This window comes from Streptomyces sp. NPDC091280 (assembly GCF_044768565.1).
Lineage (GTDB): Bacteria > Actinomycetota > Actinomycetes > Streptomycetales > Streptomycetaceae > Streptomyces.
Genome location: NZ_JBIVUZ010000004.1, coordinates 230,122 through 343,859 on the forward strand (window position 1 = coordinate 230,122; position 113,738 = coordinate 343,859).

At 71.3% G+C, this 113,738-nt stretch carries 98 protein-coding genes, 2 pseudogenes and 1 riboswitch (2 of these 101 only partly in view); of the genes and pseudogenes, 49 read left to right on the forward strand and 51 right to left on the reverse strand.

Annotation, left to right across the window (positions count from 1 at the left end):
- Positions 1-221: the 3' portion of an NUDIX hydrolase gene (locus tag ACIQPR_RS14340; RefSeq protein WP_403647910.1), read on the forward strand. 202 nt of this gene lie to the left of the window's left edge; the window shows 221 of its 423 coding nt (coding positions 203-423); its start codon lies beyond the left edge, outside the window; it ends in the stop codon at positions 219-221.
- Here ACIQPR_RS14340 and ACIQPR_RS14345 read toward each other — a convergent pair.
- From ACIQPR_RS14345 to ACIQPR_RS14355, 3 genes are all read right to left on the reverse strand, one after another.
- Positions 208-933, reverse strand: a complete 726-nt coding sequence (locus tag ACIQPR_RS14345) for a hypothetical protein (RefSeq protein WP_403646962.1) — start codon at positions 931-933, stop codon at positions 208-210. The two genes, ACIQPR_RS14340 and ACIQPR_RS14345, sit on opposite strands and share 14 nt — an antisense overlap.
- Positions 934-937: 4 nt before the next feature.
- Positions 938-2,404: a hypothetical protein gene (locus ACIQPR_RS14350; RefSeq protein WP_403646965.1), complete on the reverse strand. Its 1,467-nt coding sequence runs from the start codon at positions 2,402-2,404 to the stop codon at positions 938-940.
- 102 nt (positions 2,405-2,506) lie between these two features.
- Positions 2,507-3,088, reverse strand: coding sequence for a TetR-like C-terminal domain-containing protein (locus ACIQPR_RS14355; RefSeq protein WP_403646968.1), 582 nt, complete (start codon positions 3,086-3,088; stop codon positions 2,507-2,509).
- A 128-nt stretch (positions 3,089-3,216) separates the two neighbouring features.
- Here ACIQPR_RS14355 and ACIQPR_RS14360 point away from each other — a divergent pair, with 128 nt between their 5' ends.
- Positions 3,217-4,497, forward strand: coding sequence for a YhgE/Pip domain-containing protein (locus ACIQPR_RS14360; protein ID WP_403646971.1), 1,281 nt, complete (start codon positions 3,217-3,219; stop codon positions 4,495-4,497).
- A 73-nt stretch (positions 4,498-4,570) separates the two neighbouring features.
- On the opposite strand, the gene ACIQPR_RS14365 is transcribed toward ACIQPR_RS14360, so the two are convergent.
- The 11 genes from ACIQPR_RS14365 to ACIQPR_RS14415 form a co-directional block, all read right to left on the reverse strand.
- Positions 4,571-5,377 carry an ABC transporter permease gene (locus ACIQPR_RS14365; RefSeq protein ID WP_403646975.1) on the reverse strand — a complete coding sequence of 269 codons (807 nt, stop codon included), beginning with the start codon at positions 5,375-5,377 and terminating at the stop codon, positions 4,571-4,573.
- Positions 5,377-6,180 (reverse strand): ABC transporter permease, encoded by an 804-nt coding sequence (locus ACIQPR_RS14370; RefSeq protein ID WP_403646978.1) that lies wholly within the window; start codon positions 6,178-6,180, stop codon positions 5,377-5,379. The genes ACIQPR_RS14365 and ACIQPR_RS14370 overlap by 1 nt, the downstream gene beginning before the upstream one ends.
- A 1-nt stretch (position 6,181) precedes the next feature.
- Entirely contained in the window at positions 6,182-7,204 is a 1,023-nt protein-coding gene (locus tag ACIQPR_RS14375) for an ATP-binding cassette domain-containing protein (protein ID WP_403646981.1), read from the reverse strand.
- A 34-nt stretch (positions 7,205-7,238) separates the two neighbouring features.
- On the reverse strand, positions 7,239-8,411 hold the full coding sequence (locus ACIQPR_RS14380; RefSeq protein WP_403646983.1) for an MFS transporter: 1,173 nt from the start codon (positions 8,409-8,411) through the stop codon (positions 7,239-7,241).
- The gene (locus ACIQPR_RS14385; RefSeq protein WP_403646986.1) at positions 8,408-11,302 is read right to left on the reverse strand and encodes a glycoside hydrolase family 2 TIM barrel-domain containing protein; all 2,895 of its coding nucleotides are present in this window, start codon (positions 11,300-11,302) and stop codon (positions 8,408-8,410) included. Before ACIQPR_RS14385 ends, ACIQPR_RS14380 begins: the two co-directional genes overlap by 4 nt.
- A gap of 26 nt (positions 11,303-11,328) precedes the next feature.
- Positions 11,329-12,195 (reverse strand): carbohydrate ABC transporter permease, encoded by an 867-nt coding sequence (locus ACIQPR_RS14390; RefSeq protein ID WP_403646989.1) that lies wholly within the window; start codon positions 12,193-12,195, stop codon positions 11,329-11,331.
- Positions 12,192-13,160 (reverse strand): carbohydrate ABC transporter permease, encoded by a 969-nt coding sequence (locus ACIQPR_RS14395; protein WP_403646992.1) that lies wholly within the window; start codon positions 13,158-13,160, stop codon positions 12,192-12,194. Before ACIQPR_RS14395 ends, ACIQPR_RS14390 begins: the two co-directional genes overlap by 4 nt.
- 20 nt (positions 13,161-13,180) lie before the next feature.
- Positions 13,181-14,446: an ABC transporter substrate-binding protein gene (locus tag ACIQPR_RS14400; protein ID WP_403646995.1), complete on the reverse strand. Its 1,266-nt coding sequence runs from the start codon at positions 14,444-14,446 to the stop codon at positions 13,181-13,183.
- A gap of 214 nt (positions 14,447-14,660) precedes the next feature.
- Positions 14,661-16,517 (reverse strand): glycoside hydrolase, encoded by a 1,857-nt coding sequence (locus tag ACIQPR_RS14405; protein ID WP_403646998.1) that lies wholly within the window; start codon positions 16,515-16,517, stop codon positions 14,661-14,663.
- An 11-nt stretch (positions 16,518-16,528) separates the two neighbouring features.
- A complete protein-coding gene (locus tag ACIQPR_RS14410) occupies positions 16,529-17,776 on the reverse strand; it encodes an ROK family transcriptional regulator (protein WP_403647000.1) in 1,248 nt (415 codons plus the stop codon).
- A gap of 176 nt (positions 17,777-17,952) precedes the next feature.
- Positions 17,953-19,197, reverse strand: coding sequence for an FAD-binding protein (locus ACIQPR_RS14415; protein WP_403647003.1), 1,245 nt, complete (start codon positions 19,195-19,197; stop codon positions 17,953-17,955).
- A 148-nt stretch (positions 19,198-19,345) separates the two neighbouring features.
- Between ACIQPR_RS14415 and ACIQPR_RS14420 the strand changes: the two genes are divergently transcribed.
- The 9 genes from ACIQPR_RS14420 to ACIQPR_RS14460 all read left to right on the forward strand — a co-directional run bounded on the left by ACIQPR_RS14420 (position 19,346) and on the right by ACIQPR_RS14460 (position 28,938).
- On the forward strand, positions 19,346-20,005 hold the full coding sequence (locus ACIQPR_RS14420) for a pyridoxamine 5'-phosphate oxidase family protein (protein ID WP_403647006.1): 660 nt from the start codon (positions 19,346-19,348) through the stop codon (positions 20,003-20,005).
- 58 nt (positions 20,006-20,063) lie between these two features.
- A complete protein-coding gene (locus tag ACIQPR_RS14425) occupies positions 20,064-20,222 on the forward strand; it encodes a hypothetical protein (RefSeq protein ID WP_403647008.1) in 159 nt (52 codons plus the stop codon).
- A 46-nt stretch (positions 20,223-20,268) separates the two neighbouring features.
- The gene (locus ACIQPR_RS14430) at positions 20,269-21,588 is read left to right on the forward strand and encodes a radical SAM protein (protein WP_403647010.1); all 1,320 of its coding nucleotides are present in this window, start codon (positions 20,269-20,271) and stop codon (positions 21,586-21,588) included.
- 214 nt (positions 21,589-21,802) lie between these two features.
- Positions 21,803-23,296: a cellulose binding domain-containing protein gene (locus ACIQPR_RS14435; protein ID WP_403647012.1), complete on the forward strand. Its 1,494-nt coding sequence runs from the start codon at positions 21,803-21,805 to the stop codon at positions 23,294-23,296.
- 299 nt (positions 23,297-23,595) lie between these two features.
- Complete coding sequence (locus ACIQPR_RS14440; RefSeq protein ID WP_403647014.1) at positions 23,596-24,231, forward strand: YbhB/YbcL family Raf kinase inhibitor-like protein; 636 nt, start codon at positions 23,596-23,598, stop codon at positions 24,229-24,231.
- A 146-nt stretch (positions 24,232-24,377) separates the two neighbouring features.
- Positions 24,378-25,367 (forward strand): Ig-like domain-containing protein, encoded by a 990-nt coding sequence (locus ACIQPR_RS14445; protein ID WP_403647016.1) that lies wholly within the window; start codon positions 24,378-24,380, stop codon positions 25,365-25,367.
- Positions 25,368-25,648: 281 nt separating this feature from the next.
- The gene (rsgA, locus tag ACIQPR_RS14450) at positions 25,649-26,770 is read left to right on the forward strand and encodes a ribosome small subunit-dependent GTPase A (protein WP_403647019.1); all 1,122 of its coding nucleotides are present in this window, start codon (positions 25,649-25,651) and stop codon (positions 26,768-26,770) included.
- Between the two features lie 111 nt (positions 26,771-26,881).
- Complete coding sequence (locus ACIQPR_RS14455; protein WP_403647912.1) at positions 26,882-28,336, forward strand: DNA-3-methyladenine glycosylase 2 family protein; 1,455 nt, start codon at positions 26,882-26,884, stop codon at positions 28,334-28,336.
- Positions 28,337-28,440: 104 nt separating this feature from the next.
- Positions 28,441-28,938, forward strand: a complete 498-nt coding sequence (locus ACIQPR_RS14460) for a methylated-DNA--[protein]-cysteine S-methyltransferase (protein WP_403647915.1) — start codon at positions 28,441-28,443, stop codon at positions 28,936-28,938.
- On the opposite strand, the gene ACIQPR_RS14465 is transcribed toward ACIQPR_RS14460, so the two are convergent.
- Positions 28,935-29,312, reverse strand: coding sequence for a PPOX class F420-dependent oxidoreductase (locus tag ACIQPR_RS14465; RefSeq protein ID WP_403647022.1), 378 nt, complete (start codon positions 29,310-29,312; stop codon positions 28,935-28,937). The two genes, ACIQPR_RS14460 and ACIQPR_RS14465, sit on opposite strands and share 4 nt — an antisense overlap.
- Before the next feature lie 172 nt (positions 29,313-29,484).
- On the opposite strand from ACIQPR_RS14465, the gene ACIQPR_RS14470 reads away from it, so the two are divergent.
- Positions 29,485-30,693: an SGNH/GDSL hydrolase family protein gene (locus ACIQPR_RS14470; protein ID WP_403647024.1), complete on the forward strand. Its 1,209-nt coding sequence runs from the start codon at positions 29,485-29,487 to the stop codon at positions 30,691-30,693.
- Positions 30,694-30,712: 19 nt separating this feature from the next.
- Here the strand turns inward: ACIQPR_RS14470 and ACIQPR_RS14475 are convergent, their stop codons facing one another.
- Positions 30,713-31,195, reverse strand: coding sequence for a DUF456 domain-containing protein (locus ACIQPR_RS14475; RefSeq protein ID WP_403647027.1), 483 nt, complete (start codon positions 31,193-31,195; stop codon positions 30,713-30,715).
- Positions 31,196-31,552: 357 nt separating this feature from the next.
- Here ACIQPR_RS14475 and ACIQPR_RS14480 point away from each other — a divergent pair, with 357 nt between their 5' ends.
- Positions 31,553-33,163: a protein phosphatase 2C domain-containing protein gene (locus ACIQPR_RS14480; RefSeq protein ID WP_403647031.1), complete on the forward strand. Its 1,611-nt coding sequence runs from the start codon at positions 31,553-31,555 to the stop codon at positions 33,161-33,163.
- Between the two features lie 72 nt (positions 33,164-33,235).
- Positions 33,236-34,978, forward strand: coding sequence for a pyruvate dehydrogenase (locus ACIQPR_RS14485; RefSeq protein ID WP_403647034.1), 1,743 nt, complete (start codon positions 33,236-33,238; stop codon positions 34,976-34,978).
- Here the strand turns inward: ACIQPR_RS14485 and ACIQPR_RS14490 are convergent.
- Positions 34,975-36,144, reverse strand: coding sequence for a helix-turn-helix domain-containing protein (locus ACIQPR_RS14490; protein ID WP_403647038.1), 1,170 nt, complete (start codon positions 36,142-36,144; stop codon positions 34,975-34,977). The two genes, ACIQPR_RS14485 and ACIQPR_RS14490, sit on opposite strands and share 4 nt — an antisense overlap.
- 132 nt (positions 36,145-36,276) lie before the next feature.
- Between ACIQPR_RS14490 and ACIQPR_RS14495 the strand changes: the two genes are divergently transcribed.
- Complete coding sequence (locus tag ACIQPR_RS14495) at positions 36,277-36,747, forward strand: hypothetical protein (protein ID WP_403647041.1); 471 nt, start codon at positions 36,277-36,279, stop codon at positions 36,745-36,747.
- Positions 36,748-37,213: 466 nt separating this feature from the next.
- On the forward strand, positions 37,214-37,666 hold the full coding sequence (locus ACIQPR_RS14500; RefSeq protein WP_403647045.1) for an ATP-binding protein: 453 nt from the start codon (positions 37,214-37,216) through the stop codon (positions 37,664-37,666).
- 81 nt (positions 37,667-37,747) lie between these two features.
- On the opposite strand, the gene ACIQPR_RS14505 is transcribed toward ACIQPR_RS14500, so the two are convergent.
- Both ACIQPR_RS14505 and ACIQPR_RS14510 read right to left on the reverse strand, forming a co-directional pair.
- Positions 37,748-38,785, reverse strand: a complete 1,038-nt coding sequence (locus ACIQPR_RS14505; RefSeq protein ID WP_403647048.1) for a DUF2637 domain-containing protein — start codon at positions 38,783-38,785, stop codon at positions 37,748-37,750.
- Positions 38,786-39,088: 303 nt separating this feature from the next.
- Positions 39,089-39,937, reverse strand: a complete 849-nt coding sequence (locus ACIQPR_RS14510) for a (2Fe-2S)-binding protein (RefSeq protein WP_403647051.1) — start codon at positions 39,935-39,937, stop codon at positions 39,089-39,091.
- A 157-nt stretch (positions 39,938-40,094) separates the two neighbouring features.
- Between ACIQPR_RS14510 and ACIQPR_RS14515 the strand changes: the two genes are divergently transcribed.
- Both ACIQPR_RS14515 and ACIQPR_RS14520 read left to right on the forward strand, forming a co-directional pair.
- Positions 40,095-40,904, forward strand: coding sequence for a GntR family transcriptional regulator (locus ACIQPR_RS14515; protein ID WP_403647055.1), 810 nt, complete (start codon positions 40,095-40,097; stop codon positions 40,902-40,904).
- A gap of 183 nt (positions 40,905-41,087) precedes the next feature.
- The gene (locus tag ACIQPR_RS14520; RefSeq protein ID WP_403647058.1) at positions 41,088-41,345 is read left to right on the forward strand and encodes a hypothetical protein; all 258 of its coding nucleotides are present in this window, start codon (positions 41,088-41,090) and stop codon (positions 41,343-41,345) included.
- 10 nt (positions 41,346-41,355) lie between these two features.
- On the opposite strand, the gene ACIQPR_RS14525 is transcribed toward ACIQPR_RS14520, so the two are convergent.
- Both ACIQPR_RS14525 and ACIQPR_RS14530 read right to left on the reverse strand, forming a co-directional pair.
- Entirely contained in the window at positions 41,356-42,138 is a 783-nt protein-coding gene (locus tag ACIQPR_RS14525; RefSeq protein ID WP_403647061.1) for a hypothetical protein, read from the reverse strand.
- Between the two features lie 138 nt (positions 42,139-42,276).
- Positions 42,277-43,956, reverse strand: coding sequence for a PucR family transcriptional regulator (locus tag ACIQPR_RS14530; protein ID WP_403647064.1), 1,680 nt, complete (start codon positions 43,954-43,956; stop codon positions 42,277-42,279).
- A gap of 323 nt (positions 43,957-44,279) precedes the next feature.
- Here ACIQPR_RS14530 and ACIQPR_RS14535 point away from each other — a divergent pair, with 323 nt between their 5' ends.
- From ACIQPR_RS14535 to ACIQPR_RS14560, 6 genes are all read left to right on the forward strand, one after another.
- Positions 44,280-45,179, forward strand: a complete 900-nt coding sequence (locus ACIQPR_RS14535) for an FAD binding domain-containing protein (RefSeq protein ID WP_403647067.1) — start codon at positions 44,280-44,282, stop codon at positions 45,177-45,179.
- Positions 45,179-45,766, forward strand: coding sequence for a (2Fe-2S)-binding protein (locus ACIQPR_RS14540; RefSeq protein WP_403647070.1), 588 nt, complete (start codon positions 45,179-45,181; stop codon positions 45,764-45,766). The genes ACIQPR_RS14535 and ACIQPR_RS14540 overlap by 1 nt, the downstream gene beginning before the upstream one ends.
- 1 nt (position 45,767) lies before the next feature.
- Positions 45,768-48,164 carry a xanthine dehydrogenase family protein molybdopterin-binding subunit gene (locus ACIQPR_RS14545; RefSeq protein ID WP_403647073.1) on the forward strand — a complete coding sequence of 799 codons (2,397 nt, stop codon included), beginning with the start codon at positions 45,768-45,770 and terminating at the stop codon, positions 48,162-48,164.
- Positions 48,165-48,280: 116 nt separating this feature from the next.
- Positions 48,281-49,741 (forward strand): NCS2 family permease, encoded by a 1,461-nt coding sequence (locus ACIQPR_RS14550; protein ID WP_403647075.1) that lies wholly within the window; start codon positions 48,281-48,283, stop codon positions 49,739-49,741.
- Between the two features lie 49 nt (positions 49,742-49,790).
- Positions 49,791-50,942 carry an XdhC family protein gene (locus ACIQPR_RS14555; RefSeq protein WP_403647077.1) on the forward strand — a complete coding sequence of 384 codons (1,152 nt, stop codon included), beginning with the start codon at positions 49,791-49,793 and terminating at the stop codon, positions 50,940-50,942.
- A 117-nt stretch (positions 50,943-51,059) separates the two neighbouring features.
- The gene (locus ACIQPR_RS14560; protein WP_403647079.1) at positions 51,060-51,701 is read left to right on the forward strand and encodes a LysE family translocator; all 642 of its coding nucleotides are present in this window, start codon (positions 51,060-51,062) and stop codon (positions 51,699-51,701) included.
- Between the two features lie 63 nt (positions 51,702-51,764).
- On the opposite strand, the gene ACIQPR_RS14565 is transcribed toward ACIQPR_RS14560, so the two are convergent.
- Entirely contained in the window at positions 51,765-52,205 is a 441-nt protein-coding gene (locus ACIQPR_RS14565; protein ID WP_403647082.1) for an SRPBCC family protein, read from the reverse strand.
- Positions 52,206-52,319: 114 nt separating this feature from the next.
- Between ACIQPR_RS14565 and ACIQPR_RS14570 the strand changes: the two genes are divergently transcribed.
- Together ACIQPR_RS14570 and ACIQPR_RS14575 are read left to right on the forward strand one after the other, a co-directional pair.
- On the forward strand, positions 52,320-53,333 hold the full coding sequence (locus ACIQPR_RS14570; RefSeq protein WP_403647085.1) for a DUF2278 family protein: 1,014 nt from the start codon (positions 52,320-52,322) through the stop codon (positions 53,331-53,333).
- A gap of 87 nt (positions 53,334-53,420) precedes the next feature.
- Entirely contained in the window at positions 53,421-54,635 is a 1,215-nt protein-coding gene (locus ACIQPR_RS14575) for a cytochrome P450 (RefSeq protein ID WP_403647087.1), read from the forward strand.
- Positions 54,636-54,686: 51 nt separating this feature from the next.
- On the opposite strand, the gene ACIQPR_RS14580 is transcribed toward ACIQPR_RS14575, so the two are convergent.
- The 5 genes from ACIQPR_RS14580 to ACIQPR_RS14600 all read right to left on the reverse strand — a co-directional run bounded on the left by ACIQPR_RS14580 (position 54,687) and on the right by ACIQPR_RS14600 (position 63,105).
- Positions 54,687-55,265, reverse strand: a complete 579-nt coding sequence (locus ACIQPR_RS14580) for a histidine phosphatase family protein (RefSeq protein WP_403647090.1) — start codon at positions 55,263-55,265, stop codon at positions 54,687-54,689.
- A gap of 119 nt (positions 55,266-55,384) precedes the next feature.
- Entirely contained in the window at positions 55,385-57,703 is a 2,319-nt protein-coding gene (gene metE / locus ACIQPR_RS14585) for a 5-methyltetrahydropteroyltriglutamate--homocysteine S-methyltransferase (RefSeq protein WP_403647093.1), read from the reverse strand.
- Positions 57,704-57,857: 154 nt separating this feature from the next.
- Positions 57,858-58,085: riboswitch (cobalamin riboswitch) on the reverse strand.
- A 48-nt stretch (positions 58,086-58,133) separates the two neighbouring features.
- On the reverse strand, positions 58,134-59,117 hold the full coding sequence (meaB, locus tag ACIQPR_RS14590; RefSeq protein ID WP_403647095.1) for a methylmalonyl Co-A mutase-associated GTPase MeaB: 984 nt from the start codon (positions 59,115-59,117) through the stop codon (positions 58,134-58,136).
- Positions 59,114-61,300: a methylmalonyl-CoA mutase gene (scpA, locus tag ACIQPR_RS14595; RefSeq protein ID WP_403647098.1), complete on the reverse strand. Its 2,187-nt coding sequence runs from the start codon at positions 61,298-61,300 to the stop codon at positions 59,114-59,116. Before scpA ends, meaB begins: the two co-directional genes overlap by 4 nt.
- Positions 61,300-63,105: a methylmalonyl-CoA mutase family protein gene (locus tag ACIQPR_RS14600; protein WP_403647101.1), complete on the reverse strand. Its 1,806-nt coding sequence runs from the start codon at positions 63,103-63,105 to the stop codon at positions 61,300-61,302. The genes scpA and ACIQPR_RS14600 overlap by 1 nt, the downstream gene beginning before the upstream one ends.
- Positions 63,106-63,469: 364 nt before the next feature.
- Here ACIQPR_RS14600 and ACIQPR_RS14605 point away from each other — a divergent pair, with 364 nt between their 5' ends.
- Positions 63,470-65,077: a purple acid phosphatase family protein gene (locus tag ACIQPR_RS14605; RefSeq protein ID WP_403647104.1), complete on the forward strand. Its 1,608-nt coding sequence runs from the start codon at positions 63,470-63,472 to the stop codon at positions 65,075-65,077.
- 60 nt (positions 65,078-65,137) lie between these two features.
- Here ACIQPR_RS14605 and ACIQPR_RS14610 read toward each other — a convergent pair whose 3' ends face one another.
- A complete protein-coding gene (locus tag ACIQPR_RS14610) occupies positions 65,138-66,712 on the reverse strand; it encodes a PucR family transcriptional regulator (protein ID WP_403647107.1) in 1,575 nt (524 codons plus the stop codon).
- Positions 66,713-66,868: 156 nt separating this feature from the next.
- On the opposite strand from ACIQPR_RS14610, the gene ACIQPR_RS14615 reads away from it, so the two are divergent.
- Positions 66,869-68,320, forward strand: coding sequence for a sodium:solute symporter (locus tag ACIQPR_RS14615; protein WP_403647110.1), 1,452 nt, complete (start codon positions 66,869-66,871; stop codon positions 68,318-68,320).
- A gap of 90 nt (positions 68,321-68,410) precedes the next feature.
- A complete protein-coding gene (locus ACIQPR_RS14620; protein WP_403647917.1) occupies positions 68,411-69,184 on the forward strand; it encodes a class II aldolase/adducin family protein in 774 nt (257 codons plus the stop codon).
- 60 nt (positions 69,185-69,244) lie between these two features.
- Here the strand turns inward: ACIQPR_RS14620 and ACIQPR_RS14625 are convergent, their stop codons facing one another.
- The 3 genes and pseudogenes from ACIQPR_RS14625 to ACIQPR_RS14635 form a co-directional block, all read right to left on the reverse strand.
- Positions 69,245-70,453: a glutaminase gene (locus ACIQPR_RS14625; protein WP_403647920.1), complete on the reverse strand. Its 1,209-nt coding sequence runs from the start codon at positions 70,451-70,453 to the stop codon at positions 69,245-69,247.
- Between the two features lie 129 nt (positions 70,454-70,582).
- Positions 70,583-70,843, reverse strand: a pseudogene (locus ACIQPR_RS14630) (hypothetical protein); the annotation flags it as partial.
- A 193-nt stretch (positions 70,844-71,036) separates the two neighbouring features.
- Entirely contained in the window at positions 71,037-71,690 is a 654-nt protein-coding gene (locus ACIQPR_RS14635) for a ScbR family autoregulator-binding transcription factor (protein ID WP_403647113.1), read from the reverse strand.
- A gap of 110 nt (positions 71,691-71,800) precedes the next feature.
- On the opposite strand from ACIQPR_RS14635, the gene ACIQPR_RS14640 reads away from it, so the two are divergent.
- Complete coding sequence (locus ACIQPR_RS14640; RefSeq protein ID WP_403647116.1) at positions 71,801-72,742, forward strand: ScbA/BarX family gamma-butyrolactone biosynthesis protein; 942 nt, start codon at positions 71,801-71,803, stop codon at positions 72,740-72,742.
- A gap of 18 nt (positions 72,743-72,760) precedes the next feature.
- Here the strand turns inward: ACIQPR_RS14640 and ACIQPR_RS14645 are convergent, their stop codons facing one another.
- The 6 genes from ACIQPR_RS14645 to ACIQPR_RS14670 all read right to left on the reverse strand — a co-directional run bounded on the left by ACIQPR_RS14645 (position 72,761) and on the right by ACIQPR_RS14670 (position 81,917).
- Positions 72,761-73,924, reverse strand: a complete 1,164-nt coding sequence (locus ACIQPR_RS14645; protein ID WP_403647119.1) for a hypothetical protein — start codon at positions 73,922-73,924, stop codon at positions 72,761-72,763.
- A 133-nt stretch (positions 73,925-74,057) separates the two neighbouring features.
- The gene (locus tag ACIQPR_RS14650) at positions 74,058-75,017 is read right to left on the reverse strand and encodes a hypothetical protein (RefSeq protein WP_403647122.1); all 960 of its coding nucleotides are present in this window, start codon (positions 75,015-75,017) and stop codon (positions 74,058-74,060) included.
- 122 nt (positions 75,018-75,139) lie between these two features.
- Entirely contained in the window at positions 75,140-75,967 is an 828-nt protein-coding gene (locus ACIQPR_RS14655; RefSeq protein ID WP_403647125.1) for a hypothetical protein, read from the reverse strand.
- Positions 75,968-75,993: 26 nt separating this feature from the next.
- Positions 75,994-79,908, reverse strand: coding sequence for an FxSxx-COOH system tetratricopeptide repeat protein (gene fxsT, locus ACIQPR_RS14660; protein WP_403647128.1), 3,915 nt, complete (start codon positions 79,906-79,908; stop codon positions 75,994-75,996).
- A gap of 24 nt (positions 79,909-79,932) precedes the next feature.
- The gene (locus ACIQPR_RS14665) at positions 79,933-80,712 is read right to left on the reverse strand and encodes a hypothetical protein (RefSeq protein WP_403647131.1); all 780 of its coding nucleotides are present in this window, start codon (positions 80,710-80,712) and stop codon (positions 79,933-79,935) included.
- A complete protein-coding gene (locus ACIQPR_RS14670; RefSeq protein WP_403647134.1) occupies positions 80,709-81,917 on the reverse strand; it encodes an FxsB family cyclophane-forming radical SAM/SPASM peptide maturase in 1,209 nt (402 codons plus the stop codon). The genes ACIQPR_RS14665 and ACIQPR_RS14670 overlap by 4 nt, the downstream gene beginning before the upstream one ends.
- A gap of 531 nt (positions 81,918-82,448) precedes the next feature.
- Between ACIQPR_RS14670 and ACIQPR_RS14675 the strand changes: the two genes are divergently transcribed.
- From ACIQPR_RS14675 to ACIQPR_RS14685, 3 genes are read left to right on the forward strand one after another with little or no spacing between them, the layout of a single operon-like run.
- On the forward strand, positions 82,449-83,570 hold the full coding sequence (locus ACIQPR_RS14675) for a TIR domain-containing protein (RefSeq protein ID WP_403647137.1): 1,122 nt from the start codon (positions 82,449-82,451) through the stop codon (positions 83,568-83,570).
- Positions 83,567-85,255: a TIR domain-containing protein gene (locus tag ACIQPR_RS14680; RefSeq protein ID WP_403647140.1), complete on the forward strand. Its 1,689-nt coding sequence runs from the start codon at positions 83,567-83,569 to the stop codon at positions 85,253-85,255. Before ACIQPR_RS14675 ends, ACIQPR_RS14680 begins: the two co-directional genes overlap by 4 nt.
- 34 nt (positions 85,256-85,289) lie before the next feature.
- A complete protein-coding gene (locus ACIQPR_RS14685; protein WP_403647143.1) occupies positions 85,290-85,736 on the forward strand; it encodes an HIT family protein in 447 nt (148 codons plus the stop codon).
- An 18-nt stretch (positions 85,737-85,754) separates the two neighbouring features.
- Here the strand turns inward: ACIQPR_RS14685 and ACIQPR_RS14690 are convergent, their stop codons facing one another.
- Together ACIQPR_RS14690 and ACIQPR_RS14695 are read right to left on the reverse strand one after the other, a co-directional pair.
- The gene (locus ACIQPR_RS14690) at positions 85,755-86,177 is read right to left on the reverse strand and encodes a hypothetical protein (RefSeq protein ID WP_403647146.1); all 423 of its coding nucleotides are present in this window, start codon (positions 86,175-86,177) and stop codon (positions 85,755-85,757) included.
- A gap of 36 nt (positions 86,178-86,213) precedes the next feature.
- Complete coding sequence (locus tag ACIQPR_RS14695) at positions 86,214-87,152, reverse strand: DMT family transporter (RefSeq protein WP_403647923.1); 939 nt, start codon at positions 87,150-87,152, stop codon at positions 86,214-86,216.
- 43 nt (positions 87,153-87,195) lie between these two features.
- On the opposite strand from ACIQPR_RS14695, the gene ACIQPR_RS14700 reads away from it, so the two are divergent.
- Positions 87,196-87,807: a MarR family winged helix-turn-helix transcriptional regulator gene (locus ACIQPR_RS14700; RefSeq protein ID WP_403647149.1), complete on the forward strand. Its 612-nt coding sequence runs from the start codon at positions 87,196-87,198 to the stop codon at positions 87,805-87,807.
- 200 nt (positions 87,808-88,007) lie between these two features.
- Positions 88,008-88,577 (forward strand): hypothetical protein, encoded by a 570-nt coding sequence (locus ACIQPR_RS14705; protein WP_403647152.1) that lies wholly within the window; start codon positions 88,008-88,010, stop codon positions 88,575-88,577.
- Here the strand turns inward: ACIQPR_RS14705 and ACIQPR_RS14710 are convergent.
- Positions 88,574-88,774, reverse strand: coding sequence for a hypothetical protein (locus tag ACIQPR_RS14710; RefSeq protein WP_403647155.1), 201 nt, complete (start codon positions 88,772-88,774; stop codon positions 88,574-88,576). The genes ACIQPR_RS14705 and ACIQPR_RS14710 overlap by 4 nt on opposite strands.
- Positions 88,775-88,877: 103 nt before the next feature.
- Between ACIQPR_RS14710 and ACIQPR_RS14715 the strand changes: the two genes are divergently transcribed.
- The 5 genes from ACIQPR_RS14715 to ACIQPR_RS14735 all read left to right on the forward strand — a co-directional run bounded on the left by ACIQPR_RS14715 (position 88,878) and on the right by ACIQPR_RS14735 (position 92,982).
- Complete coding sequence (locus ACIQPR_RS14715) at positions 88,878-89,630, forward strand: Crp/Fnr family transcriptional regulator (protein ID WP_403647158.1); 753 nt, start codon at positions 88,878-88,880, stop codon at positions 89,628-89,630.
- A gap of 110 nt (positions 89,631-89,740) precedes the next feature.
- On the forward strand, positions 89,741-90,532 hold the full coding sequence (locus tag ACIQPR_RS14720; RefSeq protein WP_403647161.1) for a hypothetical protein: 792 nt from the start codon (positions 89,741-89,743) through the stop codon (positions 90,530-90,532).
- Positions 90,533-90,809: 277 nt separating this feature from the next.
- Complete coding sequence (locus tag ACIQPR_RS14725; protein ID WP_403647164.1) at positions 90,810-91,550, forward strand: hypothetical protein; 741 nt, start codon at positions 90,810-90,812, stop codon at positions 91,548-91,550.
- The gene (locus ACIQPR_RS14730; protein ID WP_403647167.1) at positions 91,547-91,855 is read left to right on the forward strand and encodes a helix-turn-helix transcriptional regulator; all 309 of its coding nucleotides are present in this window, start codon (positions 91,547-91,549) and stop codon (positions 91,853-91,855) included. The genes ACIQPR_RS14725 and ACIQPR_RS14730 overlap by 4 nt, the downstream gene beginning before the upstream one ends.
- The gene (locus ACIQPR_RS14735; RefSeq protein ID WP_403647170.1) at positions 91,852-92,982 is read left to right on the forward strand and encodes a hypothetical protein; all 1,131 of its coding nucleotides are present in this window, start codon (positions 91,852-91,854) and stop codon (positions 92,980-92,982) included. Before ACIQPR_RS14730 ends, ACIQPR_RS14735 begins: the two co-directional genes overlap by 4 nt.
- Positions 92,983-93,223: 241 nt before the next feature.
- Here ACIQPR_RS14735 and ACIQPR_RS14740 read toward each other — a convergent pair whose 3' ends face one another.
- Positions 93,224-94,117, reverse strand: coding sequence for a LysR family transcriptional regulator (locus ACIQPR_RS14740; RefSeq protein WP_403647173.1), 894 nt, complete (start codon positions 94,115-94,117; stop codon positions 93,224-93,226).
- 258 nt (positions 94,118-94,375) lie between these two features.
- Here ACIQPR_RS14740 and ACIQPR_RS14745 point away from each other — a divergent pair, with 258 nt between their 5' ends.
- From ACIQPR_RS14745 to ACIQPR_RS14760, 4 genes and pseudogenes are all read left to right on the forward strand, one after another.
- A complete protein-coding gene (locus ACIQPR_RS14745) occupies positions 94,376-94,891 on the forward strand; it encodes an SRPBCC domain-containing protein (protein WP_403647176.1) in 516 nt (171 codons plus the stop codon).
- 92 nt (positions 94,892-94,983) lie between these two features.
- Complete coding sequence (locus ACIQPR_RS14750; RefSeq protein ID WP_403647179.1) at positions 94,984-95,280, forward strand: hypothetical protein; 297 nt, start codon at positions 94,984-94,986, stop codon at positions 95,278-95,280.
- Positions 95,281-95,556: 276 nt separating this feature from the next.
- A pseudogene (locus ACIQPR_RS14755) lies at positions 95,557-95,961 on the forward strand (BlaI/MecI/CopY family transcriptional regulator); the annotation flags it as partial.
- Positions 95,962-96,026: 65 nt separating this feature from the next.
- Entirely contained in the window at positions 96,027-97,055 is a 1,029-nt protein-coding gene (locus ACIQPR_RS14760) for a M56 family metallopeptidase (RefSeq protein WP_403647182.1), read from the forward strand.
- A gap of 64 nt (positions 97,056-97,119) precedes the next feature.
- Here ACIQPR_RS14760 and ACIQPR_RS14765 read toward each other — a convergent pair whose 3' ends face one another.
- The 5 genes from ACIQPR_RS14765 to ACIQPR_RS14785 are packed head-to-tail and all read right to left on the reverse strand — an operon-like array spanning position 97,120 to position 102,995.
- Positions 97,120-98,526: an MATE family efflux transporter gene (locus tag ACIQPR_RS14765; RefSeq protein ID WP_403647185.1), complete on the reverse strand. Its 1,407-nt coding sequence runs from the start codon at positions 98,524-98,526 to the stop codon at positions 97,120-97,122.
- Between the two features lie 5 nt (positions 98,527-98,531).
- Positions 98,532-99,560, reverse strand: coding sequence for a cysteine synthase family protein (locus tag ACIQPR_RS14770; protein WP_403647188.1), 1,029 nt, complete (start codon positions 99,558-99,560; stop codon positions 98,532-98,534).
- Between the two features lie 48 nt (positions 99,561-99,608).
- Entirely contained in the window at positions 99,609-100,994 is a 1,386-nt protein-coding gene (locus tag ACIQPR_RS14775) for a Y4yA family PLP-dependent enzyme (RefSeq protein ID WP_403647191.1), read from the reverse strand.
- A complete protein-coding gene (locus tag ACIQPR_RS14780) occupies positions 100,985-101,980 on the reverse strand; it encodes an ornithine cyclodeaminase family protein (protein WP_403647194.1) in 996 nt (331 codons plus the stop codon). The genes ACIQPR_RS14775 and ACIQPR_RS14780 overlap by 10 nt, the downstream gene beginning before the upstream one ends.
- 25 nt (positions 101,981-102,005) lie before the next feature.
- Positions 102,006-102,995 carry a TauD/TfdA family dioxygenase gene (locus ACIQPR_RS14785; protein ID WP_403647197.1) on the reverse strand — a complete coding sequence of 330 codons (990 nt, stop codon included), beginning with the start codon at positions 102,993-102,995 and terminating at the stop codon, positions 102,006-102,008.
- 374 nt (positions 102,996-103,369) lie between these two features.
- On the opposite strand from ACIQPR_RS14785, the gene ACIQPR_RS14790 reads away from it, so the two are divergent.
- The 4 genes from ACIQPR_RS14790 (at position 103,370) to ACIQPR_RS14805 (ending at position 108,277) form a co-directional block, all read left to right on the forward strand.
- Positions 103,370-104,929 (forward strand): ABC transporter substrate-binding protein, encoded by a 1,560-nt coding sequence (locus ACIQPR_RS14790; protein ID WP_403647200.1) that lies wholly within the window; start codon positions 103,370-103,372, stop codon positions 104,927-104,929.
- Positions 104,930-105,063: 134 nt separating this feature from the next.
- Positions 105,064-105,954, forward strand: a complete 891-nt coding sequence (locus ACIQPR_RS14795; protein WP_403647926.1) for an ABC transporter permease — start codon at positions 105,064-105,066, stop codon at positions 105,952-105,954.
- Positions 105,951-106,793: an ABC transporter permease gene (locus ACIQPR_RS14800; protein ID WP_403647203.1), complete on the forward strand. Its 843-nt coding sequence runs from the start codon at positions 105,951-105,953 to the stop codon at positions 106,791-106,793. Before ACIQPR_RS14795 ends, ACIQPR_RS14800 begins: the two co-directional genes overlap by 4 nt.
- A complete protein-coding gene (locus ACIQPR_RS14805; RefSeq protein WP_403647206.1) occupies positions 106,790-108,277 on the forward strand; it encodes an ABC transporter ATP-binding protein in 1,488 nt (495 codons plus the stop codon). Before ACIQPR_RS14800 ends, ACIQPR_RS14805 begins: the two co-directional genes overlap by 4 nt.
- A 48-nt stretch (positions 108,278-108,325) precedes the next feature.
- On the opposite strand, the gene ACIQPR_RS14810 is transcribed toward ACIQPR_RS14805, so the two are convergent.
- A complete protein-coding gene (locus tag ACIQPR_RS14810; protein WP_403647208.1) occupies positions 108,326-108,931 on the reverse strand; it encodes a hypothetical protein in 606 nt (201 codons plus the stop codon).
- A 153-nt stretch (positions 108,932-109,084) separates the two neighbouring features.
- Positions 109,085-110,293 (reverse strand): magnesium and cobalt transport protein CorA, encoded by a 1,209-nt coding sequence (locus ACIQPR_RS14815; protein WP_403647211.1) that lies wholly within the window; start codon positions 110,291-110,293, stop codon positions 109,085-109,087.
- Positions 110,294-110,443: 150 nt separating this feature from the next.
- On the opposite strand from ACIQPR_RS14815, the gene ACIQPR_RS14820 reads away from it, so the two are divergent.
- On the forward strand, positions 110,444-111,559 hold the full coding sequence (locus tag ACIQPR_RS14820; RefSeq protein ID WP_403647214.1) for a winged helix DNA-binding domain-containing protein: 1,116 nt from the start codon (positions 110,444-110,446) through the stop codon (positions 111,557-111,559).
- A gap of 15 nt (positions 111,560-111,574) precedes the next feature.
- Here the strand turns inward: ACIQPR_RS14820 and ACIQPR_RS14825 are convergent, their stop codons facing one another.
- From ACIQPR_RS14825 to ACIQPR_RS14835, 3 genes are all read right to left on the reverse strand, one after another.
- Positions 111,575-112,222, reverse strand: a complete 648-nt coding sequence (locus ACIQPR_RS14825) for a LysE family translocator (RefSeq protein WP_403647217.1) — start codon at positions 112,220-112,222, stop codon at positions 111,575-111,577.
- Between the two features lie 197 nt (positions 112,223-112,419).
- Positions 112,420-113,211 (reverse strand): S1 family peptidase, encoded by a 792-nt coding sequence (locus tag ACIQPR_RS14830; RefSeq protein WP_403647220.1) that lies wholly within the window; start codon positions 113,209-113,211, stop codon positions 112,420-112,422.
- 203 nt (positions 113,212-113,414) lie between these two features.
- Positions 113,415-113,738 carry the end of an AAA family ATPase gene (locus tag ACIQPR_RS14835; RefSeq protein ID WP_403647223.1) on the reverse strand. The gene runs 2,496 nt beyond the window's last position, so only the last 324 of its 2,820 coding nucleotides appear in the window; the start codon falls outside the window, past its right edge; the stop codon is at positions 113,415-113,417.

The following is a 113,738-nucleotide window of genomic DNA, read 5'->3' on the forward strand; positions in this document are numbered from 1 at the left end:
TCCGCAAGATCGGCGAATCGTCCTTCGTCAGCGACTACCAGGGCCGCGAGACCAAGAACTGGCAGGACAACTTCCTCGTCAGGCCGCTGTCCCTGGAGATCACCCTCCCCGAGCCCGACCAGGCCTACCGCTGGCTGCGGCCCGCCGAACTGGCCGCCTGCGGCCTCGACATCGACGCCTACAACCTGGACGTCGTACGCCAGGCCCTCACGAACTTCTGAGCGACTCCGCCAGCGCGTTCAGCGCGCCCAGATAGTCCTTCACGTCCAGCGGCACTTTCGGCACCGCGCCCGGATGCGGGCCCGCCGCCGTGAACACGTCGGTGTGGCGCCGCCGTTCGGCCCCCGTCTCCAGGAACAGCGTCACGGTCGGCGCCTCCGTGTCGCACCACGCGCGGTGCAGGGTGTTCGCCGGGAGGGCGTAGGAACTGCCCGCCGCGTACTGCCCCACGTGCGTCAGCCGCAGCCGCGCCGGTCCCGTGCGCCGCAGCGTCCAGTCGGCGCTGCGCTCGGCGAGCGACTCCTCGTAGCGGTCCGCCGCGATCCCGCCGTCGCCGCGCGCCTCGTACAGCTCCATCGCGAGCCGCCCCCTGACCACGTAAGAAGCGAGCGGGGAACGGTGGTTGTGGATGTCCTCGGCACCGATCGAGGAGGCGTCGTGATGCCAGAGATGAGCGCGCAGCATGTGCCGGGGCCCGCCGTCGATCAGCAACAGCTTGTCGAAACCCAGCACATGACGGTACGACAGCCCGGCGCAGTGCTCCGGATCCCCCTCGCCGGAGGCGAGTTCCGCCACCAGCTCCAACAGCCGCTCGGGAGAGCCCAGTTCGGCGACGACGGCACGGGCCGCGCTCACCGTCCCCCGGTCCGACAGATCACCGTCCAGCGCCTCGGACAGCAGCCGTCGCGCCGCCAGGACCTGCCGGCCACCCATGCGCTCACTCCCCAACCAGCCCTCGGACCGGCCTCGTTCGAGTATCCGGCTGATACATCCATACGGCATGTGCGCGCAGCGCCGAAAGCCCCTGATAGGTCATCCAGATCGGCTGGCGCAGTTCCTCCGTCGTCGTGAACGTCGACCCGTCCCGGCTCCAGGACCAGATCCCGTCGCTCTGTGCCGCCCACACCGCGCCCGCCGCGCCGTTCAGCCGCTCCTGCCAGGCCTCCTCCAGGCCGTCCTGCCGGGCGATCTCCAGGGCGCCCGGAGTCAGCAGGGCGCGCAGGATCCAGGACGCGGTGAAGTGCCGTACGTTCAGCACCTCGTGGTGCGAGGAGTCGTCCGGGTGCCGGCGGCGCACCTCCTCGCGCAGGTTGGCCAGATCGGCGCAGGCGTCGTGCGCGGTCGCCGGGCAGGCCAGCAGCCAGCGCACCCCGTCCTCGCGCGCCGCCCGCTCCACCGGCCCCTCGCCCAGCACCCGGGCCGCCCGGTCCAGGGCGACCACGGCCTGCGCGGTGTGCGCGGCGGAGGGCTGGGCGGGCTGCCGGGCCGGGTGCCCGGCCCACGGCAGTGCCGAAAGCCGGTGGCTCCAGCAGCGGCGGTGCTGGCGCAGCGGGTCGGACAGCGCGCCGTCGACCAGGGCCTCGCGCAGCGCGGGAAGCGTCGGCGCGTCCGGAGCCGCGCGCAGCAGCCCTCGCATCACGGTCGTGACGACATGCGTCAACGCCCGCCCGGCACTGTCGAGTTCGGGGGTGAACCCGGCCTCGCAGCGCGCCACCTCGTCCGCCAGCCGCTCCCGCGAGGCCCCCGCCCGCGCCAGCGCGCCCAGCACCATCGCGGTGACCTCCGGGCGGGCCACCGCCCCCTGCGAACGGGCCGACCAGCCGCCGCCCTGGAGCCGCAGCCGCCACAGCGTGTCGATGAGATCGCCGGTGTGCAGCCGCCCGTCCGGCACGCCCAGGTCCAGCACGATGTGCAGGCCGTACGCGGTGGCCAGCGAGGTCGGCCGGGCCGGGCCGTCCAGCTCCTGGAGGGAGTGCGGCCACCCGATGAGACGGCCGCGCACCGGGTCGTCGACCACCGCGACCTGGGCGACCAGGGTGTCGTAGGCGGAACCGAACACCTGCGGCAGCGGGCCCGGGACGGCGGGTGCCGGGGGAGCGGGGGCGGGGAGCGGTGCGGGTCCGGTCGTGCGGGCGCGCAGCAGGGCCGCCGCCAGCCAGGTGATCCCGGCCGTGCCGAGGCCGCTCAGCCCGGCGATCAGGTACTTGGCCGCTGCCCCGTCGACCGAGTCGGGCAGCACCTCGAAGAGGAACTGGAACACCGCGTATCCGGCCGCCACACAGCCGAACCGCCCCAGCCAGCCCACGATCCGGCCCTGCGGACTCCCGCCCGGCGGCACCGGACCGGGCGCTCCCGGTGTCCCCGGTGTTCTCAAGGGACCACGTCCCAGCTGCTGTTGAGACAAGTCGCGCTCCCTCCCCCCCGGGGTGGCACGTGGCATTCGCGAAGCTTCCAGTCTAAGTGGTCCGCGATGCGCCTGGGGCGCGGACCACGACGGGCGTCCCGCTCAGCCGTCCACGGCCTCCCGGGGCCAGTGCGTCAGGGCCGCGTGCAGCGCGTCCACCACCCGCTCCCACGACCGCTGGACATCACGCGGCGCGCCGAAGCCGCCGGTGGACTCCAGCGCGCAGTAGCCGTGGAACGTACTGCGCAACAGCCGTACGGCGTCGGTGAGATCGGGCTCCTCCAGGCCGTAGGGGCGCAGCAGACCGTAGGTGATCTCGGCGGTCCGCCGCAGGGCGGGGGAGGCGGCGACCAGGGCCTGGTCGACGCGGATCTGGGTGGCCGCGTACCGGCCCGGATGCGCCAGCGCGTAGGCCCGGTAGGCGCCGGCGAACGCGGCGAGCGCGTCCCGGCCGGAGCGGCCCGCGACCGCCTCGGCGATCCGGTCGACCAGCTCACCGCCCGCGAGGAACGCGACCCGGGTGCGCAGATCCTGGAGGTTCCTGACGTGCGAGTACAGGCTCGCGTCCTTCACGCCGAAACCCCGGGCCAGCGCGGACAGGCTGAGGTTCTCGAAGCCCACCTCGTCGGCGAGGTCGGCCGCCGCCGCCACGACCCGGTCGGCGGTGAGACCCGCACGCGGCACGGCGCTCCACCACCTCTCCCTGACCCGCCCGACAACAGCGGAGCCCACATTAATCGTCGGCAACAAGTCCGACGTCCGCCGTGTTCCTGCGCCGCCACCGCCGGATTCCGGCACCAGACTTGACCACCATGGACGACGACTCCGCAACCCCCGCCCCCACCGGCCTGCGCGCCACCGCACTCCTCGGCCGCCCCAAGCTGTGGCTCATCCCCACCGTGCTCACCGGCCTGCTCGCGCTGCTGCTGTCCCTCCTCTACATGGGCGGCATCGTCAACCCCAACCGCGAGCTGCGCGACCTGCCCATCGCCCTCGTCAACAGCGACACGGGCGACCCGCTCCCCGGGCAGCGGCAGAACCTCGGCACCCAGATCGCCCACACCATCCTCACCGACACCAGCAGCCGCGCGCCCGGCTGGCGGCAACTCACCAGAGCCCAGGCCCAGCGGGAACTCGACTCCGGCAAGGTCTACGGCGCCCTGGTCGTCCCCGCCGGCTTCACGGACTCCGTCGCCGCGCTCACCACCACGAACGCCACCGCCCGGCCCACGATCACCGTGCTCACCAACCCCGGCAAGGGCAGCCTCGGCTCCTCCCTCGCTAGCAGGATCTCCACCACCGCGGCCCAGCAGGCCTCCCTCGCCATCGGCAAGCAGCTCACGGCCGCGGCCACGAAGGCCGACTCCACGCAGAAGCTGCTGCTCGCCGACCCGGTCGCCGTCGTCACCCAGGTCGGCCACCCCATCGGCGCCAACAGCGGCATCGGCCTGACCGCCTTCTACTACACCCTGCTGCTGGTCCTGGCCGGCTTCATGGGCGGCAACGTCATCAGCAACGGCGTCGACACCGCCCTCGGCTACGCCGACAACGAGATCGGCCCCTGGCACACCCGCCGCCCGACCGTCCCGATCGACCGCACCCAGACCCTCCTGCTGAAGATGGTGATGACGGCGGGCATCACCCTCCTCAGCGTCTCCCTGATCATGCTGGCCTGCGTCAGCGTCCTCGGCATGGACGCCACCCACATCCCGCTGCTGTGGATCTACTCCTACTGCGCCGCCCTCGCCGTGGGCCTGGGCGTCCAGGCCATCAACGCGGCCTTCGGCGGCATCGGCCAGCTGGTCTCCATGTTCGTGTTCATCGTCCTGGGCCTGCCGTCCTCCGGCGCGACCGTCCCCCTCCAGGCCGTCCCCGGCTTCTACCGCTTCCTCTCCCACTTCGAGCCCATGCGCCAACTCAGCGACGGCGTCAGGGCGATCCTCTACTTCGACGCACGCGGCGACGCGGGCCTGACCCGCGCGTGGACGATGATCGGCGTCGGCGCGGGCGTAGGCCTGCTCTTCGGCTTCGCGATGGTCCGCTACTACGACCGCAAGGGCCACAAGCGGCTCACCCCGCAGCCCACGGCCTGAGGGGCGCCGTCCCGGCCGGACCCACCGTGACATGTGAGCGGGGCCGCCGACCCGGAGGCCGACGGCCCCCGGGTCACCCGTTCACCCCCGTGTAGTGCCCCAGACTCCACCGCCACAGCAGCCGAGCCGCGAGATACGTCAGCAGGCCTACGAGGGGTGAGCTCGCCGCCAGCCAGTAGGGCACGCCGATGTCGTGGCCGTGCCCGGTCAGCACGGCGGCGGGCAGGAACGCCACGAACGCCAGCGGAAGGCCGTAGGTGAGGAAGCCGCCCACCGCGCGGGGCAGCACGTTGAGCGGGTAGTTGCCGAAGGTGCCGAGGAGGTCCTCGACCCAGCGGCTCCAGTAGTCCGCCGAGGGGAAACGCAGGGAGGCGGCAGCCACCGTCGTGAACAGGGACGCCTCCAGCAGCATGCCGCCGACGAGCGCGGCGATCAGATACGCGACACGGCCCGCCGTCCAGTCGAGCTGGCTGCGGCTGAGCGCGCCGACCATGAGCCCGCCCGCCACCGTGAGATCGCCGATCGCGTTGGTCGGGAAGTACTCCAGCTGCGCCTGCCGGTGGACCGGCATCGGCCGCACCAGGTAGATGTCGATACGGCCTTCCTGGATGAACCGGCCGAGGCCGTGCATCCGGCCCAGGAACAGCACCATCAGCCCGTGCGCCATCATCCGGGTCGCCGGGATCAGCAGCACGTCCGAGCTGTCCCAGCCGCCCATCCCGGCGAACCGGGTGAGCAGCACGGTGGCGAACACGATCACCGACACCTGCCAGATCGCGCCGATCGCGATCATCAGCAGGAACTCGGTGCGATATTCCAGCTGGGCACGGAAGTTGAGGCGCGTGACGCGCCATACGATCCGGACGGCTTTCACACGCATCAACCTCCTTGGGCCACGACGCGGCGGGCGGCGCGCCGCCACAGGAACCGGGTGAACAGGGACAGGAGGACCACCCAGACCGCCTGCACGGCGAGTTGGGCGCCCGTGTCGGACAGCGGGACGCGGCCCACGTAGATCGAGAGCGGCACGCTGAGGGTCGCCTGGAACGGCAGGAAACGGCTCATCGTGATGAACCAGTCCGGGAAGAACCACAGCGGCGCGTACACACCGGACAGCAGGTTCTGCGCGAAGATCAGGATGAGCATCGCGGCCCCGTTGCGCAGCGTCCAGAAGCACAACTGGTCGATGAGGAGCATGACGTAGTAGAGGACGAGCTGTCCCAGCAGCATGCTCAGCGCGAACACCCCCGCCACGGCGAGTGACTTGGGTGGCTCCACGACCCCGGCCGCCAGGCACACGGCGTATCCCGTCAGCGCCCAGGCCAGCCCGTACATCTGCTCGCCGAACGCCCGCAGCGCGTAGTAGCGCTGGGGCGGCAGCGGGCGCAGATACCAGTAGACGATCGTGCCGAAGTGCATGTGCTGAAGCACCGTGTCCCGGCCCGCGTACTGGTCCAACTCCCGCAGTCGGGAGGCGAGTACGGCCAGTACGGCATACGTCACCGCCTGCTCGCGGGTGAGTCCGGCGGTGGTGCCGGTCTGGGAGTACAGGCCGCGCCACAGGGACGCCACCAGCACGATCTGCACCGTCAGCCGGAGCAGGGCGGCGGTGATCCGGGGCGGGGCGAGGAGTTCGCCGAGCGGGGTGACACGGGCGGCGCGCCAGGCGTGCAGGGCCGCCATGTCAGGCCTCCTCGGCGGGCGGGCCGGCCTGGACGTACGCGGTCCGCATCACGTCCTCCAACTCCGCCTCGTCCATGGCGATCTCGGTCACCTCGTACCGCTCGATGACCTGCTTCAGCGCCTGGTGCACGGTCGGCCCGTCGGTGCCCTCGGGGCCGAAGACGAGCTGCGGTCCGTCCCGCCGCACCAGCGCGATGCCCGGCAGGGACGTCACCTCGGCGTGCGCGTCGGCCAGGGTCGCGCGGATCTGCCAGGTCGAGCCGAACTTGCGGCGGATCTCGTCCAGTGTGCCGTCCAGCACCAGCCGGCCGTGGTTGATGAGGACGACCCGCTCGGCGAGCCGGGCCACCTCGGTCATGTCGTGCGTGGTCAACAGGACCGTACGGCCGCGCTCCTCCACCTGATGCCGCAGGAACTCCCGCACCTGCTCCTTCACGACCACGTCCATGCCGATGGTCGGCTCGTCCAGGAAGACGACCGGCGGATCGTGCAGCAGCGCGGCGGCCAGGTCGCAGCGCACGCGCTGGCCCAGCGAGAGATGGCGCACCCGGGTGTCCCAGAACGCCGACAGTTCGAGGATGTCGTCGAACTCCCGCAAGCGGGCCGCGTGCTGGGCCTTGGGCACCTCGTAGATGTCCCGCAGGATCGAGAACGACTCGCGCACCGGCAGGTCCCACCACAACTGGGTGCGCTGCCCGAACACCGCCCCGATGTTACGGGCGTTGCGCTCCCGCTCCTCGTACGGCACCACGCCCGCGACCCTGGCCTCCCCGGAGGTGGGCCGCAGGATGCCGGTGAGGATCTTGATGGTGGTGGACTTGCCCGCGCCGTTCGGGCCCAGCAGGGCCAGGAGTTCACCCGGGGCGACGTCGAACGTGACGTCGGAGACGGCGTGTTTGGGCACCCGCTCCGGATTGACGAGGGAACGCAGACCGCCCACGAGACCCGGGCGGCGGACACTGGTGTGGAAGGTGCGGGACAGGCCCCGGACCTCGATCTGGCTCGTCGTGCCGTGCGCGTTCACTCGGTCAGCCTTCGCGTGAGCAGGAACAGGGTCTTCATGATGCGGACCTCCTCGTCAGTCGGATCAGCCGGAGCGTCGCCAGCAGCGACGCCCCCGACAGTGCGGTCAACAGCCAGGGCACCGCGTGGATCCCGGAGGCCTCGATCCCGACGCCGAGCAGCGGCGGAGCCGCCACCCCGCCGACATTCGAGGCCGCGATCACCCACGCCCCGGCTCGCTCGGCCTGGGGGAGCGCCCTGTTGAGCCAGGAAAGTCCCGTCGGGAAGACCGGTGCGATGAACAAGCCAACACCGGCGTACGCCACCGGTGCCACTCCTTTAACCAGCGCCAACAGCAGACACACCGTCATCCCGGCCGCGCACACCGCGAGGATGCGCTCGGGGGAGTACCGCATCGTGATCGGTACGACGACGAAGCGGCCCGCCGTCATCATCAGCCAGTAGACGGAGGTCGCCGACGCGGCCACGGTCGCCGAATAGCCGACCGTCTCCAGATGCGTGGGCTCCCAGCCGCCGACGCTCGCCTCGACCGCCACGTTGAGGATGTAGAGCGCCAGGAAGCCGGCAAGGACCCGCGACAGACCCGGGCCACCGCGTCCCGTCCCCGCTGGTGGACCGTCAGATACACGTGTACGTACGCCACTTGAGCCCGCGAACACCAGCACCGCCGCCAGCACCGCGCACGCCCCGAAGGCGTACGGGTAGGCGTCGGGACCGAGCCGGGCGACGACCGCCGGGCCCAGGACCGCGCCGATGCCGAAGTGCGCGTTGAGGACGTTCAGCATCGCGGTGGAACGGCCGCCGAAGCCGACGGAGAAGAGCTGGTTGAGGCCGTAGTCGATACCGCCGAAGCCGAGCCCGCACAGGAACGCGGCGGCCAGGGCCGACGGCCAGTCCGGCGCGAGCGCGAAACCCGCGCCGCCCACCGCCATCAGGCCGTAACCCCACGCCAGCAGTGCCCTGTTGCTGATCCGGGAGTGGATCGCGTTGAAGGCGAGCACACCGGCCACCCCGCCCGTGAAGTGCAGGCTCAGCCCGAGACCGGCGGCGGCCGGGGAGAGCCCGAACTCGTGGCGCAGGCCCGGGATCGAGGGGCCGTAGAGGGACTGGAGCATGCCGATGAGGACGAAGCCGACGCAGGACGCGACCGCGGCCGGCCGGCTGAAGAGCCGGTCGGCCGCAGGCGTGGGCGTGGCTGTGCCGGTCAACTGGTCCCCGGGCTTTCCGAGAACACGAAGGAGAACGCGGCGGGTTCGGCGTTCAGGAAGTACCGCGGGAGCGGGCCCGGGCCGCAGGACTGCGAGCCGATGCCGTGCTGGCCGTGGTCGAGGTTGACCCAGACCCTCGCGGCGGAACCGCTGCCGGATGCCGTGCCCGGGATCAGGTCGGTGCGGTGGGTGGCCGCGTCCAGCTGCTCCGTCGTCCAGCGGCGGGCCGTGAACCAGAACTCCGGGTCGCCGTCGATCCGCAGCCCGCCCAGCTCCGCCCAACGCACGTCGGGGCGGGCGCCGTTCTCCTGCGGGCGGACGTAGGGGGTCTGGAGGTCGTCGACAGTGGACTCCCAACGACCCAGCAGCGAGCCCGACTTGGTGTCGGGGTAGCCCTCGCCGGGGCCGCCGCCGAACCACGTCGCACGGTCGGTGCGCGCGTCGAGGCCGAAGCGTATGCCGAGCCTGGGCAGCGGCAGCGTCCAGTCGCCCTCGGGGGTCACGGACACCGCCAGCCGCAGCCGCTCGCCGTCCGAGGTCCAGCGGTACACCGTGGCGAGCCCGAACTCCCAGCCGGCGGGCGCCACCCGGGTCCGTACGGTCAGCGCGTCCTCGCCCAGCTCCACGCCGTCCAGCCGGTGGCGCATCCGGTGCAGGCCCGCCTTGCGCCAGAGCAGCCCGTGGCGGACATCGGTCTGCCAGGACGCGCCGTCGTCGTTGTCGGTGGTCGCCCGCCACACGTCCAGCCGGAGACCGGTGACGGCCACCGCGCCCAGCGACTTCAACTCGCCGGTACGGGCGTCGAAGGAGGCCGGGCCGAGCGCGATCCGCCGCCCGCCGGGGACGGGCGCGGCGGTGGCGGAGAGGTACGGCAACGCGCGGGCCGCGACCGGGACCTGCCCCCAGCCGACCACATGGCCCGCGGGCGCCCACGCGGTGTCGGCCGCGAGCAACGCCCGTACGGTCCACTGGGATTCGGCGCCGTCGGGCGCCACGGGCGGGGCGGGCAGCTTCACGTCGGCCGACTCGCCGGGGGCCAGCGGCGGCACCGTCAGCGGGCCCGACTCGACCGTCTCGCCGTCCACTTGGAAGGACCACTGGAACGCGAACGCGGACAGGTCCGCGAAGTCGTGCTTGTTGGTGACCCGTACGGAGCCGTCGCGGCCCTCGCCGCCGTCGATGGAGACCGGCTCGACGACCTTCTTGAACTCGATCAGGCCGGGGGAGGGGACGCGGTCGGGGAAGAGCAGACCGTCGCAGACGAAGTTCCCGTCGTGCAGCTCCTCGCCGAAGTCCCCGCCGTACGCGAAGCCGTGCCGCTCGTCCTTGATGCCGTGGTCGATCCACTCCCAGACGAAACCGCCCTGGAGCCGGTCGTACGACTCGAACAGGCGCTGGTAGTCGGCCAGTCCACCGGGGCCGTTGCCCATGGCGTGCCCGTACTCGCAGAGGATGAAGGGGAGCTGACGGCGCTTGTGGGTGCCGCCGTCCAGGCCCCGGCCGATCCGCTCGACCTCGGCGTGGGAGGCGTACATCCGTGAATAGACGTCCGTGTCACGGCAGTCGACGTCACCCTCGTAGTGCACGAGCCGTGAGCGGTCACGGCCGTGGATCCACTCGGCCATGGCGGTGAGGCCGCGACCGGTGCCGGCCTCGTTGCCCAGCGACCAGATGACGATCGAGGGATGGTTCTTGTCCCGTTCGACCATGCGGGCGGCGCGGTCCAGCAGCGCCGGTGTCCAGCGGTCCTCGTCGACGGGGTTGTCCCGCCAGGCCTGTTCGGTGAAGCCGTGGGTCTCGAGGTCGCACTCGTCGATGACCCACAGGCCGTACTCGTCGCACAGGTCGAGGAAGTCCGGGTGCGGCGGATAGTGCGAGGTGCGGACCGCGTTGATGTTGTGCCGCTTCATCAGCAGCACGTCCTCGCGCATGGTCTCCAGGTCGAGGGCGCGGCCCAGCTCGGGGTGCCACTCGTGGCGGTTGACGCCCTTGAAGAGGATCGCCTTCCCGTTGACCTTGATCAGCCCGTCGGAGAGTTCGACGGTCCGGAAACCGATGCGCAGCGGGACCCGTTCGCCCTCCGTCGTCAGCAACCCCTCGTAGAGATGCGGCTGTTCGGCCGTCCACGGCCGCACCGGCACGGTGACCGACTCGCCGGTCGCGACATCGATGTCCAACGCGGGCACGGTGATCCGGCCGTCGACGTCGGAGTCGACACGCAGGGTGCCCGCGCCGCCGCGGTGGTCGTAGGAGGCGTGCACGAAGAAGTCGCCGGCGCTGCCCGGCGGGCGGTGCAGCAGGGTGACGTCACGGAAGATGCCGGGCAGCCACCACTGGTCCTGGTCCTCCAGGTACGAGCCCGCCGACCACTGGTGGACGCGGACGGCCAGCACGTTGCCGGAGGGCTTGAGCAGCTGTCCGACCGCGAACTCGTGCGGCAGCCGGGAGCCCTTGAAATCGCCGAGGTCCGTGCCGTTCAGCCAGATCCGGGCGCAGGACTCCACACCGTCGAAGCGGAGCACTGCCCCGCCGTCCGAGGGCCACTCGGACGGCAGGTCGAAGACACGCAGATGGTCGCCGGTCGGATTCTCGGTCGGGACGCGCGGCGGGTCCACCGGGAAGGGGTAGAGATGGTTGGTGTAGATCGGAGAGCCGTGTCCTTGCAGGACCCAGTGGCCGGGGACCGTGACCTCGGCCCAGTCCCCGGCGTCGTAGCCCTCGGCGGCGAATGAGTCGTCCTCGGCGTCGGCCGCCGCCGACACACGGAGACGCCACCTGCCGTTCAGTGACAGTGACTTCGCGTCCGAGGACGCGTACCGGGCGCGGGGCGGGAGGGCTCCGCTGCCCGGTGAGACGTCCTCGACATGGTCGACGGCGGTACTGAAGGACATGGATCTCCAGGTGTCGAGTGGCGGCGTCAGCCCTTGATTCCGGTCTGTGCGATCCCCTGCACCAGCCAACGTTGGAGGAAGAGGAAGACGAACACCAGGGGGAGGATGGAGATGGCGGTGGCCATGAAGATCAGGTGGAAGTTGACCGTCTGGTTGGTCATGAACGAGGAGAGCGCGATCTGGACGGTCCAGGAACTGGGGTCCTGGCCGATCACCAGCGGCCACAGGAAGGAGTTCCAGGCGCTGATGAAGGTGATCGTGGCGATCGCCGCGAAGAAGTTCAGCGAGTTGGGTACGACGATCCGCCAGTACGCGCCCCAGTAGCCGAGCCCGTCCACGCGTGCCGCCTCCTCCAACTCCTTCGGGAATCCAAGGAAGTACTGCCGGAACAGGAAGCAGGTGAAACCACTGAACAGGCCCGGGATGATGAGACCCCGGTACGTGTCGACCCAGCCGAGGGACGAGACCAGCACGAAGCTGGGCACGAAGGTGACGGCCGTGGGGACCATCAGGGTCGCCAGGACGGCGTAGAAGACCTTGTTCGCGTGCTTGAAGGGGATGCGGGCCAGCCCGTATCCGCCCAGGGAGCACACCAGAAGCGTGCCGAACGTGGTCAGGACGGCGACGACCAACGAGTTGACCATCGAGCGGCCGAAGTCGACCGTGGGGTCGTCGAACAGTTCGGAGATGTTGCCCCACTGGAAGGAGGGCAGCACCTTCCAGTTCTCGCCCGTGATCTCCAGGTCCGTGGAGAGGGAGTTGCGGAAGATCAGGTAGAAGGGGATCAGGAAGAGCAGGGCGGCGACGCCTACGGAGACGTACAGCCCCGTGTTGCCGAAGACGCCCCGGCCCTTCTTGCGCCGCTTGCCGATCCCAGGTGCGGTGGTGGTCACTTGGAGTCCTCCCCCCTTCCGAAGCCCATGAACTTGCCCTGGATCAGGGTGACCAGGCAGATGAGCAGCGACAGGATGACCGCGCCCGCGCTGCCGGCGCCGTAGTCCTGACTGGTGCCGAGGGCCGACTTGTAGAGCACCATGAGCGGTGTCTGGGCCCAGGTCGCCTTCTGCCCGATGATGTTGAAGAACTCGTCGAACGCCTGGTAGGCGGCGATCAGCAGCAGCAGGATCACCGCTGTCGAGGTGGCGCGCAACTGCGGCAGCGTGATGTACCGGAAGGTCTGCCAGCCGCGCTTGGCGCCGTCGATGGCGGCGGCCTCGTACAGCTCGGCCGGGATGTTCTGGAGCGCCGCCAGGAACAGGATCATGTAGAAACCCGACTGGATCCACAGGCGCAGGGTCACGATGACCAGCCAGTACCAGGGCGGGGTGGGGTTGGAGATCCATGCGACCGTGTCGGCGCCGAACCAGCCGATGACCGTGTTCGCGAGGCCGAAGCGGACACCGCTGAAGATGGACATCTTCCAGATCAGGGCGGCGGCGACATAGGAGACGGCGGTCGGCAGGAAGAACACCGAGCGGAAGAACGCCCGCATGAAGCGCAGCCGGTCGACCAGCAGCGCCAGCCCCAGCGACAGTGCCCAGGTGGTCGGCACGATGAACGCGGCGAACGCGCTGAACGTGACCAGTGAGCCGGGGAGTTCGCTGTTGGTCAGGATCTGCTTGTAGTTGTCGAGGCCGATGAAATGGCTCGGCGTGACGGTGTACCGGGCGTCGAAGAAACTGAGCCAGACGCTCCAGGCGATCGGCACGAAGACGAAGATCACCAGGCCGATGAGGAAGGGCCCGGTGAAGAGCCAGAAGTTCAGGGTGGCGTTGCCCCGCAGGCCCCGCCGCGGCCGGGCCGGGGAGGCCTTGGCCGGGGCGGGCTGGGCGACCCCGCGTGTGGTGGTGGTCGACATGTCGTGGACTTCCCGGCGGCCTATCCGAACAGCTTCTTGAGTTCGACGTTGACCTTCTTGTCGCAGGTGTCGAGCGCCGCCTCGGGGTCGCCGTTCTTGCGCACGGAGGACGCGATCACGTCGGCGAACGCCGTCTGCATGGTCTGGTCATAGGCGATGTTGTCGAAGTGGCCGTAGTCCGTGAAGAGCTTGACACCCTCGGCCGGCAGACCCGACTTGAGCTTGGTGGCCTTGTTGGCGATCGAGGTGCGCGGCGGGATGTGGAAGCCGTACGAGGTGGCCCAGTCCTCCTGGTACTGCGTCTGGTCGATCCACAGCCACTTGATGTATTCCTTGGCCGCGTCGACGTTCTTGCCCTTGGCGTTGACGAAGATCGACCAGCCGCCGTTGTAGACGGACTGCTTGCCTGCGCTGCCGATCTTCGGGAAGGGGAAGATGCCGAGGTCGTCACCGAGGGCCTTCTGCATGGCCGGCATGGACCACATGCCGCCCCACTGGATGGCACACAGGCCTTGGTTGAGCGAGGACGGGTCCCAGAAGTCGGTCGGCGCGTCCAGGAGCACGTTGCCGCTGGTGAACAGCTTGCGAAGCTGCTTGAGGCCACCGACGACGCCGTCCGTGTGGTAAGCGATCTCGTTCTTGTCGTTGATGGTGTCGGCGCCGGCGGACCAGATGATGGGGTTCTGGATCGCGCTGAAGTCGTTGCCGAGGAAGACGCCCTTGACCTTGCTGGTGGTGAGCTTGGCGGCGGCCTCGATCAGCTCGTCGAGCGTGGTCGGGACATCGACCTTGGCCTTCTCCAGCATCGACTTGCGGTAGTAGAAGAACTGCGGGTCGTCGATCATCCGGATCCCGTAGATCTTCCCGTCGACCGTGTGGGACTTGATGTCGTTCGGGTTGAAGTCGTCCTTGACCGGGTCGATGATGTCGCTCAGGTCCGCGACCTGGCCGCTCTTGACCAGCTGAAGCTGCGGGTGGAACTCGAAGACATCGGGCGCCTTGGCCGTGAGCAGGGCCGCGAAGAGCGCGGACTCGAAGTTGTTGCCCGTGATCCAGTTGGTGCTCACGTTGGCCTTCTTGTAGGCCGCCGCGTACCGCTTGAGGGCCTGCTCCGTGCCGGCCTCGCCGTAGGCGTGGAAGTACTGGGTGAGCTGCGTGCCCGAACCCGACCCCCCGCCACGCCCGTTGTTGCCGCCGCACGCGGCCAGTGTGCCTGCTGCGGCCATTCCCGCCGCCGCCCGGAATATCGATCGGCGGGACCAGTTGCTGTTGCTCATTGCCGACATGGTGACGTCCTTGTCTCTTGCGCGGCTGCGGCTCCACGGCTCAGCTGTCCGTGGCTGAAATCGAGGTGCGGAGCGGGACGTTAACCTTCGCCTAAGGCTTCGGCAAGGGGTTGGACGAAGTCTGTTCGAAGCGTTGTGCAAGGTTCGGGATACCGGACGTGGCGAAGGTGCGGGCCGCCGGAACGCCGGCCCGCACCCGTGTGTCAGACAGTCATCAGACCTTGGACCAGACCTCGTTGGCCCCGCCGTTGCAGCTGTAGAGGATCACCCTGCTGCCGTCCGCGGTCGCCTGACCGCTCACGTCGAGACACTTGCCCGACGCCTCGCTGAGGATCTGCCCGTTGGCGTTCAGCAGCCACCGCTGCCCGGGATCACCCGTGAAGTCGGCACTGGTCGTCAGCCCCGAACTCCCCACCGTCAGATACCCGTTGGCCCCCTTCAGGCCACCCTGGGCGTCGTACGACCACGTCTGCCCGGCCCCGCCCGCGCAGGTGCCGATCGCGGCCCCCGAGGCGTCCGCCGTCAAGCACTTCCCGGACTGGGCGCCCTTGAGCGCGCCGGTCACGGCCGTCGAACTCCCCTGGCCCTTACGGGGCTTCTGGTCGAGGACGTACGTCGTGATCGAGCGGGCCGCGAGGGTCGTGGAGAGCGTCGAGCCGCTCACGTCCGGCTTCGCGACCTTCGCCCAGCTCTCCGTGGCCGACGTCCGGACCGCCTGGTCCGCCCGCACCGGCACGTTGCTGTTGAAATGCAGACTCAGCGAAGTGTCCGTGGTGTTCTGGTTGTTGACCACGACCACCCACTTGCCGTCCCGGTCGTAGGAGGTCACCTCGACACCGCTCGGCGCCCCCGTCACGTTGTGCGCGACCGAGCCGGGCCTGACGAACTTGCTGTACTGGCCCAGCGCGTAGTACCGCTTGGTGAAGTACAGGGTCTGGTTGCCGTTCGTCGCGTAGTCGGGGTCGTAGTAGATCAGTCCGTCGTTCCAGCCGACGTCGTTGCGTGTGGCCGGGTCCGTGCCGTAGCCGCTCGCGAGGGCCACCCACCACTGGAACGCCGAGTCGTGTGCGCTCGCGAAGTCCTTGTAGACGATCCGGGACATCAGCAGGGCGTTGTCGATCGTCGGGTCGTACTCCTGGTTCCAGCCCGTGCTGCCCTTGCCGAAGCAGCAGATCTCGGTCGCCCAGGACTTCTTGCCGACCGTCCTCGCCGTCTCGTAGACGTTGCCGAGCTGGCCGTCGTTCGGGTTGTTGTAGGTGTGGTGGGCCAGCGCGGACACGTACTGCGCCGTGTCCGGCTGTGAGATCCACCGCGGGAGCTCGGAGACGAGCTGCGTCGTCTGGCTCGACTCGTCGGCGATGACCGACGTCTTCTGCTTCCGGGCCCGCTGCTCGGCGCCCAACGCCCGCACGATGTCGTCGCGTTGGTCGACGGTGACCTGCATGCCCTCCTGGCCGCAGTCGCCGAAGGTGTTGTCCGGCTCGTTGAAGGGGCTGATCTGGTCGAACTTCGCGCCCTGCTTCGCGAAGTGCGCGGTGACGTCGGCGATGTACTTCGCGAAGTCGCCCTCGTTCTCCGCCTTCAACTGCCCGCCGCAGCTCTGCCCGTTGGTCGTCCACCGTGCGGGCGCGCTGTTGACGAAGCCGATCAGGTCCTGGACGCCGTACTTCGCGGCGTACTTGAGGAAGGTCCGCCCGCCCTTGTCCTTGCTCCAGTCGTAGGTGCCGTCGGCGTTCAGGAAGTCCTGGGCGGCGCGGGCCGGGGTGGTCACCGCCGTGCCACCGCCGCCGATGTTGTAGCGGTAGGAGGACAGGTCCAACCCCTTGGAGGAGAACAGGAGTTGGGCGACCCGGGCCTGGACCTCGGGCTTGAAGTACTGGAGGTCGTTGACCCACCAGGCGCCGGACGCGCCGATGTTGTCGATGGTCTGGGCCGCGTGGGGGGAGACTTCCGCCGCCGCGACGCCGTCGGCGTTCGCGGGCGGCGCGGATATCAGGGCCCCGGTGACGGCGAGCGAGGCCGCCGCTGTCGCGAGGATCGATCTCCTGGGGTGGGGGTGAGTCACGTGCATCCCTTCCGTCGTCATGAAGGTGGTGCGGTACGGCTCCTTGCCGGGGTGGTGCGGTTCTTTCCGGTCCTCTGCCCGACCGACTGGAGTGCCCCTTCGAGCGCGAACGTCGCCGCGCCCAGACAGGCCGGATCGGTGGGGATGGGGGAGAGGACGATCTCGGTGGCGGCGAACGGCCGCCTGAGCGCGTGCCGTTGAACGGCCTCGCGCACGTCGTGGAGCAGGGGTTCGGCGAGCGTGCGGGCCACCCAGCTGCTGAGCACGACCACTTCGGGGTTGAGGACGTTGACCAGGTTGGCGATGCCCGCGCCGACGTAACGGGCCGTCTCCCGCACGACCTTGAGGGCCACGGGATCGTTCGCCGTCACGGCGCGGGCCAGCGCGTCGATGGTGGCCGTCTGGTCCTCGGAGTGCAGCAACGGGCTCCGCGGGCTCAACTCCCGCAGATTCAGCATGATTCCGGGCGCGCCGACATAGGCCTCCACACAGCCGTGGTTGCCGCAGCGGCACAGTCGCCCGTCCAGGACGAGCGTGGTGTGACCCCACTCGCCGGCGCTGTTGCTCACCCCCCGGTACAGTCCGCCGCCCAGCGCGAGCCCGGCGCCCACCCCGGTGCCGAGGGTGACCACCACCGCGTCCCCGCGCCCGCGCGCCGCCCCGAACCACATCTCGGCGACCGCGCAGGCCCGCAGCGGATTGTCCAGGTAGAGCGGGTAGGCGATGACCTCGGAGAGCAGGTCCAGCAACGGCACGTCGTGCCAGTCCCAGTTGGGCGCGTACTCGGAGACGCCGGTCTCGCGGTCCACCTGGCCGGGCACGCTCACGCCGACACCGAGCACCCGGGCCGCCTCGACCCCGGCCTGCGCGACCACCGAGCCGACGGCGGCGGCGACATGGCCGACCACCTGCTCCGGACGGCTCTCACCCGGCCGCATGTCCTCGTCGGCACGGGCGAGGACGTTCAACGCCAGGTCGAACAGCTCGACATGGATGTACGTCTCCGCGATGTCGACGCCGATCAGCGCGCCGCCCGACGCGTTGACCGCGACCAGACCCCGGGGGCGGCCCCCCGCCGAGTCCTCGAACCCGACCTCGGTGATCATCCGCAGGTCCAGCAGCTCACCGACGAGCGTCGCCACGGTGGCCAGGCTCAGCCCGGTCGCGGTGGCCAACTCCTGCCGGGAGGTGGGCGACTGGGCGATGATCTGACGCAGCACCTCGTAGCGGTTCGCGGTGCGGATGTCACGTGATGTGCGCTTCACCGGAGGTGCCCCACCCTTTTCTGCCGTCATGCCGGGGCACGACGGCTCCGGCGCGCGGCAAGGCTATGGGCTGCGGGCGACGTTCGACAAGGGGTTAGGAAAGGGGCTATACAAAGTCGTCCACCCGGTCGTCGGCCCGGTCCCGTACCGAGCCGCCCGCCGAGCCGTGGACGGCGTCATCCACCGATGACGTCCCGGACGAATGCGTTCGCGAACGTGCCCTCCGGATCGAGGTCCCGCGCCAGCGCCGCGAAGTCGCCGAGCCGCGGATAGCGCCCGCGCAGCACCTCCGCCGGAGTGGTGAACACCTTCCCCCAGTGCGGTCGCGCGTCGAAGCCGTCCAAGGCCTCCTCCAGCCGCCGCACCACCGGCAGCACCGCCGCCGTGTCCTCGATCCAGGTGAAGTGCAGCGCCACCGTGTCCCGCCCGTACGAGGGGCTCAGCCACTGCGCGTCGGCGGCGACCGTCCGCACCTCGCAGATCTGCAATACACCGGCGACCGTCTCCCGGATACCGTCGACCGCATACAGCGCGTCGTACGCGGTCGACCGCGGCAGCAGGTACTCCGACTGAAGCTCGGCCCCGCTGCTCGGGGTGAACTCCGCCCGGAAGTGCGGCAGCCGCTCGTGCCACGGCCCCGGCACGCCGAGCTGCTCGGTGGTGTTGACCGCGGGCATCCCCGGCACCGGGTGCAGCGGCCGTGTCGCGGGCGCGGCCCACGGGAAGTCGACCGGCGCCTGGTCGGTGCGTCGCTTCAGCCACACCTGCCGGAAGCCCGGCTCCCGCCAGTCGGTGAACAGACTCACGCTGTACGCCGACGCCGCCACCGTCTCGAAGTCCAGCCCGGTGAGCGGGAGTTCGGTGAAGACATGCTGCTCGACCTCGAAGGACGGCTCCAGGTCGAGGGTGAGCGAGGTGACGACACCGAGCGCGCCGAGCGAGGTCACGGCGCCGTCGAAGCGGTCCTCGCCGCGGGCGATCGTCACCGTCGAACCGTCCGCCGTGACGATCTCGACCGCGCGGACGGCCGCCGCCAGCGAGCCGTTGCCGACGCCCGAACCATGGGTGCCGGTCGCCACCGAACCGGCCACCGAGATGTGCGGCAGGGACGCCATGTTGGGCAGCGCGAGCCCGTGTCCGGCCACCCGGCGGGCCAGTTCCGCGTACCGGACGCCACCCGACACCCGTACCGTCCGGGCCGTCGTGTCCACGTCGAACTCGGCGGGCAGCGCGGCGATCGACAGCAGGGTGCCGTCCGGGCCCGGCTCGGCGATCTCGTTGAAGGAGTGGCCGCTGCCCAGCACCCGCACCCGCGCGCTGTCGGCCACGAGGCTCCTGAGCGCGTCGAGCGTGCGCGGGCGGTGGAGTTCCTTCGCCGCGTAGGTGATGTTGCCGGCCCAGTTGGTGACCGTCTCCGTCATGCCTGCCGTCCCTCCGGGAGCGTGCGTGTCCCCCCGACCCTCTCACCTGACGGTGACGAGTGCGGATTTCGTTGTCTTAGCCCGATAAAAGCAAGCTCATGGGTAAATCTATCGCTCTTCGCCTACGAGATCGGTAGTCTCCGGCGGTATGAGCGAACGCCTGCCCGAGACGGACCTCACCCGCCACCGCCGACTGGGCGAGCAGGGCAGCCTCGACCGCGCCGACCTGGACGCGATCCTGGACGCCGGTTTCGTCTGCCACCTCGGGGTCGTGGTCGAGGGGCGGCCGGTCGTCGTCCCCACGGTGTACGGGCGGGACGGGCGGCTGCTGTATCTGCACGGTTCCGTCGCGAGCCGCAGCCTCGTGGGCGGCGGTCCCGTGTGTGTCACGGTCACGCATGTCGACGGGCTCGTGCTGGCCCGGTCCGTCTTCGAGCACGGGGTGAACTACCGCAGCGCGATGATCCACGGGGTGCCCCGCAAGGTCACCGACCCGGACGAGAAACGGGCCGGCCTGCGCCGCCTCACCGAACACGCGACGCCCGGGCAGTGGTCGTACGCCCGCCTCCCCAATCGCAAGGAACTCGCCGCCACCACGCTGCTCGTCCTCTCCCTGGAAGAGGCCTCCGTCAAGATCCGCACCGGCGGCCCCGACGACGGCGACGGCCCCGACGCGGAACTGGGCCTGTGGGCCGGGACACTCCCCCTCACCTCGACGTGGGGCACGCCCGTCCCGGATCCGGCGCTGCCGACGGGCATCCCGGTGCCGCGGCACATCGCGCGGCGCGAGGGAGCGAGGCAGGGCTGACGCGGCAAGGCCCTCTCCAGGCCGATGGCGCCGGGGCGGCGGCGACCCCAGGAGCCGTATGGTCCGCCGACCGCCGACCGCCGACCGCCGACCGCCGACCGCCGACCGCCGACCGCCGACCGCCGACCGCCGACCGCCGACCGCCGACCGCCGACCGCCGACCGGCCCGGACCGCGCCCCCCGCTCCTCGCGCGGAACCGCCGGGGGCATACCGTGAGGAGTCGTACGTCTGAGCAGGGCGCACGTGTCGGGAGGAGATACGGATGGGCAGCCGCACCGCACTGGTCGAGGATCTGATGGAGCGCTTTCCGCATGTGCCGCGGGAAGCCGTCTTCAAGGAGGACCTGCTGCGCGGGGGTGTCGCCTTCGACCCGTCCGCGCTGAGCGACAACGAAGGCGGCGAGGTGAAGCCGAAGTCGTACTTCATCTTCTCCTTCGACCACGGGACCCTCCCGGAGCTGGGCGAGGCCGCGCTGCGCCGGCCGCCGGAGGAGATCATCCTCACGGGCGGCCCCTACGACCTGAGGCGCACCGTCGTCTCCGTGCGGGTGAATCCCACCTCGCCGTACCGCGTGGCCTCCGACGACGACGGTGTCCTCGGGCTCTACCTCGACGGCAAGCGGATCGCGGACGTCGGTGTGCCGCCGATGCCGGAGTACTACCGGCACAAGCTCGCCAACGGGAAGTCCGTCATGGAGGTGGCCCCGACCATCCAGTGGGGCTACCTGATCTATCTGACCGTCTTCCGGGTCTGCCAGTACTTCGGCGCCAAGGAGGAGTGCCAGTACTGCGACATCAACCACAACTGGCGCCAGCACAAGGCCGCCGGTCGACCGTATACAGGAGTCAAGGACGTCGAGGAGGTCCTCGAAGCCCTGGAGATCATCGACCGTTACGACACGGCGAAGGTGTCGACCGCGTACACCCTCACCGGCGGCGCGATCACCAAGACCGTCGCCGGGCGGGACGAGGCCGACTTCTACGGCCACTACGCCAAGGCCATCGAGGAGCGGTTCCCGGGGCGGTGGATCGGCAAGGTCGTCGCCCAGGCGCTGCCCAAGGACGACGTGCAGCGCTTCAAGGACTACGGCGTGCAGATCTACCACCCCAACTACGAGGTGTGGGACGAGTACCTGTTCAAGCTGCACTGCCCGGGCAAGGAGCGGTACGTCGGCCGCGACGAGTGGCACCGCCGCATCCTCGACTCCGCCGAGATCTTCGGCGCGCGCAACGTGATCCCCAACTTCGTGGCGGGCGTGGAGATGGCGGAGCCGTTCGGCTTCAAGACCGTCGACGAGGCCATCGCCTCGACCACCGAGGGCCTGCGCTTCTTCATGTCGCAGGGCATCACGCCCCGCTTCACCACCTGGTGCCCCGAGCCCACCACCCCGCTCGGCAAGGCCAACCCGCAGGGCGCGCCGCTGGAGTACCACATCAGGCTGCTGGAGGCCTATCGCGCCACCATGGAGGACTTCGGCCTCAAGTCCCCGCCCGGATACGGCGAACCCGGCCCCGGCCGCGCGGTGTTCTCCGTCAGCTCCTTCATGGACAGTCTGCCCGCCGAGGAGCCCGCCCCTTTGTAAGGTAACGGTGTGGACAACTCCTGCGACGGGTGAGACGGGAGGGGCTCGGACACGTACAACTGCATAGAGGCGACTGACGGTTACCGTAATTGAATACCCGGCTTGTCAGTTGTGTGGGACGCGTGAAAGGCTCTGGCCCTGTCACGAGGCAGCCCCCCTCCAACTCGCTTAATGTCAGAGCTAGTTGGCCGTCATTCGTGGATGCAGGAGACCCATGCCCGACCTGCCGACTCCTCAGGACGCCGCTGAGGCCGCGCTGTTCACCGAGTGCTGGGACGCCGTGCTGTCCTACGCCGACCTGTGCACGTCCGGCGCCGCCTCGGCCACCGAACTGGCGAGCGAGGCCTTCGCGCTCGGCATCCAGGAGGCCCGCTCCGCCGGGTCCGGCCCGCTGCGCGGACCGACCCGTCGGGTCCTGCCGGTCATCCCGCTGCTGCTGACCGCCGTACGGACCACGGCGGCCGAGTGGGAGTTCGCCGGGCGGGGCCACCGGCTCGACCCGGACCTGCGGCTGTGGCTCAACTCGGAGAAGGCGGCCCGTTTCCACGGCATGCCGTTGCAGCGCCCGATCGCGCTGCGCGGGCTGCGGGATCTCCAGGAGCCGGACGCGGCACTGCTGTGGCTGGCCGAGGTCGAGGCACTGCCGCTGACCGTCGTGGCCCGCCGCCTCGGCCTGGACCCGGCGATCGTCTCCGGTGAACTCGCCCAGGTGCGCGGCCTGTTCAGGGACCGCTGCCACCGCAACCACCTCGACTCGCCGATGGCCGCGGAGTGCCGCAGCTACGCCCGGCTGCTGGACGCGGTCACCCGCTCGCCGTCCGCCGACACACCCGAGGACCTCTCCCGCCACCTCGCCACCTGCGTGCAGTGCGCGGAGGCCGCCGCCTGTCTGCGCCTTCAGGGCGGCGGACTGCCCTCGGCCCTCGCGAGCGGAGTGATCGGCTGGGGCGGGCTCGCCTATCTGGAGCGCCGCCGCCGGGCCGCCGAGGTACGGCTCGGGGCCGGGCGCCCGGTGGCCGAACTGGAGGCCGGGGAACCGAAGGAGGGCGGGAGCAGGGCGCGTCTCGTACGCAACGGACTGCTCGCCGCCGCCGTGGTCCTCTCGCTGGTGGCGCTCGGTGTGTCGATGATGCCGATGGGCGGTTCCGGGCGCGAGAACACGGCCAGCGACGACACCGACAGCAAGCCGGTGCTCGACCCCGGTTCCACCATCTCCTCCGCCGGCACGCACCGGCCGACGAGCACGCCGTCCGCGTCCGACCGGCCCACGGGTGGCAGCACGGCCAAGGCCACGCCGAGCGACAAGAACCCCGACACGGAACCCCAGGGCACCGCCTCGGCCACCGCGAGCGACGTGCCGCCGACCAGCGGCGCACCGGCGCAGCCGCCCGGCACGGCGGACTGCGACGCCACGTACGACCTGGTCGGCCAGTGGAACGGCGGTTTCCAGGCCACCGTCACCGTCACCACCACCAAGGCCCTCGACAACTGGCGCGTCGCCTGGTCCTACCACGACGGCCAGCAGGTCACCCAGATGTGGGACGCGAGCGTCGCCCAGAGCGGCTCCCGGGTCACGGCCACCGCCGCCGACTACAACAAGAACGTCGGCGCGAACAGCAGCCTCACCTTCGGCTTCCTCGGCACCTGGAACAACAGCAAGAACTCCGCACCGTCCGGCTTCACCCTCAACGGGGCGGCCTGCGACTAGTTCTGACGGTGAGTCAGAGATGTGTGAGTCGGAGATGTGTGCGTCAGGGATGTGTGCGTCAGAGGTGTGTGCGTCAGAGGTGTGTGCGTCAGAGATGTGTGCGTGACAGCGGAGGATCCCGAAAACGGGGTCCTCCGTTCGGCGTGAGCCGGGCCGCCGCAGCCATACCTCTTGGCCCAGGAACACCCGCCACGCCACCACCCCAGGAGGGACACCCCCGTGCCACTGACAAGGATCGCCCGCACAGCCGACCGGGCGGCCACCGCAGAAGCCGTAGCCATGCCGGAGGTGACGACCCGATGACCCTGCTCGGCCGACTCCTCAGGAACCGCAGAGCGGGCGAGGCCCACAGCGCGTGGCACCAACCGCACCTGCGGGGGCCCGAGTTGCTGACCCTCACCAGTCAGGACTTCGAGGACGGCGCCGCCATGGCGCTGCGGAACTGCGCGAAACACATCGGCGGTACCGATCTCTCCCCCCACCTGGCGTGGACCCCGCCCCCGCCCGGCACCGCCCAACTCCTCCTCGTCGTGGAGGACATCGACATTCCGCTGGCCAAGCCCGCGGTGCACTGCCTCGCCCTGATCGACCCGGCGGCCGGACAGCTGGAGCCCGGCGCGCTCTCCGCGCGACACCCCGGACCCGGGGTGCGGGTACTGCGTTCCACCGTGGGACGCGGCTACCACGGCCCCGGACCGATCAAGGGCCACGGCCCGCACCACTACGTCTTCCAACTCTTCGCCCTCCAGACCCCCTTGGACGGGACCCCGTTGGACGGGACCCCCTTCGACGGGAACTCCTCGGAGGGAACTCCCTCGGACGGCGCGGCACCCGCAGCCCCGCCCATGGACCGGGCCCGCCCGCGCACCCTGCTGGCCACCGTCCCCCCGCCCATCCTCGGCCGAGCCCGGCTGACCGGCGTCTTCGAACGCTGAGGACGGTCACGCTCAGCGCATCCCGGGACGCACAGCGAATCTTGGGACACGTTTTACGTGGTATCCGAAACTGACGCCCCCGGGGTATCCGTCTGACAAAGAGTCGGGCCCTTCAGGGCCGCAGCAACGAGAGAGTGGGGCACGTCGTGGGACGGCGCAAGGGCAGCATAGGGATCGCACTCGTCACAGGTGTGGTGCTGGTGGGCGCGAGTGCCTGCGGCGGGGGCGGCAGCGCGAAGGCGAGCGGGGACGACGCGAAGGCGTCCTCCGGCAAGCCCAGCGCGAGCGCCTCGCCGTCGCCGACCAAGCCCGCGGGCCCGCCGATGCTGCTGGACACGATCACCCCGCAGACCGGAACCACGGTCGGTGTGGCCATGCCGATCTCGGTGATCTTCACCAACCCGGTCGCGGCCAAGGCACACGCCACGGTCGAGAAGCACATGAAGGTCAGCGCCTCGCAGCCGGTGGTCGGTGCCTGGCACTGGATGGGCGACCAGCGCGCCGACTGGCGCCCGAAGACGTACTGGCCCTCCGGCACGACGGTGAAGATCGACGCCGACATGACGGGCGTCAGCAACGGCAACGGCCGCTACGGCGTGCACGACTACACCCACACCTTCAAGATCGGCGACGACGTCCGCGCCGACGTCTCGGTCACCAACCACACCATGAAGGTGACCAAGAACGGCGTGACCGTACGCACCCTGTCGATCAACGCGGGCAGCGCCGAGTTCCCGACGTGGGACGGCACGATGGCCGTCATCGACAAGCAGAAGAAGGTCCACATGACCTCCTGCAGCGTCGGCATCAGCTGCGACAAGGGCAGCCCCAACTACTACGACCTGACGCTGCCCTGGGACATCCACCTCACCCAGTCCGGCACCTACGTGCACTACTCGACCGGCGACCCGAACCCGGGCAGCGGCAGCGCCCGCGGCTCGCACGGCTGCGTCCACCTCTCCCTCTCGGACGCCGAATGGTTCTACGGCCAGGTCAAGCAGGGCGACCCCGTCACCATCACCGGCTCGCCCCGGGGCAAGGCCCCCGCCGACAACGGCTACGCCGACTTCAACCTGGACTGGAGCCAGTGGCTCGCGGGCAGCGGCTCGGGCGAGGGGACCACGGCGACCCTGTGACGGGCGCTTGAGCGTGAGCGGGAGCGGCGGCGCGTCGTTTAATTCGGTGGCGCCGCCGCTCCCGTGTCTTCTACCCTTCGTCGTGTTGGAGCGGCAACCTCGGGTTGCCGCCGGTGACTTGGCTCGTGCCGTGGGAGGTGTGACCGATGGCTGTCTTTGAGATGGGCGCTGCCCGCATCCGGAAGTTCATCAAGTCCACTCCCGTGGCCTCCGGCTGACCTCACTCCTTCTCCCGCGTCCGTGTGCGCGGTGCCGGGGCCACCCTTGTGAAGGGTCTCCCCTTGTCTTACTCTTCTCTCCCGGGTTCGTCCTCGTCGTTGTCCTCCGTGCATCCGCTTCAGCCCTACGGCTGGGACGCGGACCGGGAGGCCGAGTTCGTGCCCTTCGCCGAGCAGGGGCTCCTGCCCGGCCGTGTCGTACGGGTCGACCGCGGTCTGTGCGATGTCGTCACGGCGGGCGGTACGGTCCGTGCCGACACCGAGTTCGTCGTTCCCCGTGACCCGATGAAGGTCGTATGCACGGGCGACTGGGTCGCCGTGGACCCCGCGGGCGGTGACCCGCGCTATGTGCGGACGCTGCTGTCCCGGCGGACCGCCTTCGTGCGGTCCACCTCCTCCAAGCGGTCCGAGGGGCAGATCCTCGCGGCCAATGTCGACCACGCGATCGTGGCCGTGCCGTTGAACGGGGATCTCGACCTCGGCCGGATCGAGCGGTTCCTCGCGCTCGCCTGGGAGTCCGGAGCCCAGCCCGTCGTCGTGCTCACCAAGGCCGACCTCGTGCCGGACGCGGTGACCTTGTCGTATCTCGTGCAGGACGTGGAGACGACCGCGCCCGGCGTGCCCGTGCTGAGTGTCAGCGCCGCGACCGGGGCGGGCACCGACGTGCTCGCCGCGGTCGCCGCCGGTGGCACCTCCGTACTGCTCGGGCAGTCCGGCGCCGGCAAGTCGACGCTGGCCAACGCGCTGCTCGGCGAGGACGTGATGGACGTCCAGTCGACCCGTGACGTGGACGGCAAGGGCCGGCACACGACCACCACCCGCAACCTGCTCGTACTGCCCGGCGGCGGTGTCCTGATCGACACGCCGGGGCTGCGCGGGGTCGGGCTGTGGGACGCGCAGACCGGGGTCGGGCAGGTGTTCGCGGAGATCGAGGAACTGGCGGGACAGTGCCGTTTCCACGACTGCGCCCACATCGCCGAACCGGGGTGCGCGGTGCTCGCCGCCGTCGAGAGCGGTGAACTGCCCGAGCGGCGGCTCGACAGCTACCGCAAGCTCATGCGCGAGAACCAGTGGATCGTCGCCAAGACCGACGCCCGGCTCCGGGCCGAGATCCGCCGCGACTGGAAGCGGAAGGGGGCCGAGGGGAAGGCCGCCATGGAGGCCAAGCGGGGGCGCTGGGCGTAGCCCCTGCGAGGGGCCTCCGGTGGGTTCCCGCCGGGGGTCCTCCCGCCGCTCACCGCCGCGTCCGATTTCCGCCAGCCCCGTCCCCGGGGATGGCGGAGACTGGACGGCGTGATGGACGAGGACACCAGGTACGAGGCGGTACGCAGCCGGGACGCCCGGTTCGACGGCGAGTTCTTCTTCGGCGTCGCCACCACCGGGATCTACTGCCGGCCCAGCTGTCCGGCGGTGACGCCGAAGCGGCGCAATGTGCGGTTCTTCACGACGGCCGCCGCCGCGCAGGGCTCGGGGTTCCGGGCCTGTCGGCGGTGCCGCCCGGACGCCGTCCCGGGCTCGGCCGAGTGGAACGTGCGCGCCGATGTCGTGGGCCGCGCCATGCGGCTGATCGGCGATGGAGTGGTGGACCGCGAGGGTGTCGCCGGGCTCGCCGTGCGGCTGGGATACAGCGCACGGCAGGTCCAGCGGCAGCTCACCGCCGAACTCGGCGCCGGTCCCGTCGCTCTCGCCCGGGCCCAACGGGCCCACACCGCACGGGTCCTCGTCCAGACCACCGACCTGCCGATCACGGAGATCGCGTTCGCGTCGGGGTTCGCCAGCGTCCGCCAGTTCAACGACACCATCCGTGCCGTGTACGCGTCGACCCCCAGCGAACTGCGCACCAACGCGCCCAAGGCGCTGACCAGGGCACCAGCCGAAGTATCGGTCGGGGAACCGGCCGGCGGGCCCCTCCCCACGGGCGGGCCCTCCGCCGGAATCCCGTTGCGGCTCGCGCATCGGGGTCCGTACCAGTCCGCCGCCGTCTTCGACCTGCTGGAGCGCGAGGCCGTCCCCGGCATCGAGGAGATCACCGGTCCCCGCGGCGGCCGTACGTACCGCCGCACCCTCCGCCTCCCCTACGGCACCGGGATCGTCGCCGTCGACGAGCGCCCCGGCATCCTCAAGGGCGGGTCGCCCTCCCACGCCGGCGGCTGGCTCGACGCCCGGCTGCACCTCACCGACCACCGTGACCTGACCACCGCCGTCCAGCGGTTGCGGCGGCTCTTCGATCTCGACGCCGACCCGTACGCCGTCGACGAGCGGCTCGGCGCCGACCCCCGGCTCGGCCCGCTCGTCGCCGCCCGGCCGGGCCTGCGCGCACCGGGCGCCGCCGATCCGGCCGAACTGGCCGTGCGGGCGCTGGTGGGCGCGGCCGAGGCCGAGCGGCTGGTGCGGCACCACGGCAGGCCGCTGGACACCCCGTCCGGCAGCCTCACCCACCTCTTCCCCGAACCGTCCGTACTGGCCGAGGCCTCGCCCGGCGAGCCACTGACCGGCCCCGTCACCGCTCTCGTCGCCGCTCTCGCCGACGGCACGCTACGACTCGACGTCGGCGCCGACCGGGACGACGCCCAGGCGGCCCTGCTCGCCCTGCCCGGCATGGACCCCGCCACCGTCGCCGTCATCCGCGCCCGCGCCCTCGGCGACCCCGACGTGGCACCGCCCGGCACCGGAATCCCCGACGCCTGGCGCCCCTGGCGCTCCTACGCCGTACAACACCTGCGCACGGCAGGGGAGTTGGAGTACCGATGACCATCCGGCCGACCACCCCGCCGACCGTCCCGACCCTTGAACCGAGGACCGACCCCATGACTGCCCCTGTGCCCGACTCCGTGCCCGACTCCGTGACCGACCGCATGACCCACTCCACCACCGTCCGCTGGACGAGTCTCGACAGCCCCCTGGGGCAGCTGCTCCTCACCGCCGACGACAGTGGTGCCCTCACCTCGCTCTCCGTCCCCGGGCAGAAGGGCGGTCGTACCGTCCGGCCCGAGTGGCGGCGGGACGCCGGCCCCTTCCGCGCGGCCGGCGAGCAGCTCGCCGCCTACTTCGCCGGTGAACTCAAGGAATTCCAGCTGGAGTTCCACACCTCCGGCACGGACTTCCGGGAGCGGGTGTGGAGCGCGCTCGACTCCGTTCCGTACGGTGCGACGACGACGTACGGCGAGATCGCCGCGCGGATCGGCGCCTCCCGGGCCGCCGTTCGGGCCGTGGGCGGGGCGATCGGGGCCAACCCGTTGCTGGTCGTGCGCCCCTGCCACCGGGTGATCGGCGCCGACGGCTCGCTGACCGGCTACGCGGGCGGCCTCGAACGCAAGGTGTCGCTCCTGACCCTGGAACACGCCCTGGACTAGGCCCTGTTGTCGTCCAGGCCCCAGCTGTGGATCCGCCGCGGATGGACGCGGATCACCTCCTCGCTCATGTGCGGCCCCAACTCGTGCGGGCCGACCAGGAGTTCGGCCTCGCCGCGGATGTCGATGCCGCGCACCCGCCACGGGCTGACGCTGACGATGTCGTCCACGACCAGCGCGACCTTCGGATTCGCCCGCAGATTGCGCCACTTCTTCGTCGTGCCCATCGCGTACCCGCCCACCAGGATCGTGCCGTCGGCCTGCGGGAAGAAGCCCACGGGATTGGCCTGCGGTTGCCCCTGGGGATCGACGGTGGCCAGCCGCCCCAGCCGCTGCGACTTCAGGTACGCGCGTTCGGCCTCGGTGAATTCGGTCATGTCCGCAGCCAAACACGCCCGCCCGTCCGGCGCATCGGCTTCGGGGACCAGGACTTCGGTCCTACTCCGGACAGGCGGATACGGCGGCGGCCACCGGTGATGCTCCGCCGTCCGCCCCGCTCCGCGTGCCACGGTCGCCTCCTCATGATCGGCGGGGAGAGGCGGAGCACTCATGGCCGGGGTCGGACGGATCGGTGTGGCACTGCTGGTACTGGTGCTCGGGGCGGGCGCCGGCCAGGGCACGGCGACGGCCGAGGCCCCGGCGCCCGCCCCCTTCGAGACCTGGACCGGCAGCTGGGAGGCGGCCCCCTCGGGAACCGCCGCCGCCCATCCCGGCGCCTCTTTCCGCAACGTCGTGCGGCTCAGCGTCGGCGGCGACGCCGTCCGTGTCCGGCTCACCAACCGGCTCGGCACCGCCCCCCTCCGCCTCGACACGGTGACCGTCGCCCTGCGCGGAACCGGCCCGGACGCCGTGCCCGGCTCGATGCGCACCGCCACCTTCGGCGGCTCCGGTACGGCCACCGTCCCGGCGGGCGAGGACCTGGTCACCGACGCCGTCCCGCTCGCCGTACCCGACGCGGCGGACCTGCTCGTCACCGTCCACACCCCCGGCGACTCCGGCCCGGCGACCTACCACCGTGCCGCCGGACAGACCAACTACCGTGCCCCGAGCGGCAATTGGGCCGCCGACAGCGACGGCGCCGCGTACACGACGACCACCACCTCCTGGTACTACGTCACCGGCGTCGACGTCCTCGACGCCCCGGCGGCGGGCAGTGTCGTCGCGTTCGGCGACTCCCTCACCGACGGCAACGGCTCCACCCGCGACGCCAACCGCCGCTGGCCCGACCGGCTCGCCGAGCGCCTCGCCGCCCTGCCCCCGTACCGCCGCCTCGGCGTCCTCAACGCGGGGATCTCCGGCAACCGCCTGCTGCGCGACGACACCGGGCCCAGCGCCCTGGCGCGGCTCGACGCGGACGCCCTGTCGCGGTCGGGCGTGCGGGTGCTGATCGTCATGGAGGGCATCAACGACATCAAGGGCACCCCGAACGCCACCGACCCCGAGGCCTTCGAGACCGCCTACCGCGCACTGGTGACCCGCGCCCACGCCCACGGCATCCGCGTCATCGGCGCGACCCTCACACCGTACGGCGGCAACAGCGCGTACACGGCGGCCCGGGAAGCCGTACGGCAGCGGGTCAACGCCCTCATCCGGGCCGGCGGGCCCTTCGACGCGGTCGTCGACTTCGACGCCGCCGTCCGCGACCCGGAGCAGCCGCAGCGGATCCGGCCCGCCTACGACTCCGGCGACCACCTCCACTTCAACGACGCCGGGCTGCGGGCGCTCGCCGACACCGTCGACCTCACCAAGCTGACCTGACGGACCTGGGGCGGGCGGGTCAGCCCCAGATCGTGGCGCCCAGCCACGCGCCCGCGATCAGCAGGCAGGTGAACAGTTCGGTCAGCACGCTGGAGCCGCCCGAGCGCATCGCCGTACGCAGGGCGGCCCTGGCCTCGGCGGGGCGGCCGAGCCGCAGGCGTTCGTGGAGGTAGATCCCGGCCATGAAGCCGGGGATCGCGCCGACCACGGGCAGCAGCAGGAAGCCCAGCAGCGCGCCGGTCCCCGCGTACACCGCCATCCGGGGGGTCGCGCCGCTCGCCCGCAGCCTGCGGGGCGGCAGCGCCCAGCGCACCACCTGGGACAGGAGCAGGGCGGCCGTGGCGCCCACGAGGACGCCCCAGGACACCGGCTGCGGATCCTTCAGCGCCCACCACAGGACCGCGGCCCACACCAGCCACGACCCCGGCACGCCGGGCACCAGGACTCCGCACAGGCCGAGCAGGATGACGACGCCGACCAGCAGGAGTTCAGCCGCTCCCATCTGCCCAGCCTGCGGGATCCCGGAGGAAACCGCAGGTCAGCCATGCGCCACCCGGCCCCGTTCGCGGGCGGTGACTCACAGGTGGGACGGGCGTGAATCACAGGGAATTTTCAGGGAACGAGGTCACACTCGGGGGGCCTGACGGGCCGATCGCGCGACGGGATTCGGTCACTCGGTCGCCGCCGGGCGGTTCTCCCGTGGGGGGTGGAATCGCCCGGCGGCTCTGTACTGTCCTGAACCGCCTTGTGGCGGACGGGTGTTCGTCACGTCATCCGACACGCCGTTCGAGAAGGGGCGCGCACCGGATTTTCCCGACGCCCCGTTTTCATCCGGCCCGCGCGGTGGACAATTAGGGGCATGAGCCAGCAGGGGGGAAAGCCGCCCGGTCACGAGGACGACTGGTGGGGCCAGCTGTACGACGACTCCACCGACGACACGGGACCCACGGCCACGGCCGACTCCCTGGAGGACCGCTTCGCCTCGGCGGCGGGGACGGTGGGCGAGGGCGCACGCCCGGACCCGGGGACCGGAGGCACGCGCCCCGCACCCGGCCCCGTGGACGAAGGCCAGCGTGCCGTCCTCGGCCCGGGGGTCCCGGCCCCGCGTCCCGGTGCCGCCGGTGCCCTCCTGGGCGATACGGCGGACGCCGACGCGGCCGGTCACCGTCCGGCCGACGCGCCCGGCCATCGTCCGGCCGATACGCCCGGTCACCGCCCGGCCGACACGTCCGGTCACCCGTCGGCCGCCGTCCCGGGCGACGACAGCTCGCCCTCGCCGACCGGGCAGGGCGTCGGCACGGCCCCGCCCCTGGGCTCGCCCCCCTTCCCGGCGCCGCTGCCACCGCCGCCGCCACCCCCACTCGCACCGGTCAGCCCGGCCGCGCCCGTCCCGGCCGCCCCGCCCGGTTCCCGCGCGGAAGCCCCGTTCGCCGCGCCCGTCCGCGCTCCGCGCCCGAACCTCCCCGCCCTCGTAACGCCACCGCCCCCACCCCCGGCCGCGTCCCCCGCCCTCGACTACGTGGGCTCCGGTCCGCCCACCTACGACGCCGAGCCCACCGCCCTGCCGGCCGCCGACCCGGACGATCTGGACGACCTGGTCGCGGACACCGTGCTCGACGGGGCGCGGTACGGGAGCAGCACGCTGCGGGCCGCCTCCGTGCGGGGGGACTCCGCGCGGTTCCGGGGTGAGCCGCGCCGGGACTCGTTGCTGACCGCGCGGTTCGGGGTCGGGGAACAGGCGCTGGTGCTGGTCGCGATGGCGACCGGGGCGCGGGCCACGCCGGGGGCGCACCGGGCCGCCGCCGAGGCCTGTCAGTGGATCGGGCGGGCCGTCGGAAGGAGTCACGCCCGGCTCGCCGAGGACATCCGGGCCGCCCGGCGCGGTGATCTCAAGTCCGGTCTGCACCGGCTCACCGACCGCAGCCTCGGCAAACTCCGTGCCAGCGCCGCCGAACAGGGCATCGACCCGGACGAGTACGCGGCCACCCTGCGCTGTCTGCTCCTGCCCGCCCACCCGGAGTGCCGTACCCGCGTCTTCTTCGGCGTCGGCCCCGGCGGTCTGTTCCGGCTGCGCGACGGTGAGTGGCAGGACATCGAGCCCACCGCCGGTGAGGCGGCCGGCGAGGCCGTCGTCGGCTTCGGTTCGCAGCCCGCCGAGACGCCCGAGGGCGACCGGCTGACCATGGACCTGGGCATCCCGACCCCGCCGAGCCCCTACGAACCCGCCCCCGAACCGCCCCGCGAACCCTTCCGCTTCCGGGCTTCCGTCGCCCGCCCCGGCGACACGCTCCTCATGTGCACGGGCGGCCTCGCCGAACCGCTGCGCGGCGAACCCGAGCTGTCCGCCCATCTCGCGGGCCGGTGGTCGGCCCCCGCTCCGCCCGGGCTGGCGGCCTTCCTCGCCGACACCCAAGTGCGGGTCAAGGGTTATGCCGACGACCGCACGGCCGCCGCCGTTTGGGAGGCGTGAGCGCCCGCGCTGTGAATTCATGGACCCAGAGGGATCCGAAGGACACAGGAAACCGAAGGGCACGCGAGAACCATGGCCAAGCAGAACGTCGCCGAACAGTTCGTCGACATCCTCGTCCGCGCCGGAGTCAAGCGCCTCTACGGCGTCGTCGGCGACAGCCTCAACCCGGTCGTCGACGCGATCCGCCGCAACTCCGCCATCGACTGGATCCATGTGCGCCACGAGGAGACCGCGGCCTTCGCCGCCGGTGCGGAGGCGCAGATAACGGGGAAGCTCGCGGCCTGCGCCGGCTCCTGCGGCCCCGGCAACCTGCACCTCATCAACGGCCTCTACGACGCCCACCGCTCCATGGCCCCGGTCCTCGCCCTCGCCTCGCAGATCCCGTCCAGCGAGATCGGCCTCGGCTACTTCCAGGAGACGCACCCGGACCGGCTCTTCCAGGAGTGCAGCCACTACAGCGAACTCATCTCCAGCCCCAAGCAGATGCCCCGCCTCCTCCAGACCGCCATCCAGCACGCGGTCGGCCGGTCCGGCGTCAGCGTCGTCTCGCTGCCCGGCGACATCGCCGCCGAGCCCGCCCCGGACAGGACCGCCGAGACCGCCCTCGTCACCTCCCGCCCCGCCGTGCGCCCCGGCGACGCCGAGATCGACAGGCTCGTCGAGCTGATCGACGCGGCCGACAAGGTCACCCTCTTCTGCGGCAGCGGCACGGCGGGCGCGCACGCCGAGGTGATGGAGCTCGCCGGGAAGATCAAGTCCCCGATCGGACACGCCCTCCGGGGCAAGGAATGGATCCAGTACGACAACCCGTACGACGTCGGCATGAGCGGACTGCTCGGCTACGGCGCCGCCTACGAGGCCACGCACGAGTGCGACCTGTTGATCCTCATCGGCACCGACTTCCCGTACAACGCGTTCCTGCCCGACGACGTGAAGATCGCCCAGATCGACGTGCGGCCCGAACACCTCGGCCGGCGCTCGAAGTTGGACCTCGCGATGTGGGGCGACGCGAAGGAGACCCTGCGCTGTCTCATTCCCCGGGTGCGGGCGAAGGAGGACCGGAAGTTCCTCGACCGGATGCTCAAGAAGCACGCCGACGCGCTGGAGGGCGTCGTCAAGGCGTACACCCGCAAGGTGGAGAAGCAGGTCCCGATCCATCCCGAGTACGTGGCCTCCGTACTCGACGAACTCGCCGACGAAGACGCCGTGTTCACCGTCGACACCGGCATGTGCAATGTGTGGGCCGCCCGCTACATCACGCCCAACGGCCGCCGTCGCGTGATCGGTTCGTTCTCGCACGGCTCGATGGCGAACGCGCTGCCGATGGCGATCGGCGCCCAGTTCACCGACCCCGGGCGCCAGGTCGTCTCGATGTCCGGCGACGGCGGATTCTCCATGCTGATGGGCGACTTCCTCACCCTCGTCCAGTACGACCTGCCGGTGAAGGTCGTCCTGTTCAACAACTCCTCCCTGGGAATGGTCGAGTTGGAGATGCTGGTCGCCGGCCTCCCGTCGTACGGCACCACCAACAAGAACCCCGACTTCGCGGCCGTGGCCCGCGCCTGCGGTGCCTACGGTGTGCGGGTCGAGAAGCCCAAGGACCTGGCGGGCGCGCTGAAGAGCGCCCTCAAGCACAAGGGCCCGGCCCTCGTCGACGTCGTCACCGATCCCAACGCGCTGTCCATCCCGCCGAAGATCAGCGCCGAGATGGTCACGGGCTTCGCGCTCTCGGCCTCGAAGATCGTGCTGGACGGGGGAGTCGGCCGCATGCTCCAGATGGCCCGCTCCAACATCCGCAACATGCCCCGGCCCTAACTGTCGTACGGCGCCCAGCCCTTGGCCGAGTACCAGTAGTGCGGCAGGCCCTCGATGCTCGTCGTGCGGAACGGCCTGCCGTGGTCGTCGACGCGGAGGATGCCGGTGCGGCCCTGGGAGGACCAGCCGAGTTCGAGGTACCAGCGGCAGTCGCAGGTCCGGGTCCGGGCCTTGACGAGCAGCACCTCCGGGTCCTGCGCGGAGACCCGGTACGGCAGGTGCGCCGCGGGGGCCCGAGTGCCCAGGTCGCTGCCGGCGTCGGCGCGGGCCAGCGGGTGGCGGGCGTCGAGGTCCACCCCGAAGTAGCGGGGGCTGACCTCGCCGCCGCAGCCCTGGTCCATGGCGTAGGCGGTGCCGTGGACGGGGGCGGCCCGGCCCACGACCCGGACGCGCAGCGACTCCAGGACGACCGCCGCGGTCGTCCGCCCCTGCACCGAGATCTCGACGTCGGTCTCCCGCCCGTGCACCGCGTGCTGGTGCGCCGCCCAGGTACCGGCGTCCTGCGGGTCTGGGGGCGGCGGGACCCGCGCGGGTGACTTCTCGACGACGTAGTCGTGACTGCAATTGATGTCCCACACCTGGGAGTCGGCCGTCCAGGTGAGGGGCGCGGCGGGCGTCGCGGACGGTGCGGGCCCGGGCTCGGCGGTGTCGTGGGCGGAGAGCGCCGACAGGGTGCCCCACACCGCGAGCACCGCGCCCACCACGGCGGCGGTGAGCGCGAGCCGCCGTCGCCGATACCAGGGGCCACGGCCGGGCACCGGCGCGGGGACTTCGGCCGGTGCCGGTGCCGGCATCGCTGGTGCTGGTGCTGGTGCTGGTTCAGGGGCGGCCGGGTGTTCGGCGGGCCGGGGCCGTTGCCGGGCCGCCACCGCCAGGATCCAGTAGCGGTGCAGCCGCAGCCGTTCCTCCGGTGTCGCCCCGCACAGGACCGCGAACCGCTCCACGGAGGCGAAGCCGAGCGGGACCGCCTCGCCCACGCAGTAGCGGTGCAGGGTCGAGGCGTTCATGTTCAGGCGGCGGGCCAACTGGCCGTAGCTGCGGTCCGCGCGGTCCTTCAGCCGCCGCAGCAGCGCCGCGAACTCCTCGACATCCTTGTCGTCGCCCTCGCCCGACACCGTTCCCCCGTGCGCGCCGCGTCCCGGGACGGTGTCCCAGGCACTCCACATATGAGGAGGTCAGCGGGGGTGGGACGGTTCCACCGTCGCGGGGTCGGTGTCGGTCGTTGCGGTCGCGGACGCCGGGCGCCGAAGCTCTGGGGGACCACACCGCACGGCATCGAACCGAAACGGGGAACCCACGTGAACAGCAAGAAGGCCACGCGCCGCACCGCCCTCGCCGCCGGCCTCGCCCTCGCCCTCGGGCTGGGCGTCGCGGCCCAGGCCTCGGCCGGCGGCCCACGCACCGTCAGCGGCTCGCCCGCCGACGACATCACCCGCGTCGCCGACTTCTACGGCGCCTACATCGACGCCGAGAGCGACCTCGACGGCGGTGGCGGCAGGCTCGCCCAGCAGCTGCGCTCGTACTACCTCACGCCCGGCTGCCTGAAGGAGCTGAAGGCCTGGGAGGACAAGAACCACGCCGACGGTGTCCTCCGGGCGCAGGACACACCGCGGAGCTGGAAGGTCACCGGCAACGGCACCGCCGGCCACACCGAGGCCACCGTCACCCTGACCTGGGGCGGCGGCGACACCACCAGGCTGGTCGTCGACATGACCCGTACGACCCACAAGATCTCCCACATCGGCACGACGGGCGGCGGTGGCAAGTAGGGCTCGTACAGGGGCCGTTCACCGGTTCCCGAGCGGCTGATTCCGGCCAGATTCGCGAGGCGCGCACCGTCCGGGGCCCAACCGCCCCACGCCTTCGCGGACTACGGCCGGATCGGCAGCCCGGCATCGGCGGTCGGGGCGATCGACGGTGGTCAGGACGGCGCGAGGCGTCTGGTCCCGGCGCCGGACGCCATGACATCGCGGTCGTGAACGTCCCGGCCGGCCCGCCGGTGCCGCATGCTCCGTACGGTGGCCGTTCGACCGTACGGACGCCGTCGCCCCCGATTCCTCCGCCCCGCCGGATTCGGCCCGAGCGTGGCCGAAGACCCGGCCGTCGGCGATTCGGCATGACTGGCCCGTTCCGCGCGAGGGCATGGATCCCCGTGAACCTGTTCGAGCAGGAGGGGACCGGAAAACCGGCGTGCAGGCGGGGGTCATGAAGAGGCAAGCACGAGGGGGCGGTCCCATGGCGGTCGGGGCCTCCTCGGCCAAGACGGTGGAGGAAACGGCCGACAGCGCCATGGAACCGGCGCAGCCGCCTCAACTGAGGCGCAGACTCGGACGCGCGGACCTGCGGGCGGTGCCCGAAGCCCGCCGGGCGTTGCGCGAACTGCTACGGCACTGGGGGAGGCCGGGACGATCGGAGATAGCCGAGCTGCTCACGAGTGAACTCGTCACCAACGCGCTGATCCACACCGACCACGACGCCGTACTGACGGCGACGGTCGGACCGCGTGGACTGCGCGTGGAGGTACGGGACTTCGTGGCGCGACGGCCCAGACTGCGCGCACCGACCGCCGACGACGGTACGCACGGACGGGGCCTGGTCCTGGTGCAGTCCCTCGCGGACGCCTGGGGGGTGTCGTCCCACGGGGTGGGCAAGTCCGTCTGGTTCGAACTCGACGCGGACGCGGCATGAGCAACGGGACGGGGACGGTGTCCAGTTGGACTCCGTCCCCGTCCCGTTGTCGCCCGGTCCCGGACCTCGTGGTCCCGGATCTCAGCCGAACTGCTGCTCCAGGTCCTTGAGTTTGCGCTCAAGGGAGTCGAGCCGCGGCAGTGCCATGGTGTCGTCCTCCGCGGTGAGGTCGACGGTTATCGGGTCAGATGCCCCGCGGACTGGCTGGAGTGAGGGACGCGTGCGAACCGGCAGCGGTTCTCCGGTCGATAGAGCAGGCTCCGCGGAAGGCTGTGAGGAGCCGCCACGCTCCAGGGCCTGCGGCTCCGGCGTCCGGCCCCGCCCGATGAAGCCGCGCTGGCCCCGGCTTATGGCCTTGAGCTGGGCCCGCTCGATCCGCTGCTGGTCGCGGCGGCGCAGTCGGGCGTCTTCCTTCTTGGCCTTGTCCTCGCGCACCTCGTCGACCGCCTCGTCCAGGCTGCGGACGTTCTCCAGGAGCATCAGCGACCAGGCGCTGTAGGTCTCCCGGGGGGCGCGCAGCCAGCGGACGATACGGATCTGGGGCAGCGGACGCGGCACCAGACCCTGCTCGCGCAGCGCGGCACGACGGGTCTGCTTCAGCGCGCGGTCGAAGAGGACCGCGGCCGACAGGGACATGCCGGAGAAGAACTGCGGAGCGCCCGCGTGATCGACACCCCTGGGCGCGTGCACCCAGTTGAACCAGGCGGCAGCCGCCGCGAACGTCCACACGAGTATGCGGGAGCCGAGGGCCGCGTCGCCGTGGCTGGCCTCGCGCACCGCGAGGACGGAACAGAACATGGCCGCGCCGTCGAGGCCGAACGGGACCAGGTACTCCCAGCCGTCGGTGAGGCCGAGGTTCTCCTGGCCGAAGCCGACCAGTCCGTGGAAGGAGAGTGCAGCGGCGACCGCCGCGCAGCAGAACAGAAGGACGTAGGAGGCGATGCCGTATATGGCTTCCTTGCGCCTTCGGCGCTCCTCCGTGCGCTCCCACGAATCGTCTTTCGCGTGCTCCCCGCCGGACCGCTTGCTCCGCGCGAGCACCGCAACCGCCGCCAGCATGCCCAGGAGCAGTACGGCGCCGGGAAGCAGCCAGTTAAGCGATATGTCGGTCAGTCTCATCTGGGGTCCCTTGCATTGGGATAGGGCGTAACGCCCGCCATAGTGGCCCAATCCCAACGGCCCTCAGGCGTTTTCGGGGCAAGAGGCCGCCAAGGAGGTGCAAGGGGATGCCCAGGACGGCTTTCTGCTCGAACTGCCGCTTGAGGGGCGGGAGTTGAGTTCGAATAAGACTACCCGTACGGGTGGTTCCACGGAAAGTTCCTGCGACAAGTGAGGAAGTTGTGAAGCACCTGTAACCGAGCGGGCGTCCCGTTCGCGGCCGATCCTAGCGGGCCCCTGATCGGGCCCCGCACTGAGGGTCCCTCAACTCGCCGCGGCGGCCAGCAGCTTGCCGACCCGCTCCGCCTCGCAGGTGCGCGGACAGGTCGGGCAGGCGTCCAGCGCGTCCAGCGTGTAGTACATGCAGCAGCTCACCCGGTCCCGGGTCGGCAGCGACTCCCCGTCGGGGCCGGTCAGCGCCCGGAACCCGGCCGTTCCGACGTACGGCTTGGTGGTGCCCGGCAGCAGCGCCTCCAACTCGCGCTCGGCGCGCGGCTGTTCGCCGAACAGGTCGGCGACGTACCAGAGGCTCTCGACGACCTCGTCGGTCGCCATGCCCCACAGCGCGCGGCCCCGCCGCCGCATCCGGGGCCCGAAACCGGCGAGCAGGGGCTCCATGTGCTCGGCGACCGCCGCCCGCAGCTCCGCGCGCAGCGCCTCCTCGCCGGCCACCGTCCGGGCGCCGGGCAGCGCCGCCGCCGGATCGCCCGGCAGGCAGGCGAACGACTCGGTGCGGACCACCAGGTGGCCCATGTCCAGACCCGCGGCGGTGCGGTCGTAGGAGACATGGGTCACAGGGAGGCGGGGGACACGGCGGTGCAGGAACCACGGGACCGTGAACAGGAGGCAGACCGGCCAGGCGTAGCGGTGCAGGCCGAAGGTGGCTATCACGTCGGGGCGGCCCGCGCGGCCGTGGTCGCGCCGCACCTGGGCGTCGTCCCACGCCAGGAACGCCTCCAGGCCCGCGCCGCCCTCCGCGAGCGCGGCGGCCTGGGCCCAGCCGCCGCCGGTCGGCAGCGGTCGGCCCAGGGGGAGTTCGGTGATCGCGAGCCCGGGGATGACCTCGGTGAGGCGGGCGTACGCGTCCGCCGTGGCCGAAGAGGGCAGGGGCATGCCGGGACCACCGATTCGCCGTTGGTTTAGAGGTAAGGCTTACCTTACCCAACGGGTACGGGATTTGAACTAGTCCGATCTGCGCCTAAGGTGCTTGACGGGCGAGTAACAAGCAGCCGTAATGACCCCAAGTACCGACACGTCCGGAGGAGGACCCGTGAAGCAGGGCGCGCAGGGCTCCGCCGCGACCGGCATACCTGAGCCGCGCACCCGGGGGAACCGCGTGCCGCCCCAGCCGGGCGCCGCCGACGTGGGCCGCGGCCGGGGCCCCGCGGACGGCGCGGACGCGGTGCGCGGCGAGCACACGCACAGCGAGCCGCCGTTCCCCCGCCCCCGGCAGACCCTCCAACGGCCCTCCGTGCGCGGGCAGATACTCGACGCCCTGCGCACCGCGCTCCTCGGCGGCGAACTGACCCCCGGCGAGGTCTACTCCGCGCCCGTGCTCGGCGACCGGTTCGGCGTCTCCGCCACCCCCGTGCGCGAGGCCATGCAGCAGCTCGCCACCGAGGGCGCCGTCGAGGTCGTGCCGAACCGGGGTTTCCGCGTCGTCGAGCGGGGCGCCCGGGAACTCGCCGAGCTGGCGGAGATCCGCGCCCTGATCGAGGTGCCCGTGATGCTGCGGCTGGCCCGTACGGTGCCCCGTGCCCGCTGGGCCGAACTGCGCCCGCTCGCCGAGGGGGCCGTGCGCGCCGCGTCCTCCGGGTGCCGGGCGACCTACGCCGAGTCCGACCGGGCCTTCCACCGCGCGGTCCTCGCTCTCTCCGGCAACGAACAGCTCGTGCACCTCGCCGAGGACCTGCACCGCCGCACCCAGTGGCCGCCGGCCGCCGGCCCGGCCGCGCGCGGCGCCCGCGCCGACCTGATGGCCGACGCGGCCGAACACCTCGCGCTCCTTGAGGCCTTGGGCGCGGGGGAGTGGGACGTGGCGCAGTCACTGGTGCGGAAGCACTTCGCGGGCGCCGAGTGAGACAGAAGGCGCGAGTGACACCGAAGATCCCCCAGTGACACCGAAGACTCGAGTGAAACCGAATATGTGACTCCGGTCACGAGCGGGTCCGGGTCCGGCGACCGTGGGCCCCGACGGGAACCCGCCGGCCGCCGGTGACGTGCCCCACGGAAAGGCAGGACCGTTCCGTGGGGGAGAGCGCCGATGTTTCCGAATCCCGGCCAGCAGGCCGCACAGCGAGGTGCCGAGCAGTCCGCACGCCGTGCCGCGGAGGACGGCATGCGGGCCGCGCAGGCGGGCGCCCGGCGCGGCCACTCCCGTTCCGGCGGCGGCCTGTTGAGCTTCCTCCTGCTCGTCGCCGTCGCGGTACTGGTCGCCCGCGACCCCGAACTCCGGTCGTCCGTCCTGCACTTCGTCCACCACGTCGTGAACGTCGTACAGCAGCGGACGAGCGACTCCTGACCGGGACCTGCTAGGCGGTGGCCGCCCCCGGCGCCGGTACCGCCAACTGCCGTGCCAGCCACGTCGGTACACCGCCGAGCAGCCGGAACAGCCGTCGCGCCTCCTCGCGCAGCCGGGACGCCTCCGGCTCCACCTCCGCGTCCGCGAGCGACGCGAGGGCCGGGGCCGTACCGACGAGGTAGCCCAACTCCTCGCGGATGCGCAGGGATTCGGCGAAGCCGTGCCGGGCCTCTGCCAACTCCCCGTCCCGCAGGGCGAGTCCGGCCAGGTGGCGCCAGGTGAACGACAGCAGCAACGGGTCGGCGTGGTCGGCGGCCCCCGCGTGGGCGCGCCGGTACGCGGCCCCCGCGGCCTGCGGCGAACGCGCCAGGTTCTCCGCGAGCAGCCCCCGCCGGAAGTCCAGCAGTGCCCGCCCCGAGCCGCCCGGCGGGATCAGCGCCGCCGCCCGCCCGAGCGCGGCCCGCGCCTCGTCGGCGCGGTCGCGGACCCCGTGCAGGGTGGCCGCGTAGGCGAGGTGACCGCGTTCACAAGCCGCCGCGCCCCGCTCGTCGTCACTGTGGGCCAGCGCCTCCGCCGTGCGCAGCGCGTCCTCGGCCTCCTCCCAGCCCTGCTCGGTGTAGAGACACCGCTCCACGAGCAGCGCGGTCCGCTGGAGGGCCGGTGCCGCGGTGTCGGGCCGCAGCAGCGCCGCCGCGTCGGCCCAGCAGGCCCGCGAGCGCAGCCGCCACACCGCGGTCTGGAGGGGATCGTCACTTTCGGTCGTTCCATATCCAGACATGGCGGAATGCGCCACGTTGCCCTCCCCGGCACACCATTGAGCTGTTGAGTGGTGGCCGCATCTCAGCACGAATCCCGGGGCCCGGCCAAGAGGGTGGGTGAAAGAATTCACAAAGTCGTGTGATCGTCGAGGGGCCCTCGCGGGACCGCTCGGTCAGCTCATCCGCAGCGCCAGGAAGAAATCCAGCTTGTCCTCAAGGCGCGAGAGGTCCCGGCTCGTCAACTGCTCGATCCTGCCCACCCGGTAGCGCAACGTGTTGACGTGCAGATGCAGCCGGGTCGCACAGCGCGTCCACGAGCCGTCGCAGTCCAGGAACGCCTCCAGCGTCGGAATCAGCTCCGCGCGGTGCTTGCGGTCGTAGTCGCGCAGCGGGTCGAGGAGGCGCGCGGTGAACGCCCGCCGCACGTCGTCCGGCACGAAGGGGAGCAGCAGGACGTGCGAGGCCAGTTCCTGGTGGCCCGCCGCGCACACCCGTCCCGGCCGCGCCGCCGCCACCCGCCGCGCGTGCCGCGCCTCCTCCAGCGCCCCGCGCAGCCCCTCCGCCGAGTGCACGGCCGCGCTCACCCCGAGCGTCACCCGCCCGTCGCCGTCGAGCCCGGCCGACAGTGGATCCCGTACGGCTGCCAGCAGCGCGTCCGCGTGCAGCCCGGACTCGGAGCCGTCGTGCTCCGCCGACACCGCGGGCAGTGGCACGAGCGCGATGGCCTCCTCGCCCAAGTGGGCCACGGCGATCCGGTCGGCGGGCTCGGGTCCCGTCGTCAGCGGGTCGACCAGGATCTCCTCAAGCAGCGCCTGGGCGACCGGCCCGGCCTCGATCCCGCCGCCCTCCCACTCGACCCGGGCCACGACCACCTGCCAGTGCGGGGCCGCGCCGAGCCCCGGCAGCAGGACGGGGGCGGCGACCCGCAGCCGCGCGGCGATCTCGGCGGGCGCGGCACCCGTCTGGACCAGCTCCAGGACCTCCTGCGCGAGCCGTCTGCGGACCGTGCGCGCCGCGTCCCGCCGCTCCCGCTCGACCGCGATCAGCTGGGTGACGCCCTGCAACAGGTCCAGCCGCTCGTCCGGCCAGTCCCCGGCGTCCGCCTCGACCGCCAGCACCCAGTCCGACAGCACGGTCTCGCGCACGTCCCGGGAGCCCTGCGCGGACCGCCCGCCGCCGCGGATCGGGAAGAGGGAGTACGTCGACGCCCCGAGCGTCGGCCGGTGCGGTCCCCGGCGGCCCGTGCGGACGGCGGCCAGGTGCTCGGCGGCCAGCCCGGCGCACACGTCGGGGGGCAGCGGGGCCCCCGCCGCCGACATCTTCGCGCCCGCGATCAGCCGCCCGGTCGGCGACAGCACCCACGCCCGCAGATCGAGGTCGGAGCCCAGCAGGTCCAGCACCACGTCCGGGCCGCCGCCCGCCGGGCCCGAGGTCATCATCCGGCGGTGCCGGTCCACCACGGCCGCCAGATCACCGGCCCGCTCGCCGGACACCTGCCGTACGACGTGTTCGGTGATCGTCGCGAACGCCACCGACTCGTTGACCGCGAACAGGGGCAGCCGGTGCTTGGCGCAGGCGGCTATCAGGTCGTCCGGGATGTCCCGCAGCTCGGCCTCGCCGGCGGCCAGCGCGGCCACCCCGGCGGCCACCAGGAGCCGTACGAACGGCTCGGAGTCGGTCGCGTCCCGGCGCCAGGCGAGACCGGTCAGGACCAGTTCGCCGCCCGACAGATAGCGGCTGGGGTCCCGCAGGTCGGTGGTCATCACACCGCGCACCGCGCGGTCCAGCTCGTCCGCGCCGCCGAGCAGCCGCAGCCCCAGCGCATCGGTGTCCAGAAGTGCGCGCAGCCGCATCGCCGTCGCCGCCGTTCCTTGTCTAGAAAACTACGATGAACCATGAGGTGCCGTGGGTGCGGGGCCGTGCGGGGCTGGTTCCCACGTTTCCACAGGGAATCGGAGGGGTTACTGATGACCTCCGTTCATACGAATCTACAAGATGCCCGCGCTGGCCAGCCAACTCCTTCATGGTTTCGGTGACTGACCCCGTGGGAGTACAGCCCTGTGTACTGACCTCACGCTGCATGAACAGCGCATGAACGAGCCGGGCCCGCCGCACACGAACTGGCTTGATCCGTACGACCCCCGTACGACCCACGAGACGAAGAAGAGAGCCGGTCATGGACTTCCTTCGCCCCGCAAGCTGGGAGGAGGCGCTCGCCGCGAAGGCCGAGCACCCCACCGCAGTACCGATCGCGGGCGGCACCGATGTGATGGTCGAGATCAACTTCGACCACCGCCGGCCCGAGTACCTGCTCGACCTGAACCGCATCGGTGATCTCTACGAATGGGAGGTCGGCGCGGACAGCGTCCGGCTCGGGGCCTCGGTCCCCTACACCCGGATCATGGAGCACCTGCGCGCCGAACTGCCGGGCCTCTCCCTCGCCTCGCACACCGTCGCCTCCCCGCAGATCCGCAACCGCGGCGGCGTCGGCGGCAACCTCGGCACCGCCTCCCCGGCCGGCGACGCCCACCCCGCGCTCCTCGCGGCCGGCGCCGAGGTCGAGGCCGAGTCGGTGCGCGGCACCCGGCTCATCCCGATCGACGCGTTCTACACCGGCGTCAAGCGCAACGCGCTCGCCCCCGACGAGCTGATCCGCGCCGTGCACATCAAGAAGGCGGACGGCCCGCAGCAGTACTCCAAGGTCGGCACCCGCAACGCCATGGTGATCGCGGTCTGTGCCTTCGGCCTGGCCCTGCACCCGGCCACCCGTACGGTCCGCACCGGCATCGGATCGGCCGCGCCGACCCCCGTTCGGGCGAAGGCGGCCGAGGAATTCCTGAACGCGGCGCTCGACGAGGGCGGCTTCTGGGAGAGCGGGAAGATCATCACCCCTTCGGTCGCCAAGCAGTTCGCGGACCTGTGCTCGGCCGCCTGCAACCCCATCGACGACGTCCGGGGCACCGCGAGCTACCGCCGCCACGCGGTCGGCATCATGGCCCGCCGCACCCTGACCTGGACCTGGGAGTCCTACCGCGGCTCCGACGGCCGGACCTACAAGAAGGGGAGCGCCGCGTAATGCGCGTCAATTTCACGGTCAACGGCCGCCCGCAGGAAGCGGACGACGTGTGGGAGGGCGAGTCCCTGCTGTACGTGCTGCGCGAGCGGATGGGCCTGCCGGGCTCGAAGAACGCGTGCGAGCAGGGCGAGTGCGGTTCCTGCACCGTCCGCCTGGACGGCGTCCCGGTGTGTTCGTGTCTGGTCGCCGCCGGGCAGGTCGAGGGCCGCGAGGTCGTCACCGTCGAGGGCCTCGCGGACTACGCCAAGCAACGCGCGGAGCACGGCGGTTGCGCAACGGCCGCCCACGGTACGTCCGTTGACGAGGCCAAGGGCTGGCAGGCCAAGCCGCCGCTCGATTCCCAGACCGGCGAGGGCACCGAACTCGCCCCCATCCAGCAGGCGTTCATCGACGCCGGCGCCGTCCAGTGCGGCTTCTGCACCCCCGGACTCCTCGTCGCCGCCGACGAGATGCTGGAGCGCAACCCGACCCCGACCGACGCGGACATCCGCGAGGCGCTCTCGGGCAACCTGTGCCGCTGCACCGGCTACGAGAAGATCATGGACGCGGTCCGGCTGGCGGCGGCCCGACAGGGAGAGGCGGTCTGACATGTCCGTCAAGGACACCCCCATCGGTACTCCCACCAAGGTCACCCAGCGTTCGAAGACCAGGGGCGGCATCGGCGAGTCCACGCTCCGCCCGGACGGCACCCTCAAGGTCACCGGCGAGTTCGCGTACTCCTCCGACATGTGGCACGAGGACATGCTCTGGGGCCAGATCCTGCGCTCCACGGTCGCGCACGCCGAGATCGTCTCCATCGACACCGTCGAGGCGCTGAAGACCCCGGGCGTCTACGCCGTCATGACCTACGACGACCTGCCGACCGACGTGAAGAACTACGGCCTGGAGATCCAGGACACCCCCGTCCTCGCCCACGGCAAGGTCCGCCACCACGGCGAGCCGGTCGCGATCGTCGCCGCCGACCACCCGGAGACGGCCCGCCGGGCAGCCGCGAAGATCAAGGTCGAGTACCGCGAACTCCCGGTCATCACCGACGAGTTGTCGGCCACCGCCCCCGACGCGATCCTCGTCCACGAGGGCCGCGACGACCACCACATCGGCCATGTCCCGCACCCCAACATCGTGCACCGCCAGCCGATCGTGCGCGGCGACGTCGAGGCCGCCCGCGAGCGCGCCGACTTCATCGTCGAGGGCGAGTACACCTTCGGCATGCAGGACCAGGCGTTCCTCGGCCCCGAGTCCGGACTCGCCGTGCCCGCCGAGGACGGCGGCGTCGACCTGTACATCGCCACCCAGTGGCTGCACTCCGACCTGCGCCAGATCGCGCCCGTGCTCGGCCTGCCCGAGGACAAGGTCCGGATGACGCTGTCGGGCGTCGGCGGCGCGTTCGGCGGGCGCGAGGACCTGTCGATGCAGATCCACGCCTGTCTGCTGGCCCTGCGCACCGGCAAACCCGTCAAGATCGTCTACAACCGCTTCGAGTCCTTCTTCGGGCACGTCCACCGCCACCCCGCCAAGCTCCACTACGAGCACGGCGCCACCAAGGACGGCAAGCTCACCCACCTCAAGGCCCGGATCGTGCTGGACGGCGGCGCCTACGCGTCCGCCTCCCCGGCCGTCGTGGGAAACGCCTCCTCGCTCGGCGCCGGCCCCTACGTCGTCGACAACGTCGACATCGAGGCCATCGCGCTCTACACCAACAACCCGCCCTGCGGCGCGATGCGCGGCTTCGGCGCGGTCCAGGCGTGCTTCGCCTACGAGGCCCAGATGGACAAGCTCGCCGACGAGGTGGGCATGGACCGGGTCGCGTTCCGCCAGCTCAACGCGATGGAACAGGGCACGGTCATGCCGACCGGCCAGGTCGTCGACTCCCCGGCCCCCGTCGCCGAACTCCTGCGCCGCGTCAAGGCGATGCCCATGCCGCCCGAGCAGCAGTGGCTCGCCGCCGGAGAGGCCGCCGACGTACGGCAGTTGCCGGGCGGACTGTCCAACACCACGCACGGCGAAGGCGTCGTACGCGGTGTCGGCTACGCGGTCGGCATCAAGAACGTCGGCTTCTCCGAGGGCTTCGACGACTACTCGACGGCCAAGGTCCGCCTGGAAGTCGTCGGCGGTGAGCCGGTCGCGGTCGTGCACACCGCGATGGCGGAGGTCGGCCAGGGCGGAGTGACCGTCCACGCGCAGATCGCCCGCACCGAGCTGGGCGTCACCCAGGTGACCATCAACCCGGCGGACACGCAGGTGGGTTCGGCGGGTTCGACCTCCGCGTCCCGGCAGACCTACGTCACCGGCGGCGCGGTCAAGAACTCCTGCGAGCTGGTCCGCGAGAAGGTCCTGGAGCTGGGCCGCCGCAAGCTCGGCACCTACCACCCGGCCTGGGCCACCGCCGAACTCCTGCTGGAGGGCGGCAAGGTGGTCACCGACGCGGGCGAGGTCCTCGCCGACATCGCCGACGTCCTCGAAGACCAAGCCGTCGAGATCGAGGCCGAGTGGCGCCACCGCCCCACCGAGGCCTTCGACCTGCGCACCGGACAGGGCTTCGGGCACGTCCAGTACACCTTCGCCGCGCACCGCGCCGTCGTCGAGGTCGACACCGAACTCGGCCTGGTCAAGGTCGTCGAGCTGGCCTGCGCGCAGGACGTCGGCAAGGCGCTCAACCCGCTGTCCGTGCTCGGCCAGATCCAGGGCGGTACGACCCAGGGCCTCGGCATCGCGGTCATGGAGGAGATCATCGTCGACCCGAAGACCGCCAAGGTCAGGAACCCGTCCTTCACGGACTACCTGATCCCCACCATCCTCGACACCCCGACCATTCCGGTCGATGTGCTCGAACTCGCCGACGAGCACGCCCCGTACGGGCTGCGCGGCATCGGCGAGGCCCCCACCCTGTCGTCGACTCCCGCTGTCCTGGCGGCGATCCGCGACGCGACGGGGCTGGAACTGAACAGGACACCGGTTCGCCCGGAGCACCTCACCGGCACGTGACCCCTCCGGGTCCCCAGTTGTTCGTCTCGGGCCGTCCCCCGGGTCGTCCATCCCAAATCCCGCGCGCCGCCGCAGGCCGCGAGCGGGTGCCCCTGTGAACCTTGGGAGATGGCCCCATGACCCAGCAGTCAGTGGAACCCAGGACCGGCGCCGAAGACGCGGGTGAAGGAACCCGCGTCCCGGCCGGCCGGTCCTGGCTCGACCGTTACTTCCACATCTCGAAACGGGGATCGACGCTCGCGCGCGAAGTGCGCGGCGGAGTCACCACCTTCATGGCGATGGCGTACATCCTGCTGCTCAACCCTCTGATCCTGTCCGGCAAGGACGTGGCGGGGGACACCCTCGGGCAGCGGGGCCTGATCACCGCGACCGCGTTCGCGGCGGCCCTGACCACGCTCCTGATGGGCTTCGTCGGCAAGGTGCCACTCGCCCTCGCCGCCGGACTGTCCGTCTCCGGAGTGCTCTCCTCGCAGGTCGCCCCGCAGATGACCTGGCCGCAGGCGATGGGCATGTGCGTGCTGTACGGCGTGGTCATCATGCTGCTGGTCGTCACCGGCCTGCGCGAGATGATCATGAACGCGATCCCGCTCGCGCTGAAACACGGCATCACGATGGGCATCGGCCTGTTCATCGCGCTCATCGGCTTCTACAAGTCGGGCTTCGTGCACCAGGGAAAGGCGACCCCGGTCACGCTCGGCCCGGCCGGTGAACTCGCGGGCTGGCCCGTCCTGTTGTTCGCCGGCACCCTGCTCCTCATCTTCATGCTCCAGGCCCGCAACCTGCCCGGCGCCATCCTCGTCGGCATCATCACCGGCACGGTCGTCGCCGCCATCCTCAACGCCGCCGGGGTCATCGACCCCAGGCAGTGGGCGAGCGGCGCCGCCCCCGAACTCCACGGCAGCGCGGTGTCGATGCCCGACTTCTCGCTCTTCGGCCAGGTGGAGTTCGGCGGCTGGGGCAAGGTCGGCGCGATGACGGTCGGCATGATCGTGTTCACGCTCGTGCTGGCCGGCTTCTTCGACGCGATGGCCACCATCATCGGCGTCGGCACCGAGGCGAAACTCGCCGACGACAGGGGCCGGATGCCGGGCCTGTCCAAGGCACTGTTCATCGACGGCGCGGGCGGCGCGATCGGCGGGGTGGCGGGCGGCTCCGGCCAGACCGTCTTCATCGAGTCGGCGACGGGCGTCGGGGAGGGAGCGCGCACCGGCCTCGCCTCCGTCGTCACCGGACTGTTCTTCGCCGCCTGCCTCTTCTTCACCCCGCTCACCGCGATCGTCCCGCAGGAGGTCGCCTCCGCCGCCCTGGTCGTCATCGGCTCGATGATGCTGATGAACGCCCGGCACGTCGACTGGGCCGACCGCGCCACCGCGATCCCGGTCTTCCTCACCGTCGTCGTGATGCCCTTCACCTACAGCATCACCGCCGGCGTCTCCGCGGGAGTCATCTCCTACGTCGCCATCAAGACCGCCCAGGGCAGGGCACGGGAGATCGGCCCCTTCATGTGGGCCCTGACCGCGATCTTCCTCGTCTACTTCGCCCTCCACCCGATCGAGAGCTGGCTCGGCGTCCACTAGCCGGACGCCACAACAGCCCCTTCCCGCAACCCCGTTAGGAGACCGAGAGATGCTGGACATCGCCGAGGAGCTGCACCGGTGGGTCGAGCAGGGCCGCGACTTCGCCGTCGCCACCGTGGTGGCCGTCGGCGGCAGCGCACCCCGCCAGCCCGGCGCCGCCCTCGCGGTGGACGCCGACGGCACGGCGATCGGCTCGGTCTCCGGGGGCTGCGTCGAAGGCGCGGTCTACGACCTGTGCCAACAGGCCCTCCAGGACGGCGAAACCGTCCTGGAGCGCTTCGGCTACAGCGACGAGGACGCCTTCGCCGTGGGCCTGACCTGCGGCGGAGTCATCGACATCCTCGTGACACCGGTACGGGCCACCGACCCCGCCCGCCCGGTGATCACCGCCGCCCTCTCCACCGCGACGAGCGGCGGGACGGCGGCACTGGCCCGGATCGTCTCGGGCCCGGCCCACCTGCGGGGACACGCACTCCTCGTCCACCCCGACGGTTCCTACGACGGCGGCTTCGGCGCCCACCCCGAACTGGACCGCTCGGTCGCCGCCGAGGCCGCGGCCCAGCTGGACGCGGGCCGCACCCGCACCGTCGAGATCGGCGAACGCGGCTCCCGCTGCGGATCCCCGCTCACCGTCCTGGTCGAGTCGTCCGTCCCGCCGCCCCGGATGATCGTGTTCGGCGCGATCGACTTCGCGTCCGCGCTGGTCCGGATCGGCAAGTTCCTCGGCTACCGCGTGACGGTGTGCGACGCCCGCCCCGTCTTCGCCACCAGGACCCGCTTCCCCGACGCCGACGAGATCGTCGTCGAGTGGCCGCACACCTACCTGGAACGCACCGACGTCGACGCCCGGACCGTCCTGTGCGTCCTCACCCACGACGCCAAGTTCGACGTACCGCTGCTGCGCCTGGCCCTGCGGCTCCCGGTGGCGTACGTCGGCGCGATGGGCTCCCGCCGCACCCACCTCGACCGCAACGAACGGCTGCGCGAAGTCGGCGTCACGGAACTGGAGTTGGCCCGGCTGAGATCCCCGATCGGTCTCGACCTCGGCGCCCGCACCCCGGAGGAGACGGCCCTGTCGATCGCCGCCGAGATCGTCGCGAACCGACGCGGCGGCAGCGGAGTCCCCCTGACCGGCGCGCACACCCCGATCCACCACGACACGACGGCGCCGGCCGCCCTGCGGATCGGCTCGGTGGCCTGAACTCCCGCCGCCGGCGCGGTAGTACGGGCCGGTCCGCACGGAGAAGGCGGTGTCGCCCGTCACCGCGACCAGGGAAATGGGTTGCGGGCCCCGGGCGCCCCCGCCTTCCATGGGCACATGGTGTCCACCGACCGACTGCTCGCCTTCGCGGCGCTGTCCTTCCTGCTGATCGTGGTGCCCGGCCCCAGCGTGCTGTTCGTGATCGGCCGGGCGCTGGCCCACGGCCGCCGCGCCGCGCTGACCACCGTGCTGGGCAACACGCTCGGCGCCTACCTCCTCGTCGTGGCGGTCGCCCTCGGTGTCGGCTCGCTCGTGGAGCGCTCGGTGCTCGTCTTCACGACCCTCAAGCTCGCCGGCGCCGCCTACCTGGTCTTCCTCGGGGTCAAGGCGTGGCGTCGACGCGGCTCGCTGCGGGCCGCGTTCACCTCCGAGGAGGCGCCCCCGCACAGCGGTTGGCGCACCCTCTGGGAGGGGTTCGCCGTAGGGGTCGCCAACCCCAAGACGATCGTGTTCTTCGCCGCCGTACTGCCCCAGTTCGTGGACCGCGGACAAGGCCGTGTGACGGCCCAGATGCTGCTGCTCGGCCTGGTCTTCAACCTCATCGCCGTGCTCTGCGACAGCCTGTGGGGCCTGGTCGCCGCCACCGCCCGCGACTGGTTCGCCCGCTCACCGCGCCGGCTGTCGGCGGTCGGCGGCGCGGGCGGCCTCACGATGATCGGCCTGGGCGTGACGGTCGCGGTGACAGGCCGCAAGGACTGACCCGGCCGCAGTTCACCGCGCCAGGTCGTGTCCGCGAGGCAGGCGGGACCTCGCGGACACGGCCTAAGGCCGCCTGAGCAGGCGGTTCACCGCCCGTCCGAACATCGATCGCGCCGCCCACCGCAGCGGTCCGTCGAGGAGCGGGGGCAGGAACCGGACCCGCAGTTCCTCGTGCCAGACCACGCGGCTGCGGCCCCCCGGGCCCGGCCGCACCTCGATCTCCGCCCAGCCCAGGACCACCCGCCCCCGCTTCTCCAGCCGTACCAGACCCGGTTCGTCCTCCGTCGGCGGTCGCCACACGGTGACCTCCATCCGGTCGTCGAAGCCGAGCGGGCCGAGACCGGAGCGGGCCACGAACACCGTGCCCTCCCCGGTCGGCGGGGGAGTGAGCACGGTGACCCGGGTCAGCGGGACCACCTCGCCGTGGCGCGGCCACTCCGTCAACCGGCGCCACGCCTCCTCCAGCGGGAGCGGTGCGGTGCGTTCGAGACGGAAGTCGACCATGGAGGGATCGTAGAGAACGCGGCACGGTCGGCGGTACTTTCGTCGGGGGTATCACACCCTTGGCCCAGCCGTTCACGGGCCCGCGCACGCACACCACGGGGGGAGTCGGTCGTCATGCCACTGAAGGCCTACGGCGTACTGATCGCACGAGCACTGGACACCCGGCGCGAGGGCGCCGCCGGTACACCGCACTACCAGATCCACCTCGCGGACGACTCGGGCACGCACTACCGCGCGGCCGTCAACGTCCTGTCCCAGGAGCGGCCCTCCGAGCTGCTCTACCTCGTCGGCGAGGACTTCCAGCACCCGGTCACGGCCCGGCTGGAGCCGCTGCCGAGCGGCTGGAACACGCTGCTGCCCGGACCCGGCGGCCCGAATCTCGACTTCGTGCGCGGCAACCTCTTCGACCCGGCCCGGCTGCGCACGCTCCCGCCGGACGCCAGCGGTCCCGACAACGACCTCGCCGACCTCCTCGACCACTACGTACGACGCGCGGTCGACGCCCCGGACGCCCGGCTGTACGTCTTCGGCGAGCGCTTCGGCCCCGAACCCACCGTCAAGGACAAGGTGTTCGGGTTCCTGCCCGGCAACGGCGTGCACGACATCCACATGAACCAGGGCAACAGCCGCCGGTTCAGCGGCGACGACGGCGTGTGGCAGGACGGCGGCATCCTGATCCACTTCCCGGCGCAGTCGCGCTGGGTGGCGATCTTCCTCGCCTTCCAGAGCCAGTCGTGGCACACCGACGACACCACCGGCCACACCCTGGACGGCACCGACGGTTCGCGCGACGCGCCCGACGGCCGACCGGTCCGGATCGTGGCGGCCCTGGTCAACCCCCGTGGCCCGGCACCCGAGTCGGAGAGCGTCACCCTCCTCAACGCCTCGCCCGACCCCGTCGACCTGACCGGCTGGCAGGTCCGGGACCGGCTCGGCACCACCTGCGCGGTACCGGCCTCCGGCCCGCTCGCCGCCGGCGCCCCACTCCTCGTCCCGCTCACGGACGGCGTCCAACTCGGCAACCAGGGAGGCGAGATCACCCTCCTCGACGCGGGCGGCCTCAAGGCGCACGGTGTCTCGTACACCGCCGACCAGGCCGCGCGGGAAGGCTGGACCGTGGTGTTCTGACGCTGCCCAAAACCTCCCTTCCGCACCGCGTGCGCGTACGGCACCATGAGCCCGACCCGCACCGCACCACCGGCCGGAGGGCGTCCCGTGGACCGCGAACCGCACGCCGGACTCGACGAGTTGCAGCGCGATCCCTACCCCTACTACGCGCGGGCCCGGCAGACCGAGGGCCTCACCCACGTCCCCGAACTCGACGCCTGGCTAGTGGCCCGGGACGCGGACGTCCGCGAAGTCCTGCGCCGCCCCGACGACTTCTCCTCGGCCCTCGCGCTACGGCCCGACGTGCTGCCCTCGCCCGCCGCGCTCGCCGTCCTCGGCGGCGGCTTCGGCGGGCGGCCGGTCGTCGTCACCGCGGACGGCGCCCGGCACCAGCGGCTGCGCGCACCCATCGTCCGCGGCCTCGCCCCCTCCCGCGTCACGGCCGTCCTGCCCTACGCCGCCGAGCGCGCCGCCGCCCTGGTGGACGCCTTCGCCGGGGACGGGCACGTCGAGCTGATGTCGGCGTACGCCAGGCGGCTCCCCGGCGATGTCATCGGGCGGATCGTCGGCCTGGACCCCGCCGATGTGCCCGGAGTCGTCCACGGCGGCCACCGCGCCGAGGAGTTGCTGTTCCGTCCGCTGGCGGAGGCCGAGCAGGTCGCCGCCGCCCAGGACGTGGTCGCGATGCAGCACACCCTCGACCGGTACGCGCGCGAACGGCACGGGCGGCCCCGCGAGGACCTCTGCTCGGAGCTGGTCGCCTCCGTCGCCGAGGGCCCGCTGACCCTGGAGCACCGGCACCAACTCGTATCCGACCTCCAGAACCTGCTGATCGCCGGACACCTCACCACCACCGCGCTCATCGGTACGACCGTGCTGCATCTGCTCCGCCACCCGCGCCAGTGGGAGCTGCTGTGCGCCGAACCCGGACGCATCCCGGCGGCCGTCGAGGAGGCGGCCCGCTACGACACCGCGCTCCAGGGCTTCCGCCGGACCACCACCCGGCCGCTCGTCCTCGCCGGTACCGAACTCCCGGCCGGAGCACAGCTGTTCATCGCCTTCGGCGCGGCCAACCGGGACGAGCGGCGCCACCCGCGCGCCGACACCTTCGACATCACCCGCTCCCCGGTCGCCCGCCATCTCGCCTTCGGCCTCGGTGTGCACGGCTGCCCGGGCTCCCAGCTCGCCCGGGAGCAACTGCGGCTCACCCTGGAGGAGTTGACGCGCCGACTGCCCGGTCTGCGGCTCGCGGCGGACCGTCCGGTGGTCATGCGGCCCACGATGATCCACCGTTCCCCCTACGAACTGCACCTGAGGTGGTGAGCGGCGCGCGCCCCGGCCCCGGTGGCCACGGCGGAGACCCCGCTCCCCGCGTCAGCGGCCCTCGGACTCCAGCTCCCGCCCGAGCCGCAGGTTCCATCGCCCGGAGCGTCCGCTGAGCTCGGTCGCGGTCAGCGGCGGTACGTCGAGCCGCCAGAAGGCGGGTCCGGGCGCGTCGAGGACCGTGACCGCCAGGGCCCGTACGAACTCCTGCTCCACCACCGCGAGGGTCCGCCCCTCGACCGCCGCCGAGGCCGCCAGCCATCCGGCCGCCCGCTCGCACAGCGCCCGCACCGGCTCCCCGCCGTGGGGCACCGCGTCCGGGTCGGTGAGCCAGGACATCACCGCGTCCGGTTCCCGCGCCATCACCTCGTCCAGGGTCAGACCCCGCCAGCGGCCCATGTCGAGACCGGCCGCCGCCGGTTCCGGGACGGCCGAGAGACCGAGGGCGGCGGCCGTCTCCAGACAGCGCGCGGTGGGGGAGACCAGCACCCGGTCGGCCGCCCCGAGCCGGCTGGCGGACGCCTCGGCGCGGGTGCGGCCACTCGGGTCGAGCGGACTGCCGTCGTCGAAGCGGGCCTCCCGCAGGGACCGGTTCGACGCCGGTGTGATCAAGGTGATGCGGCTGGTCACTCGCTCGCTCCAGTTCTCCGGACAGGGGGTACGGCCATCGTCCCCCCCTGCGCTGCCCTGCGGGGCGGGGCCGACCGGGAGGGTTCCCCCGGCCGACCCCGCCCCGTTCGTCCCTCGGGTCAGGAACCCGCCAGTTCCTCCCGGACCGTACGGGCCGCCGTGACCAGGTTCTCCAGCGACGCGCGGGTCTCGGGCCAGCCGCGGGTCTTCAGCCCGCAGTCGGGATTGACCCACAGCCGCTCCGGCGCGATGGCCTCAAGTCCCTTGCGCAGCAGGGCCGCCGCCTCGTCCGCGCCGGGCACGCGCGGCGAGTGGATGTCGTACACGCCGGGTCCCGCCTCGCGCGGATAGCCGTGCCCGGCCAGCTCGCGCGCCACCTGCATGTGGGAGCGGGCCGCCTCCAGACTGATGACGTCGGCGTCGAGGTCGTCGATGGCCCGCACGATGTCGCCGAACTCGGCGTAGCACATGTGGGTGTGGATCTGGGTGTCCGGCCGGACCCCGGCGGTGGTCAGCCGGAACGCCTCCGTCGCCCACGCGAGATACGCCTCCCGGTCCGCCGCCCGCAGCGGAAGGGTCTCGCGTAGTGCCGGTTCGTCGACCTGGATGACCGAAGTCCCGGCCGCCTCAAGGTCGTTCACCTCGTCGCGCAGGGCGAGGGCGACCTGCCGGGCGGTGTCGCCGAGCGGCTGGTCGTCGCGCACGAAGGACCAGGCGAGCATGGTGACCGGCCCGGTGAGCATGCCCTTGACCGGGCGCGCGGTGAGCGACTGGGCGTACGTCGTCCAGCGGACCGTCATCGGCTCGGGGCGGGAGATGTCACCGGCCAGGATCGGCGGCCGGACGTAACGGGTGCCGTAGGACTGGACCCAGCCGTGCCGGGTGGCGAGGTAGCCGGTGAGCTGCTCGGCGAAGTACTGGACCATGTCGTTGCGTTCGGGCTCGCCGTGCACCAGGACGTCGAGGCCGGTCTTCTCCTGGAAGGAGACCACCTCGCCGATCTCCGCCCTGATGCGCTCCTCGTACCCGGCCGTGTCGATCCGGTTCGCCCTCAAGTCGGCGCGGGCGGTGCGCAGTTCGGCGGTCTGCGGGAAGGAGCCGATCGTGGTGGTCGGCAGCAGGGGCAGACCGAGCCGCGCCCGCTGGGCGGTGGTCCGCTCGCCGTACGGCTGCGAGCGGCGGGCGTCGGCCTCGGTGACGGCGGCGGCACGGGCCCGTACGGCGGGGTCCCGGGTGATCGGGGAGCCCGCGCGGGAGGCCAGGTCGGCGCGGTTCGCGGCCAGTTGGGCGGAGATCGTGCCGGTGCCCCGGGCCAGGCCCTGGGCGAGGGTGACGATCTCCCGCGTCTTCTGCCGCGCGAACGCAAGCCAGCGCAGGAGCTGCGGCTCGATGTCCCGCTCGGCGGCGGCGTCGAGCGGGACGTGCAGCAGGGAGCAGGAGGCGGCCACGTCGACCCGGTCGGCGAGACCGAGCAACGTGCCCAGTACGGCAAGGGACTTGGTGAGGTCGTTGACCCAGATGTTGCGGCCGTCGACCACTCCGGCGACCAGCCGCTTCCCGGGCAGCCCGCCCACCGCGGCCAGGGCGTCCAGGTTGGCGGCCCCGGCCCCGGTGAAGTCCAGCGCCAGCCCCTCCACCGGAGCCTTCGCCAGGACCGGCAAGGCGTCGCCGAGCCGGTCGAAGTAGGAGGCGACCAGCAGCTTCGGGCGGTCGGTGAGCGCGCCGAGGTCGCGGTAGGCGCGCTCGGCGGCGTTCAGTTCGGCCGGGGTGCGGTCCTGCACGAGCGCGGGCTCGTCGAGCTGCGCCCACTCCGCGCCCGCCGCCCGCAGATCCGCCAGCACCTCGGCGTACACGGGCAGCAGCCGGTCCAGCAGGGTCAGCGGCTCGAAGTCGGCGGGCGCGTCGGGCGCGGGCTTGGCGAGCAGCAGATAGGTGACCGGGCCGACGAGGACCGGGCGGGCCGTGAGCCCCAGCGCGAGCGCCTCACGGAACTCGCCGACCTGCTTGCCGGAGTCGGCGGTGAACACCGTGTCCGGCCCCAACTCGGGCACCAGGTAGTGGTAGTTGGTGTCGAACCACTTCGTCATCTCCAGCGGCGCCACGTCCTGCGTGCCGCGCGCCATCGCGAAGTACCCGTCCAGCGCGTCGAGTTCGACGGCGGCACGGAGGCGGGCGGGGATCGCGCCGACCATGACGCTGGTGTCCAGGACATGGTCGTAGTACGAGAAGTCGCCGGTCGGCACTTCGTGGAGGCCGGCCTCGGCCAGCTGCCGCCAGGTGGCGCGGCGCAGTCCGGCGGCGGTGGCCCGGAGGGTGTCGGCGTCGACGCGGCCCTTCCAGTAGCCCTCGATCGCCTTCTTCAGTTCCCGGTCCGGGCCCTGGCGGGGGTAGCCGTACACGGTGGCGCGTGCTGCCGCGGCTGCGGTCTTGGTGGTCACGGAGATCTCCTTCGCGAGATGAATCCCTGAGATCCCGGACGACGGGACGAGGGCGCGAAGGGATGACGGACCGGACGGCGGCGGTCGGGTGACCGTCCGTCCGGTGTGTTCGCCGACCCGCCCACGAGGTCACCGGGATGTCCGCGCGCGAACAGGTCGCGTACGGGCAACGGGCAGGTCTTCGGACTCGCGGGCCCGCCCTCCGGAAACCGGAGGACACCTACTGGCCGTCGCTTCCCAGGCCCGGTCTGTTCGGGTCCAGTGCTTATGACGGCGGTCGTTCCCACTCACCGCTGCGGGGCAGTCCCGGATTCCCACCGGGTTCCCTCTTACGACGCATCCCGCCTGGCGGACGGGGCGAACCAGCTGCGTGCACCAGCCTAGAGGGTGCGGGGCGGATACGTCGATCTTCGGGCCGTCGGCCGGCCGCTCAGCCGGACCCGGATCCGAAGGCCCGCAGGATCTCCTCCGCCGCCACGGTCGCCGTCAACTCGCCTTCCCGCACCCGGCGTTCGAGATCCGGCGCCAGCGCCCGCACCGCCGGATCGGCGTGCAGCCTGCCCAGCAGCTCGTCGCGGACCATCGTCCACGTCCAGTCCACCTGCTGCGCACGGCGTTTGGCGGCCAGCCGGCCCGTGGAGTCCAGCAGCGACCGGTGCTGTTCCAGGCGCTCCCACACCGTGTCCAGGCCGGTGCCCTCGCGGGCGCTGCAACTCAGCACCGGTGGGGTCCAGGCGGCGTCGGCGGGGTGCATCAGCCGCAGCGCGCCCGCCAACTCCCGTGCCGCGCCCCGCGCGTCGCGCTCGTGCGGGCCGTCCGCCTTGTTGACGGCGATGACGTCCGCCAGTTCCAGGACGCCCTTCTTGATGCCCTGCAACTGGTCGCCCGTGCGGGCCAGGGTCAACAGCAGGAAGGAGTCGACCATGTTGGCCACGGCCGTCTCGGACTGGCCGACGCCCACCGTCTCGACCAGGACGACGTCGTAGCCCGCCGCCTCCATGACCACGATCGACTCCCGGGTCGCCTTCGCGACGCCGCCGAGCGTGCCCGCGGTGGGGGAGGGGCGGACGAAGGCCGCCGGGTCCACGGCCAGCCGCTCCATGCGGGTCTTGTCGCCGAGGATCGAGCCGCCCGTCCGGGTCGAGGACGGGTCCACGGCGAGGACCGCGACCCGGAACCCGAGCGAGGTGAGCAGCGTGCCGAAGGCGTCGATGAACGTCGACTTGCCGACGCCCGGCACCCCGCTGATGCCGATCCGCCGCGCCTTGCCGCTGTGCGGCAGCAGCTCGGTCAGCAACTCCTGTGCCATGACGCGGTGTTGGGGCCTGGTCGACTCGACGAGGGTGATGGCGCGGGCCACCAGGGCCCGCTTGCCGTCGAGCACGCCCTTCACATAGGTGTCGACATCGATCACGGGGTGTGCCCGAGGTCGGTGGCCAGCCGCTCGACCAGGTCGTAGGCCGCGTCCGGGATCACCGTCCCGGGCGGGAACACGGCCGCCGCGCCCATCTCCAGGAGCGTGGGCACGTCCTGCGGCGGGATCACCCCGCCGACCACGATCATGATGTCCTCGCGGCCCTCCTCGGCGAGCGACTCCTTCAGCGCCGGTACGAGCGTGAGGTGTCCGGCGGCCAGCGAGGACACCCCGACGACGTGCACGTCCGCCTCGACGGCCTGCCGGGCCACCTCGCCGGGGGTCTGGAAGAGGGGGCCGACGTCGACGTCGAAGCCGAGGTCGGCGAAGGCGGTCGCGATCACCTTCTGGCCGCGGTCGTGGCCGTCCTGGCCCATCTTGGCGACCAGGATGCGCGGGCGGCGGCCCTCGGCCTCCTCGAACTCGGCCACCAGGGCGCGGGTGCGTTCGACGGACGGGGACTCGCCGGCTTCGGTGCGGTACACACCGGAGATCGTACGGATCTGGCTGGCGTGGCGCCCGTACACCTTCTCCAGCGCGTCGGAGATCTCACCGACCGTGGCCTTCGCGCGGGCCGCGTCCACCGCCAGCTCCAGCAGGTTGCCGGTGCCCTCGGCGGCCCGGGTCAGCGCGTGCAGCGCGTCCTGGGTGGCCTGTTCGTCGCGCTCGGCGCGCAACCGCCGCAGTTTCTCGATCTGCTGGGTGCGCACGGAGGAGTTGTCGACCTTGAGGACGTCGATCTCCTCGTCGGTCTCCACCCGGTACTTGTTGACGCCGATGACCGGCTGGCGCCCGGAGTCGATACGCGCCTGGGTGCGGGCCGCGGCCTCCTCGATGCGGAGCTTGGGGATGCCCGCGTCGATCGCCTTGGCCATACCGCCCGCCGCCTCGACCTCCTCGATGTGCTGCCAGGCCCGGCGCGCGAGGTCGTAGGTCAGCTTCTCGACATACGCGCTGCCGCCCCACGGGTCGATGACCCGGGTGGTGCCGGACTCCTGCTGGATGAGGAGCTGGGTGTTGCGGGCGATACGGGCCGAGAAGTCGGTCGGCAGGGCGAGCGCCTCGTCCAGGGCGTTGGTGTGCAGCGACTGCGTGTGGCCCTGCGTGGCCGCCATCGCCTCCACCGCCGTACGCGTCACGTTGTTGAACACGTCCTGCGCGGTCAGCGACCAGCCCGAGGTCTGCGAATGGGTGCGCAGGGAGAGGGACTTGGCGTTCTGCGGGTCGAACTGCCGGACCAGCTTGGCCCACAGCAGCCGGGCCGCCCGCAGCTTCGCGATCTCCATGAAGAAGTTCATGCCGATCGCCCAGAAGAACGACAGCCGGGGCGCGAACGCGTCCACGTCCATCCCCGCCGCCCGGCCCGCCCGGATGTACTCGACACCGTCCGCGAGGGTGTACGCCAGCTCCAGGTCGGCCGTCGCGCCCGCCTCCTGGATGTGGTAGCCGGAGATGGAGATCGAGTTGTAGCGGGGCATCCGCTGCGAGGTGAAGGCGAAGATGTCGGAGATGATCCGCATCGACGGCTTCGGCGGATAGATGTAGGTGTTGCGGACCATGAACTCCTTGAGGATGTCGTTCTGGATGGTCCCGGCCAGCTTCTCGGGCGGTACGCCCTGTTCCTCCGCCGCCACGATGTAGAGGGCGAGCACGGGCAGCACCGCGCCGTTCATCGTCATCGACACGGTCATCCGGTCCAGCGGGATGCCGTCGAAGAGCTGGCGCATGTCGTAGATCGAGTCGATCGCCACGCCCGCCATGCCGACGTCACCGGTCACCCGCGGGTGGTCGCTGTCGTAACCCCGGTGCGTGGGCAGGTCGAAGGCGACCGACAGGCCCTTCTGACCGGCCGCCAGGTTGCGCCGGTAGAACGCGTTGGACTCCTCGGCCGTGGAGAAGCCCGCGTACTGCCGGATCGTCCAGGGCTGGTTGACGTACATCGTCGGGTACGGGCCGCGCAGATACGGCGCGATGCCCGGATAGGTGGCCAGGAAGTCCAGGCCCTCCAGGTCCTGCCCCGTGTACAGCGGTTTGACCGCGATGCCCTCCGGGGTCTCCCACAGGAGGTCGTCGCCGCCCGCCGCCTTCTTGACGGCGTCACGCCATTCGTCGGGTCCGGCTGCGGCGGCCGGGGCCCCCAGCTCGATCCCCGAGAAGTCGGGGATACGCCCCTTCGCTGCCATCAGGACACTCCCATGCGGTCGAGGGTGGCGGACAGAACGGCTACCGCGTCACAGCCCGCGAAGACATAGGCGTCGACACCGGGATACTGCCCGGGCCGGCCCGCGAGGAACACGTGCCCGGCCCCGGCCGACCTCAACTCCCTCGCGACGTCGGCCGCCTGCTCCTCGTACAGCGCGTCGCTCGAACACAGGCAGGCCTCGGTGGCGCCGCTGTCGGCGAAGCCGCCCGAGGTGACCGGCTCGATGCCGCCCGCCTGGAACAGGTTCGACGCGAAGGTGAGCCGGGCGGTGTGCGCGGCGGCCGGGCCGAGCGCGGCCAGGAAGACGCGCGGGCGGGAGCCGGTCGCCGCGAGGTGGGCGTCGGAGCGGGCGCGCAGTGCCTCGAAGGCCTCGTCGCGGCGCACCCGCGGCAGCCCGCCGGAGGGCTCCGCGGGGGCGGGGGCGCGCTCCGGGAGACGTTCGGCGAGATTCGGGAACTCACTGACACCGGTGATGGGTTCGCGGCGCTTGGCGAGCCTCGCGCTCCTCGCCGCCCAGGTGGTCGCGAGGTCCTCGCGAAGGCTGCCGGAGTCCAACACGGCCGCCTGGCCGCCCTGTTGCTCGATGCGCTGGAAGAACTCCCAGCCCGCGTGGGCGAGTTCGTCCGTGAGCCGCTCCACGTACCAGGAACCGCCCGCCGGGTCGATCACCCGGGCCAGCTGCGACTCCTCGACCAGGATCGTCGAGGTGTTGCGGGCGATCCGGCGCGCGAACGCGTCCGGCAGGCCCAGCGCGTGGTCGAAGGGCAGCACGGTGACGGACTCGGCGCCGCCCACCCCGGCGGCCAGCGTCGCGACCGTCGTGCGCAGCATGTTCACCCACGGGTCGCGGCGGGACATCATCACCGGGGAGGTCACCGCGTGCTGCACCTGCCCGCCCGGCGCCCCGCACACCTCGGCGACCCGCGCCCACAGCCGGCGCGCCGCGCGCAGCTTGGCGACGGTCAGGAATTGGTCGGCGGTCGCCGCGTACCTGAACTCCAGCTGCCCCACGGCCTGTTCGACACTCAGCCCGGCCTCGGTCAGCTCCCGCAGATACGCCACACCGGTCGCCAGCGAGGCGCCCAGCTCCTGCCCCGCCGAACCCCCTGCCTCGTGGTACGGCAGCGCGTCCACGGTCAGCGCGCGCAGCCCCGGGTACTCCTCGGCACAGCGCCGGGCGAGCGCGGCGACCGGCACGAAGTCGAAGCCCTCCTCCCCGGTGCGGGCCGCGAAGCCCAGCGGGTCGGCGCCCAGATTGCCCCGGACCGCCGTGGGCTCGACGCCCCGCTGCTCGTACAGCCGTAGCAACTCGGCCGCGGCGGCGGCGACTTCGGGGCCCGCGTCGAGGACGACGGGGGCCAGGTCGAGATAGACGCCGGTGAGGGTGGAGTCGAGCCGCTCGACCGGGATGCCGTGCTCGCCGACGGCCAGCCACAGCGAGGTGACGCCGTTCTCCAGGTCGCCGAGGACCGCGGAGTTGTCGGCGGTCGTGTGCCGCTGCCGTACGTCCCAGCCGCCGAGGGTGTTGCCCTCGGCCCGGCCGCCCCGTACGAACGGGGCGAAGCCGGGGAGGCCGGGGTCGGGCGCGGAGTCGTCGGCGGTGTAGAGGGGACGGGCGCGCAGCCCGTCCTCCAGCGAGGTGGACAGGGCGTCTTCCGCTCCCGCGCCCGAGACTTCCTTGCCCGACTTGCGCAGTACGCCTTCCACCAGGCGTTGCCACTGCTCATGGGTCGCGTCAGGGAACTCGGCGGCCAGCGAGAGCCCGTCGTCGGGCAGGACCGTCATGCTCGGATGCTAGGGCAAACGTGCAGGTGAGCAGCAGAGGACGCGGCTGTGACCTTTGCCTCGCCGGGCGGTCTAGACAACCTGCGGCGCGGTGTCGGCCCACGAGCGCGCCGCCGCACCGGCACCGATGCCGGCGGCACCGACCGCGGCGGCGGTGGCCGGAATCGGTCCCTCGGCTCGCCCTCCGGCGGCCGTCCGTGTCAACGGAGTGGCGGCCCCTGGCAAAGCGCGGGGCAAGAATCGCCCGCGCCGACCGGCCCATGGGATGCGATGACCGTCTGGCAACGCACCGTTCACTCAGGAGCCGCCGGGAAGCGCCAGGGTGCGGACGTTGTCAGCTCAACTGCCAGCCAGGGAGGGCATCATGGCCGCACAGACAGAGACACCGGACGCTTCGGCGCAGTCGTCCGAGGGGGTCAGCCGACGGCACGCGATCGGTCTGCTCGGTACGGCCGGCGCGGGCGCCGCCGTCACCCCCTTGCTGGGAGCGGGCACGGCACAGGCCGCCCCCCTGGCCGCCCCGGCACTCCACCTGACCGCCGACGCCTCCGGCGCCTCGCCGGTCCAGGGCCTGCACCTCACCTTCGGGGCGGACCCGCGCACCCAGATGACGGTCTCGTGGATCACCGACAAACCGGTGACCAGACCCGTCGTGCGCTACGGCACCCTGGAGCACGGCTTCGGCTCCAGCGCCAAGGCCCGCACGGTCAGCTACGTCGACGGCACCTCCAACCGCACCGTCTACGTCCACCACGCCGCGCTGAACAAGCTCACCCCGGACACCGACTACCTCTACCTCGCCACCCACGAGGGCGCGACGCCCGACAGCGGTACGTTCCGCACCGCCCCGCGCGGCCGGAAGCCGATCACCTTCACCAGCTTCGGCGACCAGTCCGCCCCGCAGGTCACCTGGGCGGCCAACGGCACGGTCGGGCTCGACGCGAACTCCACGCCCGCGACGAAGGACATCGTCACCGGCATCGAGCAGGTCGCACCGCTCTTCCACCTGCTCAACGGCGACCTCTGCTACGCCAACCTGGACGTCGACCGGGTCCGCACCTGGAACAACTTCTTCACCAACAACACCCGTTCGGCGCGCTTCCGCCCCTGGATGCCGGCGGCCGGCAACCACGAGATCGAGAAGGCCAACGGCCCGATCGGACTCGGCGCCTACCAGACCTACTTCGACCTGCCGTCCACCGAGACCGACGCCGAACTCGCGGGCCTCTACTACGCGTTCACGGCCGGCTCGGTCCGGGTCATCGTGCTCCAGAACGACGACAACTGCCTCCAGGACGGCGGCGACGTCTACATCAGCGGCTACTCCGGCGGACGCCAACTCGCCTTCCTGGAGAAGGAGTTGAAGGCGGCCCGGGCCTCGCGCGACACCGACTGGATCGTCGTCGCCATGCACCAGGTCATGGTCAGCTCCACCGACGCCAACGGCGCCGACCTGGGCCTGCGCCAGAAGTACGGCCCGCTCTTCGACCGCTACGGCGTCGACCTGGTCCTGTGCGGCCACGAGCACAACTACGAACGCTCGCTCGCCGTGCGCGGAGTGGTCAGCGGCACCGAGACGCTCACCCCCAACCCCGTCTCCACGGCCACCGACGACATCGACACCGGCCTCGGCACCGTGCACATGATCCTCGGCGGCGGTGGCGTCTCGGGCACCACGAACCAGAGCTTCTTCAAGGACGGCACCGGCAAGGTGATCACGTCCGTGTCGGCGACCCCCGGCTCCAACGGCAAGCGCACCGCCACCTACACCAAGGAGGAGGCGGTCTGGATCGGCGTCCGCGACACCGAACACCCCTACGGCTTCGCCGCGTTCACCGTCGACCCCGGCGCGCACCCCGGCGACACCACCCGCATGCACGTGACCTACTACAACGTGAACAAGCCGAACGGCGACCTGTCGGTGTTCGAGAACTTCACCCTCCACCGCAAGCGCTCGGACGGCCACCGCTAGGGCCTGCCCGCGAAGTCCCGTCGTTCGCCCGGGAGGTAGGCGGGACTTCGCGGACACGACCTAGTCGCCTGGGTCCTCGTCCGGCAACCAGTGCAGGGCGAACCAGAGTTCCATCCGCGTGCCGGGGTCCTGCACGTCCACGTCGAGCAGTTCGGCGACCCGCGCCAGGCGGTGTCGCACGGTGTTCCGGTGGACGTGCAGGGCCGTCGCCGTACGGTCCCAACTGCCGTGCAGCGTCAGCCAGACACGCAGCGTCTCGACCAGGACCGGCGCGCCCGGGGGCCCGGCGTCGTCGAGCGGGGCGAACCGGGCGCGGGCCAACTCCCGGGCGTCGGCGGCCGGTACCAGTCCATGGACGGTGAGCGGATCCCTGGTGTGCACGACGGCCGGCAGTTGCGCGGCCAGCGCCCGCCGCAGCGCGCGTCCGGCCTGGACGTCGGCGCGCGCCAGTTCCGAGGCCGGCGCCGGCGCGCTGAACCCGAGCACCCAGCCCAAGTCGGCCGCCTGCGCGGGCACTTCGGTCCGGGCGTCGGAGGCGCCGGGGATCAACGCCTTCAGCTCCGGGCCGTCGACCTGGAGATACGGGGTGCCCAACGCGGTGCCCAGCGCGGCCAGTTGCACCGGATCGTCGCCCGGGGGCGGCGCCGTCGCGTACCGGCCGTGCACCACGACCCAGTGCCCGGTGGGCGCGAGGGCGGGCGCCACCTCCGCCGGGGTCGCGCCCAGCATCAGCCGTACCAGGGCGCCCGCGCTGTGCGTGTCCGTGCCCAGGGCGTGCCGCGGGCTGGTGAGCAGGGCCAGCAGGACGGCCGCCGTGCCGGTGATCTGCCGGTGCACCAGGGTCGGGGCGGTGGTGGTCGCCTGGCCGAGCGCCAGCGCCGTCGCGGTACCGTCCGCGCCGGGCAGGGTGTGCGCGGTCAGATGGACACCGCCCTCGTGGTCGGCCCCGGCGGCCGGTGCGGACCGTCCGGCGGAACCGCTACGGACCCGGGCCAGCGTCCGCACGGCGAGATCGCGCACCCGCCCCGGCACGGGCGGCGCGGGCCGGGGACCCGCGCTGAACAACTCGTTGCCCCGGGCGTCGTGCAGCACGGCCCAGGCGCCGGTGTGCCCGCTGAGCCGGTCGAGCACGGCCCGCAGCCCGTCCGGCCGGGCGGCCGCCGCGGCCAGCGCCGACTGGGCCCGGGAGATCTCGCGCAGCGCACGGTTGCGGGCCTCGGCGATCGCCGCGTACGTGGCCTGCCCGACCGCCACGAACGGCGTCGCCGGCGGCAGCCGCAGCAGGGGCAGGCCGTGGCGGTCGCAGGCGGCGACCAGCTCGGCCGGCACCTCGTCGTGCACGGGCACCACCCCGAACCCGAGCGCGCTCACCCCGGCCGCGACGACCCGCCGTACATAGGTGTCGACGCCCTCCGCGTCGGCCGGCAGCCGCACGCCCGCCGTGAGGAGCAGCTCACCGCCCACCAGATACGGCGACGGGTCCTCGATCTCCGTCGTGCCGACCGTGCTGACCAGCCGGTCCCCGGCCGGACCGGCGACCTGGCGCAGACCGAGGGCGGGGTCGGCGAGCAGCACGCTCAGCGGCACGGACGGCTGTTCCGACGGCTGCTCGGTCGGTTGCTCGGACTCGGTCATGAGGGGACATCCTCCCGACCCGGCGATTCCGCCAGGACTGCCGGAATCATCCAATGGACGACTCCATATTGGACAGAACCGGCACTTCGACGCCAGCGCGAACGCCTATAACGTCATCCCACTCCCAAGCACCACCCCTTCCCCCGGAGGTCTCGGATGACCGTCGACTACTTCGTCATGGCCGCATACCTGCTGGGCATCATCGGCGTCGGCTGGTGGGGCAAGAAACGCGCCGCCTCCAAGAGCGACTTCCTGGTCGCCGGCCGCCGACTCGGCCCCCTCATGTACACCGGCACGATGGCCGCCGTGGTCCTCGGCGGCGCCTCCACCATCGGCGGCGTCCGCCTCGGCTACACCTACGGCATCTCGGGCGCCGCCATGGTCTTCGCGATCGGCCTGGGACTGCTGGCGCTGAGCGTCTTCTTCTCCGCCCGCATCGCCCGCCTCAAGGTGTACACGGTCGCCGAGATGCTCTCGCTGCGCTACGGCGACACCGCCGCCGTGATCTCCGGCGTGGTCATGTGGATCTACACACTCATGCTGGTCGTGACCTCGACCATCGCGTACGCCAGTGTCTTCGACGTCCTGTTCGACGTGCCCCGGTGGGTCGCCGTGGTCGTCGGCGGCACGATCGTCGTCGGCTACTCCGCGCTCGGCGGCATGTGGTCCATCACCCTCACCGACATGGTGCAGTTCGTCGTCAAGAGCCTCGGCGTGCTCGTCCTGCTGCTGCCCATCGCGGTGGTGAAGGCCGGCGGCTTCGGCGCCATGGCCGACGAACTGCCGCACGGCTACTTCTCGTTGACCTCCATCGGCGGCCAGACCATCGTCACCTTCGTGCTGATCTACACCTTCGGCATGCTCATCGGCCAGGACATCTGGCAGCGGGTGTTCACCGCCCGCAACGACAGAATCGCGTCCTGGGGCGGCACGGTCGCCGGCCTCTACTGCCTGGTCTACGCCCTCGCGGGCGCCGTCATCGGCATGGCGACGAAGACCCTCTACCCCCGACTCCCCAGCGCCGACGAGGCGTTCGCGACGATCGTCCGGCACGCCCTGCCCACCGGCGTCCGGGGCCTGGTGCTGGCCGCCGCCCTCTCCGCGATGATGTCCACCGCGAGCGGCGCCCTGATCGCCTCCGCGACCGTCGCCAACAACGACATCTGGGCCCGCCTGCGCAAGCGCGAGGTCACCGGCTCCAAGGACGACGAGATCGGCTCCAACCGCCTCGCCATCATCGTCCTCGGCATCGCCGCCATGGGCATCGCCTGCGCCCTCGGCGACGTCATCGAGGCCCTCACCGTCGCCTACAACCTGCTGGTCGGCGGCCTGTTGGTGCCCATCCTCGGCGGCCTCGTCTGGAAGCGCGGCAACCTGCCCGGCGCCATGGCCGCGATGATCGCGGGCGGCACCACGGTCGTCGTCCTCATGGTCACCGACGGCCTCCTCGCCAACGAGCCCATCTACTACGGTCTGTTGGCCGCCCTCGTCGCGTACGTCGCCGTCAGCCTCCTCACCAAGCCGACCGAGGAGTCCGTCGTCCAGGCCTGGCACCGCCGCCTGGCAGGCGAACAGCCCCCCGTGGCAACGGAGTTGAGCGTGGCCTGACGACCGCGAATCCCGAACCCCCCACCCACACATACACCGCGCGTATCTGCACCCGCACCCGCACGTGCCGTGCCCCGTCGAAAGGCCCGCATGCTCGCCCCCGCCGCCCCCACCGCCCTCTCGGAAGAACTCCGGCTGCGCCGCGAACTCGCCGCCGTCTACCGGCTCGTGGCGCACTTCAGGATGACCGACCTGATCTTCACCCACATCTCGGTCCGTCTCCCCGGCCCCGAACACCACTTCCTGATCAACCCCTACGGCCTCCTCTTCGAGGAGATCACCGCGTCCGACCTGGTCAAGATCGACCTGTCCGGCCGACCCGTCGAGGAGTCCCCCCACCCGGTCAACCCGGCCGGCTTCGTCATCCACAGCGCCATCCACGCCGCCCGCCCCGACGCCCACTGCGTCCTGCACACCCACACCCGCTCCGGCTGCGCGGTCGCCGCCCAGGAGAGCGGCCTGCTCCCGCTCAACCAGATCTCCATGGAGTTCTACGGCAGGCTCGGCTACCACGACTACGAGGGCGTCGCCCTCAACCTCGCCGAACAACGGCGCCTGGTCGCCGACTTGGGCAGCCACCCCGCGATGATCCTGCGCAACCACGGCCTGCTCACCGTGGGGGAGACGCCCGCACAGGCGTTCCTGCGCATGTACTACCTCGACAAGGCCTGCGAGATCCAGACCACCGCGACCGCCGCGGGCACCCCGCTCCTGACCCCCGCGCCCGACATCTGCGAACTCACCGCCCGCCAACTCACCGGCGAGGACCAGCAGTCGGACCTCCAGGACGACAAGGCCTACGACCTCGCCTGGTCGGCACTGCTCCGCCTGGTGGAGCGCATCGCCCCGGACTACAAGGACTGACGCCCACGGACGCGCGGTGGACCGTGGCCGCCGCCCGGGGCGAGGCGTCGTGGCGGACCGCTACCGGTCGACCGGAGTGTGCGGGTCGAGGAGTTCCGCGACACGGGTGTGGCCGCCGCGCCGGGCGTCGGTGAGGGCGGTGCCGCCCCAGCGGTCGGTCGCCGCCGGGTTCGCGCCGTGGGCGAGGAGATAGCCGGTGACCTCCACATGGCCCTCGGCCGCGGCGAGATGCAGGGGCGTACGGCCGTCATAGTCGCCGGTGCTGAGGTCCGTGCCGGCGACGGACGCCAGCCGGCGGACCTCGTCCAGATCGCCCTGGCTGGCGGCCCAGCACAGCGCGACGACACTCTCGGCGGCGCTCTGGTCAGGACGTTTGCGCGGGTCCTTGCGCCGGGCGCCGCGGACGACCGAGACGGGCGGACGCACCTCGAACCTCTTCACCAGCTGACGGCAGAACTCGATCCCTCGTACCGAATTGCCGAGTTCGTCCAGCCGGGGGGACCACACGCAGACCCCCATGAGCCCGGGGACCACCACCATGAGCGCGCCGGACACCCCGCTCTTGGCGGGCAGACCGATGGTGAACGCGAACTCGCCGGAGAAGTCGTCCATCCCGCACGAGGACATCAGCGAGAGGCAGTGCCGCACGGTCTCCCGGCCGAAGACCCGGTCGTCGGTCAGCGGACACACCCCTCCGTTCGCGAGGGCGGCGGCGACCACCGCCAGCGTCCGCGCGTCCAACTCGACGGCGCAGCAACGGAAGTAGAGGTCCAGCGCCTGCGACAGGTCCGTGCCCGGCGGGAGAGCCCCGCTCTCCCGAGACACCCGACCGAGCACGACCTCGCGGTCGGCCCTCTGCCGCGCGGAGAGCCGGCCGGACTCGTCGACACCGACCCGCCTGCCCCCGGCCAGCCGCTGCCAGGTCAGGGCCACCTGCTCGAACCGGTCGGCGAGGGGCAGTTCGGGGCGGATCAGCGCGCAGCTCAGCAGCGCCCCGGAGTCGATCACGGGATGGCGCGGGCCGCTTCGACGGTCGAGCGCGAACTCGCCGGAGCCCCGACCGGTCGGTTCCCGCCCGATGTGCCGGTGCGTGACATCGACGCCGTGTTCCTCCCACGCCATGCAGTGGCTGACGGTCTCGGACACCTCCTCGACGGAGAACGGGAAGTCGGCGTCCCCCACGCCGTGCCGCTGGCCGTCGACGGTGCACAGCGAGATCGCGAACTGGTCCGGGTCGATCCGCGCTAGTCCGGAAATGCGGTCGGCCACCCGGCCGCCGCGCACCGGAAGGAGATCACGGTGGATCCGATCGATTTCCTCGGTGAGCGCCGGGAAGTCCGGCACGACGAGGGAATTCCGCATCGCCCGCTGCAACAGCCCACTGTGCCGCTGGATCAGGGCCACGAATTCCGCGAACCCCACCTCACGCCGGAGAACATGGGCGCCGTCCCCTTCCCGCGTCGCGTCGAGGATGTCCCGAATCCGGGGATCGTCCTCCAGGATTCCGGTGGCGCGGAGATTCCCGACGATTTCCGCGCGTGAGAGCGTCCGGCTTCCGTCGTCGTCGAATGCGTCGAAGAGAGCGCGGTAGGCCGCTTCGAAGGGGTTCGTACCGGAGCCGGCCCCGGGATTTCCCCCGGTACGGTGCGTGGAAGGCATGCGTCTCACCTCGTAGCAGAAATTGCGCAGCACAGAACATAGCGATCGTTATGTTCAATTCTGAGGAGGGGAGACACCGATGCCCAGGACGGCATCACTCGATCGGGTGGGGCGCGCGGTAGCGCGGGCCTGCGCGACGGGACGTCTGCGCGACGGACGGCCTGCGCGCCGTATCAGCTGCACGCCGTATCGGCTACGCGGCGGACCTCGGCCCGGGGGTCCGGTCCAGGAGGGTGCGGGCGCGGTCCAGGCAGCCGTGCGGGTCGGGATCGGTCTGGAGGGCGGGGAGCAGGAAGAGCCAGAGGTCGACGACGGCCTGTTCGACGTGCCGGCGGTCGTCGAGGGCGGCGGACACGGTGTGGGTGCCGAAGAACCCGGCGACGATCACCCGCGCGGCCCGCTCGGTGTCCGTCTCGGGGACGATCTCGCCGTTCTCCCGTGCGGCGGCCAGGAGTTGGGCGACGGTCTCGATCCAGCCCACGAAGGGCTGCGGCAGTTCGGTGGGGATGGACCGGCTCTCGTTCGACAGCCGGTTGCCCGCCCGCACGATCACGTTGTCGCGGAACTCCCGCGCCACCGCGAGGCTGAGGCCCACCAGCCGGTCCAGGACGGGCCCTTCGAGCGTGGTCCAGCTCTCCACCAGCCGGGGCCATTCACCGAAGTGGGCTTCGAGGACGGACGCGGCCAGGCCCTCCTTGCTGCCGAAGTGGAAGTAGATGGCGCCGCTGGTGTAGCCGCTCCGCCGCGCCACGTCGCTGATGCTCGTCCCGACGTAACCCTGCTGTTCGAACAGCACTGCCGCCGCCGCCAGGACGGCTCGCCGGGTGGCTTCCGCGCGTTCTTGCATCGCCCTCAACGACCCTTGCCCTTCACGCCGAATCGTCTTTTCAGGCGAATCTATCGGACAGCACGGCATTTCTTATCCACACCCACAAGAATCACGCATCCTATTATTTTATGAAGGAATCAACCGAGTCTCCCCCCTTCGGCGGGGCGACCGTGCCGACGCTGAGCTGGGAGCGCTCCGTACCGCGGAATCTCGTCCACCGGAAGTCGGTCGCGGAGGTCCTGCTGACCGACGGCCACGCGCTGGGCGAGGACCGCTACCTGCTCGCCGCGCAGTGGTCACGCTCCCACACCACGTTCCGCCCCGGCTCCGGCGACCGCCACGACCCCCTCCTGATCGCCGAGACCCTCCGGCAGAGCTGCCTCTACGTCACCCAGCGCTTCCTGGGCGTCCCCCGGCGGAGCAAGGCCGTCATCAAGACCATCGGCTTCCGCCTCGACCCCGCCACCGAACCCGTGGTCGGCTACGGAGCCACGGACGTGACCTGCCGAGCCAGGGTCTACGATGTCCGCCGCACGAAGGGCCTGGCATGGCCCGTCGCGCTGAGCCTGAGCCTCGAACTCTCGGCGGGCGAAACGGAGTTCGGCAGCGCCGAGGGCCGGGCCCGCATCCTCACCGAGGACGAGTACGCCCGCCTGCGCGGCACCCGGGCCGACGCGCTCCCCCCGCCGGGCGAGGACATCCACCGCCTGCCACCCACCGCGGTCTCGGCCTCCGCCCCCGGAGGCGTCATGCTGGCCCGCGACGGAACGGGCTCCCTGCGGGTGACACCGGCCGACCTGAGACACCCCCTCTTCTTCGACCACCCCAGCGACCACATCCCCGGCATGGCCCTCCTGGAAGCCGCCCGCCAGGCCGTATGCCTGACAAGCGGCAACCCCTCCGCCCGCCTGACCGCCTGCCGGATGACGGCGTCCCGCTTCACCGACTGGGACCCACCGGCGTACGTCACGTGCGAGCCGGCTGGGGAGGGGTGGGGGTTCCGTGTCACTCAGGGTGGGGGTGTGACGGCGGAAGGGGGGTTGTGGTGGGAGCCGGCCTCGAACGCCTGAGCCGGTGGCACGGCGCGGTCACTGACCCGGTACCAGCAGATCGACAGCGGCGGAGTGGCGGCCCGGAACGGCCGAACGGCCGTCGCGGCGGCCGTCCTTGTCACGGTCCGGTTCGACCGGTGGCGGCTGGCGCCGGGTCCACAGTTCGTTCGCCGCGAAGTGCAGGACGTTGACCACGACGATGGCCGGGGCGACGATCGCGACCGTACGGGGAAAGGCCGGTTTCAGGGCCAGGGCCAGGATGACCGCCGTCACACCGTTCTGCTGGCCCAGGGCCAGGGACACCCGGTCGAACCGGTCCAGGTCATGGGCGATGACCCAGCCGACGGCCATCTGCGCGCCGAAGGCGGCCACCCCCAGCGCGATGCCGGGCACCGGCTCGACGCCGTCGAGCAGCAGCATGCCCAGCGCGAAGAGCGCCGAGTAGTAGGCGGCGCGCAGCAGCAGACCGAGCGCCGGCAGCAGCGGACGCGGGCGGTAGAAGAGGCCCATGACCGCCACGCCGAGCATCAGCCCGTACACACTGGCCGCGGCGAGGAGCCCGCAGAGTGCCAGGAGACAGGCCAGGGTGCGGAGCGGGGAATCGGGCCGGCCGCCCCGGCGCAACAGGAACCAGACGAGGCCGGCCGCCGCGACCAGTCCCGCGTTCCCCGCGGTGGTCAGGGCGTACGCGGTGGGTGACACCGGCAGGGCGGAGGCAGTCGTGGTGGCATCCAGGGCGTTCAGGGCCACCGGAGCCAGATAGGCGGTGAGCAGGATGGTGACGGGATCGTCGAAGGAGGACCAGATGGACAGAACAGCCTTGCCGCGCTCGGACATCCGGGAACGGGAGCGCAGCGCGGCCACCGACAGGGGGTCGATCTGAGCGACCGTGACCGCCAGAATCATGTACGCCGGTTGCCCGGCCGCGAGCCACAGCACCGGCGCGATCAGCGCGGCCTTGGCCAGCACACCCACCGTCACGGCCAGGAGCAGCGTCCGCAGATCGCCCTGTGCCTCCGCCAGATCGATGCCCGAGGTCGAACCGTAGAGGCCGATCGCGAGCAGTGCGGAGATGATCAGCGGGTAGGCCGGGGAGTGCGTCACGGAGTCGATTCCCGTGACGGAGGACAGGAGCCAGCCGGAGCCGAGCACCGCGAGCATGATCCATAAATGACGTGCGGTTTTCAGCGTGCGGGTCATGACTCGCTCCGATCCGGCGGACTCCCTACGGCGATGAGCGTCTCAGCAGTGGGTCGCGCGCCGGGACCGAACGCCCGCGGTTCGCACTTGCGGCTTACCCGCATGAGCGAATGGTCATCCTTGTCGTCGGAGTTCAGTCTTTTTCGTCCGGTTCCTCACCGGCCGTGGCTGAGACGAGGTGCACCAGCCGGGTCATCTGCCGGTCGGCCCAGGCCGTTTGGCTCTGGTCCAGGGTGACCCCGAGCAGGAAGTGGCCGTCGGACCGGTCGGCGTAGAACAGGGCGCCCTCTTCGACGTCCAGCACGACCCGGGTGAGGCGGCCCGGCATCACCGCGCGCAGGGACTGGTTGAGCCGCGCCACGACATAGTGCAGGCGCACGCCCAACTCCGAGTATCGGGTGCGCCGTTCGTCCCGGCTGAGGCCGCCGAAGAAGCGTGACAGCTCGGGATCGTCGAAGACATCGGCACTGAAGCGGCCGGTGCCCGGGGCGAAGTAGCCCGCGTAGTGCAGCCCTTCGGTGGTCACCGCGTCGACACAGCGCGCGAACGCGGCGGGCTCCGGCGTGCCCCAATCACCCTCCCTGGCCTGGAGGGGCTCCTTGGCACCGAGCCGCCGCTCTGTCACCGGCGCCGGCGACTCGGTCTCGAAGCCGCCCGGATTCATGAGAGGGAGCCCGATCTCGCGGCGGAACGCGCCCACCAGCTCCGCCATGGCACGGTCGCCCGCGTCCGCCGTGTGGGCGCCCAGCGAGACCCCGGTCAGGTAGTCGTCCGCGCGGAAGTAGTAGTGGAAGACGGCGCCGTCGCCGAACTGGAGCACGCTGCGGATGAGGCGACCGCTGTCGACCGACCGCAGCACATGGTCCATCCGGCCCAGGATGTAGTGGAGTTGACGACCCAGCCGGACGAACCACCGTCGCCTGCCGTCCTGTTCCTCCCCGCCGAACCCGCCGCCCTGGGACGTGGGCAGCCGGTCCAGGATGTCGGCCGAGTAGTTGAACACGCCCCACCGGTACTCCGCGACATGGTGAAGGCCGTCCTCGCTCAGCGCCTTCCCGCACAACTCCACGAACACGTCGCTGTCGTCGGTCACATGAGCCGCGCGGTGGACTTCCGGGGGCCGGGCGGCGGGAGGGCGTTCCGGTCCAGCGGAAACCGGCCCCTCACGCGCTTCCGGTACGCCCGATTCCCTCGCCGACACAGCCCTGTCGTCACTCATCTCGCCCCCATTGCCCCGTCGTTCAGAACGTCCGGCCACAGCTCACGCAGATGCGCGCACAAGGCCAGAAGCAGTGGACTGGTGCCGTCCGGCAGCCTGCCCAGGGCGACCGTCGCCGCAGCGGGGCGGTCGTACGGCAGGCGCATCAGCGGGGTGTCGACGCCGACCGGGGCGCCCGTGCAGGACTGCTCGCCGCTCGGGCTGTTGCACACCCAGCCGATGACCTTCGAGCCCAGCCCCCGGTCCGCCAGCCACGACCGGAGCCGCTCGGTCTCCCCGCCGCCCTCCGGCCCCAACTGCCCCACCAGGATGATGTGTTCGACCCGACGGCACACCTCAAGAGTGACCTGTGTACGGCTGTCACCACAGTCGACTATGAGACAGCCCCCCAACTCCACGAGCCGGTCGACAGCGGTCCCGACGATCTCCTCCAGCGTTCCGTCGGTCGGCAGGCGTTCGCCCGGCTTGTCGCCCGGGCCGAGAGGGAACAGCACCATGTCCTGCCGCGGTTCGGCACCCGTGTACGCATGCCGCAGACAGCGGGACACGGGCCGACCGGCCAACTCCACGCGGCCCTCCGCGAAACCGAGGAGACCGTCGACCCGCGCCTCGGACGTGGCGTTCCAGGAGCGGGTCAGCGCCGTCAGCCCGCCGCCGTCGATGTCCGCGTCCATCAGGATCACGGACTGCCCGACCCGGCCCACCGCGTCGTCGATGAGCAGTCCGGCCGCCGCCGTCAGCAGTGTCGCTCCACTGCCGCGCGTGGTGGACAGGACCGCCACCGCGTGCGGGACGGCGATGGACTCCCTCCTCGGGTACGCCATCGGATCCTCCTTGCCGTGCTGCTCGCTCAGATCTTGGGGATGTCCAGCTCGATGCCGATCCGGTTGTCCGGACCCGCCCGGTCCGTTCCGTCCTCCCGCAGCCCCAGATGCGCGGCCACCGTCAGCGTGAGGGGATGGTCGGGACCGAACTTCGCCAGCAGCCCCTCGTGCGTCCGCTCGTCGAGTTCCCGGGCCGCTCGCGAATCGCCCGCGAAGACCAGCAGGTTGGCGTGGCAGAGGGCCGCCGTGAGGACCAGCGGATGACGTGGGTCGGGCAGCAGCTCGCGCAGGCCGCGCAGGCCGCGTTCACTGACCTCGGCGGCGGTCTCGTCCTCGGCGTCGCGCAGGCACAGCGCCAGGTTCACCTCGCAGATCCGGGCGAAGAGATGGTCCTCCCCCCAGGCCCGGTACGCCGCGAGGTTCTGCTCCGCCAGCGTCCTCGCCTCGACGGTCCGGCGCAGCATCCGCAGATCGGCGGCCCGCCCCACGCGTGCCGAGAGCGCCTCGGGGTGCCCGGTGCCGCCGTAGACCTCGAAACCCTCCGTCGCCTGTACGTCGCACTTGCGGGCGGACTCGATCTTGCCCTGCCGGGCCTCCGTGGTCAGGCCGGGGGAGAGCGTGGCGATGTGCCGCAGCGTCGAGGCCAGCGCGCAGGCCGTGTGCAGGGTCGTCAGGTCGGACGGGCCGAACTCCTCGTGGTCCTTGGTCAGCCGGTAGATCTCCTGAAGCCGGCTCAACGACGCGTCGAGCGAGCCGACTTCACGCAGTCGGCTGCCCACGTGCACGGAGGAGCGCAGCGTCAGCGGATGGTGCTCGCCGAGGACCCGCACCCGCCGCTCGTGGACGTCCTTGTGCTGCTCCAGGGAGTCGTTCGGCAGGCCCAGCATGGCCAGGGACAGTCCGAGGTTGCTGGACGCCATCAGCGTGAAGTGGTTGTCGGGGCCGTACTTGGAGCGCAGCACCTCCCGGGTGGACTGGTCCTCGGCGAACGCGTCCTGCGGGCGGCCCAGGGCACGCAGCTCTCCACCCCGGCCCAGCGCGCTGCGCAGGGTGAACGGGCCGTCCAGGCCCTGGAGTTCACGCAGTTCCTCCAGCGCCGCGCCGTTGAGCAGATTGGCGTCGGGGAAGCGTCCCGCGTCGGTGTGGATGTTGGCCAGCTCCACGCGCAGCCGCAGCAGGAGCAGCCGGGCCGCCGTGTCGTCGGTGGACGATCCGCTGTTCCACGCCGCCTCCAACTGCCGGGCCAGGGCGAACGCGGAGGACAGACACTGCGTACGGCGCCGGTAGCGCACCTGGTTGACCAGCCAACGGCGCACTTCCGGGTCGCTGTCCTGCGCTGCCCCCGAGGATTCGACATGGGCGTCCAGCTCCGCGTACAGCGGGTCCATCTTCTGGTCGTCGACGTGCTCGTCCGGAGGCGAGTACGCGGCGAGAACCCGGCGGACACCGGACGCGATCCGCGCCGACTCCTGAGGCGTCAGGTCCTCGCGCTGCGACTCCAGATGCATCCGGGGAGCCGTCAGCCGCCTGCCGTTCTGGCTGCGGCGGGCCTGGGACCGGTTGACCAGACCCTGCGCCGCGAAGCCGAGTTGGAGTCGGCCGTCCGCGCCCTCGGGGAGCCCCAGGAACTCCAGTGCGGCGGGCGACTCCAGCAGGTCCCAGCCGACGCCCTCCGGTGACAGCACCGTGAGCATCTTCAGCAGGTCCAGCGAGGCCGGACGCTCCTTTCCCAGGTCCTCGACGACGCTCTTCCACACCGCCAGCCTGTTGTCCAGACCGGTGTCCTGACGGGTCCTGATCCCCTCGACCAGCTCGGCCACCACTTCCTCCGGCGGGCGCGCGGTGTTGCCCAGGTACGCGGCCATCTGGTCCAGCACCTGGGGCAGTGTCTCGCCCAACCCCACCAGTTGCTCGGCGAGTTGGGCCGACAGCTGCGGAGCCTTGCGGCGCAGGTACCGCACCGCCTCCTCGGGGGTCGGCGACTCGATGTCGATCCGCCGGGCCAGCGCGCCCCAGTCCGGATATTCCGACGTGATCAGCACATGTGCCTGCGGGCTCGTGATCAGCAGGCTCGCGATCGCGTCGGGGTGCCGGACACCGTCGTAGACGAGAAGCAGACGTTCGGTTGCGGTGCGGTAGCCCTCCAGCAGTTCGCGCAGCGCCTCGATGGCCCGGGGCGAGGAGCGGCGGGCGGCGCCGAGCCGCTCGCTGAGCAGCACGAGTTCCTGCTCGACGCGGTCCGGGCTGTCGGCCGGCATCCACCACACGACGTCGTAGTCCGCCTTGAAGCGGTCCAGGTATTCCAGCGCGAAGGTCCGCTTGCCCACCCCGGCAGGTCCGTGCAGCACCACCGGCCGGGCCGCCTGGCCGGGCGGGAGCAGGTTCCGCAGCTGCCGCAGATAGGACTCCCGGCCCAGGAACTCGCCGTGGCGCTGGCGCAGGCCGTGCCACTCGCGGGGGTTGCGGCCCGGGAAGCGGGGCCCGCGTCCCTGGCGGTCCGCCCAGGTACGCGGGCGCCGGTCGGCGGGCAGGAAATGCGTCAGCAGGGCGGTACGGGCGGGCTCCTCCTCCAGCGTGTACAGCCTGGGGCCCGGTCGGCCCCGGAACGGGGGCTGGACCTCGACGTCGTCGAGCCAGGCCACATCGACCTTCGCCCGGTCGGTGAGCCCGCCGCCCGTCGGCATCTGCCGTCCCAGTCCGGTGAGTCGAGGTGAGCCGACCATGGCGGACGACATGAGGACGAGGAAGGTGCCCGGTGTGTCGCCGCGGGCCGCCCCGTCACCGGATCCGGGATCGAACTCGCAGTTCACCCCGTTCGCGATGAGCTCGGCGCGGATCCAGTCCGCCCACTGCCGGTCCTGCGGTTCGAACAGGAGCCGTACGACACGCGGGGACGCCGGTACCTCGGCGAACGCCTCGGTGTACCGCTCGCGGTCGGCCGCCGGGACGTTCGCGAAGCGCAGCGCGGAGTCGCCGCTGATCTCCTGGGCCAGGCGTTCGTACGCCAGTTTCTGCAGCGACGGCTCGTAGTCCTGGAGGGCGAAGGGCATCAGGACTTCCTCGTACGCGAACTTCGGCAGGTGCCCCACCTCGATCTCGCGCCAGTATTGCTCCTCGCCGCCGAACAGGATGGGGCCGACGACGCCCTCGAACTGGTCCCGGGCCCGGGAGCGACGGCGCTCGACCTGTTCCGGGTAGGACGTGTCGACCCGCATCGGCACCGGCAGGATCCTGATCCGGCCCTGGGACTGCTCCCGCACCTGCCGGGCGACGGCGGCGGAGCCCTCGATCGACTGGTTGCTGAGGTTGAAGCCGATGACGACCACGTCGGGCAGGACCAGCGTGCACAGACTCGCGTTGTCGGAGTGTCCGGTACGGCTGTCGATGAGCACGTAGTCGTAGTCGTCGGAGTGGAGGCTCTCCCGCAGCGCTTCCGCGAAGCGCCTGCCCATCTGGTCCTTGTAGAACCGGGCCCATTCGAAGGCCGCGACGCGCTCGCTGTAGAGGCTGTCCTGGAGGCCCGGTCCGAGGAAGTCGATACGGCCCTCGGCATGGGAGAACCGGTACGCCAGCGAGTCGGTGTGATTGCCCACCTGGGTGTGCCGCTCCAGCAGATCCGCCAGCCGGGACTCGGCCTGCGCGGCGGGGAGTTCACGCTCGGCGAGTTCCTCCACGGCCTTGCCGTAGTCCTGGACCATCTCTACGACGCCCGTCGACTCGCGCAGTTCGGGATCGCGCAGGAACGGGCGCAGGAAGAGATGCAGCCCGGGCGACTCCAGGTCCCAGTCGACGACGAGGACGCGATGTCCCGTGTCGGCCAGCAGCCAGGCGACATTGGCCAGCGCCATGGTCCGCCCGACCCCGCCCTTGTACGAGTAGAAGGTGACGACCGTTGCCCGGTCCCGACCACGTGCGGAACCCGACGGCTCGGCGCTGCTCATCGATGTCGCTCCAACTTCGGTGCGTCAGCTGTGAGGTCCCCGGAGGATCGGCCGCTCGTCGTTCCCCGGGTGGGAGAACCAGGATCTGCGGGTGGATACCTCCCACCCCGGTTCAGGGCGGTGGGACGGTGGTACGGCGTGCGTAGGTTGCAACGGTACCCGGAGCGCCGCGAAGTGCCTATCAGGGAAGCAATCGGTTGAGAGCGGAATTCGCGGCATTTCCGGTGCGCCTGGGGGCAGTGAGTATAAGAGGTCCTCAGGAGTCATCACGGGGGGCGAGTGACGGGCCCCGACGAGGATCCGGTCCACCACCGCGCGCAGCACCTTCAGATATCCGCCACGGGCGTGCGGGGACCCCACCAGCCGGACGAGACCCGAGGTCGTGTAGTCGCCGACCGGCACTCTCAGAGTGTCGGGATCCGGACGGGGCGGCAGCCCCTTGGTGTTCCACAGGACCGGCACCAGAGCGGACGAGTGTTCCCCGGTCTGGTGCTGCTCCCACAGCAGGCGGCGGCGGAACACCGCGAGGTCGAGCAGCGCGCCGGACTCCTTGTAGTAGTGCTCGGTGAGCAGGACGACCAGCGTCCGGCAGCGCATGGCGGGCGTCCAGTCCCGGCCCCCCGGCGCGAAGGCGCCGCGGGCGGGCTCCGGGAGCAGGCCGGTGTGGGCCGGGGCGGAGCCCAGCCGCCGGTAGATGTCGCTCTGGAGATCGGCGTGGAACGTCCGCAGCCAGGGGTCGCCCGGGGCGGGCAGGGCATGACTGATGTAGTAGTACGGAACTCCTGAACCGGTCTGCGCGGTCATGGGATCGCCCCCCGGTCCAGGCGCCCTCGTAACGTGGTGACACCGTTCGTCAGCCGGCCCCGCACATGGTCGATCAGGAGACGCAGGTCGGCGCAGTAGCACGACGGATTGTCGAAGCCGTTGTCCGGGTGGTGCCGGTGGGCGCGCAGTCCGCCGCCGCAGATGTCGACGACGGGGCAGGACCGGCACTGCCGGCAGAGCCCGGCCAGCCCGGCACGCTCCGCGGCGAACCCCGGATCCACCGCCGCGCGGTCGAAGTCGTGGGCCCCGATGTGCAGGACGGACCGGGTCGCCCCGGCACCGACCGTCTTGAGGATGTCGTTGTACTCGATCAGCCCGGACGGCTGGATCACCACGACGTCCGACCCGTACGGCCCCCACATCTCACTGGTGCTGGTCCCGCCCAGGTGCAGGTCGAGCAGGGAGTCGAACAGGCGCAGCGAGGTCTCGCGCCGTACCGCGTCGAACCAGCGGTCGAACACGGCGGCGAGCCAGCGCCCGTACGGCGCGGCGCCCGCGTCCGCTGGCCCCGGTGGCGGGAACTGCCAGGTGGCATGCGGCAGGAGCAGGTCGACGGAGGGCGGTTCGTGCTCCAGCAGCGCCTCGTACGTCTCGACCGGGTCGGCCCCGATGTCGACGACGCACAACAGCCCTCCGTAGAGCTGCCGGTAGCGTGGTGTGCGGAGCAGCGAGAGCGCGCGGGCCACTTCGGTGTACGTGCCCCGGCCGGCCCGGTCGGGGCGGCGCCGGTCGTGGGACGCGGCGGTGCCGTCGATGCTGACGCCGACCGTGATGCCGTAGCGGCGGAAGACCTCCAGGAAGTCCCGGTCGAGCAGCGAGGCGTTGGTCTGTATCAACAGGTCGACCTGGGTGGCCAGCTGGCGGCAGTCGGCACGCAGCCGGCGGGCGAAGTGCTCCAGGGTCGAGGGCCCGGCCAGTAAGGGTTCGCCCCCGTGCAGGATCACCTGGGCCCGGACCGGGCGGTGCCGGCGCAGGTGCTCGGTGATTCTGCCGGACAGCTGCCGCATCACGGCGGGGCTCATGACCAGCGGCTGGGTCCGCCAGCTGTGGTCACGGTGCTCGTACACGTAGCAGTCGGGGCAGCCGAAGTTGCAGCGGCTGTACAGCTTGACGACGAACTGCGTGAAGGCCGCGACCGGTTCGGAAGGCGGCGGGATCGTCGGGCGCGCGGTCTCACACCGCACTTTCCCACCTCGGCCGCTCGGGGCCGGACCCTCGGCCGACATTGCGCAGCAGTGCCTCGACGAGCGCGCTGCGGGGGAGACGGCCCAGTTCGAGTGCGTCGGGCGGGGCATGGGAGGGGCCGTCCGCGGACAACGCCGAACCGCGTGCCGTGTGTTGTGCCGCCTCACGTCCCATAGCTCAGGCTCCCCCCGACTGTCCCGGCTCCGCGACGCACGGAGTCCGACCAGCATGGTTCGGACAGGCGGACGAGGTGTCAGGGAAGTCGTGTGGTTCCTGCTACAGTCCGGGACTCGTGAATCCTCGGACCACTCGCTCCCCCGCTCGTGAATGCCTCGGCGCGCTTACCGAACGCTCCCACCAGACACTTGAGAGTGTACCGAGCGGGACCAAGTAAGCCTATCCTCGGGAGTGTTGAGGGATGGTGAATCGGCCTTCGAGGAGCCACCGCCGACCGATCGGCCGTCTGTCGTGACCGAGTCTGCGCGAATGTCCGTCCTGCCGGACCGCCGGCGGTAGCTTGCGAGGAGCGCGTGGATCCAGCCGCTTTCTTCTATACGAGTTGTGTACGAGCCGACGGCTGGCGTGCGCTGACACGTTTCCACACCGACCTGGAATACCACCTGCGGATCCAGGAGGGGTTCGGTGTCAGCGGCGTCCTCGGGGCGCTGATGGAACCCGACTCCGCCCTTGAGGGCGAGGTGACCGGGGCCGGCGTGATGATCGCGCTGTATTCGCCGAGGTATTTCAAGGACCGCGGCGCAGGACTCGAATGGTCCGTCTTCCGCTCCCGTATGCGACACCACGAGGACACCCGCGGAGTTCCCGCCCGCAGCTGTCTGATCCCGCTGTGCTGGAAGCCCGTCGGCGGCGACGAAGTACCGGAGGCCGTACGGAAATGGGTGGAGGTGCCCGGAGCCTTCGACTGGCTGCGACAGGACGGACTGGAGCGGCTCGCCGCCTCGCTGGAGCCGGAGGACAAGGCGCGTTACAACGCGCTCGTCGAACAATTGGCCAAAACGATTGCCGAGGCCGGGCGAACGGAACTGGAGCCGCTGGACCCGCCGGACGCACGGGAGTTGAGCCCGGAGTTCGGCAGCCAGGGCGTGCCCCAGGACCGCCCGTCGGCGGACGGGTCCGAGGTGCCGGCGGAGGAGGAGCCCGCCGACGGGGAACCCGGTGCGTGGCAGCACGGGGACGGCGGCGCGGACACCGGGCTCCACGAGCGTGGCCCGCGTACCGTCGCCATCAGCTATGTGGGCGCGGATCAGCCGTGGGCCGACTGGATGAAGGAAGTGCTGGAGCAACGGGGTTACCGGGTCACGCAGCGCCGCTGGCGGGTCGGCCGTGAGGGACTCCAGGACGCGGTCGCCCGGGCGCGGGCCGAGGCGGAGCGGCTGGTGGTCATCTTCTCGCGCAACTACTTCGCCGGGGACACCCGCCCCATCGAGTGGGCGGAGGTGTTCGTCGAGTCGCCTGACAGGGTGTCGTCCGACGTGCTGGTCCAGATCGACGCGACCCCCCGGCCGCTCCTGGTCCGCGACGCGCGCGTCGTCGTACTGGCCGGGGCGGACCTCCCGGAGAACGAGCGGCTGATCGGCGAGATGCTGCCCGAACCGCCACAGCGGTCGGAGGACCGCGGGAGCGGCCGGTGAGCCCGCAGAGACGCTCGCCCAGACAGCTTCCCTCGATCACCAATTTCCCGCCGCCGGCCGCACCCTTCGTCGGCAGGGACGAAGAGGTCGAGCAGGCCCACGAGTTGCTCGCGAACCACGGCTCCGCCCTGCTGCACGACCCGCACGACCGCCGCCACGGCTACGGGACCTCGCAGGTCGCCATCACCTACGGCCACCGCTACACCCGGCACTACGACGTGATGTGGATGTTCGACTGCGGCGGGGAGCGGGACCCGGCACGGCTGGCCGACCTCCTCGAACAGGAATTGCGGCGGCTGCGACAGGAGTACCGGCAGAAGTGGGGCGAACCGCTGCTCGACCCGACCGCCGCCAACTGGCTCTACTTCTACAACAACGTGGCGGAACCGGACACGGTCCGGCGGCACTTCCCCAAGGGCAACGCGCGCATCCTGGTCGCCTCGCGCGCCACCGGCACCTGGGACACCGGTGCCCGGCTGTGTGTCGGCCCGCTGACCCGGGCGGCCTCGATCGAACTCCTCCACGAGGTGACGGCGCTAGACCGGGCGCAGGTCCTGCGGCTGGCGGACATCTTCGACGGGCACCCGGGGCAGATCGTGCGCGCCGGCCAGGCCATCCGAGGGAGCGGCATCACGGCGGAGCAGTTCGTCACCCTGACCGAGATCGTCCGGATGGCGCCCGCGCCGGCGGAGGCGGCCTCCCGGTCGCCCGCTCTCCCGGGACAGCGCCGGGCGGAGGTCTCCGACAGCGATCGCACGAGCCTGTGGACCAACCTCCTGCGGTCGGCGGTGTGCCGGGACAAGGGCAGCTACCAGAGCTGGATCGAAGCCCTCCGCAGAGACACGGGCATCCTCCTGGACGACGAGGTGACCGCCGACCTGCCCATCGGGGAACGGGTGGACCAGCTGCTGGACATCGCCTTCGACCAGCAGGACCCCGGCTTTCTGCGGGCGATCGCCGAGACGGTGGCGGCGGAGACCGAGACGGCGGGCTCCGGCCGGGACCCGGCCAACAACGTGAGCCGGATCGTCGAGGAGCTGGTGCGGGGCTGGCAGGGCGGACCGCAGGCGCCGTCGATGACGGCGGCGGCCGGAAAGGCCACCTGTTTCTTCTTCACCAGCTGGTTCAACCGCGACATATACGCCTCGGAGGTACTGCGCTTCCACAACATCCTGCAGAAACAGGTCGAAGCCAGACGCGCGGCACGGGAGATGAGCGACGGCTTCCTCGACCGCACCGCGAAGCGCGGGACACAGTGGGAACCGCGGCTGATCGAGGCGATCCGCACCACGAGAGTGCTGGTTCCCCTGATCACCAAGGACTACTTCACCAGCCCGTGGTGCCGGCGCGAGTGGGCCGTCATGATGAAGCGCATCGCGAGCGTCGACACCGCCCCCGGGCAGGAACCCGTGGCGATCATGCCGGTGTTCTGGGTCAGACCCGAGAAAGGGTGGACGCTGCCGAAGGACTTCGAGCGCTTCCAGCACCGGGCGCCCGGGGAATACCAGGGAGACGTCTTCGAGCTCATGGCCTCGCGCAAGGAGGACGACCTCATGGAGTACGTCTCCGAACTCGCCCGGTGCATGGTCGACGAAGGGGGCGTTCACCTGCCGCACCTCGCACAGGATCTGGTGATGGACCTCCCGCTGGCGTTCCCCGACGCCAACGGTGGCGCCGCCGGCTGACCGGTGCGCTCGCCCACCGGCCTATTGTCGACCCATGAGAGTGGATCATCGTGACGACGACTGCGTCTTCTGCGGCATCGTCGCCGGCACCGAACCGGCCCGTGTCGTCGCCGAGACCACCGGGACCCTGACGTTCCTGCCCGTGCGGCCGGTACATCCCGGGCATGTGCTGGTCGTGCCCCGCCGCCATGTCGCGGACATCTGGGACCTCGACGAGGAGACGGCCGCAGCGGTCGGTACGGCGGTGCTCCGGGCCGCCCACGCGCTGCGGACCGCCCACCGCCCCGAGGGGCTGAACATCATCCAGTCGTCCGGGGCGGTCGCCACGCAGTCGGTGTTCCACCTGCACGTTCATCTGGTACCGCGCTACGAGGGCGACCGGATGCCGTATCTGTGGCCCCCGAAGGCCGAGGAGGATCCGCGGCTGCTGGACGACTCCGCGCGAAGACTGCGCCTCGCGCTGACCGCGGGGCGGCACTGAGGCGGCACCGGGCCGCGATCACAGCACGAAGAGCAACGCGAATGCCTGGCCCAAGGCGAGGCCCCCGTAGAAGAAGGCCAGTGTGGGGGAGACGGCGGCCTTCAGTACACCCGCGCTCTCCATACCGGGTGCCACGTTCATGGTGAAGGGCTCAATCGGATTCTCGGGGCGGCGCACCCGGTCGTACAGGCGCCGGAACAGCCGCTCCTGGTACAGGAAGTAGCCGTCGAGGAGCCAGAAGGCGAGGATCGGCACGAAACTCACCAGCGCCACGGAGCTCTTGCCGTTCCCGACGGCGTAGGCGAGCAGGGCGCCGGTGACCGTCAGCGACCAGCCCTTGATCAGGAACGAGTTGTTGCCCATCCGGGCCACGATCGCCTGGATCAGCTCCAGGTGCCTGATCCGGTTGTCGTCCAGCGCTAAGGGATTCTCCGCTGACATTTGCCCCCCACAGTGTCAACTCGCCTGTGAACGAGCTTACTCAGCTGATCCGCGTCGTGGGTCGCCGCAGACCGACTCGTGAGCGGGCGACTCGTCGACCAAGGGCCGGGGCGATGTCCGATCCTTGGCGGGGCGGTTCGCGCGTGCCGGCCGCCCCAGGACCACTCCGGTCAGGACGAGTGCCAGGCCGCACAGTTGACGGACTGTCAGGACCTCGCCGGCGAGCGCCGTGCCGAGCAGGACGCCGGTGACGGGGTTGAGGAGTCCGATCAGGCCCACCGTGCCGGAGGGCAGGTGTCGTAGCCCGGTGAACCAGACGGCGAAGGCCAGCGCGGTGGCGACGAGAGTGACGTAGCCGAACGCGAGGAGGGCCGAGGGGGAGAGGGTGGGCGGAGGGCCCTCCACGGCCGCGGCGACCGGCAGGAGGAACAGTCCTCCGGCGGTGAGCTGCCAGGCGGTCGAGGCGAGTACGTCGGTGCCGGTGCTGTTCCACCGTTTGGTCAGGATGTGACCGAAGGCCGACACGAGCATGGCCGCGGCCGAGGCGAGGACGCCTCGCACGTTCACCCCGTCCGCTCCCGTGAGCAGCATGAGGCAGACCCCGCCGAGTCCGATCGCGGCGCCGGCCAGGTGCGTGCGGCCGGGTCGTTCGGACATCAGGGCCCAGGCGATGAGCATCATCGCCAGCGGGGACACCGCCATGACGGTCGCGGCGATGCTCGTCGGGAGCAGCTGGGAGGCGGCGTAGACGAGGACGAAGAACACGCTCACGTTGAGCAGCCCGAGCACGGCCGACCGCCACCACCACGCCCCGCGCGGTCGTTGCCGGCACAGGCCGAGGAGGAGCAGGCCGGCGGGCAGCGCTCGTAGGGCCGCGCCGTAGAGGGGTGCGTCCGGCGGCAGGAATTCATGGGTGACGTAGTAGTTGGCGCCCCAGGCCACCGGTGCGACGGCGGTCAGTGCCACCCATCGCATATTAGCTTCCATGGAAGATAGTATAGCTTCCCAGGAAGCTATCATGGTCCGTATGGATGCCCCGCAATCGCCGCGACTCCCATCACCGCCGCCGCCATCGTCACCTTCGCTGCCGCTATCACCTGACCGTGTGGCCCGCATCCAGGCCGACTGGCGCCGCGAACGCCCCGACCTCGATGTCACCCCGCAAGGCGTCATCGGCCGACTGCACCGCCTGGCCGACCGGCTGACCGAGGAACTCTGCCTCGTCTACGGCCGCTACGGGCTCAGCGAGGGGGAGTTCGACGTGCTGTGCGCACTGCGCCGCGCCGGCGAGCCCTACGAACGGGCGCCCGGCGAACTGGCCGCCCACACCATGGTCACCACCGGCGCGATGACGAAACGGATCGACCGACTGGAGCGCGCCGGACTCGTCACCCGCCGCCGTTCCGACGACGACCAGCGTGGCCGGATCGTCGCCCTCACCCACCCCGGCCACGAACTGATCGACCGGGCGTTCACCGACCACATGCGCAACGAACACCGACTGCTGAACCTGCTGACGCCCGCCGAGGCGCAGGCGCTGGAGGGGCTGCTCACCACGTGGCTGTCGCGGGTGGAGGATCCGCGGACGGTGGAGGGGCCGGAGGGGCCGGGGGTGGCGGGGGGAGGGTGATCGGACGGTGGTCGGTTGTGTCGTTCCGTGGATGGCTTGCGCTGCCGGACAGCGTTCGCCGTCGTCACGGACGACCCGCATGTCGATGTTGGCGACCGGCTGAGGGGAAGATGGTCCCTGCCCGACCGAACATGGTCCACTCGGCGTCAGTGCGCAGGCATCTCTCGTGCGGCTGAACAATGCTTGTCGGAGGAGTTGCGGTGCTCGGACTGCTGGGCTTCTACAGCGAGTTGGGCGACGGTCCGGACCGGCTCACCGGCGGGCCGAGCGGATCGATACGTGACGCCGTCCGGCCCGTCGCCGAACCGGACGAAGCGGAACTGGTGGCCTACCTGGACCGTGGGCACGTCCTCCTCGACGTCATGGAGAGCGCACCCGATGTCCTCACCGGGAGACCCCACCGCCACTCTCAGGGATGCTCATCCCTGATGACCGACGGCAGTTGGCTGTGGCGTCGGGACTTCCCGCACTACGTGGAGACCCACCACGTTGCGCTGCCGGAGGCGTTCGTGGCTCACGTCCGCGCCCTGCGTCACCAGATGCCCACCATCGACGTCGCCGGGTTCGCGTCCCACTACGACGAGACCATGCCCCTGGTCGGCTGGTCCTCGCTGGTTCCCTGGCGATCGACTGCGGCCACGCTCGTAGTCGAACCACGAACGGTGATGAGCAAGGCCGAGTTCGACGCGGCGACGGCGACCGAAGCGCGGGAACGGCCATCGGGAAAGTGGAACAGACCGCGCAAGCAGCGTAAGCCGCGGAGGATTTAGATACCTGGCGGGGGCGAGGGGCGGGGAGTAGGACTCAGTGGCAGGGAGTCGCCGATGTGCGCAGCCATGACTTTGCGCATACCGGCGACGCCGAGCCAGTTCGCCGCGTAGTTGTCCGGGACCAGGTCCGACACCTGGGTCGTCTGCTGGTCCGCGCCTGTGTCCAGGCCACGCCGTACGACCCCGCGATCCGGCACCTGAACTGGCTTGGGCCGAACCTGAGTTGTCCGGTCCGCGGAAGGCGCGGCGGATGCTCCGTCTGTGCGCTGCCGCGCGCCCCGGAGTGCGTCCGTCGCGACGGTGGACCGGAGGGAAACGTGCACGGTCGCGTCGGCCGAATGCTGTGCTGAGCGGATGATGCATGGCTCGATCCCCGACGGTCGCGCTTTCCTCGACATGCTGTCTCCTGACACGCGTTCGGCCTTCATCGGGCTCGGCACGCGACGGCGGTACGGCGTGGGGGACGTACTCATTCACCAGGGCGACCACGCGCAGGAACTGATGGTCCTCCTCGACGGCCTGGTGAAGGTGACCGCCCGGCTGGACTGTGAACGGGTGTCGCTCATGGACATCCGGATCGCCGGGGAGATCGTGGGGGAGGTGGCGGCGATGGGTGTCGGACCGCGCTCAGCCACCGTCACCGCCTGCGGCGATGTCGTCGTCACCGTCGTCCCGCGACATGAACTGGAACCCTTTCTCCTTGCCAGTCCGGAGACTTCCCTGGCGCTCAACCGCCTGCTCTGCGGCCGGATTTGCCGATCCGACCGCCTGCGGCTGGAACTCGGTGGGTATCCGGTCCCGGTACGGCTGGCCCGCGTCCTGGTCGAACTGGCGTCGAGGCACGGGCGATCCGAACGGAACTCGCTGCGCATCGACGTGCAGCTGACCCAGCCCGAGTTCGCCGCTCTCACCGGAGCCAGAACGCGCAGTGTGCACAAAGCACTTGCCCATCTGCGCGACCGGAACATCATCACCACCAATTCCCGGAAGATCTACGTACGAGACCTTGCCCGCCTCCGAAAAGCGGCGCGGCTGAGTGTGCCGACCGCCTAGGCCCGTGTCCACAAACTCGCACTAGTGCGTCTTTTTTCGCGACTCGCGGTCCTTCCTCGGACAGTTGGTGTCCACCGAACCCAACCTCCTCCGAAAGGTGGCAAGTTGTCGTGAAAGAGATCTCTCCACCGCCATCCGCGGCCGGCCTGCCGATCCGTCGGCTGTGCCTGGCCGTGGACGTGGAGCAGTACAGCCGTCTCGACACCCGGACCCAGTCCTCCGTTCAGTCCGAGCTGGTCCGGATGCTCGACGAGGCGACAGCGTCGACCGGACTGGACCGGGCCGCCTGGACGCGTCAGCCGCAAGGCGACCAAGAGTTCGCCGTCCTTCCCGAGGCGACGCCGGAGGATGCCGTGCTGGGTCCCTTCGTGCACCATCTCGCGGGCCGGCTTGTGGACCGCAACTCCCACCCGGGCGTCCCGAGGGTCAGGCTGCGGCTGGCCGTGGACACCGGGGTGGCCACGGAAGCGGCCCTCGGACACGCCGGCCCGGCGCCGATCGCGGTGGCACGCTACGTTGACGCGCCCCAGCTCAAGGCCGTACTCGGCACCCTCACCACGGCCGATCTCGCCGTCATCGTGTCGGACCGGCTTTACCAGGACGTCGTACGGTCCGGGCTGCCGCACCTCGATCCCGCGCAGTACGTGCGTGCCCATGTGCGGGTGAAGGAGTTCGGCGGCTACGGCTGGATCCGCGTCCCGGGTCACCCGCCGGACGAAGTTCGACGGGCAGTGGCGGAGGCGTCGGCGCCGAAGTCCTCGCCGGACGCTCCTGTCCGAGGCCGGTCGATCCTGTCCCAGCACGTTCACCAGGGCGCGGCAGTCGGCCGTGACGTCGTCGGCGGTCTCACCGTCGGCCTGCCGGTGCCGCTCCCGCCGCCCGAACCTGGACCCGCGCGGTGACGGCCCACTACAAGGCGCCGCCCGGGCCCGAGTCCTACGACAGTCAGTGGGTGGACCTCGGGGTGAACGTCGGCCACGCCGTGTACGGCGGCATTCACTTCCACCCGCCCGCCACGTTCGTCGTGCGACCCCCGAGCCGGGAGGCGACGACGCATTCGGCCCGCACGACGCGGGACACAGCCCTGCACTGGGCCTTGACCGACTTCGCACACGCCCTCGGAAGGGCTGCCACCGCCCTGGCCGGCCTCTGGCCCGATGATGCCGGAAAGGAGAAGCGATGACTTCGACCGGACCGGACGGCGTCTTCGCCCGGATCGACCGTGGTGTCACCGGACTGCCCGACTGCGCGCGGCCGTCCCTCACCGTGCGAGTCGGCCTCCGCACCCTCTTGCTCTCTCCGGAAGAGAGCAGGAGGACGCTCTACGGCCCCCGACGGGACTCGGAGCTGGGCGCGGCGGTCTGGCGACAGGCCGTCGCCGAGGCCCGGAAGGAGCCCCGGAACGGCGACGGCGCCGGACGGCTGCTCGTCGTCTGGCTGGCCCTCCCAGGGCTGTACCGGAACCTGCACAAGATCCTTCGTTGTTTGCGCGTCGAACGGTCCGACCTGGAAGCGGAAGCCGTGCTTGCCGTCCTCGCCGCCGTCGACGCCCTGGATCCCGACGACCCGGAGCCGGGTCGCCGCCTGATCAAAGAGGCGGTGAACCGGATGTGGGACTACGGGAAGCGTGTCGCACAGGAGATCCCTGTCGCCGACATCGTCGCCATCGCCGAGGCCCGCAACGCCACCGCCCCGCCGGAGGAACGACCCCACCCGCCCGAGGGCTGGGAACTCCACGTCACACCCCCACCCACCCGCGAAGGCTTGTACGCGACGCTCCGCTTCGCCGAGCCTCGCCCCCGGCAAGCGGGGCGGCAGGGCGGCACCCGCCTGCCGGACCTGGTGTTCCGGGCCCGCCGTCATGAGGAGGCCGATCTCATCGGCACGTTGATCCTGCTCCCCGTAGGGGCCCCGCGGTGACCGCCCGATCCGGCTCGCCGCTCGGCTTCGCGGAAGTCCTCGACCTGCCCCTGTGCGTCGACCTGCGCACAGCGGCCCGCGCCTTCGGCATCTGCCGGGGGACGGCGTACCGGCTGATTCACCGTGGCACCTTCCCGTGCCCCGTGCTGCGGGTCGGCGGGCGCTACCGCATCCCCACCGCCTATCTGCTGCGCTCCCTCGGCATCGAGGAGCGACCGGTATACGCCGTCCCCCTGGAGGACGACGCCATGCCCGAGACCCACCCCGACGACACTCGTTCCCGCACATCGGAGGTGCTCGCATGATCACGTCACAGGCGCTCCGCCAGGAGCCCGACCAACCCCTGAGCTGCTTCGTCGTCGGCCCCATCGGTGACCCGCACGCCGCGCACGGCGGCCCCGAGCGGGAGGCGTTCGAGCACCACCTCGCCGTTTTCGAAGAGGTGATCGCCCCCGCCTGTGAGAAGTACGGCATCAGCGCCGTGCGAGCGGACGGCATCGCGCACGCCGGTGACATCAACGAGCAGATCTGCCGGCACGTCGTCGAGTCCGACCTGGTTGTCGCAGACGTCAGCGGCGGCAATCCGAACGTGATGTACGAGTTGGGGCTGCGCCACATCACCGGCAAACCGACGATCCACATTGGAGAGGCCGGGCAGCTGCCCTTCGACATCGCCTCGATCAGGACGATCCGCTATCAACGGACGCGCAGCCAACTGGCCGCAGCTCGCAAGGAGATCGAGAGTGCCCTGGCGGCCGGGCTCCGGGACGGCTTCGAACTCCTCACACCCGCCCGGGTGTTGCGTGGACTCCAGAGCGGTGACGGACCAGCGTCCACCGGGGAGGACGGCGGGCGGGGCGAGGACGAGGACTCTCCCGGTCTGCTGGACGACTTCGCCGTGATCGAGGACGGACTGGACGAGATGACCGCCGACATGGACGCCATCACCAAAACGATCGAGACGATCGCGGAGCTGACGGAGCGGTCCGGGAACGAGATGGGCGAGCTGACCCAGGCGAACGCGCCCGCGAGCGCCCGCCTCGCGGCCGTGGCCCGCTACGCGGAGACTCTCAACGTGCCGGCGGGCGAACTGAACACCGTCGTCTCCGGGTTCGCTGAGCGCATGGCGACCATGGACAGCGGAGTGCGGGCCGCACTCGGACTCATCGAGACGACACCACACGACGAGCGCGGCGAGGGAGCGGAGGAGTTCCTCGATCAGTTGATGTCCCTGGAGGAGGTCATGCAGGAGGGGCTGACGCAGATCGCTGTGTTCGGGGCCTCGGTGACTTCCATGTCCCGAGTGAGCCGACACCTCCGCAAGCCGGTGAAGGAGATCTCCTCGGCGGTGCGCCAGATGACCTCCGTCATGACGAAGATGGGGGAGTGGGCCACCAAGGCTCGTGTGCTGGCGCAGCCGGCCACCGAATGACACCACCCGCACAGTGCCCGGACCTTTTCGGAGGCCCGGGCACTGCGGTGGCCGTCTCCGCCGCACCAACCGATGAGTTCCGGCGCGAAGAGCGCTCTGCCTGGGAGGACGGGCGCGTGAGCTGACGTAAAGGCATTGCCTCCCGACTACCACCGGGCGACCTTCCTGTGGAAGTGCGAGGGTCTGTCGGACGCGCAGCTGCGCCAACGCCCTGGGGAAGGGGGGAAGTCCTTCGCGCGGGCTACCAGGCCCGCGCCGCCCGCCGGAGCTGGTCGCGGACGCGGAGTACCGCGGGGTTGGTGTCGGCGCCGGGGCGTTGGACCAGGAAGAGTGTGTTGAGCGGTGGTTCCTCCGGGGTGTGCAGGAGGGCGAGGCGGCCGGAGTCCAGGTGTTCCTGGCACAGGGAACGGGGCAGCACGCTGAAGCCCGCGCCCGCGTTGACCGCTGACAGCACCGCGTACAGATTGGGTACGGTGACGGCGGCGCGCGCGGTCAGCTGTTTGCCGAAGACGTTGCGCCAGTAGCGGCGGACGATCGGCAGGTCCTCGGCGTACGTCACCATCGGGACCTCGCGCAGGGCAGTGCACAGGTCGTCCGCCCCCGGACGTCCGGCGCCGCGCTCGGCCCAGACCGGGCTCGCGACCAGCAGATACTCCTCGTCCGCGAGCGGTACCGACTCCAGTGCCCGGCCGCGTGGCCGCCGGGTCGTGATCACCAGGTCGTGGCGGCCCGCCCGCATCTCCTCCAGCAGCGGCTCGGGCAGTCCCTGCGTGACGCGGAGTCGGACGCCGGCGGTGATGAGCGGGACGAGGGCCGGCAGGACGCGGACGCAGAGCAGTTCGGACGGGCCCGCCAGGTGCACGGGCGCGGACGTCGCGCCGGTGTCCTCCAGCGTCGCCAGCGCGTCGAGCGGGGCCGCGATCTGGCCGGTCAACTCGTGTGCGTAGGGCGTCGGTTCCACTCCGCGCGGCAGCCGGGTGAACAGTTCCCGGCCGGTCTGCTGTTCCAGGGTGCGGATCTGCGCGGTCACGGTCGGCTGGGACAGGCCGAGCCGTGGGGCCGCCGCCGTGAACGACCCCGCGCGGTACACGGCCAGGAAGGTGCGCAGCAGGTTCAGGTCCGCGTGCGGCGGCAACTGCCGGCGACGCCCGGCCGCCGGGGCGTGGACTGGAGCGTCGCCTCCGTCGCCACCGTCCGTTCCATCGGCTCTATCGGTTCCATCGCCCGCATCGCCTGCGCGGCGGGACTGCTTCGTCATGCGTCCAGCATAACGACCTCCGGCATCGGACTTTCGATATCGGAGATCGGTATTCCTATTGGTTGTCGGATGGGTGGTCGGCATACCGTCGGTCGTGGACCTCGCCTGGCAACGCACTCACCGAAAGGCGCCCCCATGACCTCCCAGAACGCGATCAACTGGCCCGCGAAATACCTCCCCGGCACGGGCGACAACTTCGTCTCCAACGAAGTGATCGTCGCGGGTGTCACCGCCGCCCAGGTGTGGCGCTTTCTCATCGACACGTCGGAGTGGGAGGGGTACTACGACAACGTCGCCGACATCTCCTTCCCGCACGGCGGCGGGCCCCGGCTGACCGCTCAACTCGACTTCAGCTTCGGCACGTTCGGCTTCCCGCCCCTGGCCGCCCGGGTCGTCGAGTTCCAGTCGCCGTCCGAAGGGGTGCCCGGCCGCCTGTCCTGGACGGCGAAGCAGGAGGGCGAGCCCGAGCAGCGGCTCGACGTGCTGCACGCCTGGCTGGTGGAGGACCTCCCCGGTGGACGGGTCCGCGTCCTCACCCAGGAGACTCAGATCGGCCGGCCGGCCGTCGCGCTGGCGAGCGAGCGCCCGAACCCGATGCTCAACGGTCATCAGGCGTGGCTCGACGGGCTTGTCGGCGCCGCTTCCAAGTAGCCGTCAGGGCGAGTGGAGGGCGTGGGGCGGGAAGGGAGACCGCCTGTTATGGAGGCCTGGTAGCAGCTGATCACGGTGCATAGGGTGCCCCCATGAACGACGAGATCATGACCACGATCGGCTGCGACATCTATTCGTTCGACGGTCGGATACTGGAGATCTTCGGCATCTTTCCCGCCCGCTTCCATGTACGGCACCTCGACCTGCGCGTCAGCGGCCCGGACCGGAAAGGGAACCGGACCGTGGAGATCGGCCACGGTCAGGTCCGGGGCGGGGGCACGATCCGGAACTACACGGCCGAGGAATGGGAGCAGGCCGATGGCCTGGGCGCGCTGCTGACAGCGGTCCGAGAGGCCGTCGAATCCGCCTCGGGGCATGGGGCCGGGTGACAGTGCGGTCACGGTCACCGTGTCCAAGAGGTGTTCGATGAGGCGTTCGATCCCTTGACGCGACCGGCGAATCCGGGCAACTCGCCTGTGCCGGGCGGGGCTTGAGCGCCGTCGGTGTGGGGATGGTGATGAGGATGGTGACGGGTCGGTCGTCCGGGGCGGTAAATTAGGCATGCCTTAGTACATCTACCGGTGGCGGGCCGCATCATCGTGGTCGCCGACGAGGCCGGCCGAGCTGGACCGTCCCGCCGTCGCGGGTGGGAGGACAGGAGAGCGATGTCGGGCAAAGGGCCGGGCAATGGTTCGGGCAAGGGCGGGGACGAGCGGCGACCGCACGGCGAACTCGTCGCGGACGTGCTGGCGGTGCTGTGGCAGGCCGGTGAACCGATGACCGCGCAACAGGTCAACGCCGTACTCGGCAAGGGGCTGGCCAGGACGACGATGGCCACCATCCTCGGCCGGCTCTTCGAGAAGGGCACATTGCGCCGGATCCCTGTGACACGCGGGTTCGCCTACGAGCCGGTGGAGGACGCGGCGGGGCTGGCCGCCGGCCGTATGCACCGCGAACTGGACGGCGAGCCGCGCCGCGAACTGGTGCTGAAACGGTTCGTGTCCTCGTTGTCGGAGTCCGACGAGGAGACCCTGCGGCGCCTGCTGCTGGAAGCCGAACCCGGAGTCGAAGCTGAAGGCCGCGTTGAAGCCGACGCCGACGCCGACGCCCATGTCCAAGCCGAGGAAGACTCTTAGTGACGTATGTCCTGGTGCTGGTCGGGCTGGCCCTCGCGTTCCCGTGGGGTGCGGCGCCGATCACCCGGTACCTGGCGGATGTGCTTCCGCCGCGCGAGGCGTGCCGGGTGCTGACCGGGGCCGCGGTCCTGCTGGCCGGCGGGACGATCGCGGCGTTGATCGGTCTGTTCCATGTCCCGTTTCTCGCTGCGCTGGAGCAGGTGTCTTTCGCCCGGGTGCTGGAGGCGTGGCCGGCCGCCGTGCCGTTCGCCTGCGTCGCCGGAGCGGTGCTGCTCGTCCAGCTCGTGCTGCTGGTGCGGCGCTGGTCGCAGCACCGTTCCGTGCTCCGGCGCGCCTGGTCGTCGGTGAGTGGGGGCAGGGGGGACGGGGATCTGCTCGTGGTTCCGGGGAATGGCGTGGACGCCTTCGCGCTGCCCGGCTATCGGGGGCGGCGTGGCCGGGTCGTGGTGACCTCCGCGATGGTGCGGTCCCTGAAGGCGCGTGAGCGCGAGGTGCTGTTGGCGCATGAGCGGGCGCACCTGGCGGGTCGTCACCATGTGCTGTCCGCCGCGGCCGATCTCGCCGCCGTGGTGCACCCCGCTCTGCGGAGCCTGCGTGACGCGCTGGTCTTCCATCTGGAGCGATGGGCGGACGAGGAGGCCGCCGCGGTCGTGGGTGACCGCCGGGTGGCGGCTGCGGCCATCGCCCGAGCGGCGCTGGCCGGAGCGTCCCCCGGGCGTGCCGGGGGGTCCCACGGGCGCGTCGACGGGTATCCCCTGCTGTCGGTGACCAGCGGACCTGTGCCGCGGCGAGTCGAGGCCCTGCTGTCGCCCGAGCCGCGGGCTCCCCGGGGCGGGGCCCGACGCGCGGGCGTCACCGCTCTCGCGGGGACCGTGCTCGGTGCGGCGGTGGGAGCTCTCGCACTCGCCTACGGGCTGCACGAGTACGTCGAGTACTCGGCGCAGCGGCTGCTCGGCGCGACCGCACCGTCGGGTTGCTCGGGCATGTGGGACACCTTGCGCGCCCTGTTCGGTACGGGCGCTCCCTGAGCGAGTCGGCGCCCGCACGGCGGCGGTACGGCGAAGGGTCCTCGTGCCGCCCCCGTACTGGTCGTCAGGCCGCTGCCGTGGTGGGCCGGGGCGGTACCGCGGCGAGTGCCGTGTCGTAGCGGCGCAGCAGGAGCAGGGCGGTGGCGGCGAGGCCGGTGAGGAGACCGAGCCAGATGCCGAGCGTGTCGAGGTGCAGGGCGTAGGCGAACAGGCAGGCGGTCGGGAGGCCGATGGCCCAGTAGCCGACGAGGGTGACGCGGAAGCCGCTCTTGGTGTCGTTCAGACCGCGCAGGAGGCCGATGCCGATGTTCTGCGCGCAGTCGAAGAACTGTAGGAACGCGGCGACGGTCAGCAGGTGCGTGGCGACGGTGAGGGCGCGGTCCGAGCCGGTGTCCAGGAACGGGGCCAGGACGAGGCGCGGCAGCGTCAGGTACACCGTGCCTACGACGGTCATGACGGCGCCGGCGCAGGCGAGGGCGGTGTTCTTGAGGCGGCGGGCGGCCTCGGGGTGGCCCAGGGCCAGTTCGCGGCTGACGTTGATGGACGCGGCGTGGGAGAGGCCGACCGCGATCTGGAAGACGATGTAGACGAGCTGGTTGACGGCGGTGTGCGCGGCGAGCGCGTCGGGGCCGAAGGAGCCCGCCATGAGGGCGGTGACGGAGAAGAAGCCGGCTTCGGAGCCGTAGGTGGCCGCGATCGGGACGCCCAGGCCGAGCAGTCGTCTGACGGTGGCGGTGTCGGCGCGGGTGATGTCGAGGGTGAGGTGTGGGGCCAGGTCGGGGTCCGTTCTCGCGGAGAGGTACAGGGCGAGGAAGGACAGCAGGTGGACGGTGGAGGTGGCGATGCCGACCCCGGTCAGTCCGAGCCGGGGCAGGCCGAAGGTGCCGTGGATGAGGACCCAGTCGAGTCCGGCGTTGACGGCGATGGAGGCCAGGGTGATCCGCAGGAGCGCCTGGGGTTTGCGCATGCCGACGGTGAACTGGCGTACGGCCTGGAACCACAGGCAGGGCAGCAGTCCGGGCGCGAGGGCGTAGAGCATCGTCCGGGTCAGGTCTACGACGTCGGCGCTCTGCCCGAGCCGGGCCAGGGCCTGCCCGATGAGGATCATGACGATCGCGCCGGCGACGCCGGCCAGGGTGGCGACGGCCAGGCCGGCCCGGACGATGCCCCGGACCTCGCCGCGCGCCGCCTCCCGCGCGCCTTCCCCGTCCGGGCCGGGAGCGGCCTGCTCGGTTCGGGCCGCCGCCGCGGCGATCTGGTTGCCGACGGAGGTGACCAGGCCGACACCCATGGTGCGGATCTGGTTGAAGATCACGATGGCGAGGCCGCCCGCCGCGAGTTCGGTGGTGCCCAGCAGACCCGCCATCACGGTGTCGGTGGTCGTCAGGGCGACCTGCGCGAGCTGGGTGAGGACGAGGGGGACGGCCAGCGTGCCGAGGGCGCGGCCGTCGCGGAGGAAGGTGGTCGGCATCGCGGTCACCGGTTCCCGCGGAGCTTGGTCAGCTGGTCTTCGACGGCGCGCTCCACCTCCGGGCTGAGGAGGTCGCGCTCGCGCATCCAGTCGTCGTCGAAGACGGTGTCCATGTACTTCTCCCCGCCGTCGTTGACGAGGGCGACCACGGTGGTGCCCGGCGGCAGGGAGGGCAGGCGCCTGAGCGCCTCGTGGACGACACCGCCGGCCGAGCCGCCGATGAGCAGCCCGGTCCTGGCCACGGCGCGGCAGGTGGCGAAGGCCTCGATGTCGCCGACCTTGACGCCTTCGTCGATGAGGTCGAAGTCGACGAGGGCGCCGATCTCGGCTCCTTCGGGGGTGCCGGTGCCGGACTGGTAGTAGTCGTGGGCGGGGCCGCCGAAGGCGATGGATCCCATCGGTTCTACGCCGATGACGGTGAAGTCGGCGACCAGCTTGGCCAGTTCGCGCCCGGTGCCGCACAGGCCGCCGCCGGTGCCGACCGCGCCGATGAGGATGTCGAGGCGGCCGTCGAGGGCCGCGGCGAGTTCGTGGGCGACGGGGAAGTAACCGACGCCGTTGGCGGGGTTGTTGTGCTGTTCGGTGAAGACGGTGTTGTCCGCGTCCCGGGCCATGTCCTCGGCGAGTTCCTCGCGGGCGGCGGTGGCGAGTTCCTCGGTGCCGTCGTCGGCGACGTAGACGAGTTCGGCGCCCAGGGCTTTCATGGCCCGCAGTTTGTCGGCGGCCGCGTGGTGGTCGACGACGGCGGTGAAGGTGTAGCCGCGTTCGGCGGCGATCACGGCGAGGCCCAGGCCGGTGTTGCCGGAGGTGGACTCGATGATCCGGCCCGCGGCCCGCAGTTCTCCGGCGGTTTCGGCGGCGTCGATCATGGCGCGGGCCATGCGGATCTTGGCGGTGCCGGTGGGGTTGAACATCTCCAGCTTCAGCAGCAGGCGGCTGCCGGTCTCGGTGGTGGCCAGTTCCAGCAAGGGCGTGCAGCCGATCAGGTCGGACAGGCGGGAGACCACGGCGGGCCGCTGAAGGGCTCCGGGCATCAGATGACTCCTGTGAGGGGAGGGCGGGGCGGCGCGGGCCGGTTCCGGTCAGGTGAAGTGGCGGTCCAGCCGCCAGCGGGGCCGGGGGCGGTCGATGCGGTCGACGACGACCTTGGGCGGCAGCGGCAGGTCGTGGAAGGGGGACTCGTTGGAGTCCATCTGGTAGCCGGCGGTGTTGGGGTAGAGGAGGAGGTCACCGGGCCGGGGCCGCTGCGGGAAGGCGATCTTGCGCCAGGTGAGCATGTCCGACTCCAGGCAGGTGGCCGCGCCGACGCTCGCCGGGAACACCCCTGGCGCGGTGGCCGGGTTCAGCGGGACCAGCGGGATCAGCAGCGGGTCGGGGAGGTACTCGCTGCCGAACCACTGCTCGGACAGGCTCAGGCTGGTGCCGTTGACCGTCAGGAGCTGGTGGCCGTCGCGGTCCTTGGTCCCCTGGACGGTGAACACGGTGGCGCCCGCCCGGTCGAGCAGGGCGCGGCCCGGCTCCAGCAGCAGTTCCACCCCGGCGTTGGTGAGGATCTTGGCGAGTGTCTTCCCATGGGCGTGTTGGGGGCGGGCTCGTAGCAGCGCGGCCAGCGCGTGCGCGCCGGACTCCGGGGAGTGGTAGGGGTAGAAGTCGCCGCTGTCGAAGCTCTTGCCGGCGTGGTAGTGGGCGGGCCGCTGGGTTTCGAGGAAGGCGCGCCAGCTGTCGGCGTCGGTGTAACTGACGGGCAGCCCGCCGCCGATGGAGATACGGCCGGCTTCCAGCCCCATGACCCTTGCTTTGAGGCACAGTTCGACCAACCGGGCCGCCAAGTCCGCGCGGGGCTGGAGCGCGTAGCCGGACAGATGGAAGCTGAACCCCTCCGTCCGCAGGGCCTCGCCCGCCTGACGACACCGCTCAAGGGCGGTGGTGAGTTCGCCGTCGGTCATGCCGAAGCGGCTGTGCGGCTGGAGCGGGGGCAGGACGCGCAGCAGGACGCGGGCCGGACGGATGTGCCCCGCCGACGCGATGGCGATCACCGCGTCGAGTTCGTCGAGGGCGTCCACGGCGATCAGCGCGCTGTGCGTGACGGCCAGGCGCAGCAGCGCGGGATTCTTCGCGGGGCCGGTCACCACGAGGTGCTCGCCGCGTATCCCGTGCCCGAGTGCTTCGCGCAGCTCGGCGACCGAGGCGATGTCGAGGCCCGCGCCGTGTGCGGCGGCCTGTTCGACGAAGACGGCCGCTTTGTTGGCCTTCTTCGCGTAGTAGATGAAGCCGTCCACCCCGGCCGCTTCCAAAGTCCCTTGCAGGGCACGGAGGTTGGCGGTGAAGGCGTCGGGGAGCAGGAAGTGGAAGGGGCCGCCGAAGGCATGGGCGAGTTCCGGCAGCAGCCCGGACGCCACCACCGCGTCGGTCGCGGCATCCGGCAGCACCGGCAGGGCGGGCCAACGGGTGCGAGTCCTCACTGCCACAGGGCCACCTCGGTGCCCAGGCCCGCGTCCAGGGCGAGTTGGGCGAAGCGGTGGCCCAGGGCGATGTCGGTGACGACCAGGCCGCTGTTGTAGGCGAAGATCCGCTCCGTGGGCGAGGTGCGTCCGGGCGCGGAACCGGCGAGCACGGCGGGGAACTCCGCGTCGACGGCGGGGAGTTCGCCGTCGGCGTCGGCCATGTCGAGCCCCGTGACGTTCATCTGGGCTTCACTGGTGGCGATCACGCGGTCCGCGCGGTGCAGGGTGGAGGGGGCGAGCCCGTGGCCGACCAGGACGGACAGGGCGCCGTCCCGCAGCCGGTCGGCCTCGACGGCGGTGGGTGTGTGGCCGCCCGCGGTGGCGACGACGACGTCCGCCTCCCCGGCCGCGGCCCGCGCGTCGGAGACGACCTCGACGTCCCGGTCCGGGAAGCGGGCGCGCAGTTCCCGCTGTACGGCGGCGAGACCGTCGGGGTGGGTACCGGTGACCATCAGCCGCTCCAGACCGGGCAGCGCGGTCACCAGGAACGGCAGCGCGAGGCGGCCCTGTGTGCCGGTGCCGATCACCAGCGCCGTCCGCGCGCCCGGAGCGGCCAGTTCCCGTGCCAGCAGGGCGGATACGGCGGGGGTGCGCAGCGAGCCGATGCGTGAGCAGTCCATCATCGCCACCGGCAGACCGGTGACGTCGTCGTAGAGGGTCAGCGTCGTGTAGTAGTGCTGTTCCTCGCGGCCCTTGTCCAGGCCGTGCTTGTAGGACGTCTTGACGGCGACGACCTCGCGGGTGCCGTCCCGGCCGAGCATCGCGTAGGCGACGGAGTGGCCGTCGCCGGGCTTGACGGTGAGCTTGCGCGGGTTGTCCGACAGGCCGTCGGCGAGGGTGCGGTAGGCGCCTTCGACGGTCTTGAGCACGTCGGTGAGGGTGATGTCGATACCGGCCAGGTCGCCGGTGGACAGGACGCGCAGGCGGCGGTCCGAGGGCAGGTCGGTCACGGGTGCCTCCAGTCGGGTCGGGGTGTCAGCGGGCGTACGCTTCGCGGGCGGCCTGGCCGTACCCGTGCTCGGCGCGTTCGGCCTCGGGGCGGGTCCTGCGGCCGGGGACGCGCACCGAGGCACGCTTGAGCCAGCGGTCCGTGCCGTCGTAGCGGGCGCGGAACGGGACCCGGCCGTGGACGACGACGTCGTTGTCGACGACCAGTACGTCTCCCGGCCGGAGGCTCACCGCGACGGACACCCGGGCCAGTTCCTTCTCCAGCCGGCGGTACGCGTCGCCCCAGGCCGGGTCGGCCTCGTCGAGCGGGGTGTAGGCGGGGTCGAAGCGCAGGGTCGGACCGTCGGGCGTGCCGAAGAGGGTCGGTACCGGAGCGGGGCGGCCGGGGAACCGCCGGGCCTGTTCGTAGGCGTCGTCGGGCAGGATCGGTGCGACCGGCCGCTTCAGCAACTCGACGTCGGCCGGGGCGAGTTCGGCCAGGCGGACGCTGGCCGCCGTGGTCGCGACGCCGTCGTGGTTGCGCATGCAGCACAGCAGGAGCAGATGGGCGCGGCCGGGGTGGAACGCGTCCTCGGTGTGCGGGGTGAGCAGGACGGAGCTGGACGCGCCGGTCTGCTCGCTCTCGTGGCCGGGCGAGGGGACGATGTTGTGGACGAACCGTCCGTCCTGCTGGCCCTCCCAGGCGATCGGGGTGCCCATCAGCGCCGACACGAGCAGCAGGACCGTGTCCCACAGGGCCCCGGCGTCACCGGCGGTCGACCAGTGGCCGGGCGTGGCCCCGAGCGTGGTGTCGTCGGGGTGGAGGCCGCGCAGGACGAACAGGCCGTCGGCGGTGTCCACGGGCCGTAGCGCGTGTCGCACTTCGTCGCCGAGCCGCGCGCACGCCTCGGGGAGGGCGGCGAGCAGTCCGGGAGAGGTGGCGGTGCCGTGCTCGGCGAGCAGTTCGGCCGCCGCGGTGGTCAGTTCGGCTGCGGTGGGGGCGTCGAGAGGGCGTACCGGGGCAGGGCGGGTGGGCACGTTGGCACCTTCCGGGGCAGGACGGAACGAAGCGCGGGCATGCGGCGGCACCGGCTCGGAATGAGGGGGGAACGGGGGAGCGTCGTAGGGTCCGGCGCGGCTCTGGGACGGGTGCCGGACAGCAGGAACCTAACCCCGTCAGTGAGGTAAGGCAACCCTAATCGATGTGATTGACTACATCAACGTAGTCTCTTTTTCGGCCGCTGCGAGGTGTTCTGACGCATCGTCAAAAGCCTTGCTGAGCTGGTGAATTGACGGTTCGTCGGCTCCCTCTCGTGATTGTCCGTGCGGGTCGGGGTGCCTTGCGGAGTCTGGCCGGTTCAGGTTAGGTAAACCTAAGAAACGGCCGGCGCGACCTGAGACGAGGGCAAGACGTGGGAGTCACCAGACGACAGCTGCTGTGGGCCGGAACCGGCTTCGGAGCGGCCGGATTTCTCGCGGCGTGCAGCGGCGGCCAAGCGGACTCCGAGGGGGCCGCGGCCACTGGTGCCGCGACCGGGAAGCCCCGCTCCGGCGGCACCCTGAGAGTGGGCGCACTGGGCCGCGCGAGTGCGATCACCCGGGACCCGCACGGCACCCAGGCCAACGAGAGCGACTACCTCATCCTCGCCCTCGTCTTCGACACCCTCACCGTCCCCGGCGCGACGACCAACACCGCGCCACGGCTCGCCACTTCGTGGAAGCCGTCGACGGACCTGAGGACCTGGAAGTTCAAGATCGCCGACGGTGCCGTCTTCCACGACGGCACACCGGTCACCGCCGAGGACGTCGTCTGGTCGCTCAAGCGGCTGCGCGGCACCCCCTCCGGCGCGGCCCGCCTGCCCGGCATCCAGGCGAAGAACATCAGCGCCGAGGGCACCGACACCGTCGTCCTCGTCTCCGACTACGCCAACGCCGAGTTCCCGCTCCTGACCCGCTTCACCTCCTTCGTGCTGAAGAAGGACACCAAGGACTCCGAGATCGCCAAGGCGCCCGGGACCGGCCCGTTCGCACTGGACTGGTTCCGCGGCGGGAACGCCCGCCTGGTGCGCAACGACAAGTGGTACGGCGGCACCGTGCACCTCGACGCGATCGAGGTCACCATGTTCGAGACCCCGCAGGCGATGGCCAACGCGCTGCTCGCCGGGCAGATCGACCTCGCCTCCAACGCCGGGGCCCTCGCCGCCCGTACCGCCGCGTCCCGCAAGGACGTCCAAGTCCTGCGCCGCCCCGACGACATGGCGATGCCGATCGTCATGCGCACCGCCAAGGGCAGTCCCTTCGCGGACCGACGCGTGCGTGAGGCCATGCGCCTGACCGTCGACCGGAAGGCGATGGTCGAGCAGGTGCTGTCCGGCTACGGCACCGTCGCCAACGACATCCTGGGCACCGGCGACCCCGACTACGCCAAGGACATCCCGCAGCGCGAGCGCGACCTGACCAAGGCCCGACAGCTGCTGAAGGACGCGGGCTTCGACCTGTCCAGGACCTACGAACTGGTCACCACCGAGGACATCTCCGGACTCGCCGACTCCGCGACCCTGTTCGCCAACCAGGCCCGCGAGGCCGGGATCAGGATCAAGGTCGTCAAGCAGGAGTCCGGCGCGTTCTGGGAGAAGACCTGGAAGACCGGCGACCTCTACACCACGTACTGGGGCACCAACGACTCGGTGATCTTCTTCGCCTCCAAGACCATGGTCGGCGAAGCGGGCCAGAACGAAGCCGGCTGGCACGACACCGGATTCGACGCCGCCTACCGCCAGGTCATCGGCACCGCCGACGAGAGCAGGCGCGCGACGGCGCTGAAGGAACTCCAGCGGATCGAGTACGACCGCTCCGGCTATCTGCTGTGGGGCATGGCCGACGGCATCGATCTCGCCGCCGCGAAGGTCCGGAACCTGCCCAGGCTCGCCGGCTACGGCCGCGTCCAACTCGAAGGCGTGTGGCTGAGTTGAGCCGCACCGCCGGTACCGCAGGCACCGCAGGCACCGCCCCGGTGGCCGTCCCCGACACCGGGGCGGCCACCGCCCCCCGCCGGGCCGGGCACCTCGCCGCCCGCGTCGCGGGAGTCGTCGGGCGGCGACTGCTGATGCTCGCCGTGCTGCTCGCGCTGGTCTTCGCGGCGGTCGAACTGCTCCCGGGAGACGCGGCCAAGGCCTCCGCCGAGCGCGGGGAGAGCGCCGCCGACCTGGCCGCACGCCGCCACCTGCTGGGCCTGGACCGTCCGGTGTGGGAGCGCTTCGCCGACTGGATGACCGCCCTGCCCACCGGTGACCTCGGCACCTCGGCGCGCGGCCGGAAGGTCACCGAACTGCTCGCCGACCCGCTGCCCAACACCCTTGTCCTGGCGGGCGTCTCGTTCGCGATCACCGTGATTTTGGCGCTGCTGCTGGGCTGTTGGGCCGCCGCCCGCCCCGGCCGGGTCACCGACCGCGTCATCACGCACACCTCGACCGCCGCGTTCGCCGTACCCGAATTCGTGGTGTCGGCCGCCCTGTTGCTCGTGCTGTCCCTGTGGACGGGATGGCTGCCCGCCGTCACGGTGACCGGCGGCGACGGCAGACCCGAGACCTGGACCATGCTGATCATGCCGGTCCTCGCCCTGGTCGTCCCGCAGACCGGGTGGAACACCCGCGTCGTACGCGGCGCACTGGCGGACCAGGCGTCCACCCCGCATGTGGAGGCCGCCCACTTCGACGGCCTGCCCGTCCACCGGATCCTGCTGAAGCACCAACTCCCCGGCGCGGTACCGGCCATCGCCGCCGGTATGGCCACCTCCACCGGGCTGCTGTTCGGCGGGGCGGTCGTGGTGGAGACCCTGTTCAACTACCCCGGGATCGGCACCGTCCTGGCCGGGGCGGTCGCCGCACGTGACACCCCGCTCATCGCCGGGGTCGTCATGTGCGCCGGAGCCGTCATCAGCCTGGTGCTGCTGGCCGCCGACCTCGTCCGCCACGCCACCCTGGGAGCCCGCGCATGACCGCCGTGCTGCCGGCCGCCCGCCGGCCCGCCCGCCGCGCGAGAGCCGTCGTACTCCTCGCGCTCGCCGGCCTGCCGTTGCTGCTGGCGCTGGCCGGACCGCTCCTCGCGCCGCACACGATCGACACCCCCGTCACCGCCCCCTTCGCCGCACCCGGCGACGGAGCGCCGCTCGGCGGAGACCAACTCGGCCGCGACGTGCTCAGCCGCGTCCTGCACGGCGGCACCCTCCTCACCGCGGGCGCCCTGCTGGTCGCCGTCGTCACGACCCTGGCGGCCACCCTGATCGGCTGCGTCGCCGCGCTGCGGCCCGTACTCGGCCGCGCGGTCGAGCGCGCCGCCGACCTCGTGATCCTGCTGCCGCCCCTGCTGGGCATCATGCTCATCGCCTTCGCCTGGCCCGGCGGCGGACGCCGGGCCGTGATCGCCGCCGCCGTCGTCCTCGGCACGCCGTACGCGGTCAGGATCGTCGCCGCCGCCGCGTCCCCGCTCGCCACGGCCGGATATGTCGAAGCCGCCCTGGCCCGCGGCGAGTCCACCCCCTACATCGCCCTGCGCGAGATCCTGCCGAACCTCCGCGCCACCGTCCTCGCCCTCTTCGGACTGCGCTTCGTCGAAGCGGTCTACGTCATCTCCATGGCCGGGTTCCTCCAGATCGGACCCCAACCCCCCGCCTCCGACTGGTCGCTGATGGTCCGTGAGAACGCCTCCGGCATCCTCCTCAACCCGTGGGCCGTCCTCGCCCCCAGCCTGGCCATCGCCCTGCTGGCCATCGCCGTCAACCTGGTCACGCTCTCCCTCGCTCCCGACACCACCACGAAGGCGGTGACCCGCGCATGAGCGACCTCGCCCCCGCCACCACCACCTCCCAAGACCCGGCACAAGCATCCCTCGTCTCCGTCACCGGCCTCGAAATACGCCTGCCCGACGGCCCGGTCCTACTGCCCGAGACCACCGCGCGGATCCACCCCGGGCAGATCACCGCCCTCATGGGCGCCTCCGGCTCGGGCAAGACCACCCTGCTGCGCGCGCTCATCGGCCACCTGCCCCGAGGGGCCGCCGTCACCGGCACCCTCGACGTCCTCGGCCACGCCCCGCACCGGCTCCCGGCCCACGAACTGCGCACACTGCGCCGTACGACGGTCGCCTACGTCGGACAGGACCCCGGCTCCGCCCTCAACCCCCGTATGACCGTGCGCCGTCTGGTCGCCGAACTCGCCACCGACCCGGGCGAGGAGAAGGTCCTCGGCCTGCTCGCCGAGTGCCGCCTGCCCGTCGACACCGGGATCGCCGACCGCAGACCCACCGCTCTCTCCGGCGGACAGCAACGACGCGTCGCCCTCGCCCGCGCCCTGGCCCGCACCCCCAGGATCCTTCTCCTGGACGAGCCCACCGCCGGACTCGACGCGGCGGTGCGCGCGGAGATCGCCGACCTGCTGCGCCACCTCGCCACCGGCCGGAACCTCGCGGTCGTCATCGCCACCCACGACCCGCACCTCGTCGAGTCCTGCGCCGACCACACCGTCCGCCTCACCCCCGGGACCACGTCGGCGCCGCGCGCCGCCGCCGGCGTGTCCGACGCCCCAACCCGCCCGTACGACAAGCTCGTTGGAGACCGCATCAGCGCGCGGGCGATCGACGCGTTCTTCCCGGACGGCCGCCGCCGGAGCCCCGCACTGACGAACGTCTCCTTCACCGCCGCCCCCGGTTCGGCCGCCGCCGTCATCGGGCCCTCGGGCTCGGGCAAGACCACCCTGCTGCGCGTCCTGGCCGGACTCCACCCCGCGCACACCGGACAACTCGCCCTCGACGGCGGCCCCTTGGCCCCACGAGTACGGCGCCGCACACAGGAACAGCGACGCCGTGTGCAACTCGTCCCGCAGAATCCCCTCGCCGCGCTCAACCCCCGGCACACCGTGGGCCGTCAACTGGCCAGACCTCTGCGCCTGTTCGCGGACCTGCCCAGGAGCGCCCGCCCCGAGCGCGTGGCCGAACTCCTCCGGCAGGTCGGCCTGCCCGCCGACTGCGCCGACCGCCACCCCGGCGAACTGTCCGGCGGACAACGCCAGCGCGTCTCCATCGCCCGCGCCCTCGCCGCCGACCCCGACGTCCTGCTCTGCGACGAGGTCACCTCCGCCCTCGACGCCGACACGGCGACCGCCGTCATGGACCTCCTGACCCGCCTGCGGACGGAACACCGGCTGACCCTGGTCGTGGTCTCCCACGAACACCACCTGGTCGCCCGCTACACCGACACCGTCCACGTGCTCGACGCCGGTCGCATCACCGACAGCGGCCCTACGACCGCGATACTGCCCGCCTGAGACTCCCGGGGCGCCCGCGTCTCCTGCCCGACGGCGTGGCCCGCACTCTCACCCGTCGTCGCGCCGCACGAGCCGGAAGCTGCCCGCCGACCGCTTCCGCCCCGGCTTCCTGGGGCGGTACGACGACGGGACGTAGACCTTGGGCCTGCGGGACCGGACGTGCCGGGCCGCCTCCAGCAGGGCGACCAGGGTGGGCGACGCGCGCCACAGCCGGCGAAGCCGGTGCGTGCTCAGCCCCGCCGCGTCGGCGGCTTCCCCGAACGGCACGCCTCCGCTCATCGCCACGACCACGACACGCACCGTCGCGGGGTTCTGCGACGGACCGAGGCCACCCGCGTGGGCCACGGCCAGGGCCGAGGCCGCCCGGACGGCGGCGGCGAAGTCCGCGTCGTTCGCCAGCCACTGATGAAGCAGATGCTCGGAGACCCCGGCCCACACGGCCGCCGCCCGCGGACCAAGCCCCCGCGCGGTGGCCTGAAGGACGTCCGCCATCCGCGCGAGCCGTTCCTGCCGTTCGTCCGGCAGTCCGCCGAGAGCCGCGCGGAAGGTCTGCTCGACCTCGCCACGGGCAGCCAGCCACTCCACCGCCTGCTCGGCTCGTGGAACCGCGGCACTGACGGCTTCGGCGCCGGGCCTCCTGCTCTCGGACGTCATCTCCCTCCCGGGCCGGGCACCTCGATACGCACCGAAGGGCCGACGGCACGGACCTCGCCGCCCGGCCGGAGCAGAGTCTACGTAAATGTAGACGGTCGGGGAAGGGTGTCCTTGCTCGTCACAGCGGCGGTCGCGCGCCGCCGCACACTCCACTCAGAGCCAGTCCTTCCGCTTGAAGATCACATACAGACTGGTGCACACCACCGCCATCAGCACGATCGCGAACGGATACCCGAGCACCCAGTGCAACTCCGGCATCCGGTCGAAGTTCATGCCGTAGATCGTGCCGACCAGCGTCGGGGCGAAGAGGATCGCCGCCCACGACGAGATCTTCTTGATCTCCTCGTTCTGTTCGAACCCCGCCTCCGCCAACGCCCGCATCTCCGCGTTCTGTTGCTGGGTCACCAGGGTCGCGTTCACCGTGAGGATGTCCGTGAGGGCCTGGCGGAAGCCGTCGACGCGTTCGCTGGTGTGGGTGACGTGGTCGGCCACGTCACGGAGATAGCGCTGGAGTTCCTCGTCCGTGCCGTACTTCGCGAAGCCCGCCATCAGGCTGTGCAGCATGCCGACGAGCGGGCGGGTCGCGCGCTGGAACTCGACCATTTCCCGGGAGAGTTCGTAGATGCGGCGGGAGACCGCCGGGTCGCCGCGGAAGACCTCCGTCTCGATCTCGTCGATGTCGGTCTGCACACCGGCGACCACCGGCGCGTAGCCGTCGACGACCGCGTCGAGGATCGCGTACAGCACCGCCTCGGGGCCGAGTTTCAGCAACTCCGTGGATTCCTCCATGCGTTGGCGCACCGCCGACAGGTCGGGGGCCGCGCCGTGCCGGACCGTGATCACGAAGTCCGGGCCGACGAAGACATGCAGTTCGCCGAAGTCGACCTCCTCCGGTGTGTCCAAGTACCGGGCCGCGCTGAGGACCACGAAGAGCGTGTCGCCGTAGCGTTCCAGCTTCGGCCGCTGGTGGGCCTCCATCGCGTCCTCGACCGCCAGCGGGTGGAGGTCGAACTCCTCGGCCAGGGAAAGGAGTTCGCGTTCGGTGGGGCGGGCGAGGCCGATCCAGGCCATGCCGGACGGCTGTTCGCGCAGTTCGCGGAAGGTGTCGGCCAGGGTGTCCGGTGCCGAGACCCGCACCCCGTCCCGGTACAGGGCCGCCTGGACGACGCTGCCCACGTCGGACGGTTCCTGGGGTGGCTCGGTGGCGGCGGACGCCGGGGGCTCGGGCGCCGGCGTCGACGGCGGGGCGGGTGCGCGACGCCAGCCGGACATGCGGCCGCTCCTGCCGCTCCTGCCGCTCTTGCCGTCGGCCCTGTCGGCCTTGCCGTTCTTCGAAGGGGGGCGGGCGCGTCGCTGGGGCATCACGGTGCCTCTCGATCGAGCCTACGGATACGTGATCACGGGGCACGAGCAGGATATACGGGGCATATGGACTGGGCGTGTGCGCCAGGTTCCGGAACCGGCGAGAGTTGCGGACCGAAGGTGTCCGCGACGGCGACTAGCTTGCGGAGCATGACGACCAAGGCGGCTGCCTCGCACCCTCCCGTACTCGACGTCCGCGCCCTCAACCGCGCGACCCTCCACCGGCAACTCCTGCTGAGCCGCTCCCCGCTCCCCGCCCACGCAGCCGTCGAGCATCTCCTCGGCCTCCAGGCCCAGAACGTCAAGCCGCCGTACTACGCGCTCGCCGCCCGCCTCCACGGTTTCGTGCCCGAGGACCTGTCCGGGCTGATGGCGGAGCGCGCGGTCGTGCGGATCGTCACCATGCGGTCCACGATCCACACCCACACCGCCGCCGACGCCCTCATCCTGCGCCCCCTCGTGCAGGCCGCCCGTGACCGTGAACTGGGCGCCTTCCGCAAGGGGCTCGTCGGGGTGGATCTCGACCGGCTCGCCGTACTCGCCCGCGCGCTCGTCGAGGCCGGGCCGCGCACCATGAAGGAGCTGCGCGAAGCCCTGCTCGTCGAGTGGCCGGACGCCGACCCGCAGGCCCTCGCCATCGCCGCCCGCTGCAAGCTCCCCCTCGTCCAGGTCACCCCGCGCGGACTGTGGGGCCGCAGCGGTCAGGTCGCGCTCACCACCGTCGAGCACTGGCTCGGCCGGCCCGCCGAACCGGCGCCCGCCCCCGACGCGACCGTGCTCCGCTATCTCGCCGCCTTCGGCCCCGCCTCCGTCAAGGACATGCAGACCTGGTCCGGCCTGACCCGGCTGCGCGCGGCCTTCGAGCGCCTGCGTCCACGACTCGTCACCTTCCACGACCCGAACGGCGTCGAACTCTTCGACCTCCCGGACGCTCCCCGCCCCGCCGCCGACACTCCGGCCCCGCCGCGCTTCCTGCCCGAGTTCGACAACCTGCTCCTCTCCCACGCCGACCGCACCCGGGTCGTACCCGCCGCCCACTGGGGGCGCGCGTGGCGGGGAAACGTCGCCTTCCGCACGTTCCTCGTCGACGGTTTCCTCGCCGGGGTGTGGAAGATCGACGACGCCGACCGTCACCTCGTCATCGAGCCCTTCGGCCGGTTGACCAGGGTCCAGCGGGACGAGGTGTGCGAGGAGGGGGCGCGGATGCTCGGCACCATGCACGCGGGGACGTCGTACGACATCCGGTTCGGGACCGTGCTGTCGTAGTCCCGCGCTCTGCGCTCAGTCCGCCCGGCCCGTCACCGCGACCGTCACGCCCAGGCCGATCATCGTGCAGCCGCCCGCGCCGCCGATCAGGGACAGCCGGCGGTCGGAGCGGGCGAACCAGGTGCGGGCCGCCGAGGCAGTGAGGCCCCACAGGGTGTCCGTGACCAGGCCGATGGAGATGGGGATCAGGCCGAGCAGGAGCATCTGGAACGGGACGTGACCGGCCGAGTGGTTCACGAACTGGGGGAGTACGGCGGCGAAGAACACCACGCCCTTGGGGTTGGTGACGCCGACGAGGGCGCCGTCGAGGACCGTGCGGAGGTCGCCGCGCGGTTCCGTGACCGGGGCTGTCCGCAGCGCCGAGGCGCTCAGTTCCTTGCGGTGGCGGAAGGCCTGGACGCCCAGGTACACGAGGTAGGCCGCGCCCGCCAGTTTCACCGTCAGGTAGATCGTGACCGAGCGCTCGACCAGTGAGCCGATGCCGAACGCCACCGCCGTCACGAGGAGATACGAGCCGAAGACATTGCCGATCGCCGTCGCCACCGCCGTGCGCCGGCCGTGCGCGAGCGCCCGGCCGATGACGAACAGCACGCTCGGCCCCGGGATCACGATCACCAGCAGCGACATCGCCGCGAAGGCGAGAAAACGGTCCGTGGACACCATGCCTATCACCCCTGTCAGGGGGCTCATTGAAACAGGAGTCCGGGCGGGCCCTCTAGGGCCGGGGTCCGCCGGGTCCGCCCCGCACACGGATCCCGTGCGTGGGGCCCGCACATGGATAGGGTGCGTTGCGGGCTGCTCGTGGAAGCCCGCAACGCACCCTGGTTCTTCCCTGAGGAGTACTCAGGAGACCTTCCGGGTTACGAGTTGACCTGTGTGGTCACCAGGCTGGAGAAGGTGGTCAGCCGGGTGTAGACACCCGGGTAACCGGCCTCCGCACAGCCCTCGCCCCAAGAAGTGATCCCTGCCAGGACGCCCCCGATGAGCAGGGGACCGCCGCTGTCGCCCTGGCAGGTGTCTACGCCGCCGGACGTGTATCCGGCGCAAACCATGTCGGACGCGATGAAGTCCGAACCGTAGGAGCTCTTGCAGCTGGAGTCGGACACGATCGGGACGGTCGCGGTCCGCAGCTGGTTGGAGGAGCTGCCGTTCTCCGAGGTGGTGCCCCAGCCGAGGATGCGGGCGGTGGTGCCGGCCGCGTACACGCTGGTCTGGGACGAGGAGACGTACGACGCCGTGGTGTACGGCATCGAGGTCGAGAGGGTCAGGACGGCCACGTCGTCGCCGTTGGTGGCGTCCGTGTAGCCGGGGTTGATCCAGATCTTGCTGACCTTGCTGACGGTGCCGTTCGTACCGTTGAGGTACGTACGGCCGCCGACCACGCGGACGCTGCTGGTGGTCTCGCCGACCATGCAGTGGGCGGCGGTGACCACTTTGGTGGCGGAGACGAGCGTGCCGCCGCAGAACTGGTTCTGCGAGGCGTCCGTGATCTGCATGACGAACGGGTACGACGTCGTCGTGGTCGTGGAACCGCCGACGATGGGCTGGGGGGCTGCCACAGCGGTGGGGGCGCTGAGCAGTGCGGTCGCTGCGGCAGCGGCGGCTGCTGCGACGACTGCGGTGGTTCTCTTTGCGCGGTTGAGCCCGAACATGAGTCTCCTCATTGGGTTGCCGGTGGGGGGTCGCGCGGGTGTGGGGGTGTGCTACGGGGGTCGCGGGACCGACCCCCGTATGCCCGGGCGAGCGGCACACCCATAAGCTAGAACCCGGCACACCCTGCTCCCAATGAGGGAACCCCCTAGGGGAGTTGGGCAGGGAAAACCCTCGGTCGCCGCACAGTTAACCCGTAGGGTCCTCAGTTCGGACGGCGCCCCGCCGCCAGTCGGACGATATCCACCCGGGAGCGGATCCCCAACTTCCGGTAGACCCTGGTCAGGGTCGCCTCGACCGTCTTGACGCTGATGAACAGCCGGGCGGCGATCTCCCGGTTGGTGGCGCCCTCCATGACGAGCGCGGCGACCTGACGCTCCATCGAGGCCAGCCCGTCGAGTCCGTCCAGGGCGGGCGGCGCGGGGGCGGGCGCGGGCGCCGGCTCCGGCGGGCGGGTGACGGCGGCCTCGTCGACCTGCCGCAGCCAGGGCAGGGCACGGCAGCGCCGGAAGAGGCGGGCCGCCTCGTC

What these genes read in the sequence shown, in the direction of transcription:
- ACIQPR_RS14805 (WP_403647206.1), top strand. Translation starts at nt 106,790, where the DNA reads ATGAGCGACCTCGCCCCCGCCACCACCACCTCCCAAGACCCGGCACAA.
- ACIQPR_RS14640 (WP_403647116.1), top strand. Translation starts at nt 71,801, where the DNA reads ATGAAGGAATCAACCGAGTCTCCCCCCTTCGGCGGGGCGACCGTGCCG.
- ACIQPR_RS14820 (WP_403647214.1), top strand. Translation starts at nt 110,444, where the DNA reads ATGACGACCAAGGCGGCTGCCTCGCACCCTCCCGTACTCGACGTCCGC.
- ACIQPR_RS14490 (WP_403647038.1), bottom strand. Translation starts at nt 36,144, where the DNA reads ATGTGGAGTGCCTGGGACACCGTCCCGGGACGCGGCGCGCACGGGGGA.
- ACIQPR_RS14620 (WP_403647917.1), top strand. Translation starts at nt 68,411, where the DNA reads ATGCTCGCCCCCGCCGCCCCCACCGCCCTCTCGGAAGAACTCCGGCTG.
- ACIQPR_RS14440 (WP_403647014.1), top strand. Translation starts at nt 23,596, where the DNA reads ATGACCCTGCTCGGCCGACTCCTCAGGAACCGCAGAGCGGGCGAGGCC.
- ACIQPR_RS14395 (WP_403646992.1), bottom strand. Translation starts at nt 13,160, where the DNA reads ATGTCGACCACCACCACACGCGGGGTCGCCCAGCCCGCCCCGGCCAAG.
- ACIQPR_RS14690 (WP_403647146.1), bottom strand. Translation starts at nt 86,177, where the DNA reads ATGTCAGCGGAGAATCCCTTAGCGCTGGACGACAACCGGATCAGGCAC.
- ACIQPR_RS14765 (WP_403647185.1), bottom strand. Translation starts at nt 98,526, where the DNA reads ATGCCGACCACCTTCCTCCGCGACGGCCGCGCCCTCGGCACGCTGGCC.
- ACIQPR_RS14735 (WP_403647170.1), top strand. Translation starts at nt 91,852, where the DNA reads ATGATCACGTCACAGGCGCTCCGCCAGGAGCCCGACCAACCCCTGAGC.
- ACIQPR_RS14535 (WP_403647067.1), top strand. Translation starts at nt 44,280, where the DNA reads ATGGACTTCCTTCGCCCCGCAAGCTGGGAGGAGGCGCTCGCCGCGAAG.
- ACIQPR_RS14500 (WP_403647045.1), top strand. Translation starts at nt 37,214, where the DNA reads ATGGCGGTCGGGGCCTCCTCGGCCAAGACGGTGGAGGAAACGGCCGAC.
- ACIQPR_RS14385 (WP_403646986.1), bottom strand. Translation starts at nt 11,302, where the DNA reads ATGTCCTTCAGTACCGCCGTCGACCATGTCGAGGACGTCTCACCGGGC.
- ACIQPR_RS14545 (WP_403647073.1), top strand. Translation starts at nt 45,768, where the DNA reads ATGTCCGTCAAGGACACCCCCATCGGTACTCCCACCAAGGTCACCCAG.
- ACIQPR_RS14370 (WP_403646978.1), bottom strand. Translation starts at nt 6,180, where the DNA reads ATGGCGGCCCTGCACGCCTGGCGCGCCGCCCGTGTCACCCCGCTCGGC.
- ACIQPR_RS14360 (WP_403646971.1), top strand. Translation starts at nt 3,217, where the DNA reads ATGGACGACGACTCCGCAACCCCCGCCCCCACCGGCCTGCGCGCCACC.
- ACIQPR_RS14485 (WP_403647034.1), top strand. Translation starts at nt 33,236, where the DNA reads ATGGCCAAGCAGAACGTCGCCGAACAGTTCGTCGACATCCTCGTCCGC.
- ACIQPR_RS14345 (WP_403646962.1), bottom strand. Translation starts at nt 933, where the DNA reads ATGGGTGGCCGGCAGGTCCTGGCGGCGCGACGGCTGCTGTCCGAGGCG.
- ACIQPR_RS14560 (WP_403647079.1), top strand. Translation starts at nt 51,060, where the DNA reads ATGGTGTCCACCGACCGACTGCTCGCCTTCGCGGCGCTGTCCTTCCTG.
- ACIQPR_RS14435 (WP_403647012.1), top strand. Translation starts at nt 21,803, where the DNA reads ATGCCCGACCTGCCGACTCCTCAGGACGCCGCTGAGGCCGCGCTGTTC.
- ACIQPR_RS14725 (WP_403647164.1), top strand. Translation starts at nt 90,810, where the DNA reads ATGACTTCGACCGGACCGGACGGCGTCTTCGCCCGGATCGACCGTGGT.
- ACIQPR_RS14400 (WP_403646995.1), bottom strand. Translation starts at nt 14,446, where the DNA reads ATGTCGGCAATGAGCAACAGCAACTGGTCCCGCCGATCGATATTCCGG.
- ACIQPR_RS14430 (WP_403647010.1), top strand. Translation starts at nt 20,269, where the DNA reads ATGGGCAGCCGCACCGCACTGGTCGAGGATCTGATGGAGCGCTTTCCG.
- ACIQPR_RS14770 (WP_403647188.1), bottom strand. Translation starts at nt 99,560, where the DNA reads ATGCCCGGAGCCCTTCAGCGGCCCGCCGTGGTCTCCCGCCTGTCCGAC.
- ACIQPR_RS14420 (WP_403647006.1), top strand. Translation starts at nt 19,346, where the DNA reads ATGAGCGAACGCCTGCCCGAGACGGACCTCACCCGCCACCGCCGACTG.
- ACIQPR_RS14565 (WP_403647082.1), bottom strand. Translation starts at nt 52,205, where the DNA reads ATGGTCGACTTCCGTCTCGAACGCACCGCACCGCTCCCGCTGGAGGAG.
- ACIQPR_RS14480 (WP_403647031.1), top strand. Translation starts at nt 31,553, where the DNA reads ATGAGCCAGCAGGGGGGAAAGCCGCCCGGTCACGAGGACGACTGGTGG.
- ACIQPR_RS14610 (WP_403647107.1), bottom strand. Translation starts at nt 66,712, where the DNA reads ATGACCGAGTCCGAGCAACCGACCGAGCAGCCGTCGGAACAGCCGTCC.
- ACIQPR_RS14520 (WP_403647058.1), top strand. Translation starts at nt 41,088, where the DNA reads ATGTTTCCGAATCCCGGCCAGCAGGCCGCACAGCGAGGTGCCGAGCAG.
- ACIQPR_RS14460 (WP_403647915.1), top strand. Translation starts at nt 28,441, where the DNA reads ATGACCCACTCCACCACCGTCCGCTGGACGAGTCTCGACAGCCCCCTG.
- ACIQPR_RS14455 (WP_403647912.1), top strand. Translation starts at nt 26,882, where the DNA reads ATGGACGAGGACACCAGGTACGAGGCGGTACGCAGCCGGGACGCCCGG.
- ACIQPR_RS14405 (WP_403646998.1), bottom strand. Translation starts at nt 16,517, where the DNA reads ATGCACGTGACTCACCCCCACCCCAGGAGATCGATCCTCGCGACAGCG.
- ACIQPR_RS14635 (WP_403647113.1), bottom strand. Translation starts at nt 71,690, where the DNA reads ATGCAAGAACGCGCGGAAGCCACCCGGCGAGCCGTCCTGGCGGCGGCG.
- ACIQPR_RS14415 (WP_403647003.1), bottom strand. Translation starts at nt 19,197, where the DNA reads ATGACGGAGACGGTCACCAACTGGGCCGGCAACATCACCTACGCGGCG.
- ACIQPR_RS14425 (WP_403647008.1), top strand. Translation starts at nt 20,064, where the DNA reads ATGGTCCGCCGACCGCCGACCGCCGACCGCCGACCGCCGACCGCCGAC.
- ACIQPR_RS14830 (WP_403647220.1), bottom strand. Translation starts at nt 113,211, where the DNA reads ATGTTCGGGCTCAACCGCGCAAAGAGAACCACCGCAGTCGTCGCAGCA.
- ACIQPR_RS14665 (WP_403647131.1), bottom strand. Translation starts at nt 80,712, where the DNA reads ATGACCGCGCAGACCGGTTCAGGAGTTCCGTACTACTACATCAGTCAT.
- scpA (WP_403647098.1), bottom strand. Translation starts at nt 61,300, where the DNA reads ATGGCAGCGAAGGGGCGTATCCCCGACTTCTCGGGGATCGAGCTGGGG.
- ACIQPR_RS14750 (WP_403647179.1), top strand. Translation starts at nt 94,984, where the DNA reads ATGAACGACGAGATCATGACCACGATCGGCTGCGACATCTATTCGTTC.
- ACIQPR_RS14795 (WP_403647926.1), top strand. Translation starts at nt 105,064, where the DNA reads ATGCTCGCCGTGCTGCTCGCGCTGGTCTTCGCGGCGGTCGAACTGCTC.
- ACIQPR_RS14800 (WP_403647203.1), top strand. Translation starts at nt 105,951, where the DNA reads ATGACCGCCGTGCTGCCGGCCGCCCGCCGGCCCGCCCGCCGCGCGAGA.
- ACIQPR_RS14475 (WP_403647027.1), bottom strand. Translation starts at nt 31,195, where the DNA reads ATGGGAGCGGCTGAACTCCTGCTGGTCGGCGTCGTCATCCTGCTCGGC.
- ACIQPR_RS14825 (WP_403647217.1), bottom strand. Translation starts at nt 112,222, where the DNA reads ATGGTGTCCACGGACCGTTTTCTCGCCTTCGCGGCGATGTCGCTGCTG.
- ACIQPR_RS14810 (WP_403647208.1), bottom strand. Translation starts at nt 108,931, where the DNA reads ATGACGTCCGAGAGCAGGAGGCCCGGCGCCGAAGCCGTCAGTGCCGCG.
- ACIQPR_RS14700 (WP_403647149.1), top strand. Translation starts at nt 87,196, where the DNA reads ATGGTCCGTATGGATGCCCCGCAATCGCCGCGACTCCCATCACCGCCG.
- ACIQPR_RS14645 (WP_403647119.1), bottom strand. Translation starts at nt 73,924, where the DNA reads ATGACCCGCACGCTGAAAACCGCACGTCATTTATGGATCATGCTCGCG.
- ACIQPR_RS14745 (WP_403647176.1), top strand. Translation starts at nt 94,376, where the DNA reads ATGACCTCCCAGAACGCGATCAACTGGCCCGCGAAATACCTCCCCGGC.
- ACIQPR_RS14655 (WP_403647125.1), bottom strand. Translation starts at nt 75,967, where the DNA reads ATGGCGTACCCGAGGAGGGAGTCCATCGCCGTCCCGCACGCGGTGGCG.
- ACIQPR_RS14465 (WP_403647022.1), bottom strand. Translation starts at nt 29,312, where the DNA reads ATGACCGAATTCACCGAGGCCGAACGCGCGTACCTGAAGTCGCAGCGG.
- ACIQPR_RS14540 (WP_403647070.1), top strand. Translation starts at nt 45,179, where the DNA reads ATGCGCGTCAATTTCACGGTCAACGGCCGCCCGCAGGAAGCGGACGAC.
- ACIQPR_RS14600 (WP_403647101.1), bottom strand. Translation starts at nt 63,105, where the DNA reads ATGACGGTCCTGCCCGACGACGGGCTCTCGCTGGCCGCCGAGTTCCCT.
- fxsT (WP_403647128.1), bottom strand. Translation starts at nt 79,908, where the DNA reads ATGAGCAGCGCCGAGCCGTCGGGTTCCGCACGTGGTCGGGACCGGGCA.
- ACIQPR_RS14550 (WP_403647075.1), top strand. Translation starts at nt 48,281, where the DNA reads ATGACCCAGCAGTCAGTGGAACCCAGGACCGGCGCCGAAGACGCGGGT.
- ACIQPR_RS14555 (WP_403647077.1), top strand. Translation starts at nt 49,791, where the DNA reads ATGCTGGACATCGCCGAGGAGCTGCACCGGTGGGTCGAGCAGGGCCGC.
- ACIQPR_RS14570 (WP_403647085.1), top strand. Translation starts at nt 52,320, where the DNA reads ATGCCACTGAAGGCCTACGGCGTACTGATCGCACGAGCACTGGACACC.
- ACIQPR_RS14605 (WP_403647104.1), top strand. Translation starts at nt 63,470, where the DNA reads ATGGCCGCACAGACAGAGACACCGGACGCTTCGGCGCAGTCGTCCGAG.
- ACIQPR_RS14615 (WP_403647110.1), top strand. Translation starts at nt 66,869, where the DNA reads ATGACCGTCGACTACTTCGTCATGGCCGCATACCTGCTGGGCATCATC.
- ACIQPR_RS14510 (WP_403647051.1), bottom strand. Translation starts at nt 39,937, where the DNA reads ATGCCCCTGCCCTCTTCGGCCACGGCGGACGCGTACGCCCGCCTCACC.
- ACIQPR_RS14685 (WP_403647143.1), top strand. Translation starts at nt 85,290, where the DNA reads ATGAGAGTGGATCATCGTGACGACGACTGCGTCTTCTGCGGCATCGTC.
- ACIQPR_RS14530 (WP_403647064.1), bottom strand. Translation starts at nt 43,956, where the DNA reads ATGCGGCTGCGCGCACTTCTGGACACCGATGCGCTGGGGCTGCGGCTG.
- ACIQPR_RS14815 (WP_403647211.1), bottom strand. Translation starts at nt 110,293, where the DNA reads ATGCCCCAGCGACGCGCCCGCCCCCCTTCGAAGAACGGCAAGGCCGAC.
- ACIQPR_RS14505 (WP_403647048.1), bottom strand. Translation starts at nt 38,785, where the DNA reads ATGAGACTGACCGACATATCGCTTAACTGGCTGCTTCCCGGCGCCGTA.
- ACIQPR_RS14470 (WP_403647024.1), top strand. Translation starts at nt 29,485, where the DNA reads ATGGCCGGGGTCGGACGGATCGGTGTGGCACTGCTGGTACTGGTGCTC.
- ACIQPR_RS14695 (WP_403647923.1), bottom strand. Translation starts at nt 87,152, where the DNA reads ATGCGATGGGTGGCACTGACCGCCGTCGCACCGGTGGCCTGGGGCGCC.
- ACIQPR_RS14365 (WP_403646975.1), bottom strand. Translation starts at nt 5,377, where the DNA reads ATGCGTGTGAAAGCCGTCCGGATCGTATGGCGCGTCACGCGCCTCAAC.